Here is a 115,343-nt window from a genome sequence, read left to right on the forward strand (position 1 = left end):
GCTGATATGACGCTCCTGCCCTCCGGGAATAAAATTACCCGATGCCATTTTCCGAAACTTCATACCTAAGCTGTTGCCGATAAAAACGCCATTTAACACGAGCAAAATGGCCAGCGCTAATTTGATCTTAAACCAAATTTCATCCCATAAACTATTGTTTATCGTCACCATGATTATACCGGTAAAAATAAGTATCACAGCACCTGTACGCACTAATCCACCGTATCGTCCCATCAACGGCAACAGACCTTGAGCGTGACTATCACCCGCTGCGCTCATGCTGCAAAAAGTTTTAAAACTAATATAGTCTGTTACCGTAGCACCTGCCATAAGCACCAATCCGCAAAGATGTAAAGCGAGCAACAAACGCGACAATAGGCTCATCGTTCTATTTTTTAAAGGATTGATATGTTTTGTATACACTGCGAATCTGTCCTATCCCAACTACAAACTGTAGCACACCTGAGGCTTCAAACAGAAAGTTTTCAGGCACTTCATAAGCCGGTGCGGGAAACATAATACGCCAGCTGTCACGGTTCATGCCTGCGAAGTACAGCAGATTTTTCACCACGTGATTATACAAACCTTCAAACAATCCAATGCCTGTCCCAAACATAAGCACGGCAATGATGAGATAACTATACAGCCATAATTTCTTACCCGATCTGCGATACTGCCAGGCCAACAACAGGCAAAGCAAGAAGGTCATTCCACCGAGCAATACGACATGCGCTCTCCAGGGTGTGCCATATACTACAGAGCCGTAATAATGATGAAAGGCCGTAAGCAGATATAGCCCGCCTGTCCAATACAGTGATTTATCCAGCGCTTTAAATCCGTTTTTCTGTTCCATACTAATTTTATACTATTGTCAGATACCGAACATTTGTTTCGTTTTACAAATTTAAATGGGTATCGACCGCTCGGCCTAGGTACAATTCCTGTTAAATGACCAATACTGAACAAATCACTTAAAAAGTCCAGAAATGAAAACTGAATTAAAGAATGACCGTCGGACGCAGAAAACAAAAAAGCAGCTTGCCGCAGCACTTATAGAATTGATAATGGAGAAAGGCTATGACGCCATCACCATTCGGGAGATCATTGACCGGGCGAATGTAGGACGCAGTACCTTTTACAGTCACTATGAAAGCAAGGAGCAACTGCTGGTCGGCAACATTAACTTTCAGCAGGCATTGATAGAGATGCCAGATGACGATCCTGACAATTATCCATGGGGTGTGAACGTATCTTATCTGTTCCAGCACACGAAAGAACATCTCGCGCTTGCAAAAGCCCTGGCAAGAACAAAAAGCATTGAACTAATAAGCAATCATTTCGCAGAATTGTGTGCCGCACAGATTTATGAACGGCTGAAAAAACAATTGCCGCGCCGTGCCAGTCGCGCGGAGCTGCAAACAGCCCGTTATAAAGCAGAAGCCGCTGCCGGTGCTGTCGTGCGGATGCTCTTCAAATGGCTGGCGGACGGTGCTTCAACGTCTGTCGAGAAAATGACTGATTATGCCACACATATTCTGAAGAGTTGCTGTGACTACACAAGATAAAAAACAACAAGGATCACGCAACGGTGATCCTTGTTGTTTTAAGCAGCGATGATGCTGATTCATTTTAGTGGAGCCTATACATTACCTGCAACCGCAGCATCCACAACCGGTACCGCTTTCAGCTTTGGCTTGTTGTTCAGGTGCTCCGTCAGCTTTTTCTGTTCTGCAAGCCACTCAGTCGTTGGCATCTTCAATGCATTGATAAACGATTTGCAATGATTTTCCACAAAATCCTCTTCCGGCGTTGGCGGTGGTGTACGGTGAATAAATATCAGTGCAATTGCAACACCTATACCGACTACGGCCGCAACGACGCCTACCACCGGTATCGCCGAGCAAACTTCAATACCGGCCAGTGCGGCAATACCCGCGCCTGCTTCAGCAAGGAAAGCAACACCGTTAGCGACCACCGAAAGTATATCCAGCACTTTGATAGAAACCGGCTGGCCAGATGCAAAATCTTTAGCCACTTCAAATCCGGAAACGACACAGGCCGCCCCCAATGCGATAATCGTCATACCTCTTGCAAAACCACTGGCTACTTTCGAAATTTTTGTCCAGCGCACAGACGCCGCAGCAATATCCTCCGCTTCTGCCACCGCTTCGCCGGCCGCAATACCACCGCGCGACAATGCCGGAGATTCCATGCCTGCAACTGCAGGATCATAACTTGCTACCCTGTTTGCAAAACTCATGTATTTCACTTCGCTTTGCGCACCGTCCAGAATTCTGATTGCCTCTACCACTTCTGAAATTTCTGCATCAGCTTTGCTGATTAATTGTGCAGCTCTATAAGATGCCAAATCACTAAACATGGAGAAGGAAGTATCCAATACCGTAGTAATGCTGAGTGTTTTTTGTTCTGGCGTCAGCGCTTCCCATTTCAGGAAAGACTGTATGGATTCAACGATCGCGAAGCCATAAACAGCCATAGTAAGCGCTGTACCGATGGCGCGGACTTTAGGATTATCATTTGCCCACTGATTGATACGGGCTGCTATCGGCAGATCTGAAAATTTGCGCATTGCAGTTACCGCATCAGTAATAACAGTCCCCATTGCACTCACCAGCGCATTGACATTGTCTACTTCAAACTGGTCCATGAGCTCCTTCAGATCTTTCAAGGCTTCTGCCCTGATGTTATCCGCCCATTTATCGCCCGCCAATAATGCATTGAAATACTGTCTGAAATATTCGGTAAGGAAGCTTACAAAATCTTTGTTGGTGCTTGCGGTAGCACGCGTGGTCACAAAATTCAACCGGGTCGACACGATTTTTTCGTACAGCGCCGTGCTGTAAGAAACTTTAGTATCGCCACCCACGTCTACTTTAGTGGAAGGATCCAGTGCATACAACAGTGAGGAAAGATGCGTGATACGTGCACGGCCGTCGAGTGTATTCTGAATAGCCAACCCGGTCAGTGTAGGTTCAGCCGTACAAAACTCATATAGCTTTTTAGCCCAGCCCGCAGCATCCTTCGCGAGATACGGCTGCAGTCCCGGCACACTTTGTGCATAGGTATTGCTCATCAGTCTGGACGTAGCAATGTTGTAGCCTTTCTCTTTTGGAAAACTACTATTATCCGTGCCTTTCCAGAAATAATTCATCTTGGTATCTACATTTGCCAACTGCTTAAATTTGGCTTCGATATTCGGATCTTTACTCTGAGCGAAAGCCTGCGTAAGGTAACCCACAGCAAATCTGTTGACCAGAAACGGCTTTACGTCGGGGTCTTTCAGTACGTCTACATCTGCCTGCGTCAGCGTTATACCATCCACTTTTGGTCTTGACTGGCCAAACCATTTCAGCCACTGATCATCTACAGAATACAGCATCAGATTTTTCAGCTTCGCAAAACTTTCTTCGTGCACGGTCTGCAAATCTGGCGTTGGCAATGTAAACAACTCATTTATGGAAAGACCAATGCTGGCTGACAAAGCTTTCGCCTCGCTTAACTGCTGAGACAATACTTGTGCATTCTGCTTGAGCAGTGGTGTTTCGTTCGTATGATTTTGCTGCTGCCATATGTTTTCAAGCATTGTCTGCAGTGCGGCGAAATTGTTGCAGGCGCCGGATAATTCATACGCTGTACCACGATTATTGGTTTCAGACGAATCATAATCATACAGGAAACCGTTGAAACCCCGATAATCGAGTGAAAAATCAAATTCTGCGGCGACAAATTGAGATTGACGCAACGCACAGTAATTTGGATCAATTTCTATCGTAGCATGCAACACGTTGGCTGTTTTATCCTGCACAATAGAAAATGCAATCTTAGAGGCTTTATTGAGCGCGGTTGTTTTCTTTTCATCACCCGGAGCAATCAGTTTACCAACTGTATGAAAACCTCCTTTCCCGTCTTCCACAAAGCCCATGTCAAAATGAAACCAGTTTTTTGATTCTGCTTCATCCTTATAAGTGGTGGTGTAATCGATGAGGCCAGTTGCGTTAAAACTAATTTGTTTCCCTTCAAACTGAACGGTGCCTTTTCCCACCAGACCGTTATGCATTAATTTAATGCTTCCGATCTCATCCTGTCCGTCTGCATGCGTTCTGTGCCAGTGGATGAACTTCCCGTCGATATGGGAATCTGTCGGTTCGCCGTTAATAAACAGATGACCGTTGATCAGTGTCATCTTTTCGAAAGCTGGTGGCAGCTCCTGCGCATCACTTGTGCTGATGACAAGCTGCGGAACAATTTTTTCTTTTGTAGACATGAATTGGTGATTTATTTTTCCAAGGTTATTTGTATGAGCTGATCTTGACGCTATGGCAGCGGGTTGTTTTAAAACCCGGAGGAATGCATCCATCACATTTGTTCCCAGCGCTTTTTTAAATAATGATTCGTTAGTGCGGATCAGTGTAGTAAATGCTTCCTGTTCCTGATGATTCATATTCGAAAGCATATTGCTGGTCACGAAACCAGTTGTTATTTGCGGATAGCCTGCCAGGCAACAATACCCATTGGCATGATAAGAGCGGTGTCCGTTGCGGATATGAAATACAAAACCCGGGGGTGCTTCACCCATTTTAAATTTCCGTGTTTCTATTTTCGTTACCACTTCTTTCCGGTAAGTGACCTGTCCATCTTCAACTGAATCAATTTTCCAGATCACATCGCCGGTGCGCAGAAACCCGATTTCAAGATCAGGATTCAATGCCATAGACATCCGCGGTGCAAGGCTGCGCCATCCGTTATCGGTGTATACAGCGTGCTCGAACGTCATAAACGGCTCGTCATCATTGATAGCATAAAGCTCTGTGATCTCGTTGCTGCACAATAACTCAGCCGAACATTCTGCAACGCTGCCATCAATTGCATAAAGTCTGTCGCGCTCAGCGATGGCTTCAATAGCACCGTATGTACCATCCGCATACAATATTTGTGTGCCACGGATCATACAACCGCCACCGCTTTCGCCGCTGCCACCCGCATCGGTACAGGTTTCTACTGTATTGTTAGGACCCGAAGACGTTTTGATGTTATACTTAGAAGGACCATTAGCAGAATTCAGCCAGTTGCTTACAGAAACTCCGTATACCGTGCGTTTCCAATGTTCTTCATAGCTGGAGCCTCGTGAACCACCGGAGCCTCCCTGACTGGGATAATGTTTGATTTTGGTAAAATAAGTATCTGACGCTACGTTACATGCCTGTACCAAAGGTTCATTAATGACATTGAATATAGTACCATTCTGCGCGAAAGAAGGCTTGATGCCATCAAACCATTTATACTCACCAAAGCGTTCAAATTCCGACCAGCGATTGCTTTTGCTCCATTCAGCAGTCAAACGCCGGAAACGTGCATCGCCATTCGTCATAGAACCGAATACTTGTAAAAAAACGTACACAGGAAGACTGGATCCTGCGGTCTGGCATTGCAGCACAAACCCCGTAAAGAATGTTTCAGAAGCAGCACCTGCAAGGATAATATCGGCCGCTGTCTTTGTGTCTGCGAAAAATGGCGCCAGCTTGTCGGGCTTATTCAAATAATCAACTACCAGATTTGCGCCGATAGTCTTGCCATTTGTATCTAGCCATTGCACCATCTGCCCACTGCTGGCAGAAGAAACGGTTGCGTTAAACGACCAGCTGGAAATGGTTGACAGCACAAAACTGATGTACTTTACGGAGAATTCGGAGAAAGCGGTTCCATAAACTGTTTTTGACGCGGTAACGTAAGCGGACTCTGGAACGGAATTAAAAAAACTGGTCTTGACGCCGGAATCGCCTGCCTGGATAATGTTTTGCAGCGTTGACCGGAAATGATCATTGGGTGGTGCTGTAACGCCGTTAATGACGCTCATGAATTTAGCGAAGTCCATATGGATGTTTAAAATGGTGTGTTTGTGCTTGAATAGGATCCACAGAACTGTGGCTCAATGTTGCCGACTGCGAGACATCTTCACTTCCTTTGTCATGAGCACAGAAAAAATTTCCTGCGAAATAAAAGTACTGTGCGGGCAATCCCAATGCAACGGGTAGTTTTCACGTTTTTTGCACGGGTGATAATGACGCCTGGATCAGGTACTAGTACTTAATCTACAAACAAGCCTGATCATTTCTGATAACGGAATATCGCCCGGGAAGCCAAAAGTTAAACATCAGACCATTTTCAAGCCTACGGATTTTATTGATGCAGCCAAATTTCAATAGGCGATTTAGCCGTAATTTTATAACGAAATAGCAAAGGCTATAGCTCAAAATATGCCCGTAAGCAATTTACCACGATTCGTTATTTATCAGGCCAATCAAAAGGAGTTTCATATCTGCATGGAAGCAGACGGCCAATTCATCCGGTGGACGAGCAACTATGCGCCCACACTGGATGTACGCTTTGCCCGCGAGGTAAAAAGAATTGATGATATTCCGGTTAAAAAACTTCCGAAAAAAACTGTTTTCGATGAAGGGACTTATGAGATAACCAAATCAGACACTAAAGAATCGGCGGAACAAAAGTTTATTGAAAGCATCGACCAAAAAACATTTTCGTTTATACTGCATGGTGAAAAACTAAAAGGACGATTTGCATTTAAAAAAGTTGTGGGTGGAACTGTGTTGCAAAAATACAAGGATAAATACGCGATTGAAGAAGATGTGCTGATGGGCGATTTATCGAGAACCATCAATACAATGATCCCCGACTATGATGAAAAAAAGGTAAAACTGCCGGGTAAAAAACAAACGAGAAAAGCCGTACCGCACGAAGCGCCACCAACTCCGGAACTACCAACGCCGGGCAATGGCATAGAAAATGAATACGATTTCACATTCTATCGCTCCAACAATGAACCTGATATTTGTGTGGTTACCGATGAATCCGGAGCTGTCTGCTTATTAAAAAAAGAAAACGACAACTGGGTGCTGCTGCAGCCGATAACCCGCATTTCGCCGAAAAAACAAGAAGCTCTAACAGCATACATCGGGTCACTGCCCAACCGGAAAAAGAAATGATCAATGTTGCGAGATCTTACATCCGGGGCACAAAAGAGAATTAAAGAGGAACGGTCGCTCAACCGTTCCTTTTTAACTCACGGGCCAGTAATATTCCGTTCCGCAATAGTATATCGTTGAGCATTTCTATATTGAGCGGATTGATTAAATATCCGCAAACATTTTTATACTGTGATGCCTTCATTACATCGCTAGAACTAACGGACGAGGACAACATAACCACTTTAAACTTTGACATCGCCGGATCATTTATCCGCTCCAATTCTTCGAGAAATGTCCAGCCCACCATTGCCGGCATATTTATATCGAGCAGAATAACGCACGGTCCCGGAAATACCGCTTCCCGCACAAACATCAATGCTTCGCGGGCGTTTGTAAATTCCTCTACCTGCAGTGTATAACGGTATTCCGCCAGGGTCTTTTTATGCGAATAATTAAACATCGCGTCATCATTGATCAACATAAGTCTGGTACAGGTTTCCATCGGCTATTTTGCTATTTACGGGTTCTGATTTAATAATAATATCGGTATTAATTCTATCAAGTTCCCTGATCATGATAAAAAAACATGCCAACGAACGAACGCGCGAAAAGAATAATAAAACTGAAGGCAACCATTTATAAATTATTCTCCGCCTTCAGCAGTTTCAAAAATGCGAGCATCGCTTTTTTAGGATAAGCATCATTTAACCAGATGGCCATTGCACTTCGTGACATCTTTTTTCCCTCAATCGGAATCGTGATCAAGTCCTGATCCACTACGCTGACCTTCGTCAATATGGTATGCCAGCTGCCTGTCTTCACAATGGCCAACAATGTCGGAATATCATTGATCTCAATAGAGACATCCGGGTGCAGACCTTTACGTTTAAACGCTTCTGTGATAAATCGTGTGGTACTGTATCCCGTGGCTGGCAAGGCCAATGGCAAACGGGTAATTTCTTCCAGCGAAATGGAACGGCGGGACGCTAGTCCTGTCCGCTCAGCGGCGACCAGCGTCAAGGGCGAACTAAACAGCAGTTCTTGCCTGAACTGAGTATCCTTGCTATCTTCTTTAAACGTCAATACGAGATCAAGCTCTGCTGCACTCAGCTTTTCAATCAGTTCGTCTGAAGTGCCAAATACAATGCAAACTTTCACTTTAGGATATTGCTGCGCAAAAAGAATCAGCGTTTTGGTCAACACATTGCGCAGCGCAAAAGTGACTCCGATATTGATCTTGCCCGTTTTTAGATTATTGAGATCCTCCAGCAGCAATAAACCGTCATCTGCCCTATTTACACTTTGCAACGCATATTCTGCAAATAAAGTACCTGCTTCTGTCAGTGAAATCCGCTTTCCTATCCGGTTAAACAAGGGAACCCTGATCTGATCTTCTAGTTGTTTGATCTGCTGAGACAACGTACTCTGGCTGATATTCAACGCATGTGCTGCCTCTGTAAAATTCAGCAACTCTTTAGCTTTCAGAAAATAACGTAATTGTCTTAGCTCCATCTCAAATCGTTTTTACCGATGATTACGATCGAAAAATACCGTTTTTCAAATTTAGGATTTAGATGGAATTTTGTGTTGTCGATTATCCGGAACTTATTCCGAAGGGTTGACCACATAACATGAGCAATTTAACGGTCGATATAACCAAAGACAAACCGGACATACGTATTACAACTGAGCGAGCTACCAGACAAAGCGCACGTTTCAAAAAAATCAAGTTTTGCATTTTCCTGTCGGGCCTTTCTGTATTCGCGCAGCTTTATCTTTTTCAGCCATTGCTGCCAACCGTTGCCCAACATTTTGGTACCAGCGTAGGTAATAGTTCGTTACTGGTTTCCTCTGCAACGATTGGTATGGCACTCGGCCTTTTCTTTTTCGGACTAAAAGCGGACAGTTTCTCCCGAAAGAAACAAATGTCTTTTGCACTGATCGCTTCTGCAATCCTGACGATTATTTCCTTTCAAATTCAGAGTTTGTCCCTGCTGATTACACTCGGACTTATGAAAGGCTTTGTGCTTGCCGGCGTTTCCTCTGTGGCGTTGGCTTATCTCACTGAAGAAGTAGAATTCTCTGTAATAGGCCTGGCGATCAGCATGTATTTAAACGGCAATACCATTGGCGGCATGAGCGGCAGAATATTAGCGATCATCTTTGCCGGTGCTTTCGGCTGGCGGAATGCCGTTTTGCTGATTGGTATCGAAAGTCTGTTTCTCGGACTCTTGTTCTGGAAGTTTTTTCCCGAAAGCCAACTCTTTCAGCCGCAATCAATACCGGTGCGTTTTAAGCTGAAACAAATGAAAGGATTTATCAGCAACTCTTTGATGTTGCCGCTTTTCATTATCGGCGGACTAATGGTCGGCACCTTCGTAAGCGTCTACAACTATCTTACATTCCGGCTGGAAGCAAAACCATTTTCATTAAATCATTACTGGATTGCCTTTATCTTTTTGATGTACGCATTTGGTGTCGTTGGCGCCATCATCGCCCGCAAACTTTCAGAGCATTATAAACTACGACAGGTCTTACGCGGATTTTTACTGTTATTTCTATTGGGCGTTGGCCTGATGATCTTTGACAATCTCGCGCTTACCATCACCGGACTTGGCCTGCTCACAACTGCGTTTTTTGCAGCGCACACCATGGCCAGTCGTATGGTTGCAATCTACGCAGTAGAAGGAAAAAGTGCGGCCACTTCGTTATACTGGTTGTTTTATTACACCGGTTCTGGTATTGTGGGCAGTAGCTCTGGCTATTTGCTGCACGCAACAAACTGGTCGGTTTATACCATTTCGCTGATGGCATTGATCGCGGTAGCCTGTTTACTGACCATCTCTAAAGAACAAAAATTATGAGGATCATTCCGCTGAAAGAAGGAAACTTTCTGGTGAGCAAAACCAAAGAGTTTAGTGTGCTGGAGGACAATGACGAATCTGAAGGTATTCGTATGGCAGTACAGCCGTTTTTAGTAATGACCAATGATGAAAACATCTTGCTCGATGCAGGTGTCGGCTGGCTGGAAAACGGACATTTAAAATTGTTCGACAATCTGAAAGAAGCACATGTTTCACCCGAGTCAATCAGTAAAGTATTGCTTTCACACCTGCACAAAGATCACATAAACGGACTGGTCATTGATGATGAAAACGGACTGCGACTTGCCTTTCCACAGAGCAAAATCTATATACAACGCAGAGAATATGAATATGCATTGACCAAAACAGATAGTCCGTCGTTTGACTTTGTGCGACTAAATTTTCTCATCAATTATGCAGACATCGTCTGGATGGATGCAAATGAAGGTGCTATCACTCCGGAGATCAATTATGTGGTAACAGGGGGCCACACGCCATTTCATCAGGTCTTCCGGATACAATCAGAAGGGAAAATCATTTTCTATGGCGCTGACAATCTGCCGCAAAGCAGATACTTCGATATGCATGTAGCCTACAAAACGGACTATGATGGTAAAAAAGCCATGCAGTGGCGGATACAATGGGAAGCGCAGGCAAAAGCGGAACACTGGCAGATTCTCTTATATCATGATTTATCCGAACCGGTGATTCAGTTTTGAAAATCCCGGTTTGTAAATGGAAAAATAGCCGTACTTCGCGGGCAAAAGAATTTATATTGCCGCTTATGACCGATTTATCTCCTGCAGCGAAACACGTTCAGCATGTCTCCAATTTCGAGGACTTTGTTGCGCAGCCATTTCATGGGACTATTAACGCAATTTGCTGGTCCCGCGACCTGTCAGGTGATTTCTCTGAGATTATAAACAAGGTGACACTAGACGGGAATATTACTGAAATTGAACCGGAACAACTGCGTGCACTTGAGTTGAGCGAACAGGGTCAGATTGCGCGTAACATCCTTTTAAACGACCTAAAATTGTTGACTGATCATGGCGCTTCGCCAGTACTCAATGTGATCAAACACTATGACCGGGATGATAGTCTTCCGTTTTTTCCCACTGATGTTTATTCTTTTCATGTAGATCGTGCACCCATTCCAACTGATACTATCTTATGCACCTATTATGGTGCAGCAAGTGAAATATTACCTAATGAACAAGGCGAGCAGAAAATATTAATTCCGGAGATACGTGCTGAACTCAGGAAACTGTACGATGGACCGGAAGACGGTTTTGAATCATTCTTAACAGAACATTTCTTTGATCTGCATTATCAGGCAAAACCAGATGCAGACCTTATAAACTTAGGCATAGGCAACCTATGGCGGCTCGCCTGCGATCATCCGGACAGCCCGGTTCCTCCCAGTCTACACCGTGCGCCTTTGGAAAATGATGGAACATATAGATTGCTGCTGATTTGCTGATGGTGAATTAACAACCCATTTCATCCAGACAAAGGAATATCCCGAGATAATAAGGGATGCTGACTGCGTAGGCCCGTCCGTGCGAGTGACACTATTAGAAACCGAGTTGAATTTCAAGGCTCTTAGCTTGGCAGCACAGTAGCACTTAGTTGATCGGGCGACCGCCTAAGCCACGGAGTGATCTGGCTTAGGCTGCCCTTTTTTGCTTACTTTTTTTGGCATAAAAAAAGTAAGGGAATTCGATAGCCGATGAGAATCGACACAGATAAATCAAGGCGATGAAAGTTTGTTTAGAGAATAACGGTCAGATGAACTCGAAGTCGTCTGATTATCATCCTCTTTTGTGTATGTGCACCGAATAGTCAGCGTAACAAATGCAAGCAACATCCAGCCCTACTGCTGCAAATGAATCGCTACACTTCCCGAATCAAAATGCCGGGTATCAATCAGCTTTAAATTCAACTTCTGCTGAAGGCTGCCCACATCAAGCAAGTGCCGCCCATTACCCATAATCACAGGATGGACCACAAAATAAAATTCATCAATAAGATTGGCAGTTATTAATTCCGGAAGCATGATTACGCTGTCTACTGAAATCCTTTCACCCGGCAGTTGTTTTAGTTTAAGCAATTCACCTGCGGGATCCTTACGCACAATCCTTGCTTTTTCATCCGCACTTTGCAGCGACCTTGAAACAACAATTCTGTCAATAGCCGTAAGTCTTTCGGCAAATCTGTTTTCACCAGGTGTGCCACTCTTATCCCGGGCAACATCGGCCCAGTAGGGAAACATCAGCTGATACATCACCCGACCATAAAAAAGCAGATCAACATCATCCATTAGTGCAGTATAATAATCCATCAGTTCTTCGGTCGGATTGAAAATCGTGTGATCACAATAGCCGTCCAGGCTTATATTCATAGCAAATGTTACCGTTCTCATGTTGATAATTTTAGTTTAAAGCATACACCAAAAATAAGAACAAGCATGAAGCATTATGAAGGCCATTCGCGACAAAAGAAGGGGTATTTAAGCCGAAGATTTCATTCCAACCAACTACATTTCTTCGAATTTAATTAAACGACTGTCTAAACTCCAGCGGTGAAATATTTGTCTTCGTCTTGAATAATTTACTGAATGATTGCGGATGCTCAAATCCTAATTCATAAGCGATCTCACTAACCGACAAGTTCGTCGTAGATAACCTTTCTTTTGCTTTTTCAATGAGCTTGTTGTGGATATGCTGTTGCGTCGTCTGCCCCGTCAATGCTTTGAGCAGGCTTCCCAGATAATTGGGCGATACATTTAGCGAACTGGCAATATTCTGAGCGGTTGGCAGACCTTTGGCGACCAGATTATCCTCATTAAAATATTGCTCCAATATGGTTTCTAATCTTTCCAGTATCTGATGACTATTTTTCTTCCGGGTAATGAATTGACGCTGATAAAAACGCTCGCAATAATTCAGCAGCAGTTCTATCTGCGCAATGATGATGTTTTGGCTGAACTTATCAATATTAGCAGTGTATTCCCGTTGAATACTTTTCATAATATCCGTAACAATAATCTCTTCTTTTTCTGAAAGGAAAAGCGCTTCGTTTACAGCGTAACCAAAGAAATCATATTGTCTGATATTTTTTGCCAGAGAAGTTTTCCAAAGAAAATCAGGATGAATCAGCAACAGCCAGCCGGTTGGTTTTACTTCCGGCTCATCCAGCTCCAGCTGCATCACTTGTCCGGGTGCAATAAACGATAATAAGCCTTCATCGAAATCATATGATTGTTGTCCGTAGCGCAACTTGCCCTTCGGCATATATCGTTTTAGCCCGATAGAATAAAATTCCTGAATCCAGGTCATTTCCTTTTCATCAGTCTGATAAGTCACCAAACCATAGTCCACCAGGCTAACCAAAGGATGTTCAGGTTTTGGCAGTCCGGACATTCTGTGAAACTCCCCGATGGTATTGAATCTATGAATTTTTCTACGTTCCATTGCCTGCTTCAAAATTAGGAAAAGCGATAAAACATTTGCAGTCCTATCGCTTTTGGGTTAAAATTAAAAATCTGTTGATTTGCTCAAGCTTTCGTTGGCTGCCAATTCATTTTGCAACACTTCAATTTTGCCGTGGGCCATTCCAAAAGCATCGCTTCCCATAAAGAAATGCAATGGTGGATTTTTACTTTCGGCTAGTTGAATGAATGCAATAGCTGCTTTGTCAGGATCACCTATCTGCTTGCCATTCATCTCTGTATTATGCCACTGTTCTGTATTTCTGGCCGATGTGTACGCATCAATTGAATTTTCCGAAAAGCGAATGGAACCTTCATCTAAGAAATTCGTGCGGAAATACCCTGGATATACAACCGTTGCATGAATACCAAATTCCTTTACTTCTGCGGATAAAGCTTCGGTGAAGCCAACCATTGCAAATTTTGTAGCAAAATAAGCGCCGAAGCCAGAAAAAGTTCCGACAAAACCACCAATGGAAGCTATATTAATGATATGCCCGGATTTTCTACCACGAAAATGCGGCATAACGCTTCTGATTGTGTTCAACGCACCAAACACGTTTACATCAAAGTTGCGGCGGATTTCACTATCGCTCAGTTCTTCTAAAGTACCCCACTGTCCATAGCCGGCATTATTTACGACCACATCAATGGCGCCGAATGTTTCCAATGTTTCAGCGATGGCATTAGCTACACTCTTTTCATCTGCCAGGTTGACTTCCAATGGAAGAAAGTTTGCAGTTATTCCTACTTCTTTTTCCAGACTTTCAACCGTTCTGGAAGTTGCAGCTACTTTATAGCCTTTATTCAATAATGTTTTTACCAAGGATAATCCTAATCCTTTCGACGCTCCTGTTACGAGCCATACTTTTTGCGTGTCCATTTTTCTTGCTTTTAATGATTAAACTTTTGACACTGCAAATTTGGCCACGCTCAAAGCCCCGGAAGTAACCAAAACAATGGTCGTTGTAGTTAAAACAACGATAACAGGAATTTTAGCGGTTCTATGATGCCCTTCGAAGGGGCTGTCTACCAACAGTTATTTTTAATCGACATAAGATTTTGTTTTTCACGCAACTCGTCTGAAAATCCTAAGTTTGGAGCTGGAATAGTCGACAGATTGCTTAATGATCGCTGGCTATAAATAAAAAAACATGAGAAAAAGCTTCATCATCTTCTCGGCCTTAACACTGCTTGTGATATTTTGTTTAGGTGTTTATTTAAGTCCTAACTGGTACATTCTCTTCGCAATAGTACTCTGCCTCACCGGGCTCGGCTACTACGATATGTTTCAGACGAAACATTCTATTATGCGGATATATCCGGTATTCGGCAGATTACGTTTTTTAATGGAAGAGCTGCGTCCGAAAATCTATCAGTATTTTATCGAGTCTGATATCGATGGCCGGCCAATTAACCGTATTGACCGTTCTACCATCTACCAAAGGGCAAAAGAAGAAAATGACACCATGCCTTTCGGCACCCAGCTCGATGTATATTCTGAAGGCTATGAATGGATGTGCCATTCCATAGCGCCGAAAGATTTTGAGTTACTGGATCATAACCCGAGAGTAACTGTCGGCAACAAGGCCTGCGCACAGCCTTACTCTTGCAGCGTCTATAATATCTCCGCAATGAGCTTTGGTTCGCTTAGCTCTAATGCGGTTGAAGCAATGAATGCCGGCGCTAAAATCGGCGGGTTTGCGCACAACACTGGCGAAGGTGGATTAAGTCCTTCGCATTTAAAACATGGCGGCGATATCATCTGGCAGATAGGAACCGGTTATTTCGGCTGCCGCACTGCAGATGGCAATTTTGATGAGAATCTGTTTCGTGAAAAAGCAAGACTGCCACAGGTGAAAATGATTGAGATAAAGATATCGCAAGGTGCAAAACCCGGACACGGCGGTATTCTTCCGGCTTCCAAAAACACGCCTGAAATCGCAGCGATCAGGCATATAAAACCTTATACGGTTGTCGCTTCACCGCCATATCACAAAGCGTTTAATACACCAAGAGAAATGGTCCAATTCATACAACACCTGAGAGTGCTGTCGGAAGGCAAACCAATTGGGTTTAAACTATGCATTGGGCATAAGAGTGAGTTTATCGGCATTTGCAAAGCGATGATAGAACTGGATATCTATCCTGATTTTATTACTGTAGACGGCGCCGAAGGTGGTACAGGTGCAGCACCGCAGGAGTTTTCAAATTATGTGGGTGCACCGCTGCTTGACGGACTTGATTTTGTACACAACATTCTTACCGGACTGGATATCCGCAAACACATCAAAATACTTGCCTCCGGTAAAGTAGTAAGTGGCTTCCATATAGTACGTGCATTGGCACTTGGCGCAGATGCCTGCTATTCTGCACGCGCTATGATGATGGCTGTAGGATGTATCCAGGCGCTGTTATGTAACACCAATAAATGCCCTGTTGGCGTGGCTACACAAGATCCTAAACTCACAGTAGGACTAGTAGTGGAAGATAAGAAAACAAGAGTTGCCAACTTCCATAAAAACACCGTAAAAACCATGGTGGAACTGTTGGGCGCATCCGGCCTCGACAGAAAAGAAAATATAACGCGCTCACATATTTACAGACGTATTTCTTTTCAGTCAATGCTGACTTATGAAGAGATTTTCCCTTCTTATGAAACAGGTTCTTTCCTTACAGAAATACCGGAACGCTACAAACTCGATTTCAAATACGCCAATCCAGATCATTGGGGCCATTCGAATATCGGAAGTTGGAGTAATTAGCATAAATAAAAACACCAGGATCAAACAATCCATAATACGATCCGGCCGGGTCACCTGTACATTGCGTTCAAGTGACCCGGCCGGATTTTCTTATACTAAGAGCGAGCAGCTTTCCTTCCCCCGCTCAGATCATCACATCATCGTTCTTCTTTCGAATAATGGGCAGATCTATTGTTACGCAACAATCATTTATTAACTATCAATTTCCCACCTTTCTAAAACTAAACATATTTGCCGCTCTTAGCTCATTGCTACCGGCACCGTAGACAACCTTGATATATTGTTTTACCGATAAGGCCACTGCATTGAGTCCGGTCATGGGTGTGTAGAGCATCTGATCTCGCTGGGAAATGAGCAGTTTTAACTGGCCGGTCACACGTACTGTCTCCTGATTAACCTCCTTCAATTCAGCCAGACGCTTTTGTAATCCGGAGATTGTGATATCAGCTTCGTTTGGCGCATAACCCGGTTCAGTAAGAATAGCACCGATCAGCTTTTCAAAATGAGTAATAGTGGCATCATAACTCGTTTGACTGACAGATCTGGTTTTAGGTGCATCTTCTGCTTTCGTTGCTTCAGTGCCAGGTGTAACTACACCCAGGCGCCGGCCTCTGATTTTAGCAATATAATATTTGCTTGTCTTGATTGCAGTAGACGCAGGATTGGCTATTTCAAGCGTATTGCTGGCTCTAGCCGCTAGTTTCTTCGTGTCTTCAAATAAGTTATTCCGATTCTGTCTGGACTGAGACTGCATAATCTCCGCGTTAGTTACCTGCTCCATAATCGCGACCGCCTTATTATAATACTCCTTGAGCTGCGGTATAATCATATCCGGCCGGCTGGGCTGATAAGCAGTACCCAGCGATTCACAAAAGTGAATAAGGCCCTGAAAATTTGCGACATTCTTATAATGTCCTGTCTCTGAATTTGTACCTGGCATGTGTGGTATATTTTGAGAAAGTAAACCAACAACTGTGCCATTTTTTAAGTTCTTATGCAATGCATTAACAAGTACGGCGATAAATCATTACTAATCAACGCAAGATATTTTTAAAGCCATTCAAAATGCGCCCACAATAGAAATAATTAAACTAGAACCATAGACTTCAAACACGGTACAGAACGTTTCTAACAGCTTACTATAAGCTGCACACGAATCGCAGTAAGCTTCTCACAACTTACAGTATACTCTTAAGCTATTACCGCATATCTCTAAAGCATTACCGTAGACGATTGTTAGCTTACCGTAAGCTCCTTATAACTTACCGTACAATCATACAACGTCACCGTATATCATTGTCAAATTACCGTAGGCTCCAGAAAGCTTCCTGTACATCTCTAAAACATAACCCTAGACAAATGAAGAATTACAGTAGACGTCAATATCATTCTTTAAGGTAAATCACTGTATAAGTACTTTAATCAGCTTTAGGCTATTCGCTGAATACAAATCCAGTATTGCCAGCGTCTTTCACACAGCCAAGGCAACAATAAAGCCAGATCTATTAACCTAATACCCTAAAATTTACGATAGACAGCTATTGCGCAAACGGTCGTGTGATTCCTACAGGTTTAGGCTTGCAGAACTCGCGGAAATGTTCCCGTATCCACATACTCAACTCCAATGAGCTGGCTGTATGCGCAAAATCATACGGCATTGGTGTGCTAGCAATAAATATCGCCGCCAGACTATCGCTGGCATGTGTCAGTGCAATCACCTTATCCTGATTGTAGACGATGGAAACATATTTCGCCTGTTCATCATTCTTTACCATCCCTACAAAATGTTTGTATTTCTTTGACCGTCCGGAAATATGATTTGCCAGCCAGGTAAAACCACCATTGATAGCAATTCCTGAACTCCCGTCAAACTTTGGCCGCTGCCGGGCATCTTTTATTGTCTTATGATAAATAAGTCTTTCTTCTGCGGAATCACGACGGTATTTGAGATAAGGCGATTCTATCACTACTTCATCCAACATATGGGCCGTTGGCATAAGCAGGACATTTCCAGATTTCTCCAGCAAAGCGCCGGTGCGTTTTTCCAGCATATAGCCCCGAAGGACAAAAATGACCGTATCACCAGCTGCCGCTTTTATTGCATAAGCACCGTTAATCTCTGAGGTTGATAACTCTTTACTGCTCCGGTTATAAACGGTCACACCACCCAATGGCAATTTTGTATTGTCGTCGGTAATCACACCAGTCCAGGTCTGTGCATTGACAACACCAACCACCAATAAAAGAAAAACAATCAGGACATGCCGCTTCATGGGTTTGTAGTTCTACGGCAAATGTACGATGATGCAGAGGTTTCTGTAGAAACTTGTTATTTTTAAAAATGGTAAATCTGCAGCCATATCTTATGAAAATTATGCTGGCTTTTCTCGGCACATTATATGCATCAATAGCTTCAGGACAGACTAATGTTGCAAAACCGGGGGCATTCCGGATTTCGCTCACTACCTACAATCATGCAGCATATATTTTCGAAGGAGCTACCACTTATTCGTTGACGGACTCATCTATACAGATAGCAAAAAAAGGACTTTCTGATACTGCTATTAAAACTGTTTACCTGAGACCGCTGGAAAATAGAGAATCGACGATTGCAAGTATCAACCGAATTCCAATGGACACACTTAAAGACTATTATTGCAACTACTGTATCATGATAACGAGTGGCAACGAGTATTTTTTAAGCTTCGAACATAATAGCAAACAAAAAAGAATAGACTTACATCATTATTATCTGCCACAGCTGGATGAAATCATAGAGATAATCAACTCTAATCTGCCTGCGGAATATCAAATCCGATATCTGGATAAAAACACCATACAAGATTGCAAGTATAGCTATGGAACGGAAGACAACAAATGATCTGACGATTAACGATTAAAAAACGACACACTGCTACAACGTTATTTTTTTCCCGTAAACTGAATCACATCTATCATTTGTGCAGTTTTGTACTTCACTTCAAGGTTTACAGATTCTATTTTCTGTGGCGTTACTGTTACCTTCTCTTGCTTTAACTGAAAAATATCGCTGAACTCGGCTGAAATTTTAACCTCGTATTTACCCGCAGGAAGCGAAACGTTAAAAGATCCATCCGTCATCACATAACATGTAAAATCTTTTCCGCTCTCATTGGTAAAAATCAATGGAAGACCCGCTGCGCTTACCGTTCGTGTATAATATTTAGGAATAGAAAGACTAACCTTCCCCGACACTACACCGAGTTTATACATTGGAATAAACTTCTTCGTTCCCTTAAACATCAGCTGGTCGATCTGTCTTACCGGCAAATAGCCATTCCCATTTATAATACCCAGATCATTGTTACGCTGATCAGTGTAATGTGAAATTTTGATACGTCCGTCAGCGTCCGATTGAGCCATCTGCTGATTGCTCCCATATACGATACCTTTCAGTAGTGCCTCCCCCTGATCTCTTTTCCCATTTTGATTCGCATCATTGAAAAAAATCATTGATTTTTTCTGCACAAAAAAATCAGCCGGGCGATGAAATAAGAAGCGAACGCCTACACGAATATCCTGGTAGGCAATACCATTGGTAAATGAATACGAACAACTACCAGTTAGTTGCCAGTTCTGAAACAAATTCGCCACTACAGACCCCGATACGTATTGGTAAGGAAGAGGATTACCAGCCCAATACTGCAGGTTATAGTTTGCCGACAATTCAAGTTTCTGTTGCAGCAGCGGAACACGGACACCAGGCCCAACGCTATACATTGAAAACGGCTTGCCGGTTGTGGCTTCCTGAATCAGATCTGTTGCAAAGAAAGCATGGTTTTGAACCAGACCCTGTATGTAAAAGAACTTATATCGTGCCTGCAATTGCAATCTTACCGGACGGTCATTATCATTTCGGGCAGGCACTTGATTTTGAACATAACTTAAAGCTGTGGTCAGCGAACCGCCAATAGAAAACCGAAGGCTGTTATAGCCCATGTCAAGCGCTGTATAAAAGCCGTTTAATTCATAAAACGGACTATTCGAGAATTGTGTCTTCTGGCTGGAATAGTATGGCATAAAACGGAAAGAATACTTCCCGGCTGTCTTAAATATATTGACCCCATACTGTCCGTTTTCCTGAAGATTGTGCGCAATAATACCTGTTACATTGTAGGTATAGGGATCACTGTTTACATAATTTGCAACCATACCAAGGCCCCAGCTATCTGTATTTCCGGAGAAGAGATAATTAATAAGTTCCGAAAACTGCATTGTTTTCTTCATTAGTCCTGCATATTCCGGCGTACTGTAATAGTTGTCTGAAAACAGCTGCCAACGTGATTTGTGCATCCGCCACCTTAGGCGCGCGGCAGCGCCTTGTTCGTGGCCGCTAAATAATTCTCCCGTATTCCCGAAAAACGAAGCCTCTACAGACTGTCGCAAATCAGGCTGCCATTTAAAACCTACGCCACCTAAATAGAGATCTTTATAAATGGGATTATTCCATTGATGCAGGAATGATCCATTTACCGAAGTCTGACCTGAAAGATCGAAACCGCCCGCAGCATAGAGGCTACGTGTATTATTGCCTGGTGCATTCTGATCGCCGAGCAGATATGAGTTTGCATTGTAAAGATAACTGACCCCAATAAAACGTTTGCTATCACCGATGGTTACATTGCCGCCTTGTCCGTAAATTGGTAATTCACCCCAAATATTCATCAGTCCTGCGCGTGTCGTGACCATCCCTTGTTTGTAGCCAATGTAGGTATTCATCAAGGTTAGCGGCTGATGAGCGCCTGCATTATATGCATCCATCGAGAGCACAACCCCGTTTTCAGTTGCGGCTTTATTATAAGCTACCTGATATTCCTGGGTATTTACATTCATACCATTGTGATAAAACTGTACAGCAGCATAATTATCTAAAGCCGCAGTGACATTCTGTTGTAATTCCAGATTATTTGTTACGATAACCGGCCGGATGTTTATTGCCGTTACAGAAGCATTGCTGCTATCGCGCAGATCAATTGCGAGTGATTGTTCTTCGTATACACTATTGCTATTTTCCCTCTTCTGAAAATGGTAGTCGACTGTCACAGTAGTATCCGTATACGCAGGGAGCGAAAAAAACAATTCGTGCTGTTCCGTAATCCAGTTTGGTCCATCTCCGGCGTATAGTGATAAATGCTCAGAAGTATTGCCTTTATTACGAACAAGCACCGGCACATGTAATGTTTCTTTCAGATTATTAATAACAGGCGAAAGCTCCGTCGTGTTCATCTGAACATTTCGCTGTAAAGCCATATCGATTTTAAACTGAGCGATCGCAGTATCTCCCTTATCTGAAATAATCCATAAATAGACGGGAAAACCCGCATACAGATCCTGCCGTGGCAACATGCATTTTACTACCTGCAATGCAGAAGCATGCGGCGCAACTGTTAGAACTTTTGCATTAAACAACCGAATAGAAGTTTCCACAGGCACAAAATGAAAACGAGCAGTATCATCACTTTTATTAGCAACGCTTAATGTGTTGAAAAGAATAGACCCGGCATTGTCTACAAGCACTACAGAAGACGCAAATCTAGCCTCAATACCTTGTGCATAAATTGAATCTGAGAAATAAAACAGTAAAGAAAAAAAGAAAAAGAATGCCCGGATCTTCACCGCGTAAAGCTATTTAGATAAATGAGCATCTGTTATTGTGTAACCTCATTTTGTTCATAGTAGAAGTACTAAATCTTGGCCATATTCAACGGAGGAATTTTTTTGATGTGTTTTGGATAGATACATTTACATCGGGAGAACAAATTTTTAACAACCACATCTACTCGCAATGAAGAATTTTCTGGGAGCCTCGGCAATAGCCTTGTGCGGTATTTTATCATGTACGGCAGCTCATGCCCAATCTACAGGCAACGTAACGCTAAATGTGCAGATTGCAGACATTATTTCGATGACTGTGAATACAAACACTGTCAACTTCAACCTGAACTCGGGAACCAGCTATGCTGCCGATCAGACACAACCGGCTACCTCGCAGTTTACAATTCTTGCCACTCGTCCGTTTGATCTGGATGTGAAATCGAATGCGGCAAGTCTTACAAATGGTTCTAATTCGCTGCCACTATCAGTCGTGCAAATTGAAAGTACCAACTCAAATCTCGGTATTACACCAGCTGCTCCTGTGCTGCTTACTACTGCTAACCAAAAATTGCTGGATGAAGCATCAGCCGGACTTGCACAGAATGTAGACATGAAATATACATTGCTGACCAATAGTAATTTCAGCAGCTTTAACGTGCCAGCTGGTACTTACACAACGACACTTGTGTACACAGCATCTATCGATTAATATTTAGTTACTTTGTATGCCGGAGTTGATCTCATTGAGAGGCGCTCCGGCAACATTTTTTATGAAATACTTTATTTCACTTCTTTTCCTTTTGACCGCCTGTTCTGTCACTGCACAGATAAGCCTGTCGGTTGCACCTGCCCGTTTATTTTTTGATATAACCGGAACAAGAAAGACGGAAAAGATAAAAGTGTTTAATAACGGCAAGGAAAAGGCTATCTGGCAGATCTATCTGCAGGACTGGACGAGAGACAGTCTGGGACAAAAGCATTTCTTTCCGCCTAATACGCTGCCGCATTCCTGCGCTGCCGATCTCATTATATTTCCATCCGTGTTGCAAATTCCTCCTGATAGTACCGGCGAAGTAACAGTGAGTATAAAGGATAATTTCAGCCTGTCACAGACAGATACTTCGAAACATGCAATGGTTGTAATCTCTCAGGCAGATGATCCTGCAAAGCTGAAAGATGCAGCTGCGAAAAAACAGGCGGCCATTATGATTAAAGCGGAGTTTGCAGTACATGTTTATCTGCTGAATGGCGGGTCAAAAAAGGATGTAACCATCGATCAGTTCTATCTGCAGCGAGACAGTGCAAAAAACAAGTTGCAGGTTTACGTGCACAACACAGGCTTGCAACCGTTGGATACAAAGGTGCATATTGAATTTTCAAACGATGCTACTGCAAAGCAGTGGAAACTAAATGAAATAACTGCCGCGATATTACCAGGCGATATACGAATTGTAAGTTTTGCTTTGCCCGATGGTTTGGAAAAAGGGATGTATTCTGCAATGGCAACTGTAGACTGCGGTGAAGATGTGCCGTTAAAAATTGGAGAGCTTAGTTTTAACTGGAATGAATAAGATCTGGGTATTGATTTTTTTATTGCTGTGCAGCCAAAAAAGCGATGCACAGTCAATAACGATACTAGGTAGTCCGCCAACTATCCAAATGCTGACTGCTGCTGACATCCGAAATGGAAAGTCAATCACGCATACCAGTATCCGCATCGGCTATCCTCTTTTGAATCTTGGCGGATTAAGTATGGATGTATTTGCCCGTGCAGAGTTTGCCAATCTTTCATCGACAGGTTCCGGAACTATTCCTGCAAATAATGTCGGAGTATCTGTTACTAATTTATCGGGCGCAGATCCTGAAATTCTACTGAGCACCGCTAATCAACGTATTCTGCATCAACCTCCGGGATTGCTGACCGCTTTGCTTGGCGGGACAGCAGATGTTTCTATAAAATACCGTGTGCTCGGTGGCGCGAGTTTACTGGTGCCTGCTGCCACCTACACTGTACGTATTTTCTACATGGTATCTATGGATTAGGATCTGCGGTTTTTCGCATCAATAATCGATTCAAAATATCCAATGAGCATCTGTCTGGAAGAGGCAGTGAATTCGGAGCAGGCGGACTAAAACTTTACTAAAGCAGATAGCAATCCTTCTTATGATCTGGGTAAAATGATGAGAGTTGCCTAGACAAGCAACTCCCCGATTTTCATCCAAACTATAATTTTCTAAAGACGATTTTTATTAAACCTTTTAAAGTCTTACCCTTTATTGCTTGATAATTTTTGTCTGGCGGATTAATGTACCCTTATTGGTATAGACCTGTAAAATATACAAACCGGCAGCATATCGCGAAACATCGATCCGGCGTACATCATGACCCGAGAATATTTCACGTCCGTCAATGGTATGAAGCACCACTTTTACTGATTCCTGACTCTCGATATAGATCATATCAGCAACAGGATTCGGGTACACTTTCACATTCGAATTCAGGCTTACTTCCGGCACCGCGTCAGGGTATACATCATATACCGCCGACATGCTCGTACAACCATTCGCATCTGTTACCACAACGTAATACTGCCCTGCTGCGGCTGGTGTATAAGAGGAATTGGTAGCGCCGATAATAGTCTGCGTACCCTTCAGCCATTGATAATCGGCATAACTTAATGTCGTCTGAAGAATACCCTGCGGATTCGCAACAATTACCGGTTGCGGCAAAGGAAATATACTAACCTGCTGCGGCGTAGAAGTTGCCGAGCATACACCTTCTGCTACCTTAAGCGTATAGGAACCCGCTGTATTTACAGTCAAGGTACTATCTGTAGCACCGGTAATAGCAGATCCGTTTTCAAACCACTGATAGGCATATGCAGTATCGGTAAAGGCACTGAGTGTAACGCTGTCTCCACTACAAAAACCAAGCGGGTTACTGGCTGCGACAATGGCAAAAGGAACCTGATCTACATGTACTGTTACTGTATCATAAAACGCGCAACCATTATTAGCGCCACCGCTGCTGTCCAATGCAGACAGATAATATTGTGTGGTAACATTCGGTGTGAGCACAACTGTATCTCCTGATAAGCCAACGGGATTCCAATAGTAGCTATAACCAGTGTTTGTTGACGCGGCAGACAGGCTAACCGACTGACCCAGACAAATACTCGGCGTATCGGGTACAAAATTTACTGCAGGCGCAGGTGTTATCGTCACCGGAACTGTTACCGGCTGTAATTGGCAACTGCCATCATTAACCCTCCACTTGTAGAAATAATAATAGTTAGACGGGGTCACCCCACCGGAATACCCGGAAGTAATCGATACCAGATTAGGAAGCGTATAAGGATAGGTAAAGCCTATTGTCGCATCTCTGTTCAGATTAGTCATCCCCGTTGCACCCGTTACTACCAGCCGGTAATTGGTTCCAGCCGGCACATGAAAATTAAGCGGTACTATGTTAGCGACACCCGGTGCAGGCGCAACCGTTACACTAGCTGTTGCCGTCTGGAGTATCGTACCCGCACTGTTTTTAAGCGCAACAGTGATTGTCCCCGAACCGGCTGTACCCTGCGGATACACTTCCGCGCTCTGCAATACAAAAGGTGCATAAGCAGTAAACATCAGACCTACATCAGAGAAACCATTGTTACCTGTTCCTATATTCACCGGCGCAAGAGAACCTACTGCCTGTACCCCTGTTATTGAACTCGCGGCGGCTACATAATAAGTAGCATTGCTATACAGAAATGGGGTTGTATAAGAGGCTCCGATATAAAGCGGAACTAACGCGGTGGGATTATCATACCATTTTATAACAACGCCAGGCTGCGGTTGTACTTGCAGCACTGCTGCGCCCGGTCCGCAACGCACCGCACCTGTAACACTGCTCATAACGGGATTAAAAACCGGCACCATAAACGCGCTGCTCGCGGTAAATAAATGGGAGAACTGACAGCTGTCTACGATGCGATAATACATGGTATCAGTCAATGCAGCCGTTATATAATTGAGTGCGGTTGCTCCGCCGATATTTGTCCAGGGGCCGGAAGGACTGGTCGCCGTTTGCCATTGATAAGAAATACCACCTGTATTATTAGGATCAGAAGCATTCAGCCAAACCGTATCACCGACACAACGCGGTGCAGTAAAAGCCGGTGTATTTACAGTTGCCGCCACAGGCTGGCCGCTGCAAATGTCCATGCGAGCTGTCTGTAAGCCAAAACCGGTAAGCGCAGGTGCATTGACAATCTTCCGCACAACATCCGCGCCGCCTGTCATAAAATAAGTATACCAGGGCTGGGCATTCAGTCTTTCCGATAAATGCAATTGGCTGTCAACTGTCACATTGCCGATCCAGGAAGGTTTATAATAAATTTCAGACTTGTATCCTGTTGCAGTACCTGATACTTGCAGGCTGTCATAGAAATACATAAAAGTACCTGCGGGCATCGCCGGTGGCAAGGTTCCTGCGTACTGAAACACATTCAACGATGCTGGCACCGTACCTGCAGCCCAGGTGATTTTCGCTACGGTATCTTGTCCAAATGTAAAGACCTGTGTAGTGCCTGCTGCCGGTGTTGCGGGTGTTGCTACTGCTATTGGCGGTGCTACAGTGGGTGTAAATTCATAAGGTCCGATATCCGGCACACCGGTTGTTGTCAAAACAGCTCTGGGATTACCATTGATATCTGTATTGTTTCCCTGAAACTGTACACCATGTCCATTCAAAGACCAGCTGGCGCTGTCTGCGGGATTTGGTGCCAGATTGGTAGTACTTGTAAAAGCCGGACGATAACTGATGGAATATTTATCATACCCTGTAGCTGCACGCCAGGCATCTAAAGTAGCATAAGACACTGCCGGACTAACGAGCGAGAACAATCCGGCGCCTCCGCCATAAACATTGTTATAGTCGATCTTCATACCAGCAAGTACACTGTAAACTGCCAGCGGATAACCTGTAGTACCGGCATTGTAGAAGATGTTGTTATAAGCATTAATGGAAGAAAAAGCCGTAGTAGTATTATACATGTAACCGGCATAGTTGGTCGGTGCCGTAGAATTACTACAGAATGTATTGTTCAGAAAATCGATGTTATTGGTGTTGTAGCTGCGCAATCCGTATGCGATATTTGACCCTTCCACCCAAACGATATTATTTTTAACCGTACTAAAGCTGGAAGTAAACGGAGATAAACCATAGCAATTGGTGATGCCGGTCATCGTAATCTTGTTATTTGCAATCAGGCTGGTAGCGGAATTGCCGTTGCAGAAATAATGGTAAATGCCATATCCTGTTGCCGCACCGGAAATCGTAATCGTATTACCCGTTACTTCGAGCGCATCATCACAATAACCCGGATAAAGTCCGTAGAAAGTTCCACCCGAGGTAGTGCGGGTTATGATATTATTCCGGAGCTTCAGGTTGGTGGCATAGTATGGATAGATACCGCAGTTATAGGCATTAGTCACCGTATTACTATCGATCACGCAACTATCCGAAACGGTAGTAGCTGCGGCACCGCGATAATAGATGCCGTAATATCCATTGGTGACCGTATTGCCAACGAGACGGTTTTTACTACCGGTTACCGATGCATAAATACCAGCAGTGGTAGCAGCCGTAGCAGCAGCAGGAATATTAAACACACATTTGCTGATAGTGTTTCGTGAAGCAGCACCATCCATTGACACGCAAAACGCATACGTACTGCTTGCAGGCGCAAAGCTGAGGTTTCTGAGCGTTATATAGGAAGCCGAAGAAAGTTTGAAGATATAATTAGCCGCTGAAGTACTCGTATTACCAATGGTCACATCAGCTGCATTGCCGGTGGTGGATGTAAAGGTAATCGTGTTCACGGCGTTGGCCCCTGAAATAGCGTTTAGCGTTACCTGTTCGGTATAAGTACCCGAGTTGATGTTCATTATCACTGGTCCGCAAACACCAAAATTGTTGAGTGCATTTACAGCGTCTGTAATTGTCGGGTAATCGGCAGTAGCGCCTCCGATTGTGTAACTGCCATTTAAGGCAGCTCCCATAGTACGACTCACGGTATCATCGCCGTTGTATGAGTCTGCCGTATTATTCGGCATCGTAGTCCATGCTTTGATGGTATGCGTAGCGATACCTGTAAACGTGACACTGCCGAGCGAAACGATCGCGGTATTTCCGGCAACGCTGCCAAAGGTATCCAGCAAACCGGTATAGCTTACCGGTGTTTGCGCCACGCCATCAATCGTCCAGGAAATCGTTACAGGCTGTATCTGATTGGCACCGCGATTAGCGATTTTCACTTTCGCCGTATAGGTTCCGATACAAAAATTATTAGGATCGGTTATTGCAATAGCGGTAGCATTATTATTTGGCGGCGGCGTGCGATCGAAACCAAAATCCACGAGACCGCTACCCGCGTTTACAGGTGTGACACCAGCAGCCGTGCCCCACACTCTGCGGTTGCCATTAGTGATATTCTGGGTATTCGAAAAGCCGGTAGTATAGGCGGTGTTCGAGGCTTCAAATATCAGGGATGAAGTACCATCATAAAAGAACGGGGTCTGAAGTGTTACACCAATCCATCCATTCACAGCAATACTGGTGATGGTATAACTGCTCGCAGAATAAACGGTGGTCATTGGCCCCATCCAGGTATTAAGCGCGGTAGCCGTGAGATTATTAACGCCTAACTTTATTGTAAAGTTGCTGAGCGTTGTGCTGGTTATTGCGGTAGCAGTTTTAAAATAAATTTTGTTGATAAACCCGGGGGCCGGCGTTGTCGAAAAATCCGTTGGCAGATACAACCATTGCACACGGTTGGTGGTGCTGCTAAACGGAACCGTGTTAGTCGAAGCCCCGCCAGTAACTGTGTACTGCTGGGCATTTGCCATTACTACACACAGCAGTAACGACAATAGGGAAAGAATTGTCTTTTTTGTCATGGAAGTTTGTTGAAAGATTGTTTCTGAAATACTATAACAGTTTGCTAATCTTATCTTATGAGTGTGACGTCACCTTTGTACACTTGTGCTATACCATCCGGCGAAGCAATACGGATAATATAATTGTAGACGCCGATTTCCTGGTCCCTACCATTCAGTCTCCCATCCCACCCTTTGTTGGTGCCATCATCTGTGTACACTTCCTTACCCCAACGGTCAAATATGCGGAACTCCTGTATTTTACGGAACGTAAGATTCACGATGCGGAATACATCATTAAGGTTATCGCCATTTGGTGTAAACGCAGTGGGTATCATCACCGGATCTGAATAATCAATACTGACCCTTACGGAGTCATAACTCAGGCAATTCCTGTTACTGTCTGCAATACCAATCACATGGTAATACATCGGTTCCACTGCAGATGCAACGGGGTTAGACAATAAAGGATCACTCAGATATTGCTGCGGGTACCAGTAATACTTGTCTGCACCTGTAGACCTTAGCTGCACATAAGTTCCATACTTTACAACAGTGTCCGCTGTCAATATCTTCAATGCCGGATACGGCGTTAATTTAATATAAACACTGAATGTATCCAGACAACCATGATCTGTTGTGATCAGATAGTACCGGGTAGATCTGGAAGGCTTAGCCGTTGTAACAGCGCAAGCGGCACAGCTCAGCGTAGCGGGCGTTACAAAGCCGTCTTCATACCATTGATAATACTGGGCGTTTTTTGCAACAAGATCTACAGTAGTCCCCTCGCAGATACTGGTGTCTTTGCTCAGCATTTCGGGTGTAGGCAAATAAACATACAACGTATCCGACACCACGCAACCGTATCTATCGATCGTATGCACATAAATGTTTTTGGGTACGGAGATATACGCTTCCGGTGATTTAATATTGGCGCTCGGCTCGTACACCGCATGATCCCATTTATAGGTCCAGGCTTCTGATTCCGGCGCTTCATAATATTCGAAACGCATTACCGGCAATTGATTCTGTGCGGCCGCCACTGAACCAATGCCGCCATTACAGATACTCCCTGTATTGCTGAAACTATATAAAGTAGCGGGGTACGAGGTATTAGCATAATAACAGTCTGCCATGTTCACATTCACCGCATTGCTGTAACAGATATCAATGATCAGGTTCTGTGTGGTATCCCAATTATAAAGTGTCGGAAAATCAAAGGAAACAAAACCACCGGCCGCTGGAATATTTACCGTTGATGCGCTATTGTACACGGGTATCATACCACCCTCAAAACCGCTGTTTTGATCTAATGCTGTGAGTGGTGTACACTTCAATGCAATTTTTACATTGCTTACAGAAGAACCAAGACTGGAAAGAAATTTAAAGGCAAGACTTTTGATAGTTCCGGAGAACATACCTGCGCGCTTCATGTCTGACGCATGTACCAAATACTGATGCCGTGCGGAAATTCTGTTTCCGATGAGCGGCGACGCAAGCGACCCGTTGCCGTTCTGCTGCGGAATAAGATAAGGCTTCACTTCCACCTGTACCAATGGTGTGGCGGGAACCGAAGGTGCGATGGTACAAGCAAGATTTTTAAACGGCCTGAGGCCCGTCACATTCGCATCCAGCTGCATCAATCCCGGACGGCATAAAACTACTGAATCTGTTGGCGTGATTGTAATAAAAGTACTGTGATCTACTGCTACGGAAACGGTATCAACATTGCCGCATCCCATAAGGGTTGTAGAACTTGCAAAATAAACCGTGTTTACGTCAGGTGTGGCAACCGGCGATGCACAACTGGTGCAGCTGAGCGAACTGATTGCAGCGCCGCCGCCCAATACATGCCAACTCACATTGGACGCGCCACCCGATACAAGTTGCAAACTTCCTCGGGGACAAATGGATGCACTGACTTTTGTAATCGTTGCCGGCCTTATGTTGATAGGTATGGTAAATGTCTGCGACATCAGGATACCAGGCGGCAGACAGGTAGAATCTTTAATTGTAATCGTTAGTGCTTTCAGCCCGGTATCATTGGTATTTGGCGTCCATGAAAAACAACCGGTAATACTGCCGGTTGCCTGACCTGTATAACTAAGCGTTGCCCCTGGCGTAGCAATGGCATGATTATCGGTAGCAACCAAAACGGGATTGGCGGAGCTGGAAGTGGAATTAAAACAAAAAGAAAGTGAACTGTTGGCACAAGCCTGTAAAACACCTGCATTATCTAAGGTCGCACCGACAATAGAGCTGGCAATAGTTGTCAACGTCGGCTGCGCACTATTACAAGGAATTACCTGCATTTGCATATCGCGTACAATCGTTGACAGCAGCTGGCCGTGCCGGTATTTTTTCACTTTTACAGCCAATGCCCATGCACCTTGTATAGAAGGCGTAAAATTCATCTGACCACTGATTGGACTCAGTACAAAACTGTTGCTGCTCGCAAACGGATTATTGGTAAGATTGTAAGGAGCGTTGAGAATAGACGTAACACCATTGCTGTTGGCCGCGCAACCAGAAGCTGCTCGCGGGGAAACCATTTCAAAGGCGAGCGAATCTGAGTTCGGATCTACTGCCCCGTTATTATACGCATACGGCTGATTGACGCATACATAAGGTACCGGCGGTACTGAAAATACCGGCGAAGAGTAGCCCTGGTATTGCGTATTATCCAGCGTTGCATCTACATAGAAATTAGGCTGGCCTGTATAGTTCAATGCACCGTTGCGCGCACTGAGATAAGTATAAAACGTCCAGTTACTCCGTCCCGGCAATGTAAATGTTGCGGTTAATATATGCTCTCTGTATCCCGGCAAAGAGCTGGTAATCTGCGTACAAGTAGTAGGAAAACCCGGACAACCCGGAGACACCTCTGTGGCTGTGCCAACCTGTGTCAATGCAAAGCTGCCGCTCCTGGTTCCATCGGCGTTGTAATAACAGATGGTTGCGGGCGACGAAGTGAGCGTACTGCTACAGTCCCGATAAAAATGTAAAGTAAATTTGTAAGTGGAATCACTAACCCATTCGTAAGTGATTTCCCCGCCGGCACAATGGGTTGCACGGGCCGATGAACTACTAAAAAAAAGGATTGCAATTAAAGCGGCAACTAAATACGGTCGCATAAATTTTGTCATTGCGGTTTTATAGATCCAAAAAAATAGGGTGAACGTCTGCTATCAGTCGAAAAACCGACAGCACACAGCTAACGCTACGAATTACTTAGTGGTGGATGTTTTAAAATCGGTATGAGGGTATGCGACAAAAGGTTTACAAGTCAACTGATCTTTTTTTAAATCCAAATGAATTTCAAGAAAGTTCAACGTCTGTTGCCAGATTAGTTCGTCAGTTTTCGTAAAAGTAAAAATGGAAGCCAAGTAGTGCAATCACATTTAGAATTAGGATTATCTTTAGTGAAATTCGGTTTTAGCTTTAAAGAATTCGGCATTTCGACAATCGAATTCTTTAAAGAAAGATGTCCAAAAGCGTTTGAATGCTTTAATCAATTTGAGGGTTTGGTACAAACTGAAAACTTACCAGAAGCAGATATACTCATCATTTGGATCATGATCCATTTCAGGCTGGCACCTTTGAGTTCACCCCTCTAGAAAACGCTACCAGCCTACATTCTGCGATTTCCATCTCCAAAAGGGGGATATTTTTCAGTTTTTTATCAGTATAAAAATTCAGTAAAAAAACGCTACCTAAAGTGTTTTAAGCTTCTGTAGATTTGTTCTATTCAAAGTCATAGACTATGCATTATAACCTTAACCTCTATCGTTTTCTTCCATTATTCTTCTCAAATAATCTGGCATTTTGCTGTCGCGAGGTAAAATGACCATTGTTTCCAATTACCATTTTTAACAATAAATACTGGGCATGAATGTCCCGTATTTAAAACCCTTTTTTAATCAATTTATAACCCTTTTCTAAATCAAATTTTATGTTTAAGGTACATCCCAAATTACAGCAGCTCTGCAAAGCTGCAGGGCTTGCATTAATACCATTAATTAATGTCGGTAATGCACAGGGGCAAAATCTTCTCACCTCAGGATTTACAGAAGCTGCGATCGTCTCCCGTTGTTTCGATCATCATTCTGAAACATTGTATTGCAACAATGACAACACCATTAATGGCGCTTGTACAAGAGATTTTGCTTTTAATATTTACCAGAACGACACGCTAGTTATAGACTGGGGATTTCCGGCAGCCCGGACAGCCGCAGAAATTGCGGCAATGCATTACCAGACTTATATCGAAACGTCGCCGGGTGTTCTATCAAATATAATACCGCTCAATTTTACCAATAATACATTTAGCGGTAATACACAACTAAAGTTTCCGGTTGCGGGGCTGTCTCTTGGTCAACACAGACTGGTTTTTTACTACCAAAATACAGACGGTATATATAGACCAGAAGTGTTTATCCGCTTTAACGTAGTACCAACGATTACAAGTGCCTGGGCAGAGATGCCAACCATTTGTAAAAATGATTTTATCAATGCACACCAAGATTATCATTTCAACATAAAAACGTCGCCCATTACTGTCAATGACATCATGTTTAACGCGCCGCAGGTTCCGACGGGCCCATACCTGTCCAATACAGGCTGCACAGGACAGGAACAGATAGAAGTGATCATGGAAGGCGGAGGTATCGGATTACCGATACACGGTGTTTCGCATCTTTACGGTAGCACCTGGAATCCGGCAACGGCTGCCAATCCTGTAGATCACTATATCACGTACAGCGACATGGTAAACTATTTAAATTCCGGTGGTGGAACCAGCAATCCATTGAATATCCATTTCAGTGATGGCGTTAGGGATGTTGTCTTTCCAGCACCAATAATTGTGAATAACAGTGCCCAAAACGGTGCAGATCCGTATACAAACACGCCGTCGGCTTCCTACAACTACTATGATTATACCGTTCAAGGTAACGAGATCTGGGATGCTCAGAACAATCCAGCCTATGGTGCAGGCAATCTAATCCGCATTGAACATCGTTTGCACATTCCAGCGGGCTCAGCACTCACGATCAGTAATATGAATGTGGAATTCGGACCGAATGCTGATATATTGATAGAACCGGCACCGGCACCAGTTGACCCAAGTCTTCCGACCGTGTTCGGAGGAGGATTAATCCTCAACAATGCAACGCTTACGGCCTTTACGCCTTGCGATGCATCAAGACAACTTTGGAAAGGTATCACCGCATTGGGGAATAGTAGCTTTGATCAAAAAGGACATGGAGCGAACATCAATCCTTATTTGCAGTCTTATGTAAACATGAAAAACAGCACTATTTCTTATGCACAGGAAGCATTTCGAAATGGCGATCCTAATGATCTTTACAGTCGGAATGGTGGTATGATTATGGCGCTGAACTCCCGTTTTTACAACAATGAGCACACCGCAAATTTCCAATCTTACCTGAGCAGTTATCAGCTTGCCGGACATACATTCTACAGCTCTTATCAAAGCCACTTCTACAATTGTGAGTTTACTGCGGATCAGGGGCTCTTCACTGGGTTCATATTCGGCCGCGAAATACGTTCGTTAGATATTGCCGGATGTTCTTTCACTGCTCCACCAGACCCGCAAAACATCCTGTATGCGTCTAAGGCGATTCAGGGTATTGATATGGGGGTAAATGTGCGTAATTATACTTACTATAATGCCGGCTCCTTTTATCCGATAACAGTATCATCTTCGTTCACAAATACTAAAACAGCGGTAACAACCTCTCAGTTAAACCCACTTTACGGCTCTTTCAGCGTTACCAATGCAACGTTCAATAATAATGTGAATGGCGTAATAGCACTGAACGTAACAGCTCCAACCATCGAGTACAATGAGTTTATTGTACCAAACAGTCCTGGCAACCAGATTATCAGTAATGGTGTGGAAGTCTATGGTGGCAGTGGTTATCATGTATCGGAAAACAAATTTAGCGGTCCTGGCAGCTATGCTCAAAACATTGGTGTATTGGCATGGGCGACTGGTAGCGCGAATAATACAATCCGCCGAAATAGTTATACAAACTTAGGTACAGCTACACTGAGTAACTTCTCAAACAGAGGTACTTCACTTGGCAGTAGTACGGGGCTTCAGATTCTGTGTAATCAGAACAGCGGCAACGGTTATGATATTGCCGCCAGAGGCAGTAATCCTGTGACGGATGGTATAGCTCGGACTCAGGGAAGCGTAAGTCTACCAGCAGCAAACACCTTCTCTCATACTCCGGGCGGTTTTGATATCTTTAATCCACTGGGTCAGGTGGGTCCTATTACCTACTATTACAAATCTGGTGGCGCACAAGAACAACCGCTTAATTTAACTGGCCTTGTAATTCCCATTGCGACAAGTAATAGTAACCAATGCCCTGAAGATGTTATTCCAAATGGACCGGTATCGTCTGATGATATCCGTTTTAATCCGCTCAGCCAAGTGGTTCGGACATTGCAATTCTATCAGTATAACGACATCGGCGATCTGGACTTAACCAATCTACAAGCGACATTGGCGCAATGGAGTGACCCGCATGCTGACCTCACGAACGCTGATCTGATGATTGAAACGGAACAGATTGAAGAAGGTAACAACCTATACAATCAGATTGTAGACAAATATGGCCTGGAAGGTCAAGAGGCTGAAGAGTTCAATAACTTCGGTCGTCAACTTTTGGATCTTCGTATCAGTCAAATCCAAAACGGCTTGCAATCAACCGACCTTAACGACGAAGAGGTAGCGAGATTGGAAAACATCGCTGAAAATGCTCAAATGTGGGCTAAGCTTCGCGCCCAAAGCTGGTTGCAGAAATACGACGGCCGTGATATTAATAATACGGTTTTGTATCCTGTTTCTTCGGATGATGGGTATCGCATTGCAGCGCAAACCACTGATGCTAATAGTGTGTATCCAAATCCGGCGAAAGACTTGCTGACGGTACACTATACTGCAACAGGCGCAGACGCTCCAACGTTTGAGCTGACGACAATTGATGGTAAGGTAGTACGCAGTGCAGCGCTCCGTAGTGCCAGCCAACAAGTATCATTGCAAGGTTTAGCAGCGGGTATGTATCTGTACCATGTAACTGAAAACGGCAAAGTGATGATGCAAGGCAAGGTTACCAAACAATAAGTAGACTTTTGTTTTCACTTTAAAGCGGAGTAGGTGCAACACACCTGCTCCGTTTTTTTATTGAATATCAAATTTACGAATCAACCGATTTCAGCAGCAACGGGTCATTGTTTCAGTCCGGCGCCATCACGTTTTGCTTCATTCGATTGTACAGTTACATCATCCGGAGAGACATACAATGCCGTCACAAAATGGGATAAAACAACAAACCTCTTCTCTTTTCTCCTGATGAAATCAACAGACGGCAGGATAAATTGGGCAGGATTCAATAAACTTACAGGCTTAACCTTTTTACAACTACCACACGGTATCATTTATACCAATGATCATCTTTTATTACGCGACTCAAGTGGTAGCTCCACTTATGTTTTCCGCAGGGACTTGCCTCTACCAGGAATTACAAACATGAACAGTGAACATAAATAGTCTGTTTATCCCAATCCATTCACAAGCTTTTGGCCGGAATATATCTTATAACTAAAACAACTGGCGGCGAACAAAAGTCTTTTAAGAACATTAAGACCAAATAGATCGTACAAACGAATTGACATTTGCCTACGTTCGGGCCACCAGGCAAGAATGTTCATTTATTAATAACACCTGAAAAATACCTATAGCCCGGTATTAGCTTAAAGTTGCATAGCTAGATAAATGATTCTATTTTTGGCCGGCACTTCCTATTTAAACGATGCAGTGCTAAAAAAGAAGGTACATTTCCCAATTGAATTATATTATATAGACCGTCAAAACCTTTACTTATATGCCCGATCAACAAATGCACGATACATAGCGTGCATTTACTAAAATTTTAACCACACAAAGCGGCTGTGCCCCGCTCCAATTTCACATCAAACACAAATACATGAGAAAATTGCTCCTCTTTGCAATGCTGCAATTTGCAGGCTTGCTCTGCTATTCGCAAACCAAAACATCAGTCGGGATAATCCCTTTTGAACGATCATCCAATTCACGGAACAGAAATGAAAGCATCTCAAATGATGAAAAAACGCTGATTGAAGACGCCATTACGGATGCCTTTATTAAAGCAAAGCATTTTACACTGGTAGATCGCTCCAATCTAAATGCTTTAGATAACGAACGAGAGCTCCAGAAATCCGAAGCGTTTATCAATGGTGCAACTGTGGAACAAGGTAAAAGCATTGGCGCCGATTATTTAATTCGACTGGGCTTACAGGACTATAAAAATGATGGTGTCGTTTGCAAATTTAAACTGACGCTGAACGTTATTAATGTTGCCACAGGAGAATTGCGCAATACCGAAATTATCGATGTTCATGTAGGCCATCAAGGCACCAAAGTTGCCGCCGCTTTCGGCACTGCTGCTGCCGGAACGATGCTTTCTTCCCGCGTTCCAGCCGCTTCTATGCTCGCTTCCAATACCAGCTCAGCGGGGTCTATGGTAGGATCTAAACAAAAGGCTTTGCAAAAAGCGCTGAATGCAGTAGCGGATGAAATGGATGACTTTGTTGCCAAAAAATTCCCATTGACATTCACCATCGTTGAAATACAAAAGCAAGATTCTAATGGTGCAGTTAAAATACTGATTGCCGGCGGCATGTCTTCGGGTCTGCAGCGGGGAGATAAACTCAAAGCGGTCTATATGAAAGATATGGATGTAGATGGCAAAAAGCTTACCAGAACTGTATTTCTTGCGGATTTGACCGTATCAAAAGTGGAGGACGACAATTTTTCAATATGCCTGGTGAATACGGTAAGGAATAAAATTCCCGCAATGCTGGAGAACGGAACAAAGCTCAAGGCAATTCAAACAAATGAAAACGCAGATTAAAACAGTATTCGTATGCTCAGCAAATATATCCTCAGTATTGCGCTGCTTTTTTTCATCCCATTTACGCTCCGTGCGCAAGTAGCGTTTGTCAGTGAACAGGATGGCGTCATAACATTACGCACGCAAGGAACAGCGACAAAGAAAGGCGACCTGATTTCAGATGCTCAAAAAAATGCCTTCTTTTATCTTTTCTATCGCGGAATACCCGGCGCAAGCGCCGATTATAAGAACCCTCTGATCGGGACTAACGAGACTCAGATCGAGCAGGAATATGCAACCTATTTCAAGGACTTTTACCAGTACCGCTATCAGTCATTTATTGTTGTCACGGATAATGCAAGCGATCTCATAAAAGGAAAACACAAACAAAAAACCGTCTATACAGACGTTTCTATCAATATCAATGCGCTCCGGAAAGATCTGGAAGCGAATAACATTATCAGAAAATTTGGTTTTTAAAAATGAAAAAACGATTTATACTGCTGTGCCTTCTAATGACAGTTTTTAAAATGAACAGCATTGCCCAAAACAGCTCCACCTTCAGTAACGGCGCAGTTCAGACAGTACAACCGAAAGTGATGGTCATTCCTTTTACAAAAGAAGGAGAAGACATACGAACTATTCTGGAAGCGGATGTAAACCGAAGAATAGCCATTACCAAGGTTAAAGAAGCGTTTGACTCCCGGGGATTTACAACTGTCGATTTTGTGGCAAAACTGAAAGCCGCAAAAGACAATAATGTTTTCACTTCAGATAATCAGTCGGACATTAAAACCCAGATAATTCAGATGTCCGGGGCCGACATCTATATCCTTACAGAGGTTTCAACACAAGAAAGCAGCACGGGAAATTCCGTAAATCTTGTCTTAACGGGTTATGAAGCTTCAACAGGAAATTCCCTGGCAAACAAAGTAGGCTTTAGCGGCAAATTTTACACCAGCGATTTTGGACAACTTTCAGCCAAAGCCGTAAGCACTTGTGCCGATGACTTCATGAATACGCTGCAAACAAAATTTACAGACATCGTAAACAATGGAAAATCGGTAATTGTAGACATTAGCTTTGATCCCGCATCTCAGTATAAAATGTCGTCCGAAATCGGGAGCTCCGGCCTGCCCTTATCTGATCAGCTGGAGGAATGGATGTCTAAAAACTGTTACAAAAACAACTACCATATTCAGGGTACAACGGATTTAAAAATGATCTTTGATGATGTGCGCATTCCTTTAAAAGATCAGGCAACGCATCAAAACTATAGTTCCAACAAGTTTGCCCTCGAAATTTTCAAGTATCTGAAATCAATCGGGCTGAATGTGAAGAAGGACATTAAAAGCAATACTATTTACATCGTAATTCTATAACCTTATGAGATCGATATTACTTGGCGGTCTTCTGGCGCTGTCATTTAGCGCGCATTCGCAGACAGAAGGCTATTCAGACGATATTCCGCTGGCCATCGTTATGCCCAACAATGCTGACGACAATATGGGCGAGCAACAATTTTCGGTATTAAAATCAAGATTGACCCAGGCGGCGTCAAATGCCGGCATGGCCGCAATGGACTATAGCAGCAGCTTTGCTGTATGCCCTAAAATTGCCGTCACAGATGCCAGTACCGTGGAGGGAGGTATGGAAGCCATCCAGGTGGTTAGTTTCGATGTAACATTCTCCATTAAGGAAATTGACAATAATCTTGTCTTCGCGTCGACGACCAAACATCTGAAAGGGTCCGGCAAAACCAAACAAGCGGCACTGTCAAATGGGTTCAGTAAAATTGATCCCCAGGACAGAGAAATCGCTTCGTTTTTTAGTCAGGGCAAACAAAAGATCGTTGCCTATTATCAAACAAAATGCGCGGGATTAATCACTCAGGCGGACCATCTGAATGCACAGCGAAATTATGAAGCTGCATTAGGCATTCTGATGTCTGTACCCAGTGAAGTAAGCTGCTATGCTCAGGTTCAGGAAAAAGCCGTTTCGGTTTTCAAAGCTTATCAGAACCAGCAGTGCAGTAAAACAATGCAAAAAGCTAAAGCTGAAATTGCGGCAACCAATTACTCATCTGCCCTGTCTTATTTGCAAGATATTGATCCCGGCTCAAACTGTAACAATGACGCTAATGCGTTGATCAAATCAATTGGGAATAAAGTGACGGAAACGCAAAGGCAGCAGTATGAGCTTACGATGAAAATCTACAACGATGATCGAGCGTTACAAAAATGGAGATTGCAGGCTATGAAAGAGGTTGCCATAGAATATTACAAATCTCGTCCCAAAGCGGTTATCTATGCAAACTAACACGGATAAAGGAGTTACAAAAATGTAGCTCCTTTTTTGTCTTTCTTATAACGCTGGTTTTGGTCAAAATTCGTTAGTTAAAGAGTCCAGAACGGACAATATTAAAAAGTGCTAAAGAAAAAGAAAACGATTAGAAAACTAGCAACCCCGTAAATATAAGCTAACTTCCCACCGTAGTTTAAAGTAGTAGCGCCTGCTGAAAATGCAAACACACGCACAACTGCGGAGCATTTTTTACATATAGCGGGCCAACTTTAATTCAAGCAAAGATCAACGATATGAAAGCACTTATCATCGGCGCAACGGGAGCCACCGGCAAGGATCTCACAGAGGCATTGCTGCAGGACAACGATTATACCGAAGTGGTTGTCTTTGTCCGTAAAGCTACCGGGATCAGCCATCCAAAACTATCTGAGATTATCGCTGATTTTGATAACCTGGAAACTGTTGCCGGACAGATCAATGGCGATGTCTGGTTTTCCTGCCTGGGTTCCACCTTAAAGACAGCGGGCTCTAAAGAAAAACAATGGGCTATTGACTATGATATTCCAGTCAGGTTTGCAACGATAGCCAGGCGCAATGGTGTAAACAGTGCGGTATTGTTATCTTCTTATGGCGCTGCTGCAAAGAGTAAAATGTTTTATTCTATGATGAAAGGTAAACTGGAGGAAGCAATTGCGGAGCTTTCATTCGGTCAGTACATTATTTTCAGACCTGGATTATTATTGAGAAAAAATACAGACAGGATGGGCGAACGTGTTGCGGCGACACTACTCCATTTTGTAAACACCATAGGTTTATTAAGAAAACTCAGGCCAATGCCAACCTCGTTACTCGCCGCAAAACTTGCCAAAGCGCCTAAAGTACTGGGTAACGGGAAACATATTATAGAGCTGAACGGAATATTTAGTTTTTAGAACCCAGGCGGCTGATGGACTCAGCTGCGACCGATCTTATAACACGTTTATTTTTTCCATCCTTATCATCACGACAAATTTCTTGCGGGAAAATGCTATAGATTTGCGGACACAATCATTTAATAAAACACCCGTGAACTTTTTATCGTCCCCGAAAGTGCTCCTATTTTGTAGCTGCTTTTGTGCCGCTCATTTAGCTGCTGCACAATCAAATAAAGCAAGTTTTCCCGACGGATCACAAAACGTCCATGCGTCTTTCGCCTCCAAAATCATTCCTGTAAACAACACCTATGGATATGAAATTTACCGTGAAGGGAAATTATTCATACAGCAGCGAAATATCCCCGGAAGACCTGGTAATGGAGGATTTGCAGACAGCACAAGCGCTAAACAGGTAGCTGAACTGGTCATCAAAAAACTAAAAAACGGCGAAATGCCACCCACTGTTTCTGCTGAAGAGCTAAAATCCCTCCATATCCAATAATCTTATCTTCTTTCCAATGAACAAAAAAATCATCTTTTGCTTGTTGTTGTGCCTGGCATCAGCAATATTAAAAGCACAAGCGCCCAATACATGGGTTCAAAAAGCAGACATCGGCGCCACTCTACCCAATAGTGCGGAACGCAGACAAGAGGCCGCCGGTTTTGCGATAGGCGGAAAAGGCTACATCGGGCTGGGATATTCTCAGTATACTTCATTGTTTCTAAGCGATGTCTGGCAGTACGATACGCTCTCCAAAACATGGTCTCAAGTAGCGGATTTCCCTGCAATCGGACGTCGGGGACCAATCGGTGTAGGCGTGGGCAACAAAGGATATATTATCGGCGGAATGAGAAACGGCCAGTTTGGTCCGGATAATGATATCTGGCAATACGATCCTGCTGCCAATACCTGGACGCAGAAAACAAGTCCGAATGGTCCAGGCCGATATTGGGCAATGGCATTTACCCTCGGTCAAAAAATATTTATTGGAGGCGGTTGGGGTTTATCGGGCCCCATGAACGACTTCTGGGAGTATAACATTCCTACCGATTCGTGGACACAAAGAGACACGATACCCGGAGATAAGCGGTTTTCAGGTGCAGGTTTTGCAGCCGGCGGAAAAGGCTATATAGGTATGGGCGTGTCGCAGACAGCCGATCTCATGGACCTAAACGAGTGGGATACGACGACTCTGACCTGGACACCCAAAGCGAATTTTCCGCTCACAGGCGGCATCACGGGTTGCACCAGTTTTGGAATCGGCGACAAAGGTTATGTGGGTATGGGAATGGTTTCAGTCGGCAATGGCTATACAAGCAATTTCTGGGAATTTAACCCGGCGACTAACAGCTGGACACAAAAAGCTTCCTATGGCGGCGGCATTAACTGGGGAGCCAGCAACTTTGTAATTGGCGACCGTGGCTATGTGGCCGGAGGCTTTGACGGCTCTTACTGGTCAACGAACATGTGGAGTTACGCTCCTACGTCGAACACATGGCGACATGAAGCAAACTTCGGTCCGCAACATTTAAGAACGGGTTCTTTTGGTTTTAGCATCGGTGAAAAAGGATACATTGGCTCTGGCTTCGATATGTATCATCTCGTCGACGTCTGGGAATATGACTCGCAAACAGGTACCTGGAGTCAAAAAGCTGATTTTACCGGAACAGGTCGTGACGCGGCCGTGGGATTCTCGATAGGAAATAAAGGATATGTAGGCACTGGTAAAGACGGCAATGGTGGTACAAGCGATTTTCTCCAGTATGACCAGGCCACTAATTCATGGACACAGAAAGCGTCGTTTCCCGGCGATCCGAGAACAGATGCAGTAGGTTTTAGCATTGGGAACAAAGGATATATCGGCACAGGAACCTACCCTTTCTCTGGCAACTATAATGGACTTACAAATGATTTCTGGGAATACAACCCGGCAACAGACGCATGGACACAAAAAGCAAATTTCGGCGGTGGTCTTCGCGCCAACGCAATAGGCTTTGCCAGCAACGGACGTGGGTACGTCGGACTTGGATCGCCGGATTACGGTTTGACAGCCCTCGATTTTTGGGAGTATAATCCAACAACAAATAGCTGGACGCAAAAAGCGAACTTCCCGGGTAACGCACGCACCAGCGCATCGAGCTTTGCCATTGGAAACAAAGGCTATGTTGTTTCTGGTGTTCCATATATTTTCCAGCCTGCGCTTGATGACGTCTGGCGTTATAATACCTACACCGATACCTGGACACAACTCGATACATTCGCCGGCCAACCCCGAAAAGGAACTGCCGTTTTCACAATAGGCAATAAAGGTTATATCGGTGGTGGTACCAGTCAAATCTCCGGAACGATCCTTGGCGATTTCTGGCAATTCACATCAGACTATTATATTCATACAGATACTGTAACCGGCCCTTATTGTATCGGTTCATCTGTGACTGTTCCTTTCACTATTAATGGTAGCTTTTTTGCGGGAAACGTTTTTACAGCACAGCTTTCCGATGCATCAGGCTCTTTTGCGAATCCGGTTAATATAGGCACCTTTAGCGATACCGTAGCGGGAAACATTAGCTGCACGCTTCCAACCAATATCCCTTCGGGCAATGGTTATAAAATACGAGTGGTGAGCAGCAGTCCTATTATATATGGTTCAGATAACAATCCCGGCTTCACCATTAACGGCATTGCACCAATCGTCAATATCAATACCACACCTGGCAATACTATTTGCGAAGGCACTACCGTATTATTTAAAGCGAATGTTGTAGGTGGCGGTACGTTCCCGGCCTATGTATGGAAGAAAAACGGAACAACGGTGGGGACAGACAGTACCTATACCAGTTACACACTTTCAAATAACGACCAGCTTACCTGTACGGTAACGAGCTCCGCTCTTTGTGCGTCAACGCCAACAACCAGCGCACCGGTAACAATGATTGTCAATCCGGTTATCACGTCGACAGTTACCATCAGCGCAACGCCGGGTGACACGATCTGTGCAGGCAGCCTGATCACATATACAGCAAATGTTCAGAATGCAGGAACTAACCCTGTTTACCTCTGGCAGGTAAATGGTATTGGCGTAAGCAATGCACCGACATACAGCAGCAATTCATTTAGCAATAACGATAAAATTGTTTGCCAGATTACGCCCAACGTTGCCTGCCCTTTCACGCCAAACACTTTCAGCAACCTGGATTCGGTAACTGTATATCTTCAACCGTCAGTTAACATCACAGCATCCGGACCGACTAGTTTCTGTGCAGGTGATTCTGTTATGCTGAATGGGAACATGCAAACAGGCGTTGATTACCTGTGGCTCCGCAATAACGTGCCAACCATCGTAACAACCCCGGAAAACACCGCACATACGGACGGAAACTATGAGCTTACAGCCACAACCGTTCATGGATGTAGTGATACGAGCAATGCAATACAGGTTACTGTCAAACCAATGCCAGATATCACCTTGCTTATTACAGGCGATACAACTTTCTGCGAAGGAGGTTCTGTAAAAATAGAAGTGGCTTCAACTGCTCCGGGAAATACTTATTTGTGGTTTAATTTGGGTTCAGCCATCAATAACACATCTGCTCAGTATATCGCATCAACAAGCGGCGTCTATTCCGTAAGGGCTGCAAACAATCAAAATTGCGTTGATACGTCGCGTCAGGTAACCGTGGTTGAAAATCCAAAACCACAACCTATCATTACAATCAGTAATGGCAGCCTGACAACGGGAACTTATTCGAGCTATCAATGGAGTTTAAACCAGACTCCGATATCCGGTGCTACTAATGCGTCCTACAATCCGAACGGAAATCCAGGCACCTACACCGTGACTGTATTTGACAATAATGGCTGCAGCAACACATCAGCACCTTATGGCGTGAGTACAGGCGTTTCAAACATTAATCAGGCAAACGGAATTGTTGTATCGCCTATCCCGACACATGGCATTCTTCAAATTACTACGCAACAGGAAATCCGCATTGATCTTTTTGACATTTCGGGTAAAACGATCTTATCGAATATCCGGAGTCATATGATTGATATTACCGAGCTTCCTGCTGGCGTCTATATTTTGAAAATAAAAGACACTGAAAACAATCTGCTTCGCGTAGAACGAGTAGTGAAACAATAAAAGGACCAAGTCGAAGGCATAAAACGCCGACATTTAATTTAGAAAGACCATACGGAAACGTGTGGTCTTTTTTATAAAACTATGCTCCGCAAAAAATGGAACCTGGAAGTATGGTTAGCGATAGCACCAATTGAACCTCAAAAACAGCATTAAAAATTTCCGCTAATCAATTTTACAGAAATGTTTTCTGTCACTTTTGCCTTGAAGCAAAAGTAACCCAAAGTTCAAGGCTTAAGGAAACTACGGCTAAAATGAACAGGCATTTCGCTGTTGCGAGGAAGAATGACGTGGCAATCTAAAAGCTTATTATGCTGCTTTATCCCCCTTCCCGGCCAATCTATAATTGATCTGTGTTGCTCCGTTCACCATCATAATTGCGGAGCTGTATGCATTTCATTTTTTAACGCCTACGTTTCCTTAGGCCGGTGGTGTTCCGTAAATCCATCACCATGTCATTTTTTTGATGGTTAATTGGCATAAGTATAAATCAGGACATTCATCACTAACATCACACAAGCGTTCAACTAATCATTCATTTAGCCACACCAGTAAGCCGTTCCCAATTTGCATAGGCAAATTTCTCTTTATCAAGATCGCTCAAGGCTATCGATTCAATGAAGTTTCTGGCATCATTCCCCGGCCGGTACTGATAAGGATAATCCGAAGAAAACAGAATTCTGTCGGAACCCACGATATCAATGGAACGCTGCAGATAAGTGGGGCTATACATGCCGCTTGCTGTGACGTAAAGATTCTGACGGATATAATCAATCATAGGTCTCTCCAGTTTTGCTGCGCGGCTTAATGAAGCTAGTCTTTCGGTATAAAATAAAATGACTTCACCCCAGTGCCCAAGAATAATCTGAAGATTCGGGAAACGATCAAACACTTTCGCCAATATCAGCCGGACAAACTGAATACCCGCTTCGTAATGCCAGCCAAGCCCGAATGTAGCAAACGCGAGATCTGTAAAATCATCGAAGCCGGAATAGTAAGTATCTCTAACCGCTTTTTGCGGAATCTGCGGATGAATAAACAAAGGCACACCGAGTGCTTCGGCACGGGCAAATACTTCCCAAAAATCTTTATGATCTAAATTCTTTTCTCGCGTGCGTCCGCACAACATAGCACCTTTAAAACCTAACTCACTCACGGCTCGCTCTAATTCTTTTGCAGCCGCTTCATGTACTGCCATAGGCAAGGCCGCAAAGCCCTGAAAACGATCCGGTGCTTGCTGTACGATTGCCGCGACATAATCATTCGTCTGCCGGGCAAGTGCCACACTTTCACTTCCCAAATTATGCAGACTAGGACTTGTCAGCGAAAGTACCTGCGTATCTATCCCCGTTTCATCCATCAATTGCAGCCGCGTACTGCCGATATCTTCCAGGCGCTGCTCTATTTCACCCAAGTGAAGATTCTGTGTCGGATCATCTTTGTCTGCATATTGCTCCCACTGCTTTTTAACAGCAGGTGTCAGGAAATGTTCTTCTATCGCAATAATTTTCATTACATAAAGCTATCGACGAATCATCATATGCTCAAACAAGTTTCTACCATCCGTAATTAGACTACAAAGACCCGTAATCAAGCTACAAGTGCGAAAATCCGGCGCACCAACTTTGTGTTCATAAAAAACAACATGATGACACAACAAACAAGTAAAGTCTGGTTTATCACCGGCGCATCTCGCGGTTTGGGAAGGATGTGGACAGAAGCAGCTTTGAAACGTGGCGATCGGGTCGCTGCAAGTGCCCGTACTCTGGACAGCATTGCCGCATTGAATGATAAATATGAAGGCCAGGTGCTGACTTTAGAAATGGATGTTACCAATCCCGCTCAGGTAAAAGATGCGGTAACCAAAGCACATGCTCATTTTGGCCGATTGGACATTGTACTCAATAATGCTGGCTATCCGGTGATCAGCACAATCGAAGACGCAAATCCGGAAGATATACGTGCCTTATATGAAACCAACGTCATTGGCCCGGTTACCGTTATTCAGGCAGCATTGCCGTTGCTGCGCCAGCAAGGTTACGGGCATATCCTCGGCACTTCCAGCAGTCTGGGTCATTTGTCAATACCGATCCTGGGCTATTACTGTTCTTCCAAATGGGCTTTCGAAGCTGTTTATGAAAGTCTGGCTGCGGAGGTTGCTCAATTCGGCATCAACGTAACCATTATTGAACCGGGTGCTTATGCTACTGAATTCGGCAGCGGGGAGTTATCCAGTTTCTTTAATGGTTTGGACGTCTATAAAAATCTCAAAGAGCAATTTATGGAAGGCATGAAAGAAATGCCGAGAGGCAATCCGGCGGCCACACCTCAGGCCATCTTTAAAATCGTAGACGCCGAAAACCCACCGTTGCGCTTTAACCTCGGCAGCTATAACCTGGCGGATCTAAAAGCAGCGTACGCCAGCCGGATCGCTACCTGGGAAGCATGGGATGAGATCTCCCGTTCGGCTCAGTAATATTGAGTTACCTGGATAAGCGGCTGTTGAACGGACGAGAATTATCGATTCCTTTTATCTGCTGTTTAATATACGGTATACGAACCTCTCGAACAGCAGTAGCCGCTTATCCTTAATTTTACTTTTATGAAAAAGGAAGAGCATCAACTACTGAGATTAGAGTCATTGTCGGATGCACACCGGCTATTTGGCCTGCCTCAACCCAAACATCCTTTAATCAGTCTTATCAACGGCGCCCATTCGCCAATCGCGGAAAACCAACTTCCGGGGCGGCATGTGCTCGCCTATTACAAAATTTCCTACAAGCCTAAACTTGGCGGCAGATTAAAATACGGACAGGGTTACTATGATTTTGACGAGGGTGGACTGCTGTTTGCTGCGCCCGGACAAATTATCGGAGGTAATGACAATGATGGCGCTGTATGCTCGCAACAAACTTTACTCATTCACCCAGATTTCTTTTTGGGCTATCCGCTTGCTAAAAAGATGAAGCAGTATGGATTTTTCTCCTATGCTACCAATGAAACCCTGCATCTTTCCGAAGAAGAAAAAAATACGATCCTTGCTATTTTTAATTTTATGGAAACCGAGCTAAACGGCCGTATTGACGACTTTAGCCAGGATGTAATGGTATCGCAGACAGAGTTACTGTTTAGTTACGCGAATCGTTTTTATAAACGTCAATTTCTGACGCGCAAAGCAGTAAACACGGAGCTGTTGGCAAAGCTGGAGGATATCCTCGACAATTACTTTAAAGATGAACTTCCGCTGAGAAAAGGTATTCCTACTGTCGCCTATCTTGCAGAACAACTGAACCTTTCGCCCAACTACCTCAGCGATATGCTGCGCACCTTAACCGGACAAAGCGCGCAACAACATATTCATGACCGTCTTATTGAACATGCGAAAGAAAAGCTGTCGACCACTAATTTATCGGTCAGTGAAATCGCCTATGAATTAGGATTTGAGCACTCCCAATCCTTCAGCAAATTATTCAAATCAAAAACCAATCAATCACCGCTGGCATTTCGTCAATCGTTTAATTAGTTGACAGTTCAAGTACGTTTTTCGCAGCGATTTGCTTTAACAGGAGTCATCAACATAAGCAATGAACCTGAAGAATCTGCTTTTCCCAAACACAAAAGTCTTCGGCTTCATGCGTTCCACCAACCATAGTACAAAATCATTCCTTACACTAAGGTTTTATTCCAAAAAAACCGGCAAAAACATGATATTTAAACGCTAAAAACTCCCTCTAAAAGGAGCATAATCCGTATCTTCACGGGGCGTTTTGTGCACTGATTTTCAGGTCTTCGTTTCACACAAAACGGCTACAGATTTTCTAATTATGCCGACGTTTTTTGTGTACGTTTTTCTAATCAGTTTTGTTGCAACTCTAGTTCGTTCCACATTTGGTTTTGGCGAATCACTTGTGGCGGTTCCTCTATTCAGCATCCTGATGCCAATAGAAGTGGCAGTGCCACTCTCTGTTTTGATGTCTGTAATTGTCGCGCTTGTAGTAGTGATACAAGATCACAAGAAAATCGATCTGGGCAGTGCAAAATGGTTAATTATTTATGCGGTGATCGGAATCCCGCTTGGTCTGCTTCTGCTTATCTACGGTAACGAGCATTGGATAAAGATTGGCCTCGGCGGCTTAATCATACTCTATTCTGTTTATTCGGTGTTTGCCAAAAGTTCAATACATCTGGAACATGACAGCAAGTTCTGGTTGTTTATCTGTGGCTTTTTATCAGGCATACTGGGCGGAGCGTACGGCGTAAACGGGCCGCCACTTGTTGTATATGGCAATTTAAGAAGGTGGAATGCAAAACAATTCAGAGCAACGCTTCAGGGCTATTTTTTACCCGTCAGCTTTGTTGGGCTAATCGGCTATTTTGCCAAAGGACTAATGACGACGGAAGTTCTTAAACTCTTTGCGATTTCCCTTCCTGCCGTTATTCCTGCTATTTTTTTAGGCAGATTTTTAAATCACAGGCTCAGGGACGGCACCTTTTTCAAATACGTTTATTTGGGTCTATTACTAATAGGCGTTTTTCTCATTGCTGATACAGCAATGCGCTAATTTTTATCGGAACGGCTCCGGCTTTGCTTCGATATGATCTTCTATTTATTCAACCTGCGTTGAAATTCCTCATTAAGTGCGGCACATTCATCCACACAAATGTCGTTTGTAATCTTCGGAGCGCTACCCCAATTGGGGATTTCGGCAGTAGAAAGTATTTCAAAAACAGATGTGAAACCTCCTACATAAGTCACCGATATTCCGTACAACAACTCCGGAATATGGTGATGGCGGATCACATAAGAACACATGATACAAGGTTCGTGCGTTGTGTACATACATGCCTTGCTCAGTTTATCTGAATATCCTTTATTGATAGCATCTCTGATCGCAAGTATTTCGGCATGATTGGTGATATCACCTGTCGATTTTCCGGATTCAATTCCTGTTCCAATTATTTGTCCTTCATACACCAGCAAAGCGCCCACCGGTGGATTTCCTGCAGCTAAAGCCTCGCGCGCCAGACTCAGGCATTGGCGCATATGGTGTTCGTATTGTTCTTGCATCATTTATGAGTTTACAAGGTTTTCAAGCATTTTCACTTATCCAAAAAACCCATCTGAAGGGCAATCTTTATCAATATAGCAGTGTTCTTCGCACCAAGTTTCAATTGAATATTCAATCGGTAATTTTCAACCGTACGAACGCTTAAGAACAAACGGTCGGCAATTTCCTGATTGGTGTCACCATTGGCAATATGCTCTAAGATATCTTTTTCACGCGGCGTGAGACTGACTTTCGCAAAAACGGCTTTTGATACCTTATCCTGTAATAAATCCATTTTCCGCTTCATCAGATCTTCAACAAAAGTGCCTCCGTTGTACACGACTTCTATTGCATCTATGATTACCTGTTCCGCCGCACTTTTGAGCACATAACCATGCACGCCTAATTTCATCATATTATTTGCATAGAGCGTGCTATCAAAATTAGTAAGTACAATAATTTTTAAATCAGGATATTTTTTTCGCAACAGCGGAGCAAGGCTGTCTCCGGTTTTATCAGGCATCTGAATATCCAACAGCAAAACATCCGGCACTTCTGTTTCCAGTCCGCGCAATAGTTCGACGCCATTACCATAAGCTCCCACCAGCTGAATATGCGCATGCCTCGCCAACATGGTCTGCAGCCCACTGATGACCAAAGGATGATCATCCGTTACGGATACTTTAATAGCTACTTCAGACATTTTTTAATTTTTCCAGGTCAAATTCTATGTAAACGGAAGTTCCTTTCCCAATCGCTGATGTGATCGAGATATATCCCTGTAATGACTGCACTCTGAATTGCAGATTTTGCAGACCGAATCCTTTGTTGATTTCCGACTGTTCAAAACCGATGCCGTTATCTTCCACAATGAGATTCAGGCGGCCGTCATCTTGTATAATCTGAATGACAGCACTGGTTGCCCGGGAGTGTTTTACAATATTTTGTATCAGTTCTTGTGCAATGCGGTAAAAAATAAGTTCTACAGATTTATTCATCTCCTCCAAACGACCGTGAAATTGTACGTCAATCTCCGGCCTCCCACCCGCGGAAATATCAGCAGAATATAGAAGTAATGCATCTTTCAGGCTGTTTTTAGTGAGTATGTCGGGCATAAGGTTATGGGCAGTCTGTCGTACTTCATCTGCAGTGTCCGAAAGCAAACGCATTACGCTCTCCAACGACGCCGTACGGTCCGCATCTTTTATAGCCCCTAACGTCATCTTGGCCGATGCCAGCATACCACCGATCCCATCATGAAGGTCGCGTGCAAGTCTGGCGCGTTCTTTTTCTTCGCCTTCCATGATTGCTTTGAGATACAGCAGTTGTTTTTCTTGCGTGAGGTTGCGTATCTCCATTTCATTTAAATGTCTTTTGTGGTTATTAAGCCGCACCACAATGAAAAGCAACATACCAAGCAATAACAACCCTGCAGAAAATCCAATGATCCAGCTATTCTTATTCTTTATTTCCAGCTCTTTTTTAGACAAGAGCAACTGTTTTTGTGCGATCTGCTTATCCTTTTGCGCCACGCGGTAATTATCTTCCAACCTGTTGATACTTGAATCCGCCTGTTTTTCCAGCATGTCTTCCACAAGAGCAATGTGCCTGTTCAACCATTGATTGGCCGCCTCGTAATCATGTTCTTTTTCGAAGATTCCCGCCATCACCAGCATAGCTTCCCCAATATGCTCTTTATCCATATCCAGGGCTTCCGACAGTCTGATGGCCTTTTGTACATATACTTTGGCCTTTTCATAATCGCCCGCATCATAATAGGCAAACCCAAGATTATAATAAGATTGCAGGTTGTGTTGATGCGCGTGCCTGCCATCGGCCAGCGCAACAGCTTTCTCAAAATAAGGAATAGCTTCTTTCGGCCGGCCCGTCTGACGCAACGTAGCGCCCATATTCGCAAGTATCTGTTGCTGTGCCCGTACCACGTGTTTCTGTTCTGCGAGCGCCAATGCGTGCCGCATATAAACATCTGATGTTCCCAGATCATTGAGGCTGTAATACAGATTTCCCAGATTACCATAGATCGCGATGAGTGCTGCGGTATCGTTTAACTCTTGCGCGATTTTTTCACTTTTCAGGAAATAATTTTTAGTATCGGCATAACGTCTGAGTACCCACCAGAGATCGCCGATGTCCATGTAAAGACGCGCGGCTATTGCAGATTCCTGTAAATTATTCTCCGTAATTACCGCTAAGGCTCTGTAAAAAAATGAACCTGCCAGCCTGTAATCGCTTTTGCGCAAGTATGGAAAACCTATCCCCGTATATAGCAGCGCCACCAATGACCGGTCATAACTACTTTGCTGCACATAAGGCATCGCCAGATGATAATAGAGTAAAGCTGAATCTGTTTCTCCTATTGCCATATGGGCCAGGCCGATGTGTGTAAGCGCTGCACCCACACCCCTATTGAAACCATTATGTTTACTGAGTTCTAATATCGGCCGCAGCAATGCAATACAGCTATCCGGATCTATGAATTCAAATGCAGCAGCCTGATCTATAAGACCCAGTGTACGGCCGGTATCCGAAACCTGAAACGTATAGGTTTTGTTTTCCTTACCCCATGAGAAGAGGGGCATCAAAAGAAACAGCAGCGTACAAAAAACAATATTCCTCATAAGCGTTCTTTAAAATTACACCGATAATCGCGGATTTTCTTCTAGGTCAAAAGTCAAAAACTCGCGAGCTGGTTTCCCGTAAAGATGCATCAGGAGCAAAGACACATCGGGTTTAACAACGGTACAAAGACGCTAGGATATCTGTTTGGTATGCCTTTTCATTTTAGCTTGGCTCTCTTAAGCCTGAAATTTTGGGGTTATTTTTACTTCAAGGCAAAACTGACAGAAAACACTCCGTAAAATCAGGGCTAACGAAACAGACTCACACTACCCTTGCCCGTAAAGCTTTTTCTACCTGCAGTATATTCAACAACATAGAAATAAGTCCCGATCTCAGACTGCACACCCATATAACTGCCATCCCATCCTTCCGCTATACTGTTGGTATAAAATATTTGCTGGCCCCAACGGTTATAGATGCTGAAGCTGGCAAGTGTTGTTGTCGGATCACTGAACCTGACATGAAGCGAATCATTCAATCCATCTGCATTCGGTGTAAACGCGCTCGGTACAAATGCATTAACCACATAGACGGTAACAGAGTCTACAGCCTTACAACCGTTGCTGTCGGTTACGCTTACATAATACTCGGTCGTGCGTGACGGAGCTGAGCTAACAACATTGCCGCTATCGGCCGACAAGAAATCAGCGGGAGACCATAAATAGGAAATCCCGCCCTGCGCCTGCAATTGAGCGCTTTCTCCAGGTCTGATATACTGGTCCGCGCCTACATCTGCAAAAACAGCAGGGGCAACAGTTATCGGAAAATTAAATTGAGCAGTGCATCCATCAGCATTTGAAATAAGAACAGAATATCCTGTCGAAGAAGCAGGCGTAACAACAACATCCGAATCTGTCTGGTAAACAAGATCAGTTAGCGGAGTCCAGATGTATGTACTGCCACCACGTGCATGCAGTTGTAACGAATCGCCGGTGCAGGCCGTGGTATCGCCGTAAACATGAAACGCCGCAGCCGAAACGCCTACTCGTATCGTATCTGTAACACTTGCCTTGCATGTAGCGCTTAAAGAATCCATTGCGGTGACAATAAAATAAGAAGACTGCTGTGCATCAACTGTAACGGACGACTGATCGGAGGCAGAAAGAATGGTGGACGGAGAGGACCAGAGGTAGTGTATATTATTGGTGTTGCCATTTACTTCCGCAGACAGGGTTATAATACCTGGTGAACATATCAAAGTGTCGTGCGTGGTTAATACAGGCTGCGTAACGGAATGCACATGAATTACAACAGGCGCACTAATAGATGTTATATTGCCGCAGGTTCCGTTTACGGTGTAATGCAATGTGACGGTGTCTCCGTCGTCGGGAGAATAATTAAACGTACTGTCTGTAGCGCCATTTACTGCCGTGCTATTCACATACCATTGATAAACGCCGCTACTGTCGGGGTTTGTGATATGACCGCTCAGGCTGGCCTGATTTCCGGTACAAACAGACGTGTCATTTGTGACGACCATTACAAAAGGCAGATTGTCTAAAAAAGAGCTGGCTGCACTTGCCATATCATCGACCCTGTTTCCTGCTGCCATATAAGGCATAACAGCTGTGGTATCGATGATATTCGCAGTAGTAGCAGATACGACTTTACCATGAATGAAGTTGGACGCATTCAGATTGTCCGTATAAATATCCGCACCGATACTCGCCATTCCACCCGATCCTGCCCAATTGTTCGGATTATTCAGTGTGTAACCTTGCAAGACAGCGCCGTTGGCATCATGTTTCGAAATGCCCCATATACCCGCCGCACCACCGATTACGTAAAAATTGCCGCTGCAATCCGCGATCAGATCGTATGGCAGGGGAAATATAAATCCACCCGCTACAAATGTCGCATTCCCGGTGCCGTCATACCGGTACACACTCGGAAAAGAACCAAAGGGTCGAAAAGAAAAAATATGCCCACCACCGGCACCGATGTTTACGGAGGTAGATTGCCCGATCGTATCGCCGGTATTTATCCATATGCTGGTGTTATGGTCATAATACCAGAATGTGCCGTTGGCAGTTGTATAAAACGTAAGCGTAGTATCACCGCTGCCAAGCACCGGACTTACCGCCAGCCCAAGACTATTGGCAGGCATCTGTATGGTGTTGGGAGACGGATTGCCCGCAGACACGGGTTGTGAGGGGTCGTAGTTATACAGCTCTCTGGCAGCATTAATATTTGCCGAATTATAGAGCAATACATATACGAGGTTACGCTGCGGTAGCTGTCCTTTTACGAATAAAGGAATGAGCAACAAGATTAGTAAAAACCGGCATTTCATATCATCTGATTATGCCTGTAGAGACCATCTCAAATTGCGGTTGCGCTGGGGAGGACAAATACTTATATTTATTTATATATGTAAAAACATAAGTAAATGTGATACTTGCGAAGTTTCAAAAACGAATATACCATTCGACTTACTCCAATTAAACCGCACTGACAACATCGATGCTGATGTAAAAACCGGAAGAAGTAGCGGAACGACTTCAACGGTTTAACCAGAGCGATTCCGTGATTGTCCACCAAAGCCGATATTCGTTAACTACCTATATCACCACTATTACCTCATGCTCCTTTTTATCATCAATCAGTGTGATCATTTTATCCTGTTGCGGATCATTGTCAACCAATACAGTCATCTCTTTAACACTTTTCTGGAGTATGGTAATATGGTATGTCGTTTCCTTGTAACGGTAGTGCAGTTTAAAACCTTTCCAATCTTCGGGCACGCAAGGGTTAAAGCTGAGCTTCCCTTCGTTTACCTGCAGGCCAAGAAAGGAGCTTACGATCAACTGGTACATCCAGCTGGCGGAGCCTGTGTACCAGGTCCATCCGCCGCGCCCTGTATGTGGCGGACACCCATAAACGTCTGCAGCCAATACATAAGGTTCCACTTTATAAATGCTGATTTGCTCCGCGGTCCTGCCATGATTAAGCGGGTTGATCATCTGGAGCAGCGACCAGGTTTTCTGCGTATTTTTCAGCTTTGCAAAAGCCATGATCAGCCATACGGCGGCATGCGTATATTGCCCTCCGTTTTCCCGCACACCGGGCACATATCCCTTTATATACCCCGGGTCGATATTTGACTTATCAAACGGCGGCTCGAGCAATTGTATTAATCCGGCATCGGTTTTCACCAAATGCTGTTCGGCGGATGTCATAGCCATTAACGCCCGTTCCGGATTGCCCGCGCCGGATAGCACGGACCAGCTTTGCGAGATGGAATCTATCTGGCATTCTTCATTTTGCGAAGAACCAAGCGGCGTTCCATCATCGAAATAGGCCCTCCGGTACCAGTTGCCATCCCAGGCATTCTTGTCAATATTTGCACTGAGTGTATCTGCCTGTTTTCTGCATTCGGCAGCGAATTCGGCGTCATTATGCCGGTTAGCAATATCAATGAAAGATACCAGCACGTCATAAAGGAAGAACGCCAGCCATACACTTTCCCCTTTGCCTTCACGACCCACGCGGTCCATACCGTCATTCCAGTCTCCGGTCCCCATCAAAGGCAGGCCGTGCGCACCAAAGTTCAGGCCGTGCCGGATGGCACATACACAATGCTCATACAACGTGGCAATCTTATCTGACACACCTGGCAATGCATATACGGAGTCTTCACCGGGGCTCAGTGGACGCATATCCAGAAACGGTTGCGATTCATCCAGTACAGACAGGTCTCCTGTGTGTTGTATATACTTGCAGGTGACCAATGGCAGCCATAAATAATCATCAGAGATACGCGTCCTTACGCCTCGTCCCACAGGCGGGTGCCACCAGTGTTGTACGTCGCCTTCCGGGAACTGCCGCGAGGCGGCCAGCACTAGCTGTTTGCGCGCCAGTTCGGGTGTTGTGAATAACAATGATACCACATCCTGCAGCTGATCGCGGAAACCAAAGGCTCCGCCTGATTGATAATAACCGCTGCGTCCCCATAAGCGGCAGGACAACGTCTGGTAATTGAGCCAGCCATTGGTGAGTATATTGGTGGCTGTGTCCGGCGTTTCTATCTGAACAGCACTTGTTGTATGCTGCCAGTATGCCCGGGCCCGTTCATACGCTTCGTGCGCTATGTCATTGCCGCGAAATTGGCGTATGATATCATTAGCCTGATTCATGTCCTGCCCTGCGCCTAACCTGAAGACTATTTCCCGCTCTTCGCCATTTGCAAGTTCAATTGGTACCATAATTGCGGCACAAGGATCAAAGCCAACACCAACTTTGTTTGACAACCGGGTACGGTGCATTGCATCGGGGTTCTGTAAGGATTTATTACGACCTATGAATTCGGTTCGGTCACCTGTATAGGTCCGTGGCATATTTCCGACATCAAAGAATGCCACCCGCTCGCCAAATTCTGTGCTATATGGATTTCTGGAAATAAGCGCCCCGGTTCCCTGTTCCAGCTCGGTGATCACATACATTGCGGTTTTAGGTCGCAGATCGCCCAATACCCATTCTGTATAACCAGTTACGGACAATTTACGGGGCTGGCCGGAATTGTTGCGAATCTTGACTATGGTAAATTTCACCGGTGATTTGACATCCGTAAAGACAGTCATTTCGGAATAAATGCCATTTTCCATGTGTTCAAAAACACTATACCCGAAGCCATGCCTGGTAACATAAGCCGAGTCGCCTGCTCTCGGTAAAGGAGTTGCAGACCAGAAGTTACCGGATTCTTCATCGCGCAGGTAAAACACTTCGCCTGCCGTATCGCTCACAATATCATTGTTCCATGGCGTCAATCGCATTTCATGCGCATTGTCTATCCACGTATATGCCTGCCCGCTTTCAGATACCACGGTTCCGAAGTCCGGATTGGCAATTACATTTACCCAAGGCGTCGGCGTCCGCTTTTTATTATCCACTATTATCACATACTCTTTACCATCTGCAGAAAATCCACCCAGGCCATTGTCAAATAGAAGGTCTTTTGGCAGCGACAAGCCGTCCGAAGGCGAGATGGCCGTTTGCCCCTGGGCAAGATATGGTATGTTAGCCCTGATACCAATGCGCTTCGCCACCTGATCGGCAAGCGAACCATTCGCATCAGAGATGATCACACGCGCTACCGTCTGGAAGAGTATGCGGTCTTCATTAGATATTTGGTCTGCCGCCCTCAGAAATATGCCCCCGGGCTTGTTCACAAATTCATTGGGGATCATAGACAAGATCTGGTTTTGAAATGCCTGCCTGTAGCCGCCATGATCTTCATTCCATATTACCAGGTCCACGATAAGGCCTTTCAGGTGCCAATAGGTATGCGCCTGTATTAATTGCCTTGCCAATTGTATGTTGTTCTGGTCTTCTATCTGCAGCAACACGATTGGAAGGTCTCCTGATATAGAGTAACCCCATAAGCCCGACTGCCCTTTATGATTTTTAATAAGAATGGAAGGATCGGCACGCAGCGAAGCATTCATAAATATCACCGAACTGGCGAGACGGCCAAACAACTGCGCATCAGCCTCGGACGCGTTTATCTGCCGAAGTATCACCTGGCTGTGCGTCCATGATAACTCGAGTACGCGGTCTTTGTGGTGCCGGTCCTGGTATTGCGTGATCAAATGCTCACAAACTTCTCTGGTTTCGGCCACACCTGTGACCAGATCAAAGGATACGCTTTCATCGGGCCCCAGCACTACCTTATGTCTTACCGCTACTATGGGATCAAGCACCGAGCCCTGGCCACCGGCAAGGGGTCCTTGTTCGCTCATCGCTACCGGGTTTGCCGGCGTATTGCCATGCCCCAGAAAGGCCATCCTGTCTGTCTCGTAGGATACTTCAGTTTGGTTGGTCCCATTCACCATCATGGTATGGAACATCCACGGCACATGTTCGTCCGCTGAACGGGGCCTCCGGGTACAAATAATCGCGTTCTTATCCGGTACTATCTCCGTTTGCACAAAAAGGTTCCCAAATGCCGGCTGCATGAGATCTGATGCAGGTGCGGCCAGTACTACCTCGGCATAACTTGTTATCTCTATCGTTTTACGTGTGCCGGCTCTGTTGGTGATATGTATCCGGCGCATCTCAATATCGTCTTCGGGCGAAATAACGATTTCGGTATGCGTTTCTATGTCATTGGTTGAATTGTGAAAATCAACTCTTCCTTGTGAAAAGGCCGCTTCATACATCTTCGCTTTTTTCTGTACAGGCTGGTAAGTATTTGACCAGAACGCACCTGTTCCAAGGTCGCGGATGTAGCAGAACATGCCCCAGTTGTCGCAGGTAGTATCTTCCCGCCAGCGCGTTACTGCCAGATCCTTCCATCTGCTGTAACCGCCACCCGAGTTGGTCACCATGACATGGTACTTCCCGTTCGACAATAGTTGTACTTCTGGTATCGGTGTATCCGGGGTATGCAGTACGCGTACTTCCTTACCGCTTACAGGATAGCTGACTTCAGCCATATCAGTGGTATGCGCGTAGAATGAAGTTGATTTTGGTATGCGTTCCTGCAGCAGCAATACGGTTGCCTGAAACTGCGGTTCGGCCTCAAATCGGCGCTGCATAGGCTGTTCATGCAACAGGTATCCCAGCGAAAGAAAACTCATACCCTGATGGTGCGCCATGAATGATTGAATAACTGCTTTTGTTTGCCCCAGCTGCAAGCGCGACGGTGTGTAGTCTATTGCCTCGTGAAAACCATAGGCTCCTTCAAAGCCGTCGTCCCACATGGTTTCCAGGTTTTGGCATGCTCCTTCCGGATCAACCATTAATGCCATTGCGGTAGCATAAGGGGCAATTACCAGATCCGCTTCCAGTCCACGTTTCAGGCCGAGGCCCGGCACGCCGAAAGCGCGGTATTGATAATTAGATGCTGCATCCACCATGTTATATCCCGATTCTGAGATGCCCCATGGCACGCCCCGCTGCTTTCCGTATTCTATTTGTCTTTTTACCGTGCCTTTGTAGGTCTGGTCCAGTAGCGTGTTTTCATAAGTAGGCATTACCAAAAGGGGCATGAGATACTCAAACATAGATCCGCTCCAGGACAACAGCACACCTGCTCCCCCGGCATTGGTCAATAATCTGCCCAGTGCAAACCAGCTTTCTTCGGGCAGTTTGCCCTGAGCGATCGCCACGAATGTGCAGAGTCTCGCTTCTGACGCCAGCAGGTCATAGAAACTTGGATCGCAAACATGTTCTTCCACTTTATAGCCGATCGTGAATAAATGCTTGCTTCTGTCGTATAGAAAATCCCATTCCATATCGGCAAGACCGATGCACTCATGACCGAGTTTTTCTATCAGCGATTCCTTGCTTTTGATACGCGGTGCCAACGCTGTTATCGCCTGTTTAAACACATCGAGCCACTGATTTTCTTCTTCGGTGTTATCGCTATTTTTTAGTGCATCAATACCTGCCACAAGCTGATTCACTTTGAGGCAGAGCGCACTCAAACTAATATTGCCGTTCAGGCCAATAGTATCAATAAATTTGTGTGCATAGGGCGGCCAGTCTATCCAGGGTTCCAGCAGCTGTACATCATCAGCCGCATCCGAGATTTGCTGTGCGAGCATCTCTGCCCACCATTCAGCCATGCTTTCGGGTGCTGCGTTTAATTCCTTCTTAGCCGTTTGGTATGACACAGAAAGCTGAGTAATCGCTGCCTGCACACCGTCTATAGTAGCCGGAGCGGCCTGAATACTGGCATCCAGCAATGAAGAAAATTCCGCCAGAAGCTTTAGCTCTTCTTTGCCAAGATTGTCCTTTAGCACACGTAACGTATCCAATAACCCTTCAAAAATTTTTCTCCGGACCATGGGACCGTGCAGTATCTCGAAAAGGCTTTGCCTTAATGTGAGCAGATGTCCGGCGAGATTACCGCTGTCGACTGTAGATATATATTTTGGCAATAGCGGCTGTAAGGTCTGTGTATCGTACCAATTATAAAAATGACCACGGAATCGTTCCAACTTATGGAGTGTATCAATGGTATCGGAAGTCCGGTTCAATACCTGGGTCATTGACAGATATCCGAAGTCCCATGCTGTGATATTCGCCAGCAACGACAGACCGATATTAGTTGGCGATGTACGGTGCGCGATCACTGGCTGCGGATATTCCTGGAAATTATCCGGCGGCAACCAGTTTTCATCTACAGTCACAAACTTCTCAAAGAAAGCCCATGTCTTTCGCGAGATTTTATGCAGGAAAATATGTTGCTTAGAAGAAAACAATGCCTTCTTCCTGATAACCGGCCTACTGCTGTACCAGATAATAAATGGTGAGACGCCCCACAACAACAGGATAGGGACGGCAATTGCGAAACTGTTGAGATCATAGTAAACGAGAAAAGCCAGCAAAGCGACGGCAAGAAAAGGAGCGATCCACATACGTTTGTATGCAGACTGCAGACTGTTAAGTTTTGTATTGTCTATGTTGGAAGACACATCCCACTCCAGCAGCTTCCGGTGCGATATTAATACCCGCCACACGGTACGCAAGATGGCAGACATGTTGGCAAACCCCTCATAAGGAAGACATATCACTGAAAAGACTGTATGGACAACGATATTGGCGGTATTATGACCCAGCATCTTGATGTGATGCGACAGGATCACATCATCTGGCTTTTGGAATGCATCCCAGACAACCGTCACAAAGATTGGAAATACGATTATTGCAGATACAGCAATGGTCCAGAACAATGGCGCATCCAATATTGTCCAGCCCAGTATCATCAAAGCCGTAAGGGCAAATGGAATAAGGCTGCGGCGAATATTGTCAAATATCTTCCAGCGTGATAGTGCAGAAAGGGTGTTCTTATGCCAGCGCTTATCGCCACCGGGGATAAAAGGCAGGAACCAGGGAAATATCTGCCAGTCACCACGTACCCAGCGCACGCGGCGCTTCATATCGAGGCGGTAGCTCATCGGGTACTTCTCATAAAGTTCCACATCACTCAGCAGCCCTGACCGCACATAACTGCCTTCAAGCAGGTCATGGCTCAGTATGCGGTTCTCCGGAAATTTGCCGTGCAATACTTTTTCAAAAACATCGACGTCATAAATGCCCTTCCCGATGAAAGAGCCTTCGGCAAAAAGATCCTGGTACACATCCGAGCTGGCGCGAGTATAAGGGTCTATGCCGGGTTCGTTACCATGCAGACGACTATAATAAGAGCTGCCTGCTTCCGGCAGGCTTACGTCTATTCTTGGTTGCAAAATACCATAACCTTCCGTCACGCGCCTTTTCTTTTCGTCATACACCGGCCGGTTCAGCGGGTGCGCCATTGAGGCGATCATCTTCCAGGCAGTGCCGCGTGGCAATTGGGTATCGGAATCTAATGTGACTACATACCGAATCTCGCGCAAGGCATCCACATCACCAACGATGCAAGAAAAAGATTCTTTACAGGCGCCTCTTAGCAGGCAATTGAGTTCAGACAGTTTCCCCCGTTTGCGTTCATACCCCATCCATATCTTTTCCCGGGCATTCCACTGGCGCGGCCGGTGAAAAAGGAAGAACAGCTCCCGCGTACCGTCTTCATATTTTTTTTTGAGATTTTCTATACCGCACTTTACCAGCTCCAGCAATCGTGCGTCTTCGGGCAAGGTCTTTTGTGGCGCATCTTTGAAATCGGTGAGCAGGCTGAAGCGCAGATTTTCATCTCTGTTTGCAAGAAAACGCACCTCCAGTGCTTCTACCATTTCTTCTATCATTTTGACGCTGCTGAGCATGGTAGGTATCACGATCAGGGAACTGCAATCTTCCGGTATAGCTTCTGAAAAGTCCATGCGTGGCAAAAGGTGCGGTTTTACCAGAAGCGTCGAAAAAAAGTTGATGACCGTTACTGCCAGTTGGCTGGAAGCAAGTATCAGACAGGCGCCCAACAATACAAGCAACCAAGGGTTGTTAATATCGTCGGTATGTGCTTTCCAAATAAATCCTGCGGTAGTGACGGCAGACATCAGCACGATGCCGCCTAAATAGGCAGTCATACGGCTTTTACTGAGCGATTTCCGCAAGCGATCCACAAAACCATGATGCATCTTCGCTTCCTTTTCGGTAGCGGACACCCCTTTGTCAATGAGATAGTAACCAACATGCGATTCGCGGCTATCTGCGGTATCTGACGCATCATGGGCCAGCTTTATAGCTATCCGGGCCACTTCGTTTTCTGAGAGCAGTGATTTTTTGGCGATATATTCTACCATGTGACGGTAATGGTCGCGGGTGGCAAAATCCATTTTCCCATAAACACCATTGACATCGGTGCGTAAGGTTTGCTCTACTACACTGTGACCTTCAACAAAGGCACGCCAGTCGAGTGAACCCAATAAACGCAGGCTGCCGATACTGTTACTGACCGATACCTGGTTGGCCGCCTGCTGCTGGATTTCCACCGCGACAAGTTCACTGCTCGTCCTGCCATCTTCTGCCAGTCGCTGTTCCATCCAGGTAAGCGGCATGGAAAGCGCTGTTCCTTTTCCCAGTAATTGACGACTCATTTCAGAAACGAATGCACTAGTCATCGGTGGGTTTGAACGCGCCATGTCTGCGGTATTCAGCACCAACCGCTGCGGTGTGGTCTGCGCTACTTCCAGCATTTGTTTTGACCAGTAATCAGCGAGATTTCTGTCGATCATGTCAATAGCCACCTGGGTAGACACCCGCCGCAAATTCTCTATCAGCGTGAGGCGCAGCATAATGGGCACCGCCCATAATTCCCCCAGCTCCAACTGGGTTACGGACTGGTAGCTTGTAATGAACTTGCTCAGGCGTTCCCAATCGATCCTGCCATCACTATGAGTAACGATCTGGAGTATAATATTATATACACGGGTAACACCCGGCGGCTGGGCGCTGCGCAGTTGCGGCAGACGCTCACTATAGACGCGCGGAAGGTGTTTTTTGACCGTGCGTATTTGTTCTTCTATCAGGTAGAAATTATCTATGAGCCATTCCCCGGCAGGTGTGACAATTTGGTCCTTCCTTATAGCATCCACCAATATGGTACGCGCATCGTTGAGTAAACGTTCGTTTTCGGCAAGGCGCTTGAGTAGCAACCCTGGCACACGCCTGTCGCTTAGCTCATGCGTTGTGGCGAGCTTCTGCCCATAATGCTCCAGTTGTTCAGTACTAAACAATTCCGCCCTTAACGGCGCTTCATTTGCGCGGTTTTGAAAATACGATCTCGTATCCAATATAGCTTCATGTGCTGTCGTGCCTATTGTGAACTTCATATCTGTGCTATTGCATCTTTGCAGATGTGCCTTTCAATACAGTATCAACTAAATCCTGTGCCTGCTCTAATATCTTATTCAAATGTTCCTTTCCCCGGAAGCTCTCGGCGTATATTTTATAAATATCTTCCGTACCAGAGGGCCTTGCCGCAAACCAACTATTTTGGGTAATCACTTTCAGGCCGCCTATTTGAGCTTTATTACCCGGCGCGGTAGTCAGCACCTGCTCAATTTTTTCGTCAGCCAGGTCTGTTATCGTCACTTGTTCTGGTGACAAAGCACTGAGCAATTTCTTTTGTACGACGTTGGCGGGTGCTTCTACCCGATCATATACCGGGGTGCCAAACTGTTGGGTGAGGTCTGCATATAATTCTCCAGGATCTTTGCCTGTTGCTGACGTCATCTCTGCAGCCAGCAGCGCCGGTACAAACCCGTCTTTGTCTGTTGTCCAGACACTACCGTCCAGGCGGTTGAAGACCGCGCCTGCACTTTCTTCGCCGACAAAAGCAAGCGAACCATCTGTCAAACCGTCCACAAACCATTTAAACCCTACAGGTACTTCGTATAGTTTTCTCCCAAGCCCCGCCGTTACCTTGTCGATCATCGCGCTGCTCACTACCGTTTTCCCGACCGCAGCATCCTTGTGCCATCCGTTCCTGTTTTGAAACAAATAAGAAATGCACACGGACAAGTAATGGTTGGGCGGCATCAACCCCACACTAGCTGTAACAATGCCATGGCGGTCATGATCGGTATCGCAGGCAAAGGAGATATCAAACTTGTCTTTCAGGTGAATAAGGCTTTGCATGGCATACGAAGAAGAAGGATCCATGCGTATCTGCCCGTCCCAATCAACGGTCATAAACCGGAAAGTGGGATCCACCTCGTTATTTAGCACCGTAAGATTTAGTTTGTAACGGTCGGCTATCGGCTGCCAATAGTGGACGCCAGCGCCACCCAGCGGATCAACTCCGATACGCAGATTGCTGGCGCTGATCAGCTCCATGTTGATGATATTGCCCAGGTTCGCGATATAATTGTTCAGATAATCGTAACGGTGCGTGGTGCCGGCTTTCAACGCATATGCCAACAACGTCCGCTTTACACCGAGGAGTTTCTGCCCCAGCAATTCATTGGCTTTTGTTTCGATCCATTTTGTTACCTCCGTACCTGCCGGGCCACCATTAGGAGGATTGTATTTAAATCCACCATCCCCAGGCGGATTATGAGAAGGTGTAATCACGATGCCATCAGCCAGGCCAGCTTTACGGCCCCTGTTATAGGCAAGTATGGCATGGGAAATAACCGGCGTAGGCGTGTATTCATCCATCCCGGCGGTCATCACGTTTACATCATTCGCCGCCAAAACCTCCAGCGCGCTGGCAAGCGCCGGCACAGAAAGCGCGTGCGTATCCATGCCGATAAACAATGGGCCATCTATTTTATTGGCCTTGCGGTAAAGGCAGATAGCTTGAGTGATCGCCAGTATATGCCATTCATTAAATGATCTTGAAAATGCAGAACCCCGGTGGCCGGATGTACCAAATGATACCCGCTCTGAGGCAACAGCCACATCAGGCACCTCACTGTAATAAGCGGAGACGAGGCGCGGTACATTAACGAGTATATCGTAAGGAGCGGGTTTGCCAGCAAGCGGACTTATTTCCATATTCGGTTTCTTTTAGTGATGGCCTGTAATATCTTGTGGTAGTAACGCCGCTGCCTGTTTATCGAGGTACCAATAGAGCATGCCATGTTTAGGCTGTATGTACTGGGCCGGGTAAGTATCAGGTTGGTACGGGCCGACAATTACTTTGCTAAGAATAGCGGCCTTATTGCTTCCCGCCGCAAGGAAGATGATATTATCCGCTTCATTGATCAGTTTCGCAGTCATCGTTATGCGATACATCTTCTGTTCGGTTACATATACGTCCTTTATCAGTCGGTCGCTTTCGCCAAGTGCATCTGTGCCCGGAAATAACGAAGCAGTATGGCCATTTTCACCCAGACCTAAAAGTATCAGATCGAAAGCAGGTGGCTGACCCAAAAAGAAATCCTTTATCTGCCTTTCGTATTTATGGGCCGCTGGTTCCGGAGACAGCTCCACCGGTACAGGATAAATGTTTGCCGCCGGTATGGTTATATGATCCAGCAAGGCTGTCCGGGCCATATGCGCATTGTTCTGTTCATCATCGGGCGGTACACAACGTTCATCGCCCCAGAATACAAATGTTTTGTCCCATACCATCTGCATGCTGTACTCCGGCCCGGCAAGAAGCTTGTATAGTCGCTGCGGCGTTTGCCCTCCGGACAGCGAAATCGTAAATCGCCCTTTATCCGCCACTGCACTCTTTGCTATAGTTATGATCAGCGCCGCAGTGGCTTCGTCCAACGCGTCCAGCGTTGGGAATACTTTGATTTCATTTTTTGCGTCCATTGTTTTCGGTTTCAAGCGGTATGACCATCCAATTGTGCCCGTCTTTTGCAATAAGCGCCTCAGCATCTTCCGGGCCATATGTTCCCGCGGCGTAGTTCGGGAAATTGGGCGAAGTGTTTGCCTGCCAGGTATCCAAAATAGGCATCAGTACATTCCAGGCTGCTTCTACCTGATCTGAGCGCATAAATAAAGTGGTGTCCCCTTCAAAAATATCCAGCAGCAAAGTTTCATATGCCTCGGGACTACCGGCGGGATAAGAATCTACGTAGTCAAACACCATATCTACGGGGTTCAACAACATCTTTACGCCCGGTATCTTGGCCTGAAAGCGTAGTTGAATGCCCATATGCGGCTGTATGTTCAGCACCAGCTTGTTGGGCTGCCAGTTTTCCGTTGATTCAACCGGGAACGAGCGATGCGGCACCTGTTTGAATTGTATGGTGATCACAGAGATCGTTTCGGCCATACGCTTACCGGAACGCAGGTAAAATGGAACGTCTTGCCAGCGCCAGTTGTCAATAAAAAATTTGACTGCAGCAAAAGTGTCTACGTTTGATGTTTTGGAAACATCCTGTTCCTGCCGGTATCCTTTCACGTGTTTGCCTTCTACCCAGCCCTCGCCATACTGCCCTCTCACCGCATATTCATGTACTTGTTCCGGTGTTATTTTCCGCAGTGCATTCAGCACATCCACTTTTTTGTTGCGTATCTCATCCGCCTTAAATGATGCCGTAGGCTCCATAGCCACCAGGCACAGCAATTGCAGCAGATGGTTCTGTATCATATCTCTCAAAGCACCGGCGGTTTCGTAGTAATTACCGCGATTTTCAATACCTATCTGCTCGGCTACCGTTATTTGCACATGATCTATATAGTTGCGGTTCCAGATAGGTTCGAACATTGCGTTGGCAAAACGGAAAGCAAGTATATTCTGTACGGTCTCTTTACCGAGATAGTGATCTATGCGGTAGATCTGCGACTCGTCAAAAAGTTCATGTAACAGATTGTTGAGGTGTCGGGCGCTTTCAATGTCATGTCCAAATGGTTTTTCTACGACAATACGGGCTAGCTGTTTGTTTTTGCATAAACCATTCTTCCCAACCCTGACGGCAATACTTTCAAAAAAGGCCGGCGGCACCGCCATATAGTACACGCGATTTACCGGCTCACCCCAGTCTTTTTCTATCTTGTCTATTTGCTGCTTTAAGCCGGTATAGGTTGCATCGTCGTTAAAATCTCCTTTCTGGTAAGAGAGGTGTTTCTTAAAATCGTCCCAGTCATCCGGCTTTGCCTTACCTGACCTGGAAAACTGGTCTATCCCTTCACGCAGATGTCGCTGAAAATCATCCAGACTTATATCCGTATGCGCTACACCCAACATCATGAAGCGGTCGGGCATCCGCTTTCCAAGATATAAGTTATACAATGCCGGCATTAACTTACGCCAAGTAAGGTCGCCAGCGGCTCCGAAAATGACGATTACCGTGGCCGGTATCTTCGCTCGTGTTTCCATCAGTTCGTTTTTTGATTCCACTGCGTATGAAAACTGCCCGTTTTGTCTGTACGCTTATAAGTGTGCGCGCCAAAATAATCCCGTTGGGCCTGTATCAGATTCGCAGGCGATGAGCCATTCCTATAACCATCGTAATACGCAAGCGCCGCTGACATAACCGGCATGGCCACGCCAATTGAAATACCCTCTTTTAATGCGAGCCGGAAGCCATCCTGGCTTTGCTCCAACTTAAGGGCAATTTCTTTATCAAGCATGAGATTCACAAGATCCACATCGTTTTGGTATGCCTGCATGATATCTTCCAGCAATGCAGAACGTATGATACAGCCGCCACGCCATATGCGCGCCACGTCTTCCGGTTTCAATCCATAATTGTTGACCACGGATGCGCGCTGCATCAGGTACATACCTTGCGCGTAAGTAGTAATCATTGTAAAGTAAAGTGCATCTTCCAGCCAATTCACCAATTCGCCCTCGCTGCCCTTGAAAGTAGCACCACGTCCACGCCAGTCGAATATTTTTTGTGCTATTTGTCGTTCGTCTTTCAGTGCGGAAAGATCGCGTGCAGATACAGCCGCGTCTATAGTTGGAATCGGCAGATGCATGTCCATAGCGCTTTGCGAAGTCCACTGGCCTGTGCCATTTTGTTCGGAAGTATCCAGTATCATATCCACAAGATCGTTGCCGGTCTCGGTGTCTTTCTGTGCAAAAATATCCGCAGTGATGCCCACCAGATAAGACTGTAACCTGCCTTCGTTCCATTTCGAAAAAACCTCGTGCAGCCTTTCATTATTCATGCCAACGCCAGTCTTCAGCAGATTATATATCTCTGCTATCGCCTGCATCATACCGTACTCAATACCGTTGTGTACCATCTTCACATAATGCCCCGCGGAGCCCTTTCCGAGATAAGTAACGCAAGGTGCTCCATTCACCTGAGCAGCTATAGCCTCCAGCACGGGCGCTACCTGCATATATGCTTCGTGCATGCCGCCGGGCATGATGCTCGGGCCATGCCTTGCACCATACTCACCGCCCGATATGCCTACACCCATAAACCGAATCTGCTGTTCCGCCAGTTGCGCGATGCGGCGATCTGTGTCTGTATAATGAGAGTTACCACAATCTATAACAAGGTCAGCTACCGAAAGAAAAGGTTTTAATTCCGCCACCACGGCATCTACCGGCGCGCCAGCCGGCACCAGCAGCATGACCACCTTCGGCGATTTCAGAACGGCGAAAAAATTCTTTAAATCATGAGCGCCATATACCGGCTTTCCTTCTCCTTCACGAACCAGCGCATCTACTTTGGTATTGTCTTTATCAAAACCCGCCACGCTAAAACCATGATCGCACATATTATACACCAGGTTGCGGCCCATAGTGCCCAATCCAATCATGCCGTAATCATATTGCTGTGTTGCCATTTTGTTTTATTTAGTCAACGATGTTTTTTGAAATATGCGTCCAGGAAATCTTTTGTCTGGTCTAATCCCTGGAACCACAACGCCTGCAGACCAAACATGGTAGCCATTTCCACCAATTCTTTCCTGTCGTCTATGTATAATCCCTGGTCTGGTGCTGTGTGCGCTATATCGCAGGCAAGCCGGAGTATCTCTCTGCATGGCTTGTGCAAGCCAACATAACAGGACGATATATAACCATCAAACAGATCATCGAGCCCAAACTTTGCTACGCGGTACTCATGAATCTCGCGCCCCTCGTTACTGACGGCAAAGACCTTCACGTTAAGTCTTCTTTTAAGGGCTAAGAAAAAATCCAGATGATGGGGCAATGCTACCGACTGCGCAAACATGAAATTGGTAAAATCCTTTTTCGTGAAACTGCGCGGTTCGTTAAATACGGCGAGGTCCAGGTAGTCATCAAGGGTGGCCTGGCCGATCTCATAGTTATCAAATACCGAAGCGTGACGAGTTTCCAGTTCCCCGCGATCTATGTTGAAATGTGCCGCGGCGGGCGGAAGAAATTCGTGTCCCCATCCGTTGCTGAGCACCACGTTGCCGATGTCTAAAAACAACGTCTTTATCGGTCCGTTCATGATCTGTTTGCGCTATGTACCGCGCCCGTTTTTTTTATCAGCGACCAGAGTTTTGCAAGGCAGCCATCTATGTCTTTACCCAGATCGATACGTATTACCCTGCGGCCTTTATCTTCCAGCGAACGGTAGTCACCCAGCGACTGTGCCGTATGCAGTGTAGCAAATCCATATTGTTCACCGGGTATCGGCAGTTCTTCCGTTTCTTCGCCTACGAGTATGATGTAAAGCCCTGTATCCGGGCCGCCCTTGTGGAGCTGACCTGTAGAATGCAGATAGCGTGGACCATTGAGCAATGTGGTGGCGTTTTTTAAATGGTTCCTTATACTCATGCGCCATTGCTGCAGTATATTACTGCGTGCTTCCGTCATCAGAAAATAAGGCAGGACTGCAATGTAATCTCCCGGTTTAGCCAATGACTCAAAACTCGCCATGACTGCTCCTATATGCTCGTTGTCCTTTATCTGGGCTACTTCTTTGCTGCCATAAATGGAAAACCCATCTACTTCCATCAGCGGCTCGATGTATTTAAAGCTTTCATTTTGCGCCCATTCCTTTAATAAGTTGTTGGTGTTCTGTTTACTTTCTGCCACATTTGGCTGGTCGAATGGATCAATGCCAATGACCATACCGGCAATAGCCGTAGCTAGTTCCCAGCGGTAGTATTCACCACCCAGCGCAATTTTGCTTTTTACTTTTATACGAACCACCGGATGCCCCGCAGTTTCTAATGCTTTTAGCTTTTGTTCATCAGCTGAATTATCGTCGGCAGGCAGATACATATGCACAAACAATCGGTCTGGCCCATAAACATCTGGAGCGCCGAGTTCCTCACCATTCACCGGTATAAGGCCTTTGCCTTCTTTCCCTGTGCTTTCGGCAAGCAATTGTTCTGCCCAGTAGCCAAAGGAGCCAATCGAAGCAGAGAGTACAAATGTGACTTTATCGCGCCCATGTTTGGCGCATATGCCCATAATGACACCCAGACTGATGCCGGGATTTGATGCAACAGGTACCGCGGCGCCGCTGCTGATGTGCATTTGCTGCGCGCTTTGCAGCAAAGCATCTATATCCACGCCCATCAATGCCATCGGCAACAGTCCAAAATCGGAGAGTACCGAATAACGTCCACCGATTTCTGTATCATTCAAAAATGTAGCCCTGAATTTGTATTCCTCCGCCATCTTTACCAGCGGACTTCCCGGATCGGTAATGGCCACAAAATTTTTACCCGGGTCAGCCATTCCTTTTTGCTGCATTTGCGCATAGAAATATTTGAAGAAGCTGATTGTTTCCGCCGTACCACCCGATTTGGAGGCTGCGATGAATAGAGTATGTTCCATGTCAATGCTGGCCTCCACGTCTTTTATTGCTGCGGTATCCGTATTGTCGAGGACAATCAATTCCAGATAGCCGCTTGCGGTACCATAAGTTTTACGGGCAACTTCAGAGCAGAGGCTGCTGCCGCCCATACCCAGCAATACGGTGTATTTATATCCTTCGTCTTTTATCTTTTCAGAGAAAGTGGTCAATTCTTTTACGATGTCATCATAGCTATCCGGGATTGTTATCCAGCCCATGCTTTCCTTTATCAGTTTGGCCGTGGGAGCGTCTGTTTTCCATAAGTAGGGATCTTTAGCATATAACCTGGACGCTACGTGCTTTTCATCCAATGACGCATAGGCAGCTTCCATTTCTTTTTTCAGCGAGCCATAGCTTGCCACCTGAGTAGAAATATCATCGCCCAGCATGCTGACCCTTTTATCTTCGAGCGCCGCCATTAATTGATCATACGACTCAACGAATTTTTTGACGCCTTCGTTTTCCAGTTGCCAGGTTACAAAGCGGATATCGATGCCCGCTTTTTGTAAAGCTTCAAATACCAACGGCGCCTTGTCTACCTCTTCTTCAATTGCGTTTTGCCGCAACTTACCGTGGTCTGCAAGCGCATTGATGGTATCGTCGGGTAAGGTATTTACAGTATCCGCACCTACCAGTGCTTCTACATACATCAGATCATCGTACATCGGATCTTTAGTGCTAGTGCTGGCCCAGAGCGGCCGCTGTACATGCGCACCTTTTTCCGCAAGTGCTTGCCATTCAGGACTGCCGAATATCGCTTTAAATTGTGCATAGGCTAGCTTAGCGCTGGCGATGGCTACTTTGCCCAACAATAGTTCCGGCTCGCTGCTCCCGCCACTGAATGTGTATTGACTCAGCAGTGAATCCGTCAGCACATCGATGCGACTCAGGAAGAAACTCGCTACGGATACGATATTGACTACCGATTTACCTTCTGCTACCCTTCGCCTGACCGCACTAACATAGGCCTGCGCCACCTCCACGTAACGATCTACTGAGAACAGTAAGGTTATATTGATATTGATGCCCTCATAAAGTAATTGCTCTATGGCAGGAATACCTTCTTTAGTACCGGGAATTTTTATGTAACAGTTCTTGCGGTCCACCGCGTGATACAAGCGACGGGCTTCGCTGATAGAGCGCTCCGTGTCCCGTGCCAGGTAGGGCGACACTTCCAGGCTTACAAAACCATCTGTACCCTCCGAACTGTCAAACACCGGTTTCAATATATCGCAGGCATGTTGTACATCAGCTATTGTAAGCGCGTCATATACCTGCTGTGCCGTAAACCCCTGAGACACCAGCTCTTTGATCTGCTCATCGTAATCATTGCTACCGGTAATTGCCTTGTAAAAAATACTGGGATTAGATGTGATACCTCGCAAGCCTTGCTCCGTCACCCGCTTCTTTAGCTCACCACTGTTTATTTTTTTCCTCGTCAGGTTATCCAGCCAATAGCTCTGACCATAGTTCAGTAAATCAACTAGCGTATTCATAAGATGATGTGTTTGTTTTCTATCAGGGCAATTTTTCTCAAACAATCTGCCATGTTGCGCCTCACAGACAAAGATGGTTTTGAGATCTAACGACAAGGCATTCAATTTATCCAACACTCTTCGCTAATACTTCATAAATTCCCTGCCATCAGAGACACCTTTCGGAAATGAGTTCTATTCACGGCTCTTAGTTCGGCAGCACAGTAGCAATCTAGTTTAATCGAGCGACCGTCTGAACCCCGAGGTGATCGGGTGAAGACTGCCTTTTTTGCCCTACTTTTTTACTCGCGTTCATATCATCTCGGGTCGCTCATGAGGGCTTCGCCGTTTGCAGAAAAAAGTAGGAGAAGAACGATTCCAAGTTGCCTGGAACTACTATCGTCTAATCAAAGTGTCATTCCCTATAATTAGTCATGACCCATTATATGCAAAAGCTTAAATGACCGGTACCTATACCGATTTTCATTTTCCACTTATCATAGTTTTTATTTTCGCTACGATATTGTCTGCCGTAAATCCAAAGTGCTGAAACAGGTCTTTAGCCGGAGCACTCGCACCAAAATCTGTCATACCTAATATCTGTCCTTCACTGCCCACCCATTCATGCCATCCTTCCGGGGCAGCTGCTTCCACCGCCAATCTAGTAGTGATAGCAGGCGGCAATACTTCATCCCTGTATGCTTTTGATTGCTTTCTGAACAATTCCCAACTCGGCATACTGACAACACGTACAGCAATGCTTTGTTCAAGGAGTTTATTTTGCGCGGCTATAGCCAGCTGTACCTCAGACCCAGTCGCTATGATAATAGCGTCCGGTTTATCGGCCGCTTCTTTTGATAAAATGTATGCACCACGCTCCAGGGCTTTTGCCGGCGTGTATTTATCCTGATCGATCACGGCCACCTTCTGCCTGGTCAATACCAACATCGTAGGACCTTCTTTCCTTTTGATCGCGGTAAGCCATGCCTGCACCGTTTCGTTCGCATCAGCAGGGCGCAATACCACTATATTCGGCATCGCACGGAAGGTGATCAACTGCTCGATAGGCTGATGTGTCTTTCCATCTTCACCCAGCCCGATCGAATCATGGGTCATCACATAAATGACCGGCTGTTCCATAATGGCGGCCATTCTTATGGCGGGCTTTGCATAATCGGTGAAACAGAAATAAGTAGCTGCAAATGGCCGCACGCCCCCGTGTACCATCAATCCCGTGGAAGCCGCACACATCGCATGCTCCCGAATGCCCCAGGCGATATTCCTGTCTTGATAAGCATCCTTGCTATAATACCCCAATGATTTCATAAAACTAGACGTCGACTCGCCAAGGTCCGCACTCCCCCCGATCAGCCAGGGCAAAGAAGTTGCCAGCTTACTGGTCACATCCGTTGTTACAGAGCGGGTTGCTTTTTCCCCGTCTGCGGATTTATACACCGGCATATCATTATCCCAGCCGTCTTCCGGTTCCTGCTTTAAATATTGTTCAAACCGAATGCCCGGATCTGCATATTTTAACTTGTATGCCGCGAGCGCCGCATCCCACTCCTTTTCCAGTTTATTACCGCTCACAACTGCATGCGCCATATGCTCCTTCACATCATCGGGCACATAAAATGTTTTGTCTTCCGGCCAGCCGTAAAACTTCTTTGTCAGCCTTACTTCTTCGTCCCCCAAAGGCGAACCATGTGCCGCTGATGTATCCTGTTTATTAGGTGAACCGTAACCAATGTGCGTACGCAACATGATGAGCGAAGGTTTGTCCTTCACGTCTTTTGCTTTTTGAAATGCCGTAGAGATCGCTTCCAGATCATTCGCCACGTCGCCTATATCCTGCACATGCCAGTTATATGCTTCAAACCGCCTGGCAACATCATCATCGTAGGTAAGATTTGTATTGCCTTCGATGGTGATATGGTTGTTGTCATAGAGATATATCAGTTTACCCAAACCTAAATGACCAGCTATAGATGCGGCTTCATGCGAAGCACCTTCCATCAGATCGCCGTCACTGCAAAAAACATAGGTGTAATGATCAACGATCGTAGTATCGTCTTTGTTGAAAAGCTTTGCCAGATGAGCTTCTGCCATTGCCATACCCACCGCGGTCATAAAACCTTGCCCCAATGGACCGGTGGTTGTTTCAACGCCGGGTGTCAAACCATGCTCGGGATGGCCGGGCGTAATGCTGCCCAGCTGACGGAATTGTTTGATATCGTCTAGCGTGATATCGTAACCTGTAAGGTGTAATACTGCGTACTGCAACATGGACGCATGACCATTGGATAATATAAACCGGTCGCGGTTAAACCAGTTTGGATTGCGTGGATTATACCGCAAATGTTTCATCCACAAAACATACGCGGCGGGAGCCAGTGCCATTGGTGCGCCGGGATGTCCCGAATTTGCGTGTTCTACGGCATCGATGGCCAGGCAACGTATCGTATCTATACATTTTTCCGCTATTTCCATGTGATTTTAATTTTCTAGTCAAACACCTATATTCCCTCTCTGCGGAAGACATCATTTTTCTTCCCCGGTAGCGGCATAATAAAAAAGCAGACGACTGTTTGACGCTATCACATTTTTGAGCCCGAGTATAAAAATCTGCTCAAAACACTTTCGGCTACAGGCTAACTGCTCACCAATCTTGCTAACAGAACTGTGCCATGAGGCACTACCGCAACTATTACAGATATATAGAGCTAGGCTGTTACGGGTAATAAATTTACCGAATTTATCACGCAATACGGACAAGCGTATGAACTTTTAGCTGCATTTAACATAAGCAATTCTGCAGACTTGGTTTTATGAAAGTGTTACTTTGGAGTAAATCGGAGTATCTGAAGGAAACGCCTGAAAAAAGAACAGCGGGCCACCTCATGAAAATTAGATGCACCTATCGTCATCAGTCGAGAAGCAATAAAATCGCATCGCGGATGCACCTATAACGACGATGTGCTTATTTGACATAAAACTAAAAGGCGAATCCCCCAATTCAAGTAGAATGGATTCTTGTATAATGATAGCAGATCACGATATTTCATGACTCATCGAAATATCACGCTTTAGCCGTTTTGCCAGAAACATAAATCGTTCATTTACAATACCGAAAAAATGCGGCAAGTGTTTTGCATAGACCTGAGTATAAACTCACTGAATCATGATTGTGCAAACAAAAAGGACGCTCGAAAACCAGGAAGATGAAGATGCTATATTCCACTCCTGCATTGAGCTAGCTGCCGCAAACAGCAGACAACAGCTCTTGGAAGTAATCACTCATCAATTAAAAAAAACAGGACAATTTTCAACCACCACATTGTACATCGCATCAGAAGAAGACCAGCTGCTATTTGATGTCTTTCCCACACACGAAATAAACAATGCAAGCAGTCCGTTCCGGCCTTTTGTCCGGACAACTAATTTCGATGTCGACCACAGACAATTCCTGAAAGAGGACGCAAGGCAACAGTTTGAAAGGCTAATATCGTACCCGCTCTTTTGCGCCGGCCGGTCAATCGGTCACTGGGTATTGGCTTACGAGGATGAAGCGGCGGTGCCCGACGTGGCAACCGATACTATCAACTTCATCACTGCGCAGCTTGCAATGGCTACAAGCAATGTACTCGCCAGAGAAGCAATCTCCCGACAGGAATCAGAACATCGTTTGCTGATGGAACTGAGCCGTGCGATCAGTAGTATCCGAAGCAAGAATGATCTTACAGCCGTAGTCAATAATAATCTAAAAAAGATATTGGACTTTGACAGCATCACGATTCTATTGCTTAACCGCGACCGCTCTCACAATGCGTTTATTTTTTCATCGGGCCACCCTTATCATCATAACAAATTTCTTGCAGGCGAATTCATCGATATCTTGTCATACACACAAAACTGCCTGGACAAAATTTTGGAATCTGATGATGTGGCAACAATAGATATGGATCAATTTCAAAAAAGTGAAATTTGCCCGCCGCATGTAAAACTGGAATTTGAAAATGGGATTAAAGAGAAACTCACAATTCCACTGCGTGAAGACAATCACTACCTGGGCGTATTCTGCGTCAACAGCCGATTGAAAGGCAGCTATAATAGCCGGGATCTGGAAATGATCCGATGTATTGCCTGCCAACTGACCGTTGCCGTTTCCAACATACTTTCCCTTGAAGAAATATTGAAGCGCGATGCAGAACGGAAAAACCTGCTATCATTTAGCAATGCCATTGCTTCCGTCAGAAACAAAGAACAACTGGCGAAGGTATTATCGCCACAACTGAAACAATTGCTGGGTATCGATGACTATGTAATCTGTGCCATGTGCACAGACAAACTCAGATACACGCCGTTTGTACACAACCAGACTGGGGCACTGATACAAACTGAAACCTTCAAAAAAATGCTGCATAAGTATACCGAAGTGGAGGATGGTATTTTCAATACCGCAATCGCCAGTCATGATCCGATTGTGATCGACATTGATAACTGGTATACCTTACCAGGCCCGCCACCGGCAGATAAAGAATCAAAAACTATCGCAACCGCAGTGGCAATAAATTTCAGAGAAGAACCGGTTGCTATAATGATCTACAATACAACCGACAACTATCCCGGCGTAAAGCAACATCAATTATTCAACAGTATCCTTTCGCAACTGGCGATTGTGATGTCGCACATTATGGCAAACGAAAAAATGACGAGGGAAGTTTCAGAGATTAACGGTTTCCGGCAACAACTGGAAGAAGAAAAAATATACCTGAAAGAGGAAATTGATACAGCACATAATTACTCCGAAATAATAGGAGACAGTACGTCGATGCAAATAGTTTTCCGGCAGATAGCACAGGTCGCGCCATCGTCAAGCACCGTACTCATACTCGGCGAAACGGGTACCGGCAAAGAGCTGGTGGCCCGGGCGATACACAACAATTCTCCGCGAAAAAACAAACTGATGGTGAAAGTGAATTGTGCGGCACTACCGGCGAATCTGATTGAAAGTGAACTCTTTGGGCATGAACGCGGCAGTTTTACCGGTGCGACTGACCGCCGCATTGGTAAATTTGAACTGGCCAATGGTGGCACTTTGTTTCTCGATGAAATCGGCGAATTACCGCCAGAACTGCAAGTGAAATTATTGCGGGCGCTTCAGGAAAGGGAGATAGAACGGATTGGCGGCAAAACGACCATCAAAGTGGACATACGTGTGATCGCCGCTACCAACCGCAATCTTGAAAAAGAAATGAATGAAGGTCGTTTCAGAAGTGACCTCTATTACCGCCTCAATATATTCCCAATCGATCTGCCTGCATTAAGACACCGTAGTGATGACATTCCTTTACTGGCTACACATTTTATCCAACTCTTTGCGAGAAAAGCGGGTCGCAAAATCAAAATAATCAGCAACAAAATATTGCAGGATATGATGGCTTACCAATGGCCAGGCAATATCCGTGAGCTGGAACATTTGCTGGAACGAAGCATTCTTCTCTGCGAAGGAGACACGTTGAAACATATTCACCTTCCCGCTCAGAAAACCCAGGCGCTTACCTGCGAAGAAAAGAACGACGAGTTTGTAATCAGTACGATGGAAGACAACGAACGTAATTATATTCTGCAAGTCCTGAAACATTGCAAAGGTCGCGTGGGTGGATACATGGGCGCAGCGGAATTGCTCCATGTGCCACCAAGCACGTTATTCTCAAAAATGAAGAAACTCGGCATCAGGCGGGACATTGTCGCCTGAAAAAACGGGGAATTTGCTCACTGATTTATACTACTCTTATGCTGATTCTTATTTTAGCTACAACTATTCGTCGCGACAGGCAAATACAGCGCTTACAACCGGCGCTCAACGATCTTCTCGGCGCTGGCAACTGGAGTATTGACCTTACGGACGCAGACAAAGTACTGCGGGTACTTTCGAGAAAAAACACAGTACCGGATATCACAATATTATTGGATCGATATAATGTGAGTTGCACAGTAATGGATATTTTTGATACAGTTTTAGGAATTGAGAAACCATTGTTGCATCATTCGGCCCAAAACAAATCGATATTTTGAAAAACATACAAAACCATACCGGAGATCTTTTGCTGGACCTGCGGGATCACACAAACTGCGACCTGCAACTGAAACCGAAACAATTTCCGGATTATACCGTGCTGTTCATCACCGAAGGCAGCGGTCTGTATCATGCTGATTTTGGTACTTTTCCTTTTAACGCTCCCGTGCTGATGTTTGCCACACCGTTACAACATATTTACCTCAGCAGTGAGACACCACTGCAATACACCGCGCTTCGTTTTCATGGCGATTTCTATTGTATCGAATACCACAAAGCACAAGTAGCCTGCAATGGACTTTTGTTCAACAATATTTACATCGAACCGTCGGTAGTCCTTACAAATGAGGACGCAGCAGCATTTGGCCGAATGTTTGCAGACATGGCGGCGGAATTTAATGCTCCCGATCCGGACGATATGGTCTTACGTTCTTATCTGCAACTGTTGCTTGCCAAATCAAGCAATATCAAACGCCGCACGATGAAAAAAGAAAGTCTGCTACCGGAAAAAGATGAGCAAATGGAGGCTTTCGCAAAACTGATTGATGCCCATTATCTGGAATTGCATAAACCTGCAGATTATGCAAAACTGCTGGCCATGTCGCCCAATAATCTCAGCAAGCGCAGCATGCGTTACTTCAGGAAGAGTCCCTCTGCACTGATACAGGAACGACTCATAACGGAAGCGAAGAAACGGTTGCATCTTACGCGGCAAAGCATCAAAGAGATAGCCTATTCGTTAAACTTCGAAGATGAATTTTATTTCAGTCGCTTCTTCAAAAAACTGACCACTGTATCACCGCAAACTTTCCGTGACAAAACCGGCATCTCCATCGTAGCCGATCTTCCTCCCGCAAAATAGCCGTCATATTTGTGCAGGTCTTTTCCCCCTTTATCCATGTGCTGCCCGCCGGATGCGGACTAGCTTTGCTGTATCAATTATTCTAAAAAAACAGCAATGAAACAGTCATTTGTTCAGTTAATCGCGAGTCTGGATACATTCGGCAAAAAAGCAGTAAGGTTTGGTATTGTAGTCGTCTTTCTTTGGATCGGGAGTCTTAAATTCTTTACTTATGAAGCCGATGGAATCGTGCCCTTTGTGGCCAATAGCCCGTTCATGTCGTTCTTCTATCATCATCCCGAAGCATATAAAACGCACATGAATAAAGAAGGCGAAATGATTGCTGCTAATCATGACTGGCACGAAGCGAACAACACCTACGGCTTTTCATTTGGCCTTGGCATATTCCTCGTATCACTTGCAGTGCTTGTAGCCTTGCATCGCGTAGCACCGCTACCCAGTATGGTTGGCAGTATACTCATTTTCATCATGACGTTGGGCACGCTCTCATTTCTTTTCACTACCCCAGAATCCTGGGTGCCGCATCTCACTGACAAAGATTTCGGATTCCCATTCCTTTCAGGTCGGGGCAGGCTCGTGATCAAAGATATCGTGATACTTGGCGGAGCCATCATTACCATGAGCGACTCAGCTAAACTGTACCTGCAACGAAAAAACAGTTCCAAATAAAACCGGCATTTCATCGTCGGAGCGAATTCCAACGCTATATCGTTACCAAAAAAAATATACTCAGACATTAACCGACTGTTTATTAATCGTTTGAAAAACGGTATGATAATTTCAGTGACTAAGAGGACTTGTACACCGAGTATTGGTAAGCGCTACCCCATTTGAAACAGGCATAACTTTATAACAGTCGCTTTAAAAATTGAACAATAAAATGAGAGCATTAGTCTTAGAACAATTTAACGCACCGTACCTCGACAGCGAAGTCTCAACGCCAGTAGCAGGCGAAGGACAGGTTCTGGTAAAGATCGCGGCAAGCGGTGTCAATCCTTTGGATCTGAAGATCAAATCGGGACAAGCGGCGCACGCACAAGCCAAACTACCGGCCATATTAGGCATCGATCTGGCGGGCACAGTCATAGCTTTAGGAGCGGGCGTGACCGACTTTACTGTTGGTGATGAAGTATATGGAATGACAGGAGGAATTGCGGGTGTTCCCGGGTCACTCGCAGAATACGCCGCAGTGGACGCGGCATTGATTGCAAAGAAACCTGCCAACTTAAGTATGCATGAAGCAGCAGCCGTTCCGTTGATTTTTATTACCGCCTGGGAAGGGCTGGTGGATCGTGCAAATGTAAGTACCGGTAAAAATGTACTGATTCATGGCGGAGCCGGCGGCGTAGGTCATGTTGCGGTACAGATCGCGAAAGCAAAAGGTGCCCTTGTTTTTACAACTGTAACGCCCGAACAAAACGGTCTGATTGAAAGCTATGGTGCAGTGCCTATTGATTACAACAGTCTTTCGGTAGAGGAATATGTACAGCAATACACCAACGGAGAAGGATTCGATATCGTATTTGATACCGTTGGCGGCGCTGTGCTGGACGCATCATTCAAAGCAGCCAGACAATATTTCGGCCACGTCATCAGCATTCTCGGCTGGGGTACACATCACCTGGCGCCATTATCATTTAAAGGCGCAACCTATTCCGGTGTGTTCACTTTATATCCATTAATCTCCGGCAAAGGGAGAAAACATCATGGCGAAATTTTAAACGAGGCAACAAAACTGATTGAATCAGGAAGCGTAAAACTGAATGTGGACGAGAAAATATTTAAACCGGCTACTATCGAAAACGCTTACCAATATTTACAGGAAGGTGCGAATAAAGGAAAAGTCGTTGTCGACATTTCGTTTTAGCAAACGGAACAATGCCACCCTGGCCATTTCATCAAAGCTCAAAAATTGAATCATGAAAAGAAACCGACCCGGAATTTTGTTTTTCACTGTCATGGCCATTCTGTGTTGGATGATCGCCGCAGGTTTTACTCCCGATAAATCAGACAGAGCCGTGTACCTGTCGATGATGGATAAAATGATGGATCAGATGATGAAGCAGTCAAGTACTGTTTCCCCGGAAACTGATTTCCTGCAGCAGATGATACCGCATCATCAGGGTGCGATTGAAATGGCTGGCTATGAAATAAGCCATGGCAAAGATTTTGAAATGATACAGCTGGCAAAGAGTATCCAGGCGGAGCAACAAACGGAGGTGCAACTCATGAACACATGGCTTCATTCACCGTCTATTTTGAAATCGTCGGTACCAAAAGGTTATGCAAAAGAGATGCAACATACTATGGACGTCATGATGGAAACGATGATGCATGATCAAGCAACAAAAACGGGAGACTACGCTTTTGCGCAGATCATGATACCGCACCATCAAGCAGCAATCGATATGGCTAAAGTCGTCTTAAAATATGCTTCAGACCCGACCGTTACCGCCTTCGCAAAACTGCTTATCTCTAACGAACAGGTGGAGATTGAACAAATGTCTTCCTTCACAAAATAACATCATGAGAACAACTGCTTTTTTTCTTTCGCTGCTACTGACCGGAATATCCGCGTCCGCTCAGTATGCTAATGACCGTGTTTATACAGCCAATCAAGTATCGAACACTGTATCCGTCATCGACCCGTCGACTGATAAGCTGTTAGGAGAAATAAAACTGGGAAACCCCTATCCGAACGTACTGAGTCCGCTTTATAAAGGACAAGCGCTGGTACACGGCATGGGCTACAGCGCTAAAAGAAAAATGCTGGCCGTCGTTGCTATTGGTTCCAATTCCGTTACGTTGATTTCAACCGAAGACAATAAAGTACTGAAGACAATCTACCTTGGGCGCGCGCCACACGAAGCCACTTTTACGCCGGATGGCAATCAGATATGGATTTCTGTGCGTGGCGAAGCGTATATCAGTGTTATTGACGCAGCGACAATGACAGAGATAAAGAAGGTATCTATTGCCGATGGGCCCGGCATGGTGAGCTTTTCGCTGGACGGAAAAATAGCTTACGTGTGCTCCAGCTTCACACCAGAACTCGATATTGTGGATACGAAAACGTACCAGATCATAAAGAAGACTCCGGTTGTCAGCCCGTTCTCGCCAAATATCTTCACCAGCCCTGATGGTGCATTGGTAGCGATGACGCATAAAGACGTAGGAAAAATAACAGTCATCGATACAAAAACGCAGTCTATTGCAAAAGTCCTGAGCACGGGTGCTATCACCAATCACGTCAGTTTCTGTGTGCTTGATAAAAAGCTGCTGATGCTCGTATCGGTCGGTGGTGAAAACAAAGTGCGTGTATTTGACGTGGCAGATAATTTCAGGCAAATGGACACTGTAAATATCGGTGCACTACCACATGGTCTATGGCCGTCCCCTGATGGCAAGCAACTTTACGTTGGACTGGAATTTGGTGATCAGGTACAGCACATCGATCTGCAGACAATGAAGATTAAAGCGACCATTCAGATAGGGCAAAGTCCGCAGGCATTGGTATATGCTGCGAATGCGGTATCGGCGTCCACTACAGCCATGTCGTTGACGCCCCTAAACGACACGACCAGCACACAGGTAATAGAACTGATCGAAGCACAATCACGATTGAAAGGGCATGGCAGATTAGCTATACGACAGATCGGACTCACGGATCTGGTGGAACAGATATTTACAGGACTGGAACCAAATACGGCTTACACTTTGTCGCTCACCAAATCGACACAAGCGCCTTACGCGCTCGACTACGAGATTAATAATTTCACTACTGATGCAAACGGCAAATACCTTGGACAATCAACCGGTATCGTATACTGGCTAAACAATAAAAGCGACGGAGACTACCATCATATTCTGCTTTCGAAGAACGGCACCAAACAAACCATTTTGCTGAATAAATAACCAGCATTCCTAAAGAAATATTCTTAGCACTATGAAAGAAAAAGCGGGCAGGTCCCGCTTTTTTGCGTAGAACAAATCAGTGACCATTCGTACCGATAATCATGAAATCATTTTACAATAATAATTTGAAAATGGTCAGACGACTTCAAACCGTCCGACTATAACCGTTCAACGAAATATAACAGCGTGATTTCATTTTAAACCCAAGAAAAAAGCAACGGCGTCAAACGCCAAAATGCCTTATAGCAGGCCGTTTCAGAAAAAATAAAACCTTCATCACCCATCCCGGCATCTTGTTTGCATTACACTGAGTAAAGCATCATTTATTATTTATTCTAAAAACAACAAACTATGCCGTTCGTAAACGTAAAACTGGTTGATGGTGTATTCTCAACCGAAGAAAAACATGCACTCGCTGCCGCACTCACTGATGTGATGGTAAAATTTGAAGGATCAGAAGCATTTCGTGAAGTAGTATGGGTGCTGATTGAAGAGTTACACACAGATGGCTGGCATATTGGTGGCCGCCCATTTGAAGGACCGAAATCGCTGATGCAGACGCTGGGAAATTCTAAGTCTGTCTACGAAATGATTAACGGCAAACCAATGTCACGCGCAGAATTCGCCCAGCAAATGCCACCGGCGAAATAGCCAGGAAACAACAATGCTGAAAAGGTCGTCTCCAATCGAGGCGACCTTTTTTAGCTACTAGTGCAGCGACATCGCGCCGCTTTCGTGCATCGGTGATATATCGTTGCGACTACCAGCCAGCAACTGAACTTAAACATCTGATGTTTAGAATATTAAGCCATGGCACCCTATTTGAAATATACTTAAGCATGAAGCACCATGCTTTCTAAAACAACAATACCATGGTACAAACAGTAGAACATAATCCGGCACGGTTTAACGAAGGAGATCACGTGCAGGTTACAATCAAAAGTCCTATCGGACATTACAGAGTGCCGACTTATATCCGGGGCAAGCGCGGCACTATCACCAAACCATTAGGCCGTTACATTAATCCGGAAGAAGAAGCATTCGGCAAAAACGCAGGCAACAAGCTCTGGTACTACATGGTCAGCTTCGTTCAGAAAGAGCTTTGGCCAGACTACACAGGGGCGCCGGAAGATGTGCTGGAAATAGAAATTTTTGAGAACTGGCTGGAAAGCATCTAAAACATATCATATGAGCAAAGAACACAATCACCCGCACGATCCGCACACGCCCGTGGAGCATGACGAAACACCCGGCTACTACGAGATTCTCGAAATCAGTATCAGAGAACTCTTGATTGAAAAAGGGCTGATAAAACCAGATGAAGTAAGGAAACAAATTGAGCTACTGGATTCAAGATCGCCGGTGCTCGGCCAAAAGCTAGTGGTAAGAGCCTGGATAGATCCGGAGTTTAGAAAAAGATTATTAGACAACGGAAACCGTGCAGCAGAAGAAATGGGCATCACCATATACGATGACACCGCATTTACTGTGCTGGAAGACACACGAGACACGCATCACATGATCGTCTGTACACTCTGCTCTTGCTATCCGCGCGCTGTATTAGGTCTTCCGCCCGACTGGTATAAAAGCAAACAATACCGTTCACGCGCTGTGAAAGAACCACGTTCGGTACTCGCAGAATTCGGCACTATCATACCAGACGAAGTACAAGTCGTCATTAATGATTCCACCGCCAGCCAACGCTATATGGTACTGCCTTTGCGACCCGAAGGCACAGAGCATTTTACAGAAGAGCAGTTGGAAAAAATAGTAACACGTGATACAATGATCGGCGTAACGCTGCCAAAAATTGAACAATAAAATTTCGATCACGCTCTTTAAAACCAAAACAACATGTCAACAGAATCATTAGTAAAACATCTGCCGAATGATATTGGCGGCACGGGATGCAGCGACGATAAAATTGAAATTTATGAACGCCAGCTCTATCCCTGGGAAAAACGATGTCATGCATTGCTCGACGTACTTGACTACCATAAGATCGTGAATACGGAAGAGAAAAGACGCGGCACAGAAAATATCGGATCTGAAATGGCTGCAAAGCTTTCTTACTACGAAAAATGGATCGTCTCTGCGTCCAACTGCCTGTTGCAAAAAGGACTGATCACGCCCGATGATATTGCACTGAAGACAAAAGAAGTAGCGGCCCGTTACAACCTAACACTATAATTTATGGAACTCTCTGGCATCTTATTGATGTTCCTGCTGGGCTTACGTCATGGATTTGATCCAGACCATATCGCCATCATAGACAACATCAGCGTACGTTATTCATCTATAAAGCCCCGGCTGGCAAAGTGGACAGGCACTTTGTTTGCCACAGGCCACGGCAGTGTAGTTACCTGCATTGCTGTAATGATTAGCAAAGTAAGTCACAGCTGGCACTTTTCCGCTGCAACCTGGAACATCCTTGACTGGATTCCCGGCCTGATACTCATCGGTGTTGGTATGATCAACCTGCGCATGTTACTACGAAGCAAAACCTATCGTCCTAAAGGATTCAAAATGCTTTTCCTGCCGGCGCGCCTCAAAAACAGCTCTAGTCCGATGGCAATTGTATTCACCGGCATTTTATTTGCAATGGTATTTGACACCAATACACAGGCTGCCGCATGGGCTTATACAGCCACATCAACACTCACTACTTCTTATGCGCTGCTACTCGGCACTGCGTTTTCCACAGGCATGATTATCACTGATACTATTGACAGCCGCATCTTGTTTAAATTGATGAAACATGCGGCAGACAACCAGTCTGTGCGCTCCTACCGACGCAAAATTGGCTGGATCATTGTTTCCATCTCGCTGTTGGTCGGTGGTTATAAGCTGGCCGTGCATCTGATTCCTGCTATGGAACTAGACGAAAACGTGCTGACACTTTTAGGTGTTTCATTCTTCGCAATAATGATTTTATTCTATTCCTATATTTTGTACACCGGCCTTTCCGCCAATAAAAAAGAACCATGGCAATCAAAGATCTGACTAAAGTGAAACTCCATCTCTTTCTCTGTAACGGCGGGACATGTAAAGTAAACGGTGCAGAACAAAGCACAGAAATTATCAGGGAAACAATCAGCCAATGTGGTTTGGGAGAACAAGTGCATACGACGAAAACACTTTGTAATGGGCGTTGTAAAGATGGACCAGTCGTGATTTGCATGCCTTCGGGCACCTGGTTCGGGAAAATAACACCTGATGTTGCCGCTGATTTTACGAAGGAATTATTGTCACACCAAACGCTGCCTCACCAATTTAAACTGTTTACCTATGGCGACGAAACAATCTCTCCAATACAGTCAGCACCGACATCGCTCGCGTAAAGGTCTATGGCCGTCTCTAATATTGCTAATTACATTCGCACTGCCACACAGCATTAAAGCGCAGCAATACACGATACATGGGAAAATAACGGCAGCAGCAACACATGAGCCACTGGAATCCGTTGTAGTCGAAGTGTATGGCACGCAGCAAAACTGCTTAACGAATAGTAACGAAATCTTCAGTCTAGACTGCAAAACCGATAGTATTTTGATTAGCCATATCGGTTACCAGTCAAAATTGGTTAAAGCCAGCCACGACGCCATGATGCATATAGAACTGCAACGCGGCGATATACAACTAAAGGATATTACCGTTGGCTCCGGCACCAGAATTGAAACGCATAAAATAATGACGAGCCTTGACATCAACAGACAACCGCTCAAATCCTCGCAGGACCTGTTAAGACTGGTGCCGGGGCTTTTTATTTCCCAACATATGGGCGGCGGTAAAGCCGAACAAATCTTTCTGCGTGGCTTTGATGCGGATCACGGAACAGATATTAATATCAGTGTAGACGGATTGCCAGTAAATATGGTAACCCATGCACATGGACAGGGCTATGCAGACATTCATTTCTTAATACCCGAAACCGTTGCTGCTTACGATTTTGGCAAAGGGCCTTATTATACAGACAAAGGTGATTTTACCACCGCGGGATTTGTTGCCTACACTACCAAAAGGACGCTGGATCAAAATATGGTAAAGATAGAGGCCGGTCAGTTTCACAACTACCGTGCTGTAGCCATGATAAATCTGCTACGGGCGAAGAAAAACAAACTTGATCATAACGCCTATATCGCAGCAGAAGGATTTCTTACCGATGGCGGTCCATTTAAAATGCCGGAAAATTTTTCACGGTACAATGTCTTCGGAAAATACAATCAGCAACTTTCGCAGAACACCTGCATGACATTGACGGCCTCCTACTTTACTTCAGACTGGCGCACTTCCGGAGAGATACCTGACCGGGCAGTATCAGAAGGATACATAAGCGACCAATGGGGAGTCCTCGATTCCAATCAGCGCGGACATACACAGCGACTGAATGCCGGCTTGAAACTTTGCAGCAATCTACCTCATGGGTGGACATTTGACAACACGCTCTGGTATTCGCATTACACATTTAACCTTATCAGCAACATGAGCTACTACTATTATTTTCCTGTAGCAGGTGATGAATTCAGTCAGCATGAAAAACGGGATATGATATTTTACAACAGCCGGATTACACGCGCTGCAAACATTGGCAATACTGTTTTTACAACAACGGCCGGCGCGGGACTACGCGATGACATTGTATCACCATTGGGCACTGATCACACAGAAGCCGGAAAATTTATCGGATACTTTCAGGCGGGAAAAGCGCATGAACTAAACGCAAACAGTTATGCAGATGAAACCATCAAAGCCGGTCGCTGGTTAATCAACATTGGTATCCGGGCAGACTATTTCCAGTTCCGCTATCAAGATTTACTGCCCCAATCAGATTCGGCTACCACGTTATCTACGGTAAACAAAACGGTTGTGAGCCCGAAGATAAACCTGATGTACAACGCCAGTAAAACGACACAACTCTACTTAAAAGCAGGAAAAGGATTTCATTCAAACGACGCGCGTGTCGCAGTGGCCAATAAAGGATTTGAAGTAATCCCCTATGCTTATGGACTAGACCTCGGCATCAACTGGAAACCATTTCCAAACCTGTTTGTCAACAGCGCAGTCTGGTATTTGTACCTGCAACAGGAATTTACTTTCGGGCAAGATCTTTCCGACCAGGTAGAAGGCGCAGTAGCTCCGAGTGGCAGCACTTCCCGCATGGGAATAGATTTCAGTACTCGTTACCAGTGCACGTCCTGGCTTTCTGCAGATGTAAATATAAACCTTGCACATCCACGATACGTCGACAGTGCGAGCGGACATAATTATATAGAACAGGCACCTACATTTACCAGTACCGCTGCACTCGGCTTTCATTTTAAGAACGGACTCAATGGCGGCGTTGGATACAGATACCTACGCAACCGCGCTGCCAACAGCGATTATACGATAACGGCACATGGCTATTTCATTACGCAACTTACTGTAAACTATACGCGCAAACGATATGAACTGGGCATCGCAATTGATAACCTGCTGAATACGCGATGGAACGAATCTGAAATTGTATACACCTCGCAACTAAAAAACGAGGTCAATCCGACAGACCAAATAAGCTTCACTCCGGGCATACCATTTTTCGCAAAACTAAAACTGGCTGTTTTCTTTTAAACATTTACGCTTCACTAAAAAATTTCAATGAGCAACAAAATTTCCGGCTGGATAGACGGTAGTCGACTGATTATTTCCGCTTCACTTCAATTTGAAGCTGGTGGCGCACCTGACACTGGTTTCGACAATCCGTTCCCACAAAATATGAAACCTGGGTTTCCGGACCTGCCGGCTAAAACATGGTTTCAGTATGGCTATAAAGAAGGCATTCCACGGTTACTGGATTTGCTGGACAAACACGGCATCAAAGTTACCAGCCACACGATAGGACTAGCGGCAATTCACAGCCCTGCATTGGCAAAAGAAATTGCGGCAAGAGGCCACGAATTGTCAGGACATGGGCAAAGCTGGACCGATCAATTTGCCTTAGGCTACGAAGAAGAAAAAGAATTTATCCGCAGCAGCAAAGACGCTATCCAACAAATCACAGGGCAAGAAACCGTCGGCTACAACTGTTATTGGATGCGCAGAAGCCCCAACACGCTGGCTATCCTTCAGGAACTGGGATTTACTTACTACATCGATGATCTGAGCCGCGACGAACCTTTTCTTGTTTCATTGAATAACGAACGACTTGTGGTGGTTCCTTATACGCTCCGATGCAATGACATCTATTTACTGGAAGGAAAAAACTATACTCCAAATCAATATCTGGAAACACTGAAACTGGAATTTGATCAACTCTACCACGAAGGCGCCACCCGCCGCAGAATGATGTCTTTCAGTATGCACGACCGGATCAGCGGCACACCTGCCATGGTCAATGTTCTAGATCAATTCATCAGCTACACGCTCCGGTACGAAGGTGTACGTTATCTCCGCAAAGACGAAATCGCGAGTATGACGCTGACAGATAAAAATTCAATTACGGATGCCGATTATGTTTAAAACCTAAACCAACCATATGAAACTCACCAATCTCCTAATCGTTTTACTGATGTCAACTATCTCGGATGCGCAGCATGTCGACGAACAAAACGAAGACATACCGATTGTGAAATCAATCACAGTTGATAGAACCTTAACGAAGCAACAAAGTGACGAGATGATAGCCATCGCACGGAATTTCTACGCATTCTGGAATACAGGCAAGGAAGAATATCTACGTGCTTCCGTTTCTGAAAACTTCTTCGACAATACCCTCCCCAACGGACGACCACAAGGATTTAAAGGTATTCTGTTCGCCTCCGCAAACTTCCGAAAATCCGTTCCTGACCTACATTGCAGCATGGAAGACCTGATTATCACGGGTGATAAAATCGTATGCCGTCAAATTTATACCGGGCACAACACCGGCCCCACTGCAGGACATCCCGCTTCTGGAAACACGATTGAGTTTTTTGCGATCGATATTCTGCATGTACGCAACGGTAAAGTGTATGAGGACTGGCATCTGGAAGATAATCTTACGTTCCTGCAAGAAGCGGGCGTTGTAAAACTTAAATAAACTAGTCATGAAAAAGATAGTTATCCTCGTCGCAATCGTTTTTGCTGCCGGCTGTGCCGACATTGCAGTTTCTACGACTGAAACGAAAAAGCCAGTGTTTACGCAAACAGAAGCTGCAAAAGATGCGAACCGTTTTTTCTGGGATAATTTTCACGCGGGCAACTACGATAGTATTCCGGTAATGACGCAGAAACTATGCAGTGCACTGGCGGCGAATCCAAATGATCTTATTACAACGGCCCACCTTGGGTTTACGCACGTGTGGGCTATTTCGGAACGGCAGCGATTGCAACAGCCCGACCCAGCTATTACAGAACATGTTTTGCTGGCGCGAAGATATTTTGAAGAAGCCTATAAAATGAATGAGAAAGATGCTCGTATTCTCGGTTTTCTTGCGGACATGTCACTGGCGGAAGGTGCGTTACTGAATAATAAAAAAGAACAGACAGAAGGTTATTTCATGGGGTTAAAATGCGTACAGGAATGGCCGCAGTTCAACAAATTTACGGTTGGATACACTTTCAGCAGATTACCGCCGACCGATAAAAATTTTCAGAAAGGGCTTCAGTGGCAGTATGAATCGATTAATGATTGTGCCTGCGAAGGCAGCAAACTTTCTGGCTTGTCCGAAAAGCAAAAAACAATCATCGCAATGGCAGGCAAAAAACCGGAAGTAACCAGAGCTTGCCTGAACACCTGGATTGCACCGCATAATTTTGAAGGCTTCTATCTCAATTTTGGAGACATGCTGGTAAAAAACGGCAACTGGAAAGAAGCGATTGACATTTACCAACTGGCAAAACTGTCTCCTACTTTTGATCAGTGGCTATACAAAGACACGCTGCAAGCCAGAATCAGTGACGCTCGTGAGAATGTAGCCCGCTTTAATAAACCATTAGATGAACCGAATTTGCACAGTCAGCCAGTTATGATGGTCAATGCTTCTTTTGCATGTTCCGGTTGTCACTCAATGAGTAAAAACGAGCAAATAAATTTTGGCAAACAGGAACCGCCGCTTAGTTATTATTTTTCGCACAAATGAAAAATCGCTGATGTTTTTCAAGTCAAAATTCAAAAGTCAAAATTCAAAACCCCGGTTTAAGCAGCATTCTATTATTATAACTAAACAGAAAACAGTTTCAATTCAAAAGTCAAAAAAAACTAAGCAGTTCAACTGTTTTGACTTTTGACTTCTAAAGATAGCTTTGCCGTGTGCCTGTCGCAGCAGACATTTCAATTGCGTGCAGCATGCGATGACGAATGAGCGCGTCATCAAACGTAGCAGACAGATGCGTGCCTTCATTCAGATCTGTGGCGAAGCGCAGGTAGTTCTCAGCTACGTTAGCTGCTATTTCAGACAATCCTTCCTTGTTTGCACTATGGTAATTTGCCGGCACGGAAAGTGACTCCATTGCGTCTTGCCCATCCGTACTACCCTTAATCGTCAGACCGAACACTCCAGGATGTCCACCATCAGCAGTAATGACGAGATCACCTTTAGTACCGTTGATCTCCCAGTAAAAGTTAGTGCCTTTAGACATACCGCCACGATAATGCACCGTAGCCACGGCACCATTTTCCAATACCCCAGAGACAGCAATCTGATCGTGCACATTCATCGGTATGGATTCACCCGTCTCAATGATAGTAGTGGTCTTCCTACGATTTGCTACAGTCGCAGAGAGCTCCCTAAATTCACCAAGGCTATAACAGAGCGCATCGATGGAATTACCAAACGTTGAGTACATCATGCCTGCGCCACTTTTCTTGTCCATTGCGTAAGCAGCTGATTGCTCAGTAAAGGCACCGTACAATATTCCCGAACCCACCATTGAGGTAGAAAGGACTTCACCTACATAACCTTGCTGCACCAGATCTTTGATGTAATTGACTGCGGGGACAACACGCGACTGCAACCCTATTGCGGTACGAACTCCTTTACGCTTCGCAAGCGCAGCCAAGGTCTCCGATTCTTCAAGTCCATTGCCCAGCGGCCATTCGCAAAACACATCTTTACCAGCTTCAATAGCTGCCGTCACTAATTCTTTATGCATCGGCACTTTCACTGTAACCACCACCAGATCCACATCCGGACTATTCACAAGTTCCGATGTACTACCGAATGCATGCGGCACTCCGAAAGCTTCAGCTGCATTTTCAGCGACTGCTTTATCGCGGTTACTTACAGCCGCCAATTCATACTGAGGCAAATTCTTAAGCGCCGGTATGTGCGCTACAGAAGCCCAGCCTCTTTCGGCAGAAACCCCAATAATTCCTACTCTGATTTTTTTGTTCATATAATTATTGTGTTTTTTCCTTTTGAAGGATATCTTACAAACCGCTCAGGAAATCGAGTATCTCGTCCCCAATTACATCCACATGCGTTTCTAACGCGAAGTGACCAGTGTCGTAAAATCTGATTTTAGCATGCGGGTTATCCCGTCTGTAACCTTCTGCGCCTGCCGGCAGAAAATAGGGATCCTTATTACCCCACACCGCCAGTATCGGCGGTTTTTTAGTTCTGAAGTACGCCTGAAATTTTGGATACAAAGCAACATTGGTACGATAGTCCAGCATCAGATCTAGTTGTATGTCGAGATGGCCGGGTAAATCCAGAAAATACTGATCCAGCGTATAAGTTTCCGGGGCGATGAGCGAAGTATCGGCTACTCCGTGTTCATACTGAAACCTGGTAACATGTTTCGACATAAATCCACGCAGCGATTCACGGTTTTCTTCTGTTGGTTCTTGCCAATATTTTTGCAGCGGATTCCATTCATTGCTCAAGCCCTCTTCATAAGCATTTCCATTTTGAGAAATAATGCCCGTTATTTTTTCCTGATTCGCCAGTGCGAGCCGCAAACCAACCGGCGCGCCGTAATCGAAAATATAAATTGCAAAACATTTCAGTTCCAGCTTGTCGATGAAACCTTGCATCACTTCCGCCAGATGATCGAATGTGTATGCAAATACATCCCTTGACGGCGCATCGGAATAACCAAAACCCGGCAAGTCGGGCGCAATCACGTGGTATTTTTCTGCGAGAATCGGTATCAGATTGCGAAACATGAAAGACGATGTCGGATAACCGTGCAGCAATAATATTACTGGCGCATCGGCAGGTCCGGCCTCACGATAAAAAATATTAAGGTCACCGACAATCAGATTCTGATGGTGAATTTTATTACTCATAATTATGATTTAGTATTCATGAAATGATGTTGCTTATATTGTTTGCTGCTCAGATAATGCCAGGCACAAAAAACTGATTGATTCCGTCCACATCTGAAAGCAGCGTGGTGACATATTGTATCTTATCTCCCTTTAGTTTCATCACAATTGCAACCTGCTCGTCGAGCATCAAATCGCCGCGCGTTGCAGTATTATGCAATGATAACGCCACACTGTCATAGCCGATAAGTATATGCTTCAACTCAAAACGAACACCAAATTTTTTCAGCGATTGCGTACGGGTAACAATCGCTTCTGCGCCAGACGCAAGGCCGGATAAAATACTAGTACCCGGCAATGTCCAGCTGGCCTCTGGCATAAGGATGGATGTCATTAGTGACCAGTCATTATTCTTGAGCGCCGAAATAAAAGTTTTCGCGATTTCCAGCTTTTGCTCGTCCGTAACCGTAACAGGAATTGTAATAGTCATAAGATTGATTTGAAAGATTAAAACATCAGATGATTTTATCTGGTGACGGCTTCTATAAGCGATGAAATATCCGCAAGCGCTGCCAGTTGCGGTTTCAGCGAATAACGTTGTTCTAAGTAAGCCGCATCGTTGTATGCTACCCAGGTAGCACCTGCATTATCCTCCCAGGCGATCAGTTTCAACGGCAAATCCAGTGCAATACGTGAATCAACGGCCATGAGCTGACCTCCCACTGCGGGGTTGCCGAACAGCAGGTATTCGATCTTACCCAGCTTTATGTTCCCAGTTGCAGCTTCTGCCTGTTGATCAATACGCGCATAAATTTTAGCGCCTTTCTTCTTCAGAATAGTCTCAGCCAGATCAATAGTTTCCCTGGCAGTATGCACGCTCCGTTTAATAATCATTCCTTCGGGATTCATACAATAGTTTTTGATGATTGTTAGTTCAATGGTGTTGCTTCGGGAAAATCAATCGGAACCTGCGTGAGTGCATAGACGTAGTTGGTAAACACACGCACAGAAATAAGACCGACGAGCTCCATCAATGCAATCTCGTTATAGCCAGCATTGTAAAAGTTTTCCAGAAAATGATCTGCAGGTCTGCCACTAGTTTCTGTAATCGCCTGTGCGAGGCGGACAATTGCGCGCAGTTTCGGATCTTCTATGTTACCACTTCTGATAAGCAGCGTTTCTTCTAAAGTGAAACCACTTCTTACAGCACTCACAGAATGCGCCGCCAGACAATATTCGCAATGGTTAATTTCGGAAACAGCAAGTGCCACGGCTTCCCTTTCCCGAAGGGTGAATACTCCCTTAGCAAGTTCCGCTTCAAAATCGAGAAACCCTTTCAACGCATGCGCCGAATAACCGATAGTGCCATAAAGGTTCGGCACTTTACCAATTCGCTTTTGCAGCATACCGAACAATTCCTGAGATTGCTGACTTACCTCTTCTGCTTGTGGTACTGTAATTTTTTTCATGATCGTTGATGATTGTTTTTGATCGCAAGGATTTGAATACAAAATTATCGCGACCGTCGTTCTCCAACCATGGATGAATAAAGCCAATAGCAGGACAATTATGACGGCGCTGAAACGTATCAATGAAATTTTGGTGCCAATTCTCTAAAAACTGAGTATCAGACCATTGGAACAAGGCAGGGAAATTTTCGCCGACGACATTCAGCCGTTTGACGGCGCGCCGGCGATGATATTGCAATTTTCAACTGCAAGCGATGACAAGTAAAAGGAGAGCTATTCGCCCGGATTCCTATGTGATATCTTTTTTTCGATACCCAGCTTTTTCATTCTCGATTGCAAGGTTGAAGCGTTCATGTCCAGCATTTCCGCTGCCCCACCCTGGCCATAAATCTTCCAGTCACAATGTTGCAGTACGGCAAGGATATGATCCCGTTCGTTTTCAGTCATTGTTTTTAACTGCGTCGTCGTTGCGTTTACCTTCTTTGCAGCACTTGGCAATGCAACAGAACTAATGAGCCGTCCCGTAGTTAGCAAAACGCTTCGCTCCATTAGATTTTCCAGTTCTCTGATGTTACCTGGCCACGAATATTCCGCAAGCGTCTTAGCTACTTGTTCTGTAAAACCCGTGATGTTTTTTTGCTCCCGTTTTGCGTACAGGTTCAAAAAATATTCCGCCAGCAGCAATATATCTTCCTTCCTGTTGCGAAGTGGCGGCAACGTCAGCGGAAATACATTAAGCCGGTAATACAAGTCCATCCGGAAGCGGCCTGCAGCCATTTCATCTTCCAGAACACGATTGGTTGCGGCAATGACACGCACATTAATTTTCTTCTTTTTACCGCCAATGGGTTCGATTTCCTTTTCCTGTAATACACGAAGAAACTTCACTTGCAGATCAGGGGGCAATTCACCGATTTCATCCAGAAAAACAGTTCCGCCATCAGCAGCTTCAAATCGACCGATCCTCTTTTCCGTTGCGCCGGTGAAAGCACCTTTTTCATGACCAAACAATTCCGATTCAATGAGATTAGCCGGCAGCGCTCCGCAGTTGACCACAACAAGCGGACCAGCACTGCGTCGCGAAAGGCTATGTATCGCCTGAGCAATCAATTCCTTGCCAGTGCCGCTTTCACCAAGCACAAGCACTGAGGTATCAGATTTACTGACGATAGTTACCTGTTCTAATATTTCAGTAATGCCTGCACTTTTGCCGATAATATCCGCGAGTGCTTTATTGTCGGAAGGAATTTTCGGTACTGCTCCCGGCGTATCAATTGCGGTTTGTTTTTGCTGATGAATGTATAGTGCCACATCGAGTGTTACGAGTACATCCTTCTCCCGAAAAGGTTTTACGAGAAATCCACAAGGATTCGTCGCTTTTGCGGCATCAAGTGTCTGGCGATTAGAATTGGCCGAAAGAAATACAAATGGAATATTCTTTTCGTTGAGCATAGAAGCGAGATCAATACCCGTCTGCGGACCTTGCAGAAATATATCCAGCAGCACAATTTCAGGGCGTTCGAAATCTATAATCTCAAGAGCGTCCGGCACTGAGCGTGCAATAGAACAAACCTGGTAACCTGCCTTTTTCAAGGTCAGTTTCAGATTGTTTGCCTCAATAAACTGGTCTTCAACGATAAGTATCCTGTGTGCCATAATCAAGTGGTAATAGAATCCTGAATTGCGGTCTGCGCTGTTTTCCGGAAAGGAGCTTTGTTAAATATAACGGTGATCTTTGTCCCTTCACTGCTGTCAAAATACACATTTCCGTTGATGTCTTTTGCAAGGCCTTTTATCAATTCAAGTCCAAGCGAATCCGCATCTTCATCAGCAATATGGTGTCCCATGCCTACTCCGTTATCGGCTACAACCATTCTGATGTTTGCACCATCCGGCTGCAGTTCCAGATATATTTCTCCTTGTTTCCCCTCGGGGAATGCGTATTTGTAAGCATTGGTCATTGCCTCATTGATCAGCAATCCGAGCGGAATCGCCTGCGAAACGTCCAGCTTTAACGACGCTACGTTCAGCCTCGTATGAATATGTGCAGGCGCGCCAAAACTTTCGGTCAGATGATGCACAAATTCATTCAGATAAAGCGCCATGTCAATGGTCTTTACATCATCCGACTGATAAAGCTTCTGATGTATCAGCGACATGGCATAGATACGGTGTTGTGTATTTTCAATAGCTTTCAAGGCATCGTCTTCTAGGTAATATGCCTGAGACTCGAGCAGGCAGATGACCATATGAAGGTTGTTTTTCACGCGGTGATGCACTTCCTTCAACAACCATTCCTTCTCTATCAGCATATCGTTCAACTGCTGATTTTTCTGGGTGATAATGCCGTTATTTCTCTTCCGTTGAATGCTCTGTCTTAATACCATTCCTGCTATAATTAATACGAGAATGATACCTGCGACGGTGATATTTTTTATCAGTAATGCCTGGCGCAAGTTTGCTTTTTCAAGCATGGCCTGCTGATTTAACTGACGGATCTTTTCTTCTTTCTTTTCTGTTTCATATTGCACCTGCAATTGCCCGAGCTGTTTGCTTTTACTCTCCGTAAAAAGAGAATCGTTGATCTCCTTATATTTCATCAGATGCGCTACGGCAGATTTATAATTCCCGGTAAGCGTGTCCAGCGAAAACCAAAGACCATTGCTGGTCCGGAGACGGGTAAGGCTCTTAGTAGTACGCACCAGTTCATCATTTTTCACAAGCAACGCTCTGGCCGGCGCAAAATCTTTGACAGCGAGATAGTATTTGATTAGATAGATGTAAATATCCGAACGCATGTACTCGTTGGCCGGACTACTTTTGTCGTTGACAAGATTTAATAACTGCTGACTGTAAATTTTTGCGGAATCATACTGTTTGAGTGCGATGTACACATTCATAAAAGCGGCCGCATTCCGATACCTGTTGAGATAATCTGACGGAACAGGAAATCGGCTGCGCACTTCGGTCAGCAATTGACGCGCTTCTTCAGGCCGGTTAGTTTTCAGGTAGGCATCTACTATATTTGTAGTGATCAGAAAAATCGCCGCTTTGTCTTTGTATTTTATTGCTACGGGCAATGCTTTGCGATAGTAAATAATGGAGTTCGGATAATCTTTCAGATGATCGTAAACGATAGCAATGTGATTGTTGATCTGACTAAACAGCATCGTAGAATCGCCAGCAGCCTCAGCCGTCTTAAGTGCCTGCAAATCATAATCGAGCGCCTGTGTATAGTTGCTTTCGGCAGCATAACAGTCCCCCATCAGCATATAAACTTCCTGCAATTGTCTATAGTGTATCGACTGGTACAAAGAAAGCGACCGCTTGAGCGCCGCCAGACATTCTGCCGGCATGGAATACAGCCCACCGAGCAACTGGTAACCGTACGCTTCATTTTGTATATCACCCGCATCTTTATATGCCTTAATGCCGAGCTGCGTTAATTGAATCCTTTTATCGGCCTCACTTTCATCCTGAACATTGTAGTAATCTGCAACCGCATAATACGCTTCACCAAGATGTAATTTGGTACCATTTGCAGCAAGTTGTTGCAGCGCTTTTTCGGCAAGCGCCTTGCTTTGCGCGCCGTTGCTTTTATCTTTTTCAAAATAGGAAGACACCAATGTGATATAACCCGTGGCATCTGCCGAGCGCACCTTTGCATTGATCTGCTCCGCCTGTGCCATGTAACCGGCGGCCACATTGAGATCGGCTGCAACATCTCCTTCTTTAACTATGTATATTTTTGCTAGCCCGAGCAACAGATTGATCCGCGCAGTATCTGAATTAGCATGTTTTGCTGCGTCTAGTAAGGAATCAACCGTTCGCTGATTTTGTGCCTGGGCACTTGCAAATGCACAAATGAATACAACAACTGCCAGAAACTTGTTCATAGCGGGAAATTTATATGGCGTATCTGACGCGATACTTCCTGTAAATTTAATTTAAAACCCGCGTTCTAGCTCCTCTATTCATATCGCATTTAACGTTGGGTAATCTGTATAACCTTTTTCGTCACCGCCAACATACATTGTTGCACGGTCGGGCTCATTCAAAGAAGCATTTAATTCAAAACGCCTCGGCAAATCCGGATTCGCCAGGAAAAGGCCGCCAAACGAAACCAGTTGTGCTTTATTTTCCTGAACTACAGCTTCTGCGCTATCTCTGTTATAGCCACCATTCGTGATGATTGGTATATTGATCAGATGTCCCGTTTCGTATAGCGGCTTCTGAGGAAAATGAGGGAAATCTTCAAGCGGAAATAAGGCTTCCATCAGGTGAACATAAGCGAGTGGCAATTTGTTCAAAGCAAGGAAGAGCTGGCTATACACTTCTTTCTGATTATCGTCAAACATATTGTTGATCGGTATTGCAGGTGATAATTTGACACCCACTTTATCGATTCCAACAATTGCAATTAACCCTTTCAATACTTCGACTATAAATCGCATTCTATTTTCGATCGTTCCACCATACTCGTCCGATCTCAGATTGGAGGATTCAATTAAAAACTGATTGGGCAAATAACCCAATGCCGCGTGCAATTCTACCCCATCAAAACCGGCCTTCAGCGCATTGGCCCCAGCCCGCATATAGTCCTCGATAATGCTTTCTATTTCCGAAACGGTCAACTCAGACGGAGTTTCATAATCCATTTGCCCATTTGAGGTGTGCGCTTTCTGACCTTTGATTGATACAGCAGACGGAGCTACCGGCAATATTCCATCTCGGTTCATAGAGTGCGCTACCCTGCCCGCATGGCTCAATTGAGCGAATATTTTCCCACCTGCGTCGTGTACCGCATCTGTTATTTTTTTCCATGCAGCGATTTGTTCATCAGCATAAAGACCGGGTGTATTAGGCATGCCTTTACCTTGCACCGAAATATTGATTGCTTCTGAAATGATCAGACCGGCTGTTGCCCGCTGTTTGTAATACACTACAGCCAAGTCATTTATCACACCTTCGTCATTCGCACGGCTTCTCGTCATAGGAGCCATTACCATTCTGTTTTTGAGTTCCAGATTGCCGATTGATATGCTTTCAAGAATTTTCATTGTTATTAATTTTTATCAAAATTACCGGCACTTGAGTTTACATTTGTAATGGATTACCTCTTAGAAACTAGTTTCCCAAAGGAAACTACCAACAGAATCAAATGAATAAAAAGGAGCGTACGGAAAACTCAGCTGAATGCATTAAAGGCATGCAGGCGATCAATGACACCATGCAATTGTTGTCCGGCAAATGGAAGTTTAAGATTGTAGGTGCGCTGATGAAGCACGGGAAATTGCGTTTTATGGATCTGCTTCGGGAGGTTGATGGTATCGCTGCGAAAATGCTTTCCAAAGAACTTCATGAACTTGAAATCAACTTGCTTGTTAGCCGGACCATCATGAATACTAAACCGGTTACCGTGGAGTATGAACTAACGAAGCATGGCCAAACGCTGGAAAGAGTTATCAACGAAATTGAAGCCTGGGGCTTAGCACACAGGAAGCTGATCATTCAACCGATGAAAAAATAGTTCATTTAATTTTTGTTGGCGTTAGCATTTAGTTTTCGCCGGTTGATCAGGATGATCGCAACAAGTATAAAAATAACACCCGACCATTGCAGCAGACTTATAGATTCTCCTAAAAGAAAGTGCGCAAAAAGGATGGCTACCGGCACTTCGAGCGATGTCAGCATTGCGCCCAAACCCATTCCTGTAAGCGGCATTCCCCTGGTAAATAAAATAGGCGGAAGAACGGTACCAAACAGCGAAACCAGGATGCCCCAAGTCAGAAATATTTTAAATGAAAATCCTCGAATGAGTTCTGGAGCAAAGAATACGAGTACAATGACAAACCCTCCTGTTACCATCAAAAAACTTCTTTTCATGGGCGGAAGCTGAAGCTGCAAATGGCTGGAGGAATACATGGTTGCCGTATAACAAACCGCCGCAAACAGTCCCCATCCGATACCAGTCCAGTTGATCGCACTGGTGTGTTGCAGTGTTCCCGTAGCAAGGATAGTTCCAAAAAAGATAAGCAACACGGCGACAATTTGCATGATACGACGCCGCTTTTTATTTAATATGCATTCAAGCACCACACTCATCCAAACAGCTTGCAACAGCAGCACAATTCCCAAACTCACGGCAATATATTTTACCGCCATATAGTAGGAAATACTGGTAAGGCCCAACGAACTTCCTGCAGCGACAACCTTCAAATAGTCCTTTCTTCCTGTCCGTTTTTTCCCGAGATCAATCACATCGTTGCGCGTGCCTGAACTTAAAAGCAACAAGCTTAAAAACCCAATTGAGAATTGCGCAACAGTGATCTCCGCGGTAGTAAAACCATCGAGGTAAGCCAGCTTCACAAAAGTCCCGAGCATACCGTAGCAGCAAGCTGCAGCCGCAATCAATAAACTTCCTTTAATTCTGTTCGTATTCATTGGAGCGTACCAATTTCTTTCAGTACCATCTTGCGAAACTAGCGCCACATATAGTGCTGATCATATCCCAGATCGGGCAAAACAGATAGCCCAGCCGCAACGACTCCTGGGCCATGTCTTTTGTGGATTCTGGGCTAATAATCCGGTCCAACGCGGCGATACCTTTGTGTAAAATCAAAAGCAAAAAAGACATGGAAAATAAGTTCAACATTCCTCAGTTACTATTGAGATGGGCATTAGGTATCACGTTTTTAACGCCTGTTTTCGACCGGCTGGGTATTCTGGGCGCACCCGGCACTGGCAATATTGAATGGGGCAATTGGGAAAACTTCATCAATTACACTTCTACACTGATGCCGATATTCAGCCGGTCTGTTACCAACATCATGGGAGGCATTGCAACCGTATCCGAATTGCTCATTGGCATCTGTCTGATCGTGGGATTTAAAACAAGATATGCGGCGCTTGGCGCGTCGTTGATTACACTGACCTTTATCGTATTCATGACACTTTCCGTGGGCATACAAAAGCCAATTAACTATGGCGTTTTTACGGCATCGGCTGCAGGCTTTTTATTGTCGTTTATGCCGAATTACAACTGGAGCCTGGACAAATTGCTGAAGACAACAAAGGATTAGTTCCGACTTCATCAAACAAATTGTACTCAATTAATCAATCAAATAGCATATGAGTTCACGTATCAAAATAGACCAGGTAGCGCCATCGGGCTATAAAGCGATTCTGGGTCTTGAAAAATTTATTGAAAGCACCCCGCTTACCAAAACGCACAAGGATCTAATTAAAATCAGAGCCTCGCAAATCAATGGTTGTGCATTCTGTATCGATATGCATACCAAAGAAGCCCGTAAGTCTGGAGAAACAGAGCAACGGATTTATGCGCTGAATACCTGGCGAGACACCCCGTTTTTCTCGGACGAAGAACGCGCGGTATTAGCTTTAACAGAAGAGGTAACGCTGATCGGCAATCATGTAAAAGATCAGACTTATGCCAGCGCTTTATCCGCTTTAGGTGAAACCTATCTGGCGCAGGTAATTCTTGCCATTATTACCATCAATGCATGGAACCGAATTGGCATTACTACCCAATTGATTCCGGAAGTGGCCTAGATATAGTCTCCTACCAGGATAACATAACTGTTCCTTTTTTCGCAGAGGAGCAGTTTTTGTTTTTTAAATTTGAATGAGTCTTTTGCCGAACCAGACATTTACAAGATTTCCATTATCATCTGTCAAACGCCATCCTGATGTTGCCATATAAGACTTTAATACAGCTCAACCGTGATTCGAACGTCTCACTATACGTGCAACTTGGTAACGCGTTTATCGGCCTGATCACAAACGGCACGCTGCAACCGAATGATGCATTGCCCAGCAGTCGCGTTTTATCGGAGCTACTCGGCCTCAATCGAAATACTGTAAAATTGGCTTATGAAGAGCTTATTATCCAGGACTGGGTGGTCTCCATTGAGCGCAAAGGCATCTTCGTAAGCTCAAAACTGCCAGTTGTCAACAGACGCAGAACAAACAATACCGCTGAGGATTCCCAGAAACAGGTCAATTCTTTTTCGTGGCACAATCCATTTGAAGGCCAGCAGGAAACCGATGATTTTCAGCAATCGATTTTGACGATCGACGATGGTTTTCCTGATGTACGATTAACACCGGTTGATCTGCTGATGCGTGAATACCGTAGCATCGCCAAAAGAATGTACGGGAAGAACTTTCTTAAATATGGTTTCCCCAAAGGTTCCGAAAACCTGCGCGAGGCGTTGCGCCGCTATTTATCCGACACCAGGGGACTCAATATTCAACCGGAAAATATATTGATTACAAAGGGCAGCCAGATGGGCATTTATTTAGCCACACAACTTCTGTTTCGTCCAAATGATAAGATTGCCGTTGGCGTATCGAATTATCGCTCTGCTGATGAAATCTTCAGGTATTCAGGCGTAAATCTGCTGCGGATACCGGTCGATAGTTTCGGAATGGACGTTGATGTTTTAGAAGACAGGCTAAAGCGGGAAGCCATAAAAGCAGTTTACATTATTCCGCACCATCATTTTCCCACCACGGTGACTATGAGTACAGACAGGCGGTTGAAATTGCTGGAACTGGCCCGGCAATACCGTTTCGCCATCATCGAGGATGATTACGATTTCGATTTTCATTACAGCAATAAACCCTACCTGCCACTGGCCAGCATTGATCATAATCACAACGTGATCTATATTGGTTCTATCACCAAAACGTTTGCCCCGGCGCTTCGCATTGGATTTTTAATTGCAGAACCAAAATTTGTAGATGCTTGCTCGTCGCTACGGCAGCTCATTGACAAACAGGGTGACTCGTTATTGGAAGAAGCGTTTTCCAGCCTATATAACAATGGAGAAATGGAGCGTCATTTTCGCAAGGCAATAAAAATTTACCAGCAAAGACGCAATTTGTTTTGCGAAATATTAAATACAGACTTTAAAGACATACTCTCCTTTGACACGCCAGAAGGCGGCCTTGCCGTATGGTCTCTTTTTGATAAGCGTATGGACCTGCGAAAGCTCTCGCAGCTTGCACTGAAAAAAGGACTAAAAATTGCAGACGGTTCTTTTTATGAGAACGAAATGTTTAAGCCCAATGGACTGAGAATGGGTTTTGCATCGCTGACGGAACAGGAAATTTTGAAATCGCTCGAAACGCTAAAGAAAATCATTTAGTCTGAACGTAGGCTACAGCTGCAGCATATACCCAACCATGCACCTCGCCACTTCTTGCTCATGATCGTATGCCGGCATTATCCATACCGTAGATTCCATTTTAGCAATAGAGTACCTGAAGTTGGGGCCGAGACCGTGATAACGCCAATCCATGACACCTACGCTAATCTTATCAGAGAACTGGTGGAATACATTTATCTTGTAGAGATAGTTATCATATCCGCTGCCGAGTTCCCCAAGAATTAAAAACGTGTTTGATCCTTGTTTCAGCCATATGCTCGCAGAATAGCGTGGAAGGTGTTGACCATGTTCTATTCCGGCAGATACAGAAATGTTGACATTCGGTGTTGGCATATAGGTACCGCCGATGAGTGCCTGGCTCCATTGTTGCCGTACCAGACCGAAAAATGTGATTGCAAACCGTTTGCTTATCTGCTTGCTTCCGTAATAATCGATCACGGGTTCAACGTATCCGCTTTTATTGATTTTACCGTACAACTCAAGTTGTGCCTTCGCCGGCATCGATAAGGTCAGGCAAAATATATACGCCAGCATCTTGCCAAGGCAAGTAGTTTTCACTTTTCGTTTCAAATACTTTTCCCAGGGAAATTCTTTAATCATCATAAAAGAACACACCGCTCCTTTTATCCGATATCTCGTTGTAAGTATGCGGTGGTTGGCAAAAGTAGATGCACAAAGAGCCCTACATCTGCCCCAGTTTGAAGAAAACTACCGTCCCAGCTTATAGGATAACCTGCGGTAGAAAAGAAATGGTAGGTGATTTTTAAGAATCGCGAGCGCTCTGTATCGCTCTGTCCCCAAGGATAAATCTTAAGATTCCAAAGCAACTATCTTTTTCTTCATCCCCCAAGAATTCTACTTGATCCCGAAAAAGCGAAAAACATCGACACACCGACAAGAAAAAAGGATTGAAAATCAATGATCTTCAATCCTTAAAAGTGACCGCGTCAGGATTCAAACCTGAAACCTTCTCATCCGTAGTGAGATGCTCTATTCAGTTGAGCTACGCAGCCATTTCCCCCTTTGGGAGTGCAAAGATACAACTGCTTCTCTGTTTTGCAAGTTCTTTTAAAAAAAACTTACAAAGAAAATTAATCATTATTTATCATAGTTCACGCTTCCCCTCTATTTATCAACATTTTCGCTTTTCAAGCCTTCCGCCATTTACCCGAAAGATTCTGATCATTAACTTCGCCTCGCATGGCAAAAAAAGAAGCAGCTGAGACTCCGTTAATGAAACAGCACCGGGAGATTAAAAACAAATATCCTGATGCCGTCCTTTTATTTCGTGTAGGTGATTTTTACGAAACCTTCGGTGAAGACGCCCATATCGCATCGCGCGTGCTGGGTATTACTTTGACCAAACGCGCCAAAGATTCGCCAGGCGCCATTGACCTGGCTGGCTTTCCGCACCATTCGCTGGATACTTATCTGCACAAGCTCGTGAAAGCGGGCTACCGCGTGGCCATCTGCGACCAGCTGGAAGATCCGAAAACCGTAAAAGGCATCGTGAAACGTGGTGTCACCGAACTGGTGACTCCGGGTGTGGCCAGCAATGATAAACTGCTCGAGAATAAAACCAACAACTTCCTCGCAGCTGTTTTCCTCAGCGAACAGGAATGTGGCGTGGCTTTTGTGGATATCAGTACCGGCGAATTTTATGCAGCGCAGGGCAATATGGAATATATCGACAAGCTGCTGCAAAGCTTCCAACCTTCTGAGGTGGTTTTGTCGAAGACGCAAACGAAGCGCTTCCGCGAATATTTCGATACTAAGGTTTATACTTTTCAACTGGAAGATTGGATCTTCCAGAAGCAATATGCTTACGATCTCCTGCTCCAGCATTTTCAGACGCAATCGCTGAAAGGCTTTGGGTTAGAGGATCTGACAGGTGCAATTATTGCAGCGGGTGCAGCTTTGCATTATCTGAAAGATACAGAGCATCCAAACCTGCAACACATCAACGCACTACAACGCATTGTAGCGAATGATTTCTTGTGGATGGACCGCTTTACGATCCGCAACCTGGAATTATTGAGCAGCAGCGATGAAAAAGGAACGAACCTCCTGTCTGCCATCGACCGCACACACACGCCTATGGGTGCGCGTTTGCTAAAACGCTGGATGATTTTTCCTTTGTTCGATAAAAACAGAATTGAACATCGTCTCGACCTTACGAGTTTCTTCATCAAGAATCAGGAATTGAATCACAGCTTATCGCAAAGCATTCGGCAGATCGGTGATGTGGAACGTCTGGTGGGTAAGATTCCGCTAAAGAAAGTGAATCCACGTGAGGTGCTGCAACTGGCAAAAAGCATGGAATTTATCGGTCGTATCCGTGAAGAAGGATTAAAAGCTGATTTTCTGCCATTATCTCAAATGCTGGAAGCCATCAAGCCGCTTGTGGAAGTGCAGCAACGCATTCGTGATGTGATTGTAGAAGAAGCGCCGGCTGTCGCTGCGAAAGGAAATATGATACGCGATGGCATTCATGAAGAGCTCGATCAATTACGCGCTATTTCCCGCGATGGTAAAGGTTATCTGTTGCAGATTCAGCAAACGGAATCACAACGTACAGGCATCAGTTCGCTGAAAATAGCCTACAACAATGTATTTGGCTATTATCTGGAAGTAACGCACGCACATAAAGACAAGGTTCCGGCCGATTGGATTCGCAAACAAACTTTGACGAGTGCGGAGCGCTATGTAACGCCGGAGTTGAAAGAATACGAAGAAAAAATTCTGGGTGCAGAAGAAAAAATTCTGGCGCTGGAGCTGGATATTTATCAGCAGCTGATTTCGGTAATCGATCCTTATATCGCTACGATTCAACAGAACGCCCATATCATCGCGCAGCTGGATTGTCTGTTAAGTTTTGCCTATATCGCGAAGCAATACAATTATCATCGTCCGGTATTGGCAGATGAACCGGTGCTTACTATCAAAAATGGCCGCCATCCGGTAATCGAACAACAATTACCTCCCGGTGAATCTTATGTTGCCAATGATATTCTCCTCGATAAAGAAGCCCAGCAAATCATTATCCTCACCGGTCCGAACATGAGTGGTAAATCTGCCCTGCTCCGTCAGACAGCGATCATCACGCTGATGGCACATATGGGTAGTTTTGTTCCGGCCGACGGCGCACAAGTAGGTCTTACGGATAAAATATTTACCCGCGTAGGTGCATCCGATAATCTGAGCGGTGGCGAAAGTACCTTCATGGTGGAGATGAATGAGACGGCGAGTATCATCAATAATATCACCGAACGCAGTTTAGTATTACTCGATGAAATTGGCCGAGGAACCAGCACTTATGACGGTATCTCTATCGCCTGGTCGATCGTGGAATACATGCACAATCATACTTCGCAGGCGAAAACGCTTTTTGCGACACACTACCATGAGCTCAATGATCTGGAAGGTCAATTGCCGCGCGTGAAAAACTATCACATCACGCACAAAGAAACCGGCAATAAAGTGATCTTCCTGCGCAAACTGGCACCGGGCGGCAGCAGACACAGTTTTGGTATTCAGGTAGCGCGTATGGCAGGTATGCCGCCGGCTTTGCTGGAGCGTGCTGATGAAATTCTGGCAACGCTGGAAGAAAAACACGGCGATGCTGGTGCTACTGCACAAAAAGTGAAACAAATTCCGAAGGCTAATAATTTCCAACTCAATATCTTTGATGGTATCAGTGAAGATCTGCGCCGCGTGCAACAAGTGCTGCAGCTAACCGACATCAACAGGCTGACGCCGGTGGAAGCTTTGCTGAAACTTAATGAACTGAAAAATATTGTAGAGAACTATCAATAGTTGGAGGTTATGGCATATAACACTCATAATCAAAAAAGGAGTAACCTTGATTAAAGGATATTAGTTCCATCAGGCTTAGAATCGTTCTTCTCCTACTTTTTTTCTGCAAAAAAAGTAGGGCAAAAAAGGCAGTCTTCACCCGATCACCTCGGGGTTCAGACGGTCACTCGATTAAACTTCGGTGCTACTGTGCTGCCGGGCAAAAAGCCTTGAGGGAACTCAGATTTTAAATAATCGTTGTAAAATCTAACAATTGTGTAATCGAAAAAAGGAATATCATCTAAAAGCACCTTTCATTTTGAAAAAACCCGCCACTGCCATTGTGATCACGTTTACTTCGCTGCTACCGCTGCTGAGTTGTTTCTCTTCGAAGAAAAGTCAGCGCGAAGCTTATCAGAAAGCGCAGCAGATTGGTCCTTTTGATGCAGTGATTGTTCCCGGCGTTCCGTTTAAAGACGGACGCTGGGATACGGTGATGAAAGCCCGCGTGCTGTGGTCCTGGGTTTTGTACAAGAACGGTGTCGTTAAAAACATAATTTATTCCGGCGGCGCAGTCTACTCTCCTTACATCGAAGCTAAAATCATGGGGCTTTACGCGCAACAGCTTGGCATTCCGCGGGAAAACATCTACTACGATTCGCTGGCGCAGCACAGTACCGAAAACGTCTATTATTCCTACTTATTAGCCAAACAACTTGGTTTTAAAACCATTGCACTCGCCACAGATCCTTTCCAGTCACTGATGCTTCGTGGCTATACCAAACGCCGCTTTGCCACTGACATTTTTCACCTTCCGTTCTCAACTGATTCTATATCAAAGTTTAATTATCTGAATCCCGTCATAGACCCGCAAAGCGCATTTGTAAGTCCATGGGAATCAATTACCAAAAAGAAGGGTTTCTGGGCCCGTTTCCGGGGTACTTTGGGCCGCGATATTGACTGGGCACCGTATAAAAATGGCCGGGTTGATCCTTTATAATTAATTATATATTAAACTTAAATAGTTGTTCCTTTTTAGGGAAAAGCCGTTACCTTCGCTTCACTTACTTCACATCCACAACAATTCACAAGCCCAATGCCGGAGCATATTCCGGAGTTTTACGAAGGCTTGTATCTATTCGAAAACATAGAATAATTACTCGCTGTAAATAACATTATTTACATGGACGACTTTGTGCGTCCCGGACCATAAAAACAAAAACTAACGAAGTGATGAATGAACAGATGATGCATAAAGAGGTGTTTGTGAAAACCGACGTTTTCTCCGGTCATTTTATTGACAGTAAAAGTTATTTTCTCCAGAAGTATAACAAGCTGCCGAGTGTTACCATCATCCGGCAACTCAACTATAGTAAAGCATATTCTTTTTTGAAAGCAGCATACGGCGACATGATCGTTTCTGAATTTCACTACGCAGCCATCAATCATAAAAAGACGAAAGAAGAAAAAGAAGAATCAATCATCGAACTGAAGAATGATATTGTACTGGAAATGGGCGATGGTTATTGTGAATTTTATTTCCATGATCGTGAAAATGCTTTTCTCAAAACGCTCATCCAGAAGTTTACAGCCATGCGCGGACGCAAACGCATGCAGCCACAGGAAATTCACCTGATCACCAAAGGAGAGTACGGTCTGGAATTGACTAAGATGGATGTAAAACGCACACGCCTTGACCTGAGATTGTTTTACGAAGACAGTTTCCAGGAAGTACACCAGACTATTCTAAAAAGATTAAATAAAGCCGACGACAAGGGTATTGTGTTGCTGCACGGACTTCCAGGTACCGGCAAAACCACTTATCTGCGTTACCTGGTAGGCAAACTGAAAAAACGGGTGCTGTTTGTGCCACCTGATCTTGCAGCTCAGATTGTGAATCCCGATTTGGTAAAACTGCTGATTGAAAATCCGAATAGTGTACTTGTGATTGAAGATGCGGAAAACATCGTGATGCAACGCCAGCAAGGCAGTGATTCTGCTGTAAGTAATCTGCTGAATATCTCCGACGGTCTGCTTTCCGATTTCCTGAATGTGCAGGTGATCTGTACATTCAACAGCAACCTCAGCACAATCGACAAAGCACTGATGCGCAAAGGTCGTCTGATTGCCAATTATGATTTCGGTAAACTGTCTGTGGAAAAAGCACAGCAACTGAGCAAACACCTCGGTCACAATCACAAGATCACTGATCCGATGACCATTGCTGAAATAGCTAACCAAAAAGAACGCACCTATACGCTACCGGAAACACCGAAGATCGGATTTCGGATTGGCAGCACGGGAAGCTAGTTGGTGAATGCCCGTCAAACGTGAAAAGTGAAAGGTCAATCCACAGTTGAGCGAAGTCTCACGACTTCGTTCCTGTGGATGCGGTCTCTGACCGCAGTGTTTTATTCCGGTCAGAGACCGGTTACCGCCACGACAAAGTCTGGAGACTTTGCCGAACAAACAATTAATAGCGTACAGACGTGAGAAACACAGCAAGGACAAAGGCGGACGAGCTCATTCATCACATTTCTCACATTAAACACATTCCACGCATTATCCCACAGTTGAGCGAAGTCTCACGACTTCGTTCCAGTGGATGCGGTCTCCTGACCGCCCTATTTTCTCCGATCAGAGATCGGTTACCGCCACGACAAAGTCCGGAGACTTTGCCGAACAAACAATTAATAGCGTACAGACGTGAGAAACACAGCAAGGACAAAGGCATGCATACACATTAATCACATTCCACACATTATCCCACAGTTGAGCGAAGTCTCACGACTTCGTTCCAGTGGATGCGGTCTCCTGACCGCCCTATTTTCTCCGATCAGAGATCGGTTACCGCCACAACAAAGTCCGGAGACTTTGCCGAACAAACAATTAATAGCGTGCAGACGTGAGAAACACAGCAAGGACAAAGGCGGACGAGCCCATTCATCACATTTCTCACATTAAACACATTCCACGCATTATCGCATTAACATGCTTCTGCGGGATCTCTCCTTCCGTCGAGATGACAAACGCGTGCAAGCACATTAATCACATTCCACGCATTCAAACACATTTCTCACATTAAACACATTCTACACATTCCCCTATTACCACATTCCTCACATTAAACACATTCCACACATTATCACATCATCACATTGTCGAATTGCCGAATTAACCAATTGCCGCTTGCGGTGTTACCCTTTAATCATTACTTTTGCAATCCGTACAAAAAATAAATATGGCTACAACAGCAGATATCCGGAATGGCATGATCATCAAATTGGATGACGGTCTGTACTCCGTAATTGAATTTGGTCAGAACAAAACAGCCCGCGCGGCAGCTAAAGTTTGGGCAAAACTGAAAGGCGTAGACAACACACGTTCTATCGAAAAAACCTGGAACTCAGGCGATAACATCTTCCCTGTACGCGTTGAGCGTCGTCCTTACCAGTTCCTGTATAAAGATGAAAGTGGTTTCAACTTTATGGATACCACGACCTTCGAACAGATCTCTATAAACGAAGACATGGTACAGCGTCCGGAATTATACAAAGACGGTCAGGAAGTACTGGTTGTTGTTAATACAGAAACTGAAGGTGTTATGGGCGTAGAATTACCAGCGAGCGTAAACCTGGCTGTAACATACTCCGAACCAGGTCTGAAGGGCGATACCGCAACACGTACGCTGAAACCGGCTACCGTAGAAACAGGTGCAACAGTGATGGTTCCTTTGTTTGTAAACGAAGGTGATCTCATCAAAATTGACACTAAGAATGGTGCTTACGTAGAGCGCGTAAAACAATAATTTTTCGCTTACCAATCCACAACGACTAAAAACATTCCAACATGGAATACAAACAAATACAGGAACTGATCAAGGCTATCAACAAGTCTAACATCAGCGAACTGAGCATTGAAGAAGGCGATTTTAAAATCACCATCAAACAGGCTCAGACCATCAACGAAACTCAGGTAGTTGCTTACCAGCCAATGCCACAGATGATGCCTGCAGCACCAGCTCCTGTTGCGATTCCTGCAGCAGCACCTGCGGCAGCGCCAGCTACTCCGGCAGCAGCACCGGCGGCAGACGCTAACCTGATTACCATTAAATCTCCGATGATCGGTACGTTCTACCGCAGCTCATCTCCGGACAAACCGGCTTTCGTGAATGTTGGTGATGAAATCAAGCCAGGTAAAGTGCTTTGCATTATCGAAGCAATGAAATTGTTTAACGAGATCGAAAGTGAAGTAAGCGGTAAAATCGTGAAAGTATTGATCGATGACGCTTCTCCGGTTGAATACGATCAACCACTGTTCCTCGTAGAACCTGCTTAATTTGGAAATAAAAGAATTTGAAAATTTGAAAATGGGTAACTGTTTTCAAATTTTCATTTATACGCCATTTTCAAATTGATTCATTTTCAAATTTTCAAATTGGACTAATGTTCAAAAAAATACTCATTGCCAATCGTGGTGAAATTGCGTTACGTATCATCCGTACCTGCCGCGAAATGGGCATTAAAACAGTAGCTGTTTACTCTGTTGCCGACAAAGACAGCCTGCACGTTCGTTTTGCGGACGAAGCAGTTTGCATCGGTAAAGCACAGAGCGCCGACTCTTACCTCAACATTCCACATATCATGGCTGCAGCGGAAATTACCAACGCTGACGCTATCCACCCTGGCTATGGCTTCCTGGCTGAAAATGCCAATTTCTCTGAAATCTGTGCTCAATACGGTATCAAATTCATCGGCCCAACGCCGGAAATGATCCGTAAAATGGGTGACAAAATCACTGCGAAAGAAACCATGATCGCTGCCGGCGTACCTTGTATTCCGGGGTCTGAAGGTTTGCTGGAAAGCCTGCAACAAGCAGAACAACTGGCACACGAAATGGGCTATCCGGTGATTCTGAAAGCAACTGCCGGTGGTGGTGGTAAAGGTATGCGTGTGGTTTGGGAAGACAGCGAACTGGAACGCGCTTACACTACTGCGAAAGCAGAAGCCGGTGCGTCTTTCAAAAACGATGGTATCTACATGGAGAAATTCGTGGAAGAACCGCGTCACATTGAAATCCAGGTTGCAGGCGACCAATTCGGTACGGTTTGTCATCTGAGTGAGCGCGACTGTTCTATTCAGCGCCGCCACCAGAAACTGGTAGAAGAATCTCCTTCTCCGTTTATGACTCCGGAACTGCGCCAGAAAATGGGTGAAGCTGCCATCAAAGCAGCAGCAGCCATCAACTACGAAAGCGTTGGTACCGTTGAGTTTCTTGTAGACAAACACCGCAATTTCTACTTTATGGAAATGAACACTCGTATCCAGGTAGAACACGGCGTTACGGAAGAAGTTATCAACTTCGACCTGATCAAAGAACAAATCAAAATTGCTGCTGGTGTACCTATCAGCGGCCGTAACTACGAACCGGTAATGCACGCGATCGAATGCCGTATCAACGCTGAAGATCCATACAATGATTTCCGTCCGAGTCCGGGCAAAATCACAGTGCTGCACACACCAGGCGGTCACGGTGTACGTGTAGACTCTCATATCTACGCTGGCTACGTGATTCCTCCGTACTACGATTCTATGATTGCAAAAATCATCGCGGTAGCACAAACCCGTGAAGAAGCGATCAACACGATGGAGCGCGCATTGAGCGAATACGTAATTGAAGGCATCAAAACCACAATTCCATTCCACATGCAGCTGATGCGTGATGAAAACTTCCGCAAGGGTAATTTCACCACGAAGTTTATCGAAACATTCCACCTGGTTTAAGCGTAAAGCTTACGCTTGTCACCCTGAGCGGAGTCGAAGGGTGCTGCTCTATGGTTCGACTGCGCTCACCATGGCAGCAAGGTGTTTCAACACATTATACAGATCCCGGGATTTTTTCCCGGGATTTTTTTTGCGCGATGGCGGTTCTCACAAAGAAGCATAAGGAGCAAAGACGCAATGAACTTACGCAAACATGCAACTAACCAACACTGGAAAAGCTTTACGCATTATGCTTTAAGCTTTTTACCTATCTTCCATCCTCAAGTAAAACGCAATGAAGACCTGCATTTCCATGCTTCGCGGCATTAACGTCAGCGGTAAGAACAAAATATTGATGAAAGAGCTGCAGACGATGTATGAAGCAATGGGCTACGAAAATGTGCGCACTTATATTCAAAGCGGGAATGTGGTGTTTGAAACGAAGAAGAAAACAGACATTGCGCTAGCGAAAGAGATTAAACAGCAAATTGAAGAGACTTTCGGCTTTGACGTGCCTGTAATCATCAGAGGTCTGGATGAAATGAATCACGCGTTGGAACACAATCCTTTTCTTAAACAAAAAGATATCGATCTGTCGCGGTTGCACGTAACGTTTTTATCCGAAGTGCCTTCCAAAGAACATTTAGCGAAGCTGAAAGACCAGAATTATGCACCGGATGAATTTATTATTGAAGGGAAAGAGATTTATCTGCATATTCCGGTGAGTTACGGCAACACAAAGCTCAATAATAACTTCTGGGAATCTAAACTGAAAGTGACTGCAACAACGCGCAATTGGAAAACAGTGAATGAACTGGTAAAAATCGCAACTGAACCAACTGATAAAATAAAGAAGAAATGAGTGTAATAGCCAAACTGGCGTCCAGCCTGAATCGTAAGGATGAAGTGCCCAATATTGAACTGGCAGTACAAATAGCCTCAAAAAAAGATCAGGCAGCAGTAAAAGAACTAGTAACACATCTCAGCGACAAAAATAAAGATATCCAGAGCGACTGTATCAAAGTGCTCTATGAAATCGGCGATCTCAAACCGGCTTTGATTGCGGGTTATATCACTGAATTTGTCTTACTGCTTACGAGCAAAAACAACCGTTTGCAATGGGGTGCGATGACGGCACTGAGTGCTATTGCCAGCGAATACCCAAAAGAGATCTATAAGGAGCTGGGTAAAATACTGGACGCGGCGGATAAAGGTTCTGTGATTACGAAGGACAATGCGGTGGCGATTCTCATCAAGCTATACAAACTGAGTGAATACACCAATAAAGTGTTTCCGCTGCTTA

Annotated in this window: 86 protein-coding genes and 1 tRNA gene (2 of these 87 only partly in view); 50 read left to right on the forward strand and 37 right to left on the reverse strand. The window is 45.0% G+C overall.

Going from position 1 to position 115,343, the window contains the following annotated elements; genetic code table 11:
- Both DN068_RS12330 and DN068_RS12335 read right to left on the reverse strand, forming a co-directional pair.
- Positions 1–384, reverse strand: the 5' portion of a protein-coding gene (locus DN068_RS12330) for a hypothetical protein (protein ID WP_123985332.1). Its footprint begins 87 nt before the window's first position; 384 of the gene's 471 nt are visible here — the first part of the coding sequence; its start codon is at positions 382–384; its stop codon lies beyond the left edge, outside the window.
- Positions 385–388: 4 nt separating this feature from the next.
- Positions 389–853 carry a hypothetical protein gene (locus tag DN068_RS12335; RefSeq protein ID WP_110999237.1) on the reverse strand — a complete coding sequence of 155 codons (465 nt, stop codon included), beginning with the start codon at positions 851–853 and terminating at the stop codon, positions 389–391.
- 133 nt (positions 854–986) lie between these two features.
- On the opposite strand from DN068_RS12335, the gene DN068_RS22450 reads away from it, so the two are divergent.
- On the forward strand, positions 987–1,565 hold the full coding sequence (locus DN068_RS22450; RefSeq protein ID WP_110999238.1) for a TetR/AcrR family transcriptional regulator: 579 nt from the start codon (positions 987–989) through the stop codon (positions 1,563–1,565).
- Positions 1,566–1,639: 74 nt separating this feature from the next.
- Here DN068_RS22450 and DN068_RS12345 read toward each other — a convergent pair whose 3' ends face one another.
- Positions 1,640–5,893: a hypothetical protein gene (locus tag DN068_RS12345; protein WP_123985333.1), complete on the reverse strand. Its 4,254-nt coding sequence runs from the start codon at positions 5,891–5,893 to the stop codon at positions 1,640–1,642.
- Positions 5,894–6,275: 382 nt separating this feature from the next.
- Here DN068_RS12345 and DN068_RS12350 point away from each other — a divergent pair, with 382 nt between their 5' ends.
- Complete coding sequence (locus DN068_RS12350; RefSeq protein ID WP_123985334.1) at positions 6,276–7,022, forward strand: hypothetical protein; 747 nt, start codon at positions 6,276–6,278, stop codon at positions 7,020–7,022.
- Between the two features lie 58 nt (positions 7,023–7,080).
- On the opposite strand, the gene DN068_RS12355 is transcribed toward DN068_RS12350, so the two are convergent.
- Positions 7,081–7,506, reverse strand: coding sequence for a response regulator (locus tag DN068_RS12355; RefSeq protein WP_110999241.1), 426 nt, complete (start codon positions 7,504–7,506; stop codon positions 7,081–7,083).
- Positions 7,507–7,640: 134 nt separating this feature from the next.
- Entirely contained in the window at positions 7,641–8,516 is an 876-nt protein-coding gene (locus DN068_RS12360) for a LysR substrate-binding domain-containing protein (protein ID WP_110999242.1), read from the reverse strand.
- A 119-nt stretch (positions 8,517–8,635) separates the two neighbouring features.
- Here DN068_RS12360 and DN068_RS12365 point away from each other — a divergent pair, with 119 nt between their 5' ends.
- The 3 genes from DN068_RS12365 to DN068_RS12375 all read left to right on the forward strand — a co-directional run bounded on the left by DN068_RS12365 (position 8,636) and on the right by DN068_RS12375 (position 11,351).
- Entirely contained in the window at positions 8,636–9,868 is a 1,233-nt protein-coding gene (locus DN068_RS12365) for an MFS transporter (protein WP_110999243.1), read from the forward strand.
- Positions 9,865–10,587: an MBL fold metallo-hydrolase gene (locus tag DN068_RS12370; protein WP_110999244.1), complete on the forward strand. Its 723-nt coding sequence runs from the start codon at positions 9,865–9,867 to the stop codon at positions 10,585–10,587. Before DN068_RS12365 ends, DN068_RS12370 begins: the two co-directional genes overlap by 4 nt.
- Before the next feature lie 65 nt (positions 10,588–10,652).
- Positions 10,653–11,351 carry a DUF1826 domain-containing protein gene (locus tag DN068_RS12375; RefSeq protein ID WP_110999359.1) on the forward strand — a complete coding sequence of 233 codons (699 nt, stop codon included), beginning with the start codon at positions 10,653–10,655 and terminating at the stop codon, positions 11,349–11,351.
- Between the two features lie 393 nt (positions 11,352–11,744).
- On the opposite strand, the gene DN068_RS12380 is transcribed toward DN068_RS12375, so the two are convergent.
- From DN068_RS12380 to DN068_RS12390, 3 genes are all read right to left on the reverse strand, one after another.
- A complete protein-coding gene (locus DN068_RS12380; RefSeq protein ID WP_110999245.1) occupies positions 11,745–12,293 on the reverse strand; it encodes a dihydrofolate reductase family protein in 549 nt (182 codons plus the stop codon).
- 130 nt (positions 12,294–12,423) lie between these two features.
- On the reverse strand, positions 12,424–13,344 hold the full coding sequence (locus tag DN068_RS12385) for a helix-turn-helix domain-containing protein (RefSeq protein ID WP_110999246.1): 921 nt from the start codon (positions 13,342–13,344) through the stop codon (positions 12,424–12,426).
- A gap of 63 nt (positions 13,345–13,407) precedes the next feature.
- Positions 13,408–14,244, reverse strand: coding sequence for an SDR family NAD(P)-dependent oxidoreductase (locus DN068_RS12390; RefSeq protein ID WP_110999247.1), 837 nt, complete (start codon positions 14,242–14,244; stop codon positions 13,408–13,410).
- Positions 14,245–14,515: 271 nt separating this feature from the next.
- Between DN068_RS12390 and DN068_RS12395 the strand changes: the two genes are divergently transcribed.
- Positions 14,516–16,126 carry an FMN-binding glutamate synthase family protein gene (locus DN068_RS12395; protein WP_110999248.1) on the forward strand — a complete coding sequence of 537 codons (1,611 nt, stop codon included), beginning with the start codon at positions 14,516–14,518 and terminating at the stop codon, positions 16,124–16,126.
- A 199-nt stretch (positions 16,127–16,325) separates the two neighbouring features.
- On the opposite strand, the gene DN068_RS12400 is transcribed toward DN068_RS12395, so the two are convergent.
- Together DN068_RS12400 and DN068_RS12405 are read right to left on the reverse strand one after the other, a co-directional pair.
- On the reverse strand, positions 16,326–17,066 hold the full coding sequence (locus DN068_RS12400) for a hypothetical protein (protein ID WP_110999249.1): 741 nt from the start codon (positions 17,064–17,066) through the stop codon (positions 16,326–16,328).
- A 598-nt stretch (positions 17,067–17,664) separates the two neighbouring features.
- A complete protein-coding gene (locus DN068_RS12405; protein ID WP_110999250.1) occupies positions 17,665–18,399 on the reverse strand; it encodes a carboxypeptidase-like regulatory domain-containing protein in 735 nt (244 codons plus the stop codon).
- A gap of 92 nt (positions 18,400–18,491) precedes the next feature.
- Between DN068_RS12405 and DN068_RS12410 the strand changes: the two genes are divergently transcribed.
- Positions 18,492–19,007 carry a hypothetical protein gene (locus tag DN068_RS12410; RefSeq protein WP_123985335.1) on the forward strand — a complete coding sequence of 172 codons (516 nt, stop codon included), beginning with the start codon at positions 18,492–18,494 and terminating at the stop codon, positions 19,005–19,007.
- 41 nt (positions 19,008–19,048) lie between these two features.
- On the opposite strand, the gene DN068_RS12415 is transcribed toward DN068_RS12410, so the two are convergent.
- Positions 19,049–21,781: a hypothetical protein gene (locus DN068_RS12415; protein WP_110999252.1), complete on the reverse strand. Its 2,733-nt coding sequence runs from the start codon at positions 21,779–21,781 to the stop codon at positions 19,049–19,051.
- 169 nt (positions 21,782–21,950) lie between these two features.
- Here DN068_RS12415 and DN068_RS12420 point away from each other — a divergent pair, with 169 nt between their 5' ends.
- The 3 genes from DN068_RS12420 (at position 21,951) to DN068_RS12430 (ending at position 23,803) form a co-directional block, all read left to right on the forward strand.
- On the forward strand, positions 21,951–22,469 hold the full coding sequence (locus DN068_RS12420; RefSeq protein WP_110999253.1) for a hypothetical protein: 519 nt from the start codon (positions 21,951–21,953) through the stop codon (positions 22,467–22,469).
- 61 nt (positions 22,470–22,530) lie between these two features.
- On the forward strand, positions 22,531–23,331 hold the full coding sequence (locus DN068_RS12425; RefSeq protein WP_123985336.1) for a fimbrial biogenesis chaperone: 801 nt from the start codon (positions 22,531–22,533) through the stop codon (positions 23,329–23,331).
- Positions 23,324–23,803, forward strand: a complete 480-nt coding sequence (locus DN068_RS12430) for a hypothetical protein (RefSeq protein ID WP_110999255.1) — start codon at positions 23,324–23,326, stop codon at positions 23,801–23,803. Before DN068_RS12425 ends, DN068_RS12430 begins: the two co-directional genes overlap by 8 nt.
- 231 nt (positions 23,804–24,034) lie before the next feature.
- Here the strand turns inward: DN068_RS12430 and DN068_RS12435 are convergent, their stop codons facing one another.
- Together DN068_RS12435 and DN068_RS12440 are read right to left on the reverse strand one after the other, a co-directional pair.
- Complete coding sequence (locus DN068_RS12435) at positions 24,035–28,708, reverse strand: Ig-like domain-containing protein (protein WP_110999256.1); 4,674 nt, start codon at positions 28,706–28,708, stop codon at positions 24,035–24,037.
- Between the two features lie 50 nt (positions 28,709–28,758).
- Positions 28,759–31,821 carry a gliding motility-associated C-terminal domain-containing protein gene (locus DN068_RS12440; protein ID WP_165836380.1) on the reverse strand — a complete coding sequence of 1,021 codons (3,063 nt, stop codon included), beginning with the start codon at positions 31,819–31,821 and terminating at the stop codon, positions 28,759–28,761.
- An 818-nt stretch (positions 31,822–32,639) separates the two neighbouring features.
- Here DN068_RS12440 and DN068_RS12445 point away from each other — a divergent pair.
- The 8 genes from DN068_RS12445 to DN068_RS12485 all read left to right on the forward strand — a co-directional run bounded on the left by DN068_RS12445 (position 32,640) and on the right by DN068_RS12485 (position 44,992).
- On the forward strand, positions 32,640–35,843 hold the full coding sequence (locus tag DN068_RS12445) for a T9SS type A sorting domain-containing protein (RefSeq protein ID WP_110999258.1): 3,204 nt from the start codon (positions 32,640–32,642) through the stop codon (positions 35,841–35,843).
- 862 nt (positions 35,844–36,705) lie between these two features.
- Positions 36,706–37,653: a CsgG/HfaB family protein gene (locus DN068_RS12455; protein ID WP_110999260.1), complete on the forward strand. Its 948-nt coding sequence runs from the start codon at positions 36,706–36,708 to the stop codon at positions 37,651–37,653.
- Positions 37,654–37,665: 12 nt separating this feature from the next.
- On the forward strand, positions 37,666–38,112 hold the full coding sequence (locus DN068_RS12460) for a hypothetical protein (protein ID WP_110999261.1): 447 nt from the start codon (positions 37,666–37,668) through the stop codon (positions 38,110–38,112).
- A gap of 2 nt (positions 38,113–38,114) precedes the next feature.
- Positions 38,115–39,014, forward strand: a complete 900-nt coding sequence (locus DN068_RS12465; protein ID WP_110999262.1) for a DUF6175 family protein — start codon at positions 38,115–38,117, stop codon at positions 39,012–39,014.
- A 4-nt stretch (positions 39,015–39,018) separates the two neighbouring features.
- On the forward strand, positions 39,019–39,951 hold the full coding sequence (locus DN068_RS12470) for a hypothetical protein (RefSeq protein ID WP_110999263.1): 933 nt from the start codon (positions 39,019–39,021) through the stop codon (positions 39,949–39,951).
- 278 nt (positions 39,952–40,229) lie between these two features.
- The gene (locus tag DN068_RS12475; RefSeq protein ID WP_110999264.1) at positions 40,230–40,868 is read left to right on the forward strand and encodes an NAD(P)H-binding protein; all 639 of its coding nucleotides are present in this window, start codon (positions 40,230–40,232) and stop codon (positions 40,866–40,868) included.
- Positions 40,869–40,950: 82 nt separating this feature from the next.
- Positions 40,951–41,352 carry a DUF4907 domain-containing protein gene (locus DN068_RS12480; RefSeq protein WP_165836381.1) on the forward strand — a complete coding sequence of 134 codons (402 nt, stop codon included), beginning with the start codon at positions 40,951–40,953 and terminating at the stop codon, positions 41,350–41,352.
- Positions 41,353–41,368: 16 nt separating this feature from the next.
- The gene (locus tag DN068_RS12485) at positions 41,369–44,992 is read left to right on the forward strand and encodes a Kelch repeat-containing protein (protein WP_110999266.1); all 3,624 of its coding nucleotides are present in this window, start codon (positions 41,369–41,371) and stop codon (positions 44,990–44,992) included.
- 532 nt (positions 44,993–45,524) lie between these two features.
- On the opposite strand, the gene DN068_RS12490 is transcribed toward DN068_RS12485, so the two are convergent.
- Entirely contained in the window at positions 45,525–46,502 is a 978-nt protein-coding gene (locus DN068_RS12490) for an amidohydrolase family protein (protein ID WP_110999267.1), read from the reverse strand.
- Between the two features lie 132 nt (positions 46,503–46,634).
- On the opposite strand from DN068_RS12490, the gene DN068_RS12495 reads away from it, so the two are divergent.
- The 3 genes from DN068_RS12495 to DN068_RS12505 all read left to right on the forward strand — a co-directional run bounded on the left by DN068_RS12495 (position 46,635) and on the right by DN068_RS12505 (position 49,551).
- Complete coding sequence (locus DN068_RS12495) at positions 46,635–47,465, forward strand: SDR family NAD(P)-dependent oxidoreductase (RefSeq protein WP_207798921.1); 831 nt, start codon at positions 46,635–46,637, stop codon at positions 47,463–47,465.
- A 126-nt stretch (positions 47,466–47,591) separates the two neighbouring features.
- Positions 47,592–48,512, forward strand: coding sequence for a helix-turn-helix domain-containing protein (locus tag DN068_RS12500; protein WP_110999269.1), 921 nt, complete (start codon positions 47,592–47,594; stop codon positions 48,510–48,512).
- 301 nt (positions 48,513–48,813) lie between these two features.
- On the forward strand, positions 48,814–49,551 hold the full coding sequence (locus DN068_RS12505; RefSeq protein WP_110999270.1) for a sulfite exporter TauE/SafE family protein: 738 nt from the start codon (positions 48,814–48,816) through the stop codon (positions 49,549–49,551).
- A 41-nt stretch (positions 49,552–49,592) separates the two neighbouring features.
- Here the strand turns inward: DN068_RS12505 and DN068_RS12510 are convergent, their stop codons facing one another.
- The 12 genes from DN068_RS12510 to tkt all read right to left on the reverse strand — a co-directional run bounded on the left by DN068_RS12510 (position 49,593) and on the right by tkt (position 75,226).
- Entirely contained in the window at positions 49,593–50,060 is a 468-nt protein-coding gene (locus tag DN068_RS12510; protein ID WP_207798922.1) for a nucleoside deaminase, read from the reverse strand.
- A gap of 29 nt (positions 50,061–50,089) precedes the next feature.
- Entirely contained in the window at positions 50,090–50,740 is a 651-nt protein-coding gene (locus DN068_RS12515; protein WP_110999271.1) for a response regulator, read from the reverse strand.
- Positions 50,733–52,676 carry a tetratricopeptide repeat-containing sensor histidine kinase gene (locus tag DN068_RS12520; protein WP_110999272.1) on the reverse strand — a complete coding sequence of 648 codons (1,944 nt, stop codon included), beginning with the start codon at positions 52,674–52,676 and terminating at the stop codon, positions 50,733–50,735. Before DN068_RS12520 ends, DN068_RS12515 begins: the two co-directional genes overlap by 8 nt.
- Positions 52,677–52,924: 248 nt before the next feature.
- A complete protein-coding gene (locus DN068_RS12525; protein ID WP_110999273.1) occupies positions 52,925–54,970 on the reverse strand; it encodes a T9SS type B sorting domain-containing protein in 2,046 nt (681 codons plus the stop codon).
- Between the two features lie 268 nt (positions 54,971–55,238).
- Positions 55,239–63,893: a GH36-type glycosyl hydrolase domain-containing protein gene (locus DN068_RS12530; RefSeq protein WP_110999274.1), complete on the reverse strand. Its 8,655-nt coding sequence runs from the start codon at positions 63,891–63,893 to the stop codon at positions 55,239–55,241.
- 7 nt (positions 63,894–63,900) lie between these two features.
- Positions 63,901–65,562, reverse strand: a complete 1,662-nt coding sequence (gene pgm / locus DN068_RS12535) for a phosphoglucomutase (alpha-D-glucose-1,6-bisphosphate-dependent) (protein ID WP_110999275.1) — start codon at positions 65,560–65,562, stop codon at positions 63,901–63,903.
- 12 nt (positions 65,563–65,574) lie between these two features.
- On the reverse strand, positions 65,575–66,330 hold the full coding sequence (gene pgl / locus DN068_RS12540) for a 6-phosphogluconolactonase (protein ID WP_165836382.1): 756 nt from the start codon (positions 66,328–66,330) through the stop codon (positions 65,575–65,577).
- The gene (gene zwf, locus DN068_RS12545) at positions 66,314–67,843 is read right to left on the reverse strand and encodes a glucose-6-phosphate dehydrogenase (RefSeq protein ID WP_110999277.1); all 1,530 of its coding nucleotides are present in this window, start codon (positions 67,841–67,843) and stop codon (positions 66,314–66,316) included. Before zwf ends, pgl begins: the two co-directional genes overlap by 17 nt.
- Positions 67,843–69,270, reverse strand: coding sequence for an NADP-dependent phosphogluconate dehydrogenase (gene gndA / locus DN068_RS12550; protein WP_110999278.1), 1,428 nt, complete (start codon positions 69,268–69,270; stop codon positions 67,843–67,845). Before gndA ends, zwf begins: the two co-directional genes overlap by 1 nt.
- A gap of 14 nt (positions 69,271–69,284) precedes the next feature.
- The gene (locus tag DN068_RS12555; protein ID WP_110999279.1) at positions 69,285–69,902 is read right to left on the reverse strand and encodes an HAD family hydrolase; all 618 of its coding nucleotides are present in this window, start codon (positions 69,900–69,902) and stop codon (positions 69,285–69,287) included.
- Entirely contained in the window at positions 69,899–72,757 is a 2,859-nt protein-coding gene (locus DN068_RS12560) for a bifunctional transaldolase/phosoglucose isomerase (RefSeq protein ID WP_110999280.1), read from the reverse strand. The genes DN068_RS12555 and DN068_RS12560 overlap by 4 nt, the downstream gene beginning before the upstream one ends.
- Before the next feature lie 462 nt (positions 72,758–73,219).
- Entirely contained in the window at positions 73,220–75,226 is a 2,007-nt protein-coding gene (gene tkt / locus DN068_RS12565) for a transketolase (protein ID WP_110999281.1), read from the reverse strand.
- Positions 75,227–75,917: 691 nt separating this feature from the next.
- On the opposite strand from tkt, the gene DN068_RS22385 reads away from it, so the two are divergent.
- From DN068_RS22385 to DN068_RS12645, 17 genes are all read left to right on the forward strand, one after another.
- Positions 75,918–78,494, forward strand: coding sequence for a sigma-54-dependent Fis family transcriptional regulator (locus DN068_RS22385; protein ID WP_110999282.1), 2,577 nt, complete (start codon positions 75,918–75,920; stop codon positions 78,492–78,494).
- A gap of 38 nt (positions 78,495–78,532) precedes the next feature.
- Positions 78,533–78,814 carry a hypothetical protein gene (locus DN068_RS12575; RefSeq protein ID WP_110999283.1) on the forward strand — a complete coding sequence of 94 codons (282 nt, stop codon included), beginning with the start codon at positions 78,533–78,535 and terminating at the stop codon, positions 78,812–78,814.
- Entirely contained in the window at positions 78,811–79,677 is an 867-nt protein-coding gene (locus DN068_RS12580; protein WP_110999284.1) for a helix-turn-helix domain-containing protein, read from the forward strand. The genes DN068_RS12575 and DN068_RS12580 overlap by 4 nt, the downstream gene beginning before the upstream one ends.
- Before the next feature lie 96 nt (positions 79,678–79,773).
- Positions 79,774–80,346 (forward strand): DUF417 family protein, encoded by a 573-nt coding sequence (locus tag DN068_RS12585; RefSeq protein ID WP_110999285.1) that lies wholly within the window; start codon positions 79,774–79,776, stop codon positions 80,344–80,346.
- Between the two features lie 211 nt (positions 80,347–80,557).
- Positions 80,558–81,544, forward strand: coding sequence for a zinc-dependent alcohol dehydrogenase family protein (locus DN068_RS12590; protein WP_110999286.1), 987 nt, complete (start codon positions 80,558–80,560; stop codon positions 81,542–81,544).
- 52 nt (positions 81,545–81,596) lie between these two features.
- Positions 81,597–82,199: a DUF305 domain-containing protein gene (locus DN068_RS12595; protein ID WP_110999287.1), complete on the forward strand. Its 603-nt coding sequence runs from the start codon at positions 81,597–81,599 to the stop codon at positions 82,197–82,199.
- 4 nt (positions 82,200–82,203) lie between these two features.
- Positions 82,204–83,592 carry a YncE family protein gene (locus DN068_RS12600; protein ID WP_110999288.1) on the forward strand — a complete coding sequence of 463 codons (1,389 nt, stop codon included), beginning with the start codon at positions 82,204–82,206 and terminating at the stop codon, positions 83,590–83,592.
- Positions 83,593–83,943: 351 nt separating this feature from the next.
- Complete coding sequence (locus DN068_RS12605) at positions 83,944–84,243, forward strand: tautomerase family protein (protein ID WP_110999289.1); 300 nt, start codon at positions 83,944–83,946, stop codon at positions 84,241–84,243.
- Between the two features lie 221 nt (positions 84,244–84,464).
- Complete coding sequence (locus tag DN068_RS12610) at positions 84,465–84,770, forward strand: SH3-like domain-containing protein (protein WP_110999290.1); 306 nt, start codon at positions 84,465–84,467, stop codon at positions 84,768–84,770.
- Between the two features lie 10 nt (positions 84,771–84,780).
- The gene (locus tag DN068_RS12615) at positions 84,781–85,413 is read left to right on the forward strand and encodes a nitrile hydratase subunit alpha (RefSeq protein WP_110999291.1); all 633 of its coding nucleotides are present in this window, start codon (positions 84,781–84,783) and stop codon (positions 85,411–85,413) included.
- A 33-nt stretch (positions 85,414–85,446) separates the two neighbouring features.
- A complete protein-coding gene (locus DN068_RS12620) occupies positions 85,447–85,782 on the forward strand; it encodes an SH3-like domain-containing protein (RefSeq protein ID WP_110999292.1) in 336 nt (111 codons plus the stop codon).
- 3 nt (positions 85,783–85,785) lie between these two features.
- Positions 85,786–86,595, forward strand: coding sequence for a HoxN/HupN/NixA family nickel/cobalt transporter (locus DN068_RS12625; protein ID WP_110999293.1), 810 nt, complete (start codon positions 85,786–85,788; stop codon positions 86,593–86,595).
- Positions 86,577–86,933: a (2Fe-2S) ferredoxin domain-containing protein gene (locus DN068_RS22145; protein ID WP_165836383.1), complete on the forward strand. Its 357-nt coding sequence runs from the start codon at positions 86,577–86,579 to the stop codon at positions 86,931–86,933. The genes DN068_RS12625 and DN068_RS22145 overlap by 19 nt, the downstream gene beginning before the upstream one ends.
- 22 nt (positions 86,934–86,955) lie before the next feature.
- Positions 86,956–89,202 carry a TonB-dependent receptor gene (locus tag DN068_RS12630; RefSeq protein ID WP_165836384.1) on the forward strand — a complete coding sequence of 749 codons (2,247 nt, stop codon included), beginning with the start codon at positions 86,956–86,958 and terminating at the stop codon, positions 89,200–89,202.
- A 27-nt stretch (positions 89,203–89,229) separates the two neighbouring features.
- Complete coding sequence (locus DN068_RS12635; protein ID WP_110999295.1) at positions 89,230–90,090, forward strand: polysaccharide deacetylase family protein; 861 nt, start codon at positions 89,230–89,232, stop codon at positions 90,088–90,090.
- Positions 90,091–90,139: 49 nt separating this feature from the next.
- Positions 90,140–90,649: an ester cyclase gene (locus DN068_RS12640; RefSeq protein WP_207798923.1), complete on the forward strand. Its 510-nt coding sequence runs from the start codon at positions 90,140–90,142 to the stop codon at positions 90,647–90,649.
- Positions 90,650–90,656: 7 nt separating this feature from the next.
- Positions 90,657–91,691, forward strand: a complete 1,035-nt coding sequence (locus tag DN068_RS12645; RefSeq protein ID WP_110999297.1) for a hypothetical protein — start codon at positions 90,657–90,659, stop codon at positions 91,689–91,691.
- A 151-nt stretch (positions 91,692–91,842) separates the two neighbouring features.
- Here the strand turns inward: DN068_RS12645 and DN068_RS12650 are convergent, their stop codons facing one another.
- The 8 genes from DN068_RS12650 to DN068_RS12685 all read right to left on the reverse strand — a co-directional run bounded on the left by DN068_RS12650 (position 91,843) and on the right by DN068_RS12685 (position 100,349).
- Entirely contained in the window at positions 91,843–92,946 is a 1,104-nt protein-coding gene (locus DN068_RS12650; RefSeq protein ID WP_110999298.1) for a Gfo/Idh/MocA family protein, read from the reverse strand.
- 34 nt (positions 92,947–92,980) lie between these two features.
- Entirely contained in the window at positions 92,981–93,841 is an 861-nt protein-coding gene (locus DN068_RS12655; RefSeq protein ID WP_110999299.1) for an alpha/beta fold hydrolase, read from the reverse strand.
- A gap of 49 nt (positions 93,842–93,890) precedes the next feature.
- Positions 93,891–94,310, reverse strand: a complete 420-nt coding sequence (locus DN068_RS12660; RefSeq protein ID WP_110999300.1) for a nuclear transport factor 2-like protein — start codon at positions 94,308–94,310, stop codon at positions 93,891–93,893.
- Positions 94,311–94,345: 35 nt separating this feature from the next.
- Entirely contained in the window at positions 94,346–94,729 is a 384-nt protein-coding gene (locus tag DN068_RS12665; RefSeq protein WP_110999301.1) for a DUF302 domain-containing protein, read from the reverse strand.
- A 20-nt stretch (positions 94,730–94,749) separates the two neighbouring features.
- On the reverse strand, positions 94,750–95,289 hold the full coding sequence (locus tag DN068_RS12670; protein WP_110999302.1) for a carboxymuconolactone decarboxylase family protein: 540 nt from the start codon (positions 95,287–95,289) through the stop codon (positions 94,750–94,752).
- A gap of 273 nt (positions 95,290–95,562) precedes the next feature.
- Positions 95,563–96,945, reverse strand: coding sequence for a sigma-54-dependent transcriptional regulator (locus DN068_RS12675; protein ID WP_110999303.1), 1,383 nt, complete (start codon positions 96,943–96,945; stop codon positions 95,563–95,565).
- A 2-nt stretch (positions 96,946–96,947) separates the two neighbouring features.
- Positions 96,948–99,185 (reverse strand): sensor histidine kinase, encoded by a 2,238-nt coding sequence (locus DN068_RS12680; RefSeq protein ID WP_110999304.1) that lies wholly within the window; start codon positions 99,183–99,185, stop codon positions 96,948–96,950.
- Positions 99,186–99,263: 78 nt separating this feature from the next.
- Positions 99,264–100,349, reverse strand: coding sequence for an alkene reductase (locus tag DN068_RS12685; RefSeq protein ID WP_110999305.1), 1,086 nt, complete (start codon positions 100,347–100,349; stop codon positions 99,264–99,266).
- A gap of 101 nt (positions 100,350–100,450) precedes the next feature.
- On the opposite strand from DN068_RS12685, the gene DN068_RS12690 reads away from it, so the two are divergent.
- Positions 100,451–100,819, forward strand: coding sequence for a winged helix-turn-helix transcriptional regulator (locus tag DN068_RS12690; RefSeq protein ID WP_110999306.1), 369 nt, complete (start codon positions 100,451–100,453; stop codon positions 100,817–100,819).
- 5 nt (positions 100,820–100,824) lie between these two features.
- Here DN068_RS12690 and DN068_RS12695 read toward each other — a convergent pair whose 3' ends face one another.
- A complete protein-coding gene (locus DN068_RS12695) occupies positions 100,825–101,733 on the reverse strand; it encodes an EamA family transporter (RefSeq protein ID WP_110999361.1) in 909 nt (302 codons plus the stop codon).
- Between the two features lie 191 nt (positions 101,734–101,924).
- Between DN068_RS12695 and DN068_RS12700 the strand changes: the two genes are divergently transcribed.
- From DN068_RS12700 to pdxR, 3 genes are all read left to right on the forward strand, one after another.
- The gene (locus DN068_RS12700; protein ID WP_165836385.1) at positions 101,925–102,371 is read left to right on the forward strand and encodes a DoxX family protein; all 447 of its coding nucleotides are present in this window, start codon (positions 101,925–101,927) and stop codon (positions 102,369–102,371) included.
- Between the two features lie 49 nt (positions 102,372–102,420).
- Positions 102,421–102,861: a carboxymuconolactone decarboxylase family protein gene (locus DN068_RS12705; RefSeq protein ID WP_110999308.1), complete on the forward strand. Its 441-nt coding sequence runs from the start codon at positions 102,421–102,423 to the stop codon at positions 102,859–102,861.
- Positions 102,862–102,998: 137 nt separating this feature from the next.
- Entirely contained in the window at positions 102,999–104,462 is a 1,464-nt protein-coding gene (gene pdxR / locus DN068_RS12710; protein ID WP_110999309.1) for a MocR-like pyridoxine biosynthesis transcription factor PdxR, read from the forward strand.
- A 12-nt stretch (positions 104,463–104,474) separates the two neighbouring features.
- Here pdxR and DN068_RS12715 read toward each other — a convergent pair whose 3' ends face one another.
- Together DN068_RS12715 and DN068_RS12720 are read right to left on the reverse strand one after the other, a co-directional pair.
- Entirely contained in the window at positions 104,475–105,041 is a 567-nt protein-coding gene (locus DN068_RS12715; RefSeq protein ID WP_123985337.1) for a hypothetical protein, read from the reverse strand.
- Between the two features lie 381 nt (positions 105,042–105,422).
- A tRNA-Arg gene (locus tag DN068_RS12720) sits at positions 105,423–105,496 on the reverse strand.
- 187 nt (positions 105,497–105,683) lie between these two features.
- On the opposite strand from DN068_RS12720, the gene mutS reads away from it, so the two are divergent.
- The 8 genes from mutS to DN068_RS12760 all read left to right on the forward strand — a co-directional run.
- Positions 105,684–108,299, forward strand: coding sequence for a DNA mismatch repair protein MutS (gene mutS, locus DN068_RS12725; protein ID WP_110999311.1), 2,616 nt, complete (start codon positions 105,684–105,686; stop codon positions 108,297–108,299).
- A gap of 298 nt (positions 108,300–108,597) precedes the next feature.
- Entirely contained in the window at positions 108,598–109,278 is a 681-nt protein-coding gene (locus DN068_RS12730) for a YdcF family protein (RefSeq protein WP_243630228.1), read from the forward strand.
- Between the two features lie 233 nt (positions 109,279–109,511).
- On the forward strand, positions 109,512–110,588 hold the full coding sequence (locus DN068_RS12735; protein WP_243630229.1) for an AAA family ATPase: 1,077 nt from the start codon (positions 109,512–109,514) through the stop codon (positions 110,586–110,588).
- 931 nt (positions 110,589–111,519) lie between these two features.
- Positions 111,520–112,086: an elongation factor P gene (gene efp / locus DN068_RS12740; RefSeq protein ID WP_110999312.1), complete on the forward strand. Its 567-nt coding sequence runs from the start codon at positions 111,520–111,522 to the stop codon at positions 112,084–112,086.
- Between the two features lie 41 nt (positions 112,087–112,127).
- Positions 112,128–112,616, forward strand: a complete 489-nt coding sequence (gene accB, locus DN068_RS12745) for an acetyl-CoA carboxylase biotin carboxyl carrier protein (RefSeq protein WP_110999313.1) — start codon at positions 112,128–112,130, stop codon at positions 112,614–112,616.
- Positions 112,617–112,723: 107 nt separating this feature from the next.
- Positions 112,724–114,061: an acetyl-CoA carboxylase biotin carboxylase subunit gene (gene accC, locus DN068_RS12750; RefSeq protein WP_110999314.1), complete on the forward strand. Its 1,338-nt coding sequence runs from the start codon at positions 112,724–112,726 to the stop codon at positions 114,059–114,061.
- Between the two features lie 274 nt (positions 114,062–114,335).
- Positions 114,336–114,902, forward strand: coding sequence for a DUF1697 domain-containing protein (locus tag DN068_RS12755; RefSeq protein ID WP_110999315.1), 567 nt, complete (start codon positions 114,336–114,338; stop codon positions 114,900–114,902).
- Positions 114,899–115,343, forward strand: partial view of a HEAT repeat domain-containing protein gene (locus DN068_RS12760; RefSeq protein WP_110999316.1) — the 5' portion only. It continues 188 nt past the right edge of the window; only the first 445 of its 633 coding nucleotides appear in the window; it begins with the start codon at positions 114,899–114,901; its stop codon lies off the right edge, out of view. Before DN068_RS12755 ends, DN068_RS12760 begins: the two co-directional genes overlap by 4 nt.

This window comes from Taibaiella soli (genome assembly GCF_003236175.1).
GTDB lineage: Bacteria > Bacteroidota > Bacteroidia > Chitinophagales > Chitinophagaceae > QKTW01.

Coding starts and splice junctions, on each gene's coding strand:
- DN068_RS12645 (WP_110999297.1), top strand. CDS start 90,657: ATGAAAAAGATAGTTATCCTCGTCGCAATCGTTTTTGCTGCCGGCTGT.
- DN068_RS12380 (WP_110999245.1), bottom strand. CDS start 12,293: ATGAGAACGGTAACATTTGCTATGAATATAAGCCTGGACGGCTATTGT.
- DN068_RS12705 (WP_110999308.1), top strand. CDS start 102,421: ATGAGTTCACGTATCAAAATAGACCAGGTAGCGCCATCGGGCTATAAA.
- DN068_RS12350 (WP_123985334.1), top strand. CDS start 6,276: ATGCCCGTAAGCAATTTACCACGATTCGTTATTTATCAGGCCAATCAA.
- DN068_RS12635 (WP_110999295.1), top strand. CDS start 89,230: ATGAGCAACAAAATTTCCGGCTGGATAGACGGTAGTCGACTGATTATT.
- accB (WP_110999313.1), top strand. CDS start 112,128: ATGGAATACAAACAAATACAGGAACTGATCAAGGCTATCAACAAGTCT.
- DN068_RS12600 (WP_110999288.1), top strand. CDS start 82,204: ATGAGAACAACTGCTTTTTTTCTTTCGCTGCTACTGACCGGAATATCC.
- DN068_RS12495 (WP_207798921.1), top strand. CDS start 46,635: ATGATGACACAACAAACAAGTAAAGTCTGGTTTATCACCGGCGCATCT.
- DN068_RS12530 (WP_110999274.1), bottom strand. CDS start 63,893: ATGAAGTTCACAATAGGCACGACAGCACATGAAGCTATATTGGATACG.
- DN068_RS12425 (WP_123985336.1), top strand. CDS start 22,531: ATGAAATACTTTATTTCACTTCTTTTCCTTTTGACCGCCTGTTCTGTC.
- DN068_RS12650 (WP_110999298.1), bottom strand. CDS start 92,946: ATGAACAAAAAAATCAGAGTAGGAATTATTGGGGTTTCTGCCGAAAGA.
- DN068_RS22450 (WP_110999238.1), top strand. CDS start 987: ATGAAAACTGAATTAAAGAATGACCGTCGGACGCAGAAAACAAAAAAG.
- DN068_RS12390 (WP_110999247.1), bottom strand. CDS start 14,244: ATGGACACGCAAAAAGTATGGCTCGTAACAGGAGCGTCGAAAGGATTA.
- DN068_RS12560 (WP_110999280.1), bottom strand. CDS start 72,757: ATGAATACGCTAGTTGATTTACTGAACTATGGTCAGAGCTATTGGCTG.
- DN068_RS12490 (WP_110999267.1), bottom strand. CDS start 46,502: ATGAAAATTATTGCGATAGAAGAACATTTCCTGACACCTGCTGTTAAA.
- pgm (WP_110999275.1), bottom strand. CDS start 65,562: ATGGAAATAAGTCCGCTTGCTGGCAAACCCGCTCCTTACGATATACTC.
- DN068_RS12700 (WP_165836385.1), top strand. CDS start 101,925: ATGGAAAATAAGTTCAACATTCCTCAGTTACTATTGAGATGGGCATTA.
- tkt (WP_110999281.1), bottom strand. CDS start 75,226: ATGGAAATAGCGGAAAAATGTATAGATACGATACGTTGCCTGGCCATC.
- DN068_RS12555 (WP_110999279.1), bottom strand. CDS start 69,902: ATGAACGGACCGATAAAGACGTTGTTTTTAGACATCGGCAACGTGGTG.
- DN068_RS12510 (WP_207798922.1), bottom strand. CDS start 50,060: ATGATGCAAGAACAATACGAACACCATATGCGCCAATGCCTGAGTCTG.
- DN068_RS22145 (WP_165836383.1), top strand. CDS start 86,577: ATGGCAATCAAAGATCTGACTAAAGTGAAACTCCATCTCTTTCTCTGT.
- DN068_RS12440 (WP_165836380.1), bottom strand. CDS start 31,821: ATGCGACCGTATTTAGTTGCCGCTTTAATTGCAATCCTTTTTTTTAGT.
- DN068_RS12500 (WP_110999269.1), top strand. CDS start 47,592: ATGAAAAAGGAAGAGCATCAACTACTGAGATTAGAGTCATTGTCGGAT.
- DN068_RS12420 (WP_110999253.1), top strand. CDS start 21,951: ATGAAGAATTTTCTGGGAGCCTCGGCAATAGCCTTGTGCGGTATTTTA.
- DN068_RS12660 (WP_110999300.1), bottom strand. CDS start 94,310: ATGACTATTACAATTCCTGTTACGGTTACGGACGAGCAAAAGCTGGAA.
- DN068_RS12665 (WP_110999301.1), bottom strand. CDS start 94,729: ATGAATCCCGAAGGAATGATTATTAAACGGAGCGTGCATACTGCCAGG.
- DN068_RS12505 (WP_110999270.1), top strand. CDS start 48,814: ATGCCGACGTTTTTTGTGTACGTTTTTCTAATCAGTTTTGTTGCAACT.
- DN068_RS12670 (WP_110999302.1), bottom strand. CDS start 95,289: ATGAAAAAAATTACAGTACCACAAGCAGAAGAGGTAAGTCAGCAATCT.
- DN068_RS12410 (WP_123985335.1), top strand. CDS start 18,492: ATGAAAATTATGCTGGCTTTTCTCGGCACATTATATGCATCAATAGCT.
- DN068_RS12640 (WP_207798923.1), top strand. CDS start 90,140: ATGTCAACTATCTCGGATGCGCAGCATGTCGACGAACAAAACGAAGAC.
- DN068_RS12675 (WP_110999303.1), bottom strand. CDS start 96,945: ATGGCACACAGGATACTTATCGTTGAAGACCAGTTTATTGAGGCAAAC.
- DN068_RS12515 (WP_110999271.1), bottom strand. CDS start 50,740: ATGTCTGAAGTAGCTATTAAAGTATCCGTAACGGATGATCATCCTTTG.
- DN068_RS12385 (WP_110999246.1), bottom strand. CDS start 13,344: ATGGAACGTAGAAAAATTCATAGATTCAATACCATCGGGGAGTTTCAC.
- pgl (WP_165836382.1), bottom strand. CDS start 66,330: ATGGACGCAAAAAATGAAATCAAAGTATTCCCAACGCTGGACGCGTTG.
- DN068_RS12430 (WP_110999255.1), top strand. CDS start 23,324: ATGAATAAGATCTGGGTATTGATTTTTTTATTGCTGTGCAGCCAAAAA.
- pdxR (WP_110999309.1), top strand. CDS start 102,999: ATGTTGCCATATAAGACTTTAATACAGCTCAACCGTGATTCGAACGTC.
- DN068_RS12365 (WP_110999243.1), top strand. CDS start 8,636: ATGAGCAATTTAACGGTCGATATAACCAAAGACAAACCGGACATACGT.
- DN068_RS12625 (WP_110999293.1), top strand. CDS start 85,786: ATGGAACTCTCTGGCATCTTATTGATGTTCCTGCTGGGCTTACGTCAT.
- DN068_RS12695 (WP_110999361.1), bottom strand. CDS start 101,733: ATGAATACGAACAGAATTAAAGGAAGTTTATTGATTGCGGCTGCAGCT.
- DN068_RS12615 (WP_110999291.1), top strand. CDS start 84,781: ATGAGCAAAGAACACAATCACCCGCACGATCCGCACACGCCCGTGGAG.
- DN068_RS12685 (WP_110999305.1), bottom strand. CDS start 100,349: ATGAAAATTCTTGAAAGCATATCAATCGGCAATCTGGAACTCAAAAAC.
- DN068_RS12335 (WP_110999237.1), bottom strand. CDS start 853: ATGGAACAGAAAAACGGATTTAAAGCGCTGGATAAATCACTGTATTGG.
- DN068_RS12605 (WP_110999289.1), top strand. CDS start 83,944: ATGCCGTTCGTAAACGTAAAACTGGTTGATGGTGTATTCTCAACCGAA.
- DN068_RS12360 (WP_110999242.1), bottom strand. CDS start 8,516: ATGGAGCTAAGACAATTACGTTATTTTCTGAAAGCTAAAGAGTTGCTG.
- DN068_RS12590 (WP_110999286.1), top strand. CDS start 80,558: ATGAGAGCATTAGTCTTAGAACAATTTAACGCACCGTACCTCGACAGC.
- DN068_RS12610 (WP_110999290.1), top strand. CDS start 84,465: ATGGTACAAACAGTAGAACATAATCCGGCACGGTTTAACGAAGGAGAT.
- DN068_RS12735 (WP_243630229.1), top strand. CDS start 109,512: ATGAATGAACAGATGATGCATAAAGAGGTGTTTGTGAAAACCGACGTT.
- DN068_RS12435 (WP_110999256.1), bottom strand. CDS start 28,708: ATGACAAAAAAGACAATTCTTTCCCTATTGTCGTTACTGCTGTGTGTA.
- DN068_RS12595 (WP_110999287.1), top strand. CDS start 81,597: ATGAAAAGAAACCGACCCGGAATTTTGTTTTTCACTGTCATGGCCATT.
- DN068_RS12680 (WP_110999304.1), bottom strand. CDS start 99,185: ATGAACAAGTTTCTGGCAGTTGTTGTATTCATTTGTGCATTTGCAAGT.
- DN068_RS12395 (WP_110999248.1), top strand. CDS start 14,516: ATGAGAAAAAGCTTCATCATCTTCTCGGCCTTAACACTGCTTGTGATA.
- DN068_RS12345 (WP_123985333.1), bottom strand. CDS start 5,893: ATGGACTTCGCTAAATTCATGAGCGTCATTAACGGCGTTACAGCACCA.
- gndA (WP_110999278.1), bottom strand. CDS start 69,270: ATGGCAACACAGCAATATGATTACGGCATGATTGGATTGGGCACTATG.
- DN068_RS12755 (WP_110999315.1), top strand. CDS start 114,336: ATGAAGACCTGCATTTCCATGCTTCGCGGCATTAACGTCAGCGGTAAG.
- efp (WP_110999312.1), top strand. CDS start 111,520: ATGGCTACAACAGCAGATATCCGGAATGGCATGATCATCAAATTGGAT.
- DN068_RS12475 (WP_110999264.1), top strand. CDS start 40,230: ATGAAAGCACTTATCATCGGCGCAACGGGAGCCACCGGCAAGGATCTC.
- DN068_RS22385 (WP_110999282.1), top strand. CDS start 75,918: ATGATTGTGCAAACAAAAAGGACGCTCGAAAACCAGGAAGATGAAGAT.
- DN068_RS12355 (WP_110999241.1), bottom strand. CDS start 7,506: ATGGAAACCTGTACCAGACTTATGTTGATCAATGATGACGCGATGTTT.
- zwf (WP_110999277.1), bottom strand. CDS start 67,843: ATGGAAACACGAGCGAAGATACCGGCCACGGTAATCGTCATTTTCGGA.
- DN068_RS12455 (WP_110999260.1), top strand. CDS start 36,706: ATGAGAAAATTGCTCCTCTTTGCAATGCTGCAATTTGCAGGCTTGCTC.
- mutS (WP_110999311.1), top strand. CDS start 105,684: ATGGCAAAAAAAGAAGCAGCTGAGACTCCGTTAATGAAACAGCACCGG.
- DN068_RS12445 (WP_110999258.1), top strand. CDS start 32,640: ATGTTTAAGGTACATCCCAAATTACAGCAGCTCTGCAAAGCTGCAGGG.
- DN068_RS12465 (WP_110999262.1), top strand. CDS start 38,115: ATGAAAAAACGATTTATACTGCTGTGCCTTCTAATGACAGTTTTTAAA.
- DN068_RS12460 (WP_110999261.1), top strand. CDS start 37,666: ATGCTCAGCAAATATATCCTCAGTATTGCGCTGCTTTTTTTCATCCCA.
- accC (WP_110999314.1), top strand. CDS start 112,724: ATGTTCAAAAAAATACTCATTGCCAATCGTGGTGAAATTGCGTTACGT.
- DN068_RS12470 (WP_110999263.1), top strand. CDS start 39,019: ATGAGATCGATATTACTTGGCGGTCTTCTGGCGCTGTCATTTAGCGCG.
- DN068_RS12690 (WP_110999306.1), top strand. CDS start 100,451: ATGAATAAAAAGGAGCGTACGGAAAACTCAGCTGAATGCATTAAAGGC.
- DN068_RS12620 (WP_110999292.1), top strand. CDS start 85,447: ATGTCAACAGAATCATTAGTAAAACATCTGCCGAATGATATTGGCGGC.
- DN068_RS12405 (WP_110999250.1), bottom strand. CDS start 18,399: ATGAAGCGGCATGTCCTGATTGTTTTTCTTTTATTGGTGGTTGGTGTT.
- DN068_RS12655 (WP_110999299.1), bottom strand. CDS start 93,841: ATGAGTAATAAAATTCACCATCAGAATCTGATTGTCGGTGACCTTAAT.
- DN068_RS12525 (WP_110999273.1), bottom strand. CDS start 54,970: ATGAAATGCCGGTTTTTACTAATCTTGTTGCTCATTCCTTTATTCGTA.
- DN068_RS12585 (WP_110999285.1), top strand. CDS start 79,774: ATGAAACAGTCATTTGTTCAGTTAATCGCGAGTCTGGATACATTCGGC.
- DN068_RS12520 (WP_110999272.1), bottom strand. CDS start 52,676: ATGAGGAATATTGTTTTTTGTACGCTGCTGTTTCTTTTGATGCCCCTC.
- DN068_RS12370 (WP_110999244.1), top strand. CDS start 9,865: ATGAGGATCATTCCGCTGAAAGAAGGAAACTTTCTGGTGAGCAAAACC.
- DN068_RS12485 (WP_110999266.1), top strand. CDS start 41,369: ATGAACAAAAAAATCATCTTTTGCTTGTTGTTGTGCCTGGCATCAGCA.
- DN068_RS12575 (WP_110999283.1), top strand. CDS start 78,533: ATGCTGATTCTTATTTTAGCTACAACTATTCGTCGCGACAGGCAAATA.
- DN068_RS12400 (WP_110999249.1), bottom strand. CDS start 17,066: ATGCCAGGTACAAATTCAGAGACAGGACATTATAAGAATGTCGCAAAT.
- DN068_RS12375 (WP_110999359.1), top strand. CDS start 10,653: ATGACCGATTTATCTCCTGCAGCGAAACACGTTCAGCATGTCTCCAAT.